Raw genomic sequence first — 114,476 nt, 5'->3', positions numbered from 1 at the left:
CCTCAGCACCCGGCCAGCTTCACAGACACACGCCCTCGAAAGGCTATACCAACTCTGACAGGCAACGGCATGGATGCCATGGTCGAGCCATGGCATGACGACGATGGAAAGGGAAACGCGTGTGTTGGCTGCTGCTGATGGGACCGGCGAAGCCCAAAACGAAGCGCCGCGCCTCCCCTCTCCTTCGTCATGCCATGACTTGATCATGGCATCCTCGCCGTGACCTCACAGCCCGGCCAGCCTCACAGACACACGCCCTCGAAAGGCTGTACCCACTCTGACAGGCAACGGCATGGATGCCATGGTCGAGCCATGGCATGACGACGATGGAAAGGGGAACGCGTGTGTTGGTTGCAGACGCTATGCGACGAGGCCCAAAACGAAGCGCCGCGCCTCCCCTCTCCTTCGTCATGCCATGACTTGATCATGGCATCCATGCCGTGACCTCAGCACCCGGCCGGCCTCACAGACACACGCCCTCGACAGGGTGTACCGCGTGGACAGCCAACGGCATGGATGCCATGGTCGAGCCATGGCATGACGACGATGGAAAGGGAAACGCGTGTGTTGGCTGCTGCTGATGGGACCGGCGAGGCCCAAAACGAAGCGCCGCACCCTCCCCTCTCCTTCGTCATGCCATGACTTGATCATGGCATCCACGCCGTGACCTCAACACCCGGCCAGCCTCACAGACACACGCCCTCGAAAGGCTGTACCCACTCTGACAGGCAACGGCATGGATGCCATGCCATGACGACAAAGGGACGGACGGCCTGGCTGTCCCTTACCCCAGCGCGGCCTGAATGGAGGTGAAGACGTTGCGGAACATCTCGCGCGTCAGACGGCCAGTGTTGGTGTTGTAGCGGGAGCAGTGATAGCTGTCGAAGAGCATCAGGGACCGTCCCCGATAGCTCAGGTCATGCCTTGCACCATGCGCAAAGGCATTGCGGCTGCGCGGCAATCCCAGGGTCGTCAGAAACGTGTCATGGGCGATGCGGCCAAGGGCCAGCACCGCGCGGACACTCGTCGCGGCCTCAAGGGTGGCCACCAGATACGGGCGGCAGGCGTTGATTTCCGGTCCGGTCGGCTTGTTCTCCGGCGGCACGCAGCGCACCGCGTTGGTGATCATCGCACCGGTCAGCTGCAACCCGTCATCCGGCCGGGCCTGATAGGACCCTGTCGCGAAGCCAAAGTCGATCATGGTCTCGTAGAGAAGGTCACCCGCATAGTCGCCGGTAAAGGGCCGGCCTGTGCGGTTGGCCCCGCGCAACCCCGGCGCCAGTCCGACCACCATCAGGACGGGCCGATCCGAGGTGAAACTCGGCACCGGCGCATTGAACCAGTCGGGAAACCGCGCCCGATGCTCCAAGCGGAAGGCAACAAGGCGCGGGCAATCCGGACAGTCGCGGGACGGCTCCGTCGCGCTGGCTGCCTCAGGCATCAATAATCGTCATCCTCGTCGATGGCGCGCTCGCGCTCCCGGTCGCGATCCGGCATGCGCACGGGCCGCTCGACCGGCTCGCGGCCAACGCGCGAGGCGAGATGGGCGAGATCGATGAAGTGGTCGGCCTGGCGGCGCAGGTCGTCGGCAATCATCGGCGGCTGGGTCTGCAAGGTGGACACCACCGAGACCTTGCGGCCCTTGCGCTGCAGCGCCTCGACCAGCGAGCGGAAGTCGCCATCGCCGGAGAACAGCACGATGTGGTCGACATGGTCGACGAGCTGCATGGCGTCAATCGCAAGCTCGATGTCCATGTTGCCCTTCACCTTGCGGCGACCGGTGCTGTCGATGAATTCCTTCACAGGCTTCGTGACGACCTTGTAGCCGTTGTAGTCGAGCCAGTCGATCAGCGGGCGGATCGACGAATACTCCTGATCCTCGATGATCGCGGTGTAATAATAGGCGCGGAGGAGGTACCCCTTACCTTGAAATTCCTTCAGCAACATCTTGTAGTCAATATCAAAGCCGATGGCCTTGGCGGTTGAATACAAATTTGCACCATCAATAAACAAAGCAATTTTTTCACGAGAATCGAACATTGAGACCCTGCCCTTGCTTTCGGCGTTGTTATTTAGCAGTGGTGACCAAAACAAACTGGCCCGCTCGCGCGGCAATCCCGTTCACACCCCAAGCACACTACTATCGGTTGCCGAAATTTGAAACGCCTGTTTTGCGAATTTGGTCAGACCAGCCATGAAAATGCCCCAATTTCCACGACCACACTGCTTGAGGTACTACATCGAATGCAGGTGCCGCAATCGTAAAGATTGACGTGTGCCCCCAGTGAAATCGTGTTCTTCACGATATATTCGGGGCACGAAACCTGTTGCAGCGCGAAGGCTTGCACGACGTTACGGTTCGCCGTATACGCTGATGACTCAAATTCTGACAACATGGAGACATCCTATGGCGCGCGTTACCGTCGAGGATTGCATCGACAAGGTCGATAACCGGTTCGAGCTGGTTCTGATTGCAGCGCATCGCGCCCGGATGATTTCCAGCGGCGCACCGCTGACCATTGACCGCGACAACGACAAGAACCCGGTCGTCGCCCTGCGCGAAATCGCTGACGAGACAGTCAGCCCGGAAGACCTGAAGGAAGACCTGATCCACTCGCTGCAGAAGTATGTGGAAGTGGATGAGCCGGAGCCGGGCGCCGTGCCGATGGTTCCCTCCAGCCAGTCCGGCGGCACCCAGATCAACGCCGTTGACGATTCCAGCGTCGAATTCGACCGCATGTCGGAAGAAGATCTTCTGCGCGGCCTCGAAGGGCTTGTCCCGCCGGAGCGTTCGGACGACATTTAAGGTCGTTGGCAGCGCGTGTCGGGGAACCGGCGCGCCATGCCGTCCTGTGTTCAGTCGGCATGATGCGGCCCGGCCATGATGCGTCAATACGAGCTCGTTGAACGGGTTACCCGTTACAATCCCAGTGCGGACGAGGCCCTGCTCAACAAGGCCTATGTCTATGCCATGCGCAAGCACGGGTCGCAGACCCGTGCCTCGGGCGATCCCTATTTCTCCCATCCGCTCGAAGTCGCCGCCATCCTGACAGAGTTGCGGCTGGATGACGCGACCATCGCCGTCGCGCTCCTGCATGACACCATCGAGGACACCGATGCCACCCGGGCCGAGATCGACACGATCTTTGGCGAGGAGATCGGTAAGCTCGTCGAGGGCCTGACCAAGATCAAGCGCCTCGACCTGCAGACCCAGAAGGCCAAGCAGGCCGAGAATTTCCGCAAGCTGCTGCTCGCCATCGTCGACGACGTCCGCGTTTTGCTGGTCAAGCTCGCCGACCGCCTCCACAACATGCGCACCCTCGAGCACATGCCCGAGCACAAGCGGGCGCGCATTGCCGAAGAGACGATGGAGATCTATGCCCCGCTGGCCGGGCGCATGGGCATGCAGGACATGCGCGAGGAACTGGAAGACCTGTCCTTCCGCACCCTCAATCCGGACGCCTATGCCACCCTGGCCGAGCGGCTCGCCAGCCTGCGCGAGCGCAATGACGGGCTGATCACCGACATCGAGGAAACCCTCACCGCCCGCATCGCCGAACGCGGCATCGCGGCGCAGGTCAAGGGCCGCGAGAAGCGCCCCTACTCGATCTTCCGCAAGATGCAGCAGAAGTCGCTCGGCTTCGAGCAGCTCTCCGACATCTACGGTTTCCGCGTCATTGTCGGCACCACCGAGGCCTGCTACCGGGTGCTCGGCGTCATCCACACCACCTGGTCCACCGTGCCGGGCCGGTTCAAGGATTACATCTCGACGCCGAAGCAGAACGACTATCGCTCGATCCACACCACCATCGTCGGCCCGCGCCGCCAGCGCATCGAGTTGCAGATCCGGACCCAGATCATGGACCGCGTCGCCGAATACGGCATTGCCGCCCATGCGCTCTACAAGGACGGCGAGACCGGCGGGCGCAATATTGCCCGTCACACCGAGGAAAGCCGCGCCTATGACTGGCTGCGGCGCACCATCGACCTGCTGTCGCAAGGCGATACGCCGGAAGAGTTCCTGGAGAACACCAAGCTCGAGCTGTTCCACGACCAGGTGTTCTGCTTCACGCCGAAGGGCCGCCTGATCGCCCTGCCGCGCGGGGCAACGCCCATCGACTTTGCCTATGCCGTGCACACCAGCATCGGCAACACCTGTGTCGGCTGCAAGCTGAACGGCAAGATCATGCCGCTGGTCACCGAACTCAGGAACGGCGACGAGGTGGAGATCGTGCGCTCGCAGGCGCAGACGCCGCCACCGGCCTGGGAATCCATTGCCGTCACCGGCAAGGCCAAGGCCGCGATCCGCCGGGCGACGCGCGAGTCCGTGCGCAAGCAATACGGTGCCCTTGGCGAGCATATCCTGCAGCGCGCCTTTACCCGCGCCGACAAGCCCTATTCCGAAGGCCTGCTGGAGGGCGTCCTCGGCCTGCTCAGTCAGGACAGCATCGCTGATCTCCTGGCCGCCGTCGGCCGCGGCGAGATCAGCGCGCAGCAGGTGGTCAAGTCGGTCCATCCCGACTACCAGGACGAGCGCGCCGGCATCATCCGGCCCGAGCCGGGCGAAGGCTGGTTCGATCTGGAAAAGGGTCAGGGCCTCAAGTTCCGCATCCCGACGGTCACCGGCACCGACGGCGATGCCCTGCCGATCCGGGGCCTTGCCGGTGATATCCCGGTCAATTTCGCGCCCAATGGCGGAGCCGTACCCGGCGACCGAATCGTCGGCATCCTGACGCCGGCGGAGGGCCTGACGATCTACCCGATCCAGTCCCCTGCGCTGAAGGAATTCGATGACCAGAGCGACCTGTGGGTCGATGTGCGCTGGGACATCGACATCGACAATCCGGAACGCTTCCCGGCCCGGATCAGTGTTTCGGCGCTCAACGAACCCGGATCGCTGGCGGCCATCGCCCAGGTCATCGGCGAAAACGGCGGCAACATCGACAATCTCAAGATGGTCCGCAAAGTTGCCGATTTTCACCAGATGATTATCGATCTTGAGGTATGGGATCTTAAACATCTCAACCGCATCATCAACCAGCTCCGCACCAAGCCGAATGTGTCCAGCGTGACGCGCGTCAACGGCTGAGAGCGGGACCACAGACGGGATAAACGCATGACTCAGGACGACGTCCTGGCCCTGTTCCGCGAGGCAGGTGCCATTCTCGAAGGCCATTTCATTCTGTCATCCGGCCTGCGCAGCCCTGTGTTCCTGCAGAAGGCGCGCGTGTTCATGCACCCGGACAAGACCGAGAAACTGTGCAAGGCACTGGCTGACAAAATCCGGGCCGCCAATCTCGGTCCGATTGATTACATCGTCTCTCCCGCCCTCGGCGGCCTGATCCCGGGCTATGAGACCGCGCGCCATCTTGGCGTTCCTGCCATGTGGGTGGAGCGGGAGGGTGGACAGTTCCGCCTGCGCCGCTTTGACCTCGAGCCGGGCGCCCGCGTCATCATCGTCGAGGACATTGTCACCACCGGCCTGTCCAGCCGCGAGACCGTCGATGCCCTGAAGGCGATCGGCGCCGATGTGGTCGGTGTCGCCTGCCTGATCGACCGGTCGGCCGGCGAGGCGGATGTCAGCGTCCCGCTGGTCGCCCTGATCGACTACAAGGTGCCGTCCTATTCACCGGACAACCTGCCGCCAGAACTCGCAGCAATACCGCCGGTCAAACCCGGCAGCCGCAATCTGGCCTGAGGCTGGAAACGAACAAGGAGCCGCACGCGACCCATGCTGTTTCAACGCCGCACACCGCCAAGCCGATTCGAGAAACTGCGCGTTGCCGTCTGGCCGCGCGCCAGCTGGATGCGCTCGTTCCGCTACTACGGCAAGCGCGTGCTGCGTCTGACGGCCTCGCCACATGCGGTGGCGCTCGGCTTTTCCTGCGGCGCATTCGCCTCGTTCACCCCATTCATGGGCTTTCACTTCCTGCTGGCCGCAGCGGTGGCCATGATCGTCCGGGGCAACATGCTGGCCTCGGCCCTTGGCACCGTGGTTGGCAATCCGCTCACCTTTCCCTTCATCTGGGCGATTACATACAAGCTGGGTCATGTGATCCTTGGCACGGGCACACTGGACACCTCCGCTGACGCAACCGAAGGGCTGATGCACGCTGACCTCCTGACCCACTCGCTGGACGCGCTCTGGCCGCTGCTCAAGCCGATGATCATTGGCGGCCTGCCGCTCGGGCTGGCTTGTGGTCTTCTGTGCTACTTTCCGGTCTATTTCAGTGTGAAGGCCTATCAGGAACGCAAGCAGCGCCGACTCGCCGCGCGGCAGTCCGCCGAAATGGCCCGCTCGACACTGTCACGGCCTGCGGAGTGACGCTAAGGAAAGGTCAAACCGGATGATCCTCGGCATCGGCAGCGATCTTTGCGACATTCGCCGCATCGAGCAGACGCTGGAACGGTTCGGCGAGCGCTTTGCCGCGCGAGTCTTCACCGAGATCGAACGGTCAAAATCCGATCGCCGGGCCGAGCGCGCCGCCTCCTATGCCAAGCGCTTTGCTGCAAAGGAGGCCTGTTCCAAGGCGCTCGGCACCGGCATCCGCATGGGTGTTGCCTGGCGCGAAATGGGTGTCGTCAACCTGCCCTCCGGCCGCCCGACGCTGCAACTGACCGGCAGCGCCGCCGAGCGTCTCGCCGCCTTGACGCCCGAGGGCTTCCGGCCCCGCATCGATCTCACCATCACCGACGACTATCCGTTGGCCCAGGCCTTCGTCGTCATCTCCGCCTGGCCGACAGACTGGCCCGAGCCCCCCTCCCCGCCGCTCAAGGACGATCCCAGCGAGGCGTGAGGATCGGGGCAGCGCTTATTCAATAGATTGATACACAACCATCCTCCCCTCCGCGCCGTCCCGGCCCCGTGCCGGGACCTGTCATGATGGCAGAGACCTGAGTTGCCGGACCTCGCTGCCACCTCGGCGTCGGCATCACCCCAACGCAACGCGCCCCTTACAGGTCCCGGCACAAGGCCGGGACGGCGTGTGTGGAGATCGCGAGAGAAACGGTTGCGCCTCTTTTGCATCTAGCATCTTCAAGCGCCGAGCCCGCGCAGCAACTCTGCCTGCAGGGCTGATACCCACACCAACCTCCGCGCCGTCCCGGCCTCGTGCCGGGACCTGTCATGACGGCAGAGACCTGAGTCTCCGGACCTCGCCGCCACCTCGGCGTCGATATCACCCCAACGCAACGCGCCCCTTGCAGGTCCCGGCACAAGGCCGGGACGGCGTGTCGGGATTACGTGAGAAACAGTGACACGTTGCAACGATCCTGCAACTTCAAATTCGCGCTTATGTTGTATTCAAACCTAACACACCACACCCTCCGTGCCGTCCCGGCCTCGTGCCGGGACCTGTCATGACGGCAGAGACCTGAGTTACCGGACCTCGCCACCACCTCGGCGTCGACATCACCCCAACGCAACGCGCCCCTTACAGGTCCCGGCACAAGGCCGGAACAGCGTGGAGACAGGTATCCCGCCACAATCTCCCTCCATTGCCACCGTCATGCAGTGCCTCCCCCACCGACATTGCCAAGCTGTAATCCTCACGTCCGTTGCCAGTGCTGCCCCGAACCGGTACAAGTCGCGAGATTTCGCCTGCGGCGGCGGTGTGAAGAATGAAGGATCCGATGAGCGTGACCGACAACAAGAAGGCCAAGGACGGCGGTCTCGGTGAGACCGTCAAGGTTATCGTGCAGGCGCTGTTGCTGGCGCTGGTGGTGCGGACCCTCCTGTTCCAGCCGTTCAACATCCCGTCCGGGTCGATGATGAACACGCTGCTGATCGGCGATTACCTCTTTGTTTCCAAGTACAGCTACGGCTATTCGCGCTACTCGTTCCCGTTTGGCCTTGCCCCCTTCTCCGGCCGGATCTGGGGCGCTGAACCCGAGCGCGGCGATGTCGTCGTCTTCAAGCTGCCGAGCGACAACTCGACCGACTACATCAAGCGGGTGATTGGACTGCCTGGTGATGAGGTCCAGATGATCGACGGTGCCCTCCACATCAACGGCACGCCGGTCAAGCGCGAGCGGATTGCGGATTTCGTCGAGAGGGACGCATTCGGAGTGAGCCAGCCGATTGCCCGCTTCCGCGAGACCCTGCCGAATGGCGTCAGTTACGATACACTCGACCTCAATCCGCGCGGCTTCGGCGACAACACCAAGGTCTACAAAGTGCCCGCCGGCCATTTCTTCATGATGGGTGACAACCGCGACAACTCCTCCGACAGCCGCGTCGAGTCGAGTGTCGGCTATGTGCCCTATGAGAATCTCGTCGGCCGGGCCGAAGTGATCTTCTTCTCCGTCTCCGACGGTCAGCCGGCCTGGATGTTCTGGCAGTGGCCCTGGACCGTGCGCTGGGATCGCATGTTCAATTCGCTCTGACCCGGCCAAGCTGATGAGCACCCGCCAGACCACGACCGATCCGCTGTCCCGTGTCGAAGACCGGATCAGCCACCGCTTCACTGACCGCTCGCTGCTGGAGCAGGCGCTGACCCATGCCAGCGCGTTGAACAACACACAAACCGGCGGCAGCTACCAGCGGCTCGAGTTCCTCGGTGATCGGGTTCTGGGTCTGGCGGTTGCCACGATGCTGCACCGGAACTTCCCGCGTGCCGACGAAGGCGAACTGGCCCGTCGGCTCAACCAGTTGGTCAAGCGGGAGACCTGCGCCGAGATCGCCCAGGACCTGAAGCTCGGCGACGCCATGCGCATCAGCCAGAGCGAGGCGCAGACCGGTGGACGGCAGAAGACGGCCTTGCTGGCCGACATCTGCGAGGCGGTGATTGCGGCGATCTATCTCGACGCCGGCATGGCCACCGCAGAAGATTTCGTGCGCCGGCAGTGGGAACCGCGTATGATGACCTTCTCGGGACCGCTGCGCGACGCCAAGACCACATTGCAGGAATGGGCCCAGGCGCGCAGCCTGCCCGCACCCACCTATGACGTGGTCGATCGCAGCGGACCGGACCACGCGCCGGTGTTCATCGTCGCGGTCCATGTCGAACGGCATGCACCGGCGGAAGGCAGTGGCAGTTCCAAGCGGATTGCAGAGCAGGCAGCCGCAGAGGCCATGCTGCGCCGGGAAGGCGTCTGGAGCGAGTGACGCCGCTGGGCAGCCCGCTGCCTGAAGACAAGACTGTCTCCGCCTGTGCGGCCCTGAATCCACCCCCTTCACAGGGGAAGCTGCCTTCGGGTGCAATTCTATTCCAACGTCCAGAAACAGGACCAACGTATTGAACGACATCGAGAATGACGAGACGGCCCAAGCGGGCGCGGACACACTGGCTCCGGCTGCTGCGCCCACCACGCGCGCCGGCTTTGTCGCGCTGATCGGCGCCCCGAATGCTGGCAAGTCCACGCTGATCAACCAACTCGTCGGCACCAAAGTGTCCATCGTCACGCACAAGGTCCAGACCACCCGGGCGCTCGTACGCGGTATTGCCATGCATGGCGACGCGCAGGTGATCTTTGTCGACACGCCGGGCATCTTCAAGCCCAAGCGCCGGCTTGACCGGGCCATGGTCGACACAGCCTGGGGCGGCTCGCGCGATGCGGATGTGACTGCCCTCCTCATTGACGCCCGCAAGGGCCTGACCGAGGAGGTCGAGACGATCCTCGACCGACTCGCTGGCGAACGCGGGACGAAGGTTCTGATCCTCAACAAGACCGACGTCGCCAACCGGGAAAAACTGCTGAAACTGGCCGTCACGGCAAACGAGAAAGTGGCCTTCGAGAAGACCTTCATGGTCTCGGCCCTCAGCGGCGACGGCGTCCAGGATATCCTGACCTATTTTGCAGAGAAGGTTCGTCCCGGGCCGTGGCTTTATCCGGAAGACCAGGTGTCTGACGCGCCGATGCGCATGCTTGCCGCTGAAATCACCCGCGAGAAGCTGTTCGAGCGCCTGCATGAGGAAATTCCCTATGTCTCGACCGTCGAGACCGAGCGTTGGGAAGAGCGCAAGGACGGCTCCGTCCGCCTCGAACAGACGATCTATGTCGAACGCGACAGCCAGAAGGCCATCGTTCTGGGCAAGAAGGGACAGACCATCAAGGTCATCTCCCAGGCGGCGCGCACGGAACTTGCCGAGATCGTCGAGCGGCCGGTGCACCTGTTCCTGTTCGTCAAGGTGCGCGAGAACTGGTCCGACGACCCGGAACGCTACCGCGAAATGGGCCTCGAGTTCCCCCGCTGATCCTCGGGGAACCCGACTTATCCCGGAGGAGACGTGGGACTGGAGTGGACGGACGAAGGTGTGCTCCTGTCGAGCCGGGCGCAGGGCGAGACCAGTGCGGTGATCGAAGTGATGACGCGCCAGCATGGCCGTCATCTCGGCTTGGTGCGCGGCGGCCGTTCCCGCCGCCTTGCTCCCCTGCTGCAGCCAGGCAACTCCCTGCAAGTCACCTGGCGCGCCCGCCTTGCCGAGCAACTCGGCGTCTTTGCCGTCGAACCCCAGTCGCTGCGCGCGGGCCTGCTCCTGACCGACCCGCTTGGCCTATATGGCCTGCAGCACCTGGCCGGCCTCACCCGCCTGATGCCCGAACGGGTTGCCCATCCCGAGGTCCACGAAGCCCTCACCCTGGTCCTTGACCATCTGGGGGAGCCGCTGATCGCCGGGCCGCTGCTCGTCCGCTTCGAACTGGAACTCCTCGCCGAGCTCGGCTTCGGCCTCGACCTCTCCCGCTGTGCCTCGACGGGGCAGAACTGGGATCTGGCCTATGTGTCGCCCAGATCCGGCCGCGCCGTCTGCCGCGATGCCGGCGCGCCCTACCGCGACCGGCTCCTGCCCCTGCCGTCCTTCCTCGTTTCCGGCGAACGGCAGCCGGGAACCGAGATCAATTTCCGCGATGTCGCAAATGGTCTGAAACTGACCGGCTTTTTTCTCGAAAGGGACGTGTTTTCTCCGCGCGGCATCTCGCTGGCGCAGACCCGCGACGGACTGACCTCAGCCCTTGAGAAGGCCTTCGCCGCGGCCGGCCTCTCCGGCATGCCCGATCCCCTCGCCTGACGTGCAAAGGCGGGGAAAAACCGCCGGATTCCGCGCCTTTCTCGCCCCATACAAATTGTCTCCCCCGCCCCTTCGGGCTAAGCATGCAGCATGGGAAAAGACCTCACTCCTCCGAGCGGCATCGAAGGCGTCAACCTGCGTGACGCACTCGAGGAACGCTACCTCGCCTACGCCCTCTCGACCATCATGCACCGGGCCCTGCCCGATGTACGCGATGGTCTGAAGCCGGTGCATCGCCGGTTGCTCTATGCCATGCGGCTGCTCAAGCTGGATCCGGGCGCGGGATTCAAGAAGTGCGCCCGTGTCGTCGGTGACGTGATCGGTAAGTACCATCCGCATGGCGACCAGGCCGTCTATGACGCCCTCGTGCGCCTCGCGCAGGACTTTGCGCAGCGCTATCCGCTGGTCGACGGCCAGGGCAACTTCGGCAACATCGACGGCGATAACGCCGCCGCGATGCGATACACCGAAGCCCGTCTGACCGACACGGCCAAGCGTCTGCTCGATGGGCTCGACGAGGATTCGGTCGATTTTCGATCGACTTACGACGGCGAAGAGCGCGAGCCGATCGTGCTGCCGGGCGGGTTCCCGAACCTGCTTGCCAACGGCTCCTCTGGTATTGCCGTTGGCATGGCGACCTCGATCCCGCCGCACAATGCGCATGAGCTGTGCCTTGCCGCCCAGCACCTGATCAAGCACCCAGACGCCGAGACGCGGGACCTGCTTGCCTATCTCAAGGGGCCGGACTTCCCGACCGGTGGCATTCTGGTCGAGGACCCGAAGGGTCTGCTTGAAGCCTACGAGACCGGCCGCGGCAGCTTCCGCGTCCGCGCCCGCTGGTCCGTCGAGGATCTTGGCCGCGGCCAATGGGTGGTCGTGGTCACCGAGATCCCCTACCAGGTGCAGAAGTCACGCCTCATCGAGAAGATCGCCGAGCTGCTGACAGCCAAGAAGCTGCCGCTGCTTGATGACGTGCGCGATGAGTCGGCTGAAGACGTCCGCGTGGTCCTGGTGCCCAGGTCACGCAATGTCGACCCGGCCTTGATGATGGAATCACTGTTCAAGCTGAGCGAGCTTGAAACCAGATTCCCTTTGAACATGAACGTCTTGTCCCTCGGCAAGGTGCCGATGGTGATGGGACTGAAGCAGGTCCTGCGCGAATGGCTTGACCACCGCCGCGAGGTGCTGCTGCGCCGGTCGCAACACCGGCTGGCCCAGATCGAGCACCGGCTCGAGGTGCTGGAAGGCTATCTGGTTGCCTATCTCAACCTGGATGAGGTGATCCGGATCATCCGCGAGGAGGATGAGCCAAAGGCCGAGCTGATGCGGGTGTTCAGCCTGACCGACGTTCAGGCCGAAGCCATCCTCAACATGCGCCTGCGCTCGCTGCGCAAGCTGGAAGAATTCGAGATCCGCAAGGAGCACGAAAAGCTCTCCGGTGAACGCGACGACCTCAAGGAGCTGATCGGCTCGGAAGCACGGCAGTGGGCCCGGCTTTCGAAGGAAACCGCCGAGATTGCGAAGGCCTACGGACCGGAAACGCCGCTCGGCAAGCGCCGCACCGATGTGGCCGAGGCTCCGGAACACAACATCAGCGACATCCAGCAGGCGATGATCGAGAAGGAACCGATCACCGTCATCATCTCGGAAAAGGGCTGGATTCGCGCCCTCAAGGGGCACCAGGAGGACCTTTCGACCCTGACCTTCAAGCAGGGCGACAAGCTGAAGATCGCCTTCCCCGGCGAGACCACCGACAAGATCCTTCTGCTGACCACGGCTGGCAAATTCTTCACCCTTTCCGCCGCCAACCTGCCCGGCGGGCGCGGACATGGCGAGCCGATCCGGTTGATGGTCGACATGGAGGAAGGCCAGGACATCGTCTGCGCCTTCATGCACAAGCCGGACCGGAAGCTGCTGCTCGTCAGCGACGAGGCACGCGGCTTTGTCGTGCCGGAAGCGGATGTCGTTGCCAACACGCGCAAGGGCAAGCAGGTGCTCAATGTCACCGCACCCAACGAAGCCGTGCTCTGCATTCCCGTCGAAGGCGATCAGGTCGCTGTCATCGGACAGAACCGCAAGCTGGTCATCTTCCCGCTGGCGCAGGTTCCGGAAATGTCACGCGGACGCGGTGTGCGCCTGCAGCGCTATCGCGATGGACGTGTCGCCGATGCCGTCGTCTTTGCCGGTGCCGCAGGTCTGACCTGGATCGACAGCTCCGGGCGCAGCTACACACGGTCGCTGGAAGAATTGGCCGACTGGCGTGGTGATAGGGGCCAGGCCGGACGCCTGCCGCCCACCGGCTTCCCGCGTAACAACAAGTTCGGCGTTCCGGGGCTCTGAACGAGCCCTGGAACTGTCCACAGGGCGCCGCGCTTTGTAGCTGATTGAATTAGAACGGCAAATCCGGTCTTTGGACGCATCTGTCCACAGGCGGCCCACAGCTTGCGCACAAGCGATGCACAGGTTGTGAGCTAACCAACGCAGGTTGGTGACTAACGTTTGGATGTCATCCCGGACGAGCGAAGCGAAGATCCGGGACCGGAGAGCCAAGGCGTCACCGGATGTAATTCATTGAAACTTCAATACCTCGACTCTCCGGTCCCGGCTCTGCGCTTCGCTTGGCCGGGATGACGTAGGTGAGGTAGAGGATTGTGATCGGCCTCAACCGGTCTTGAGCAGACGGCCCTTCTCGCGGGCCCAGTCGCGGGCTTTTTCGGTCTCGCGCTTGTCATGCAGCTTCTTGCCGCGCGCAAGGGCAAGCTCCATCTTGGCCCTGCCCTTTTCGTTGAAGAACACCTTGAGCGGAACAAGGGTTTTGCCATCCTTGGCAACAGCAGCAGACAGCTTGGCGATCTCGCGCTTGTGCAGGAGCAGCTTGCGCGGACGGCGCGGCTCATGGTTGAAGCGGTTGGCCTGCAGGTATTCCGGCAGATAGCAATTATACAGCCAGATTTCGCCGTTCTTTTCGGCGGCGTAGGATTCCTGGATGTTGCCCCGGCCCGTGCGCAGGGACTTCACTTCCGTGCCGCGCAGTTCAATGCCGACTTCGTAGACCGTCTCGATCTCGTAGTTGAAGCGGGCCTTGCGATTGTCTGCGACGATGGTGCGGTCGGATGCGCCGGACTTCGGTGCCATGACTGGTCTTCCTGGCTGCGGCAGGACGGGATCCGTCCCGCCGGCATTCCATGCGGTTAATTGATAAGCCCGGCGTGGACCATGGCGGCGCGAACCTGCACCTCGGTCTCCGGGGCAATACAGACAAGCGGCAGGCGCACGTCATTGTCGATCTTGCCGAGCAGCGACAGGGCATATTTCACGCCTGTCGGGTTCGGCTCGATGAACAGGGCATGGTGCAGCAGATCCAGTTTATCCTGGATCGCCAGGGCCTTGGCATAGTCCCCTGCAAGTGTCGCGGCCTGGAACTCGGCGCACAGGCGCGGAGCCACATTGGCAGTCACCGAGATGCAGCCTGTGCCACCATGGGCGTTGAAGCCGAGCGCGGTAATGTCCTCACCCGACAGCTGGACAAAGTCCGGACCGCAGGCATGACGCTGCAGGGTCGCGCGCGCCATGTTGGCGGTTGCGTCCTTGACGCCCTTGATGTTGCGGCAAGTCTTGAACAGCTCTGCCATGGTCTCCGGCGTCATGTCGATCACCGACCGGCCGGGGATATTGTAAATGTAGATCGGAATGCCAACGGCCGCATCAATGGCACGGTAATGCGCCTTGAGGCCGGCCTGGTTCGGCTTGTTGTAATATGGCGTCACGATCAGAAGCGCATCCGCACCCGCCTGCTCGGCGTGACGGGCGAGATCAATGGCCTCGGCCGTGTTGTTCGAGCCTGCACCAGCCATAACGGGAACGCGGCCTGCAGCGGCTTCGACGCAAAGCTCCACGACGCGCTTGTGCTCGGCATGGGTCAGGGTCGGGCTTTCACCGGTGGTGCCCACCGGAACGAGACCCGAACTGCCCTCTTTGATCTGCCAGTCCACAAAGTCCTGAAAGCGTTTCTCATCCACCGCGCCATTCCGGAACGGAGTGATCAGCGCTGGAATCGATCCCTTGAACATTTCAGGTTTCCTCTTGGACTCTTCATCAGGACAACCATGCCCTGAGACGGCGCACAATACTTGGCCGCCCGTGATCGGGCAACGGTTTAGGCGGAGTTTGCGTCAATTATGCAGCATGATCGGCAAAACCCGGCAGGAAGGAAAGTGACGCCAAATCCGGGACTTGCGCAGTTCCCTGTATGGCGCATGGCGGACAAGCTGGTAAGTTTGCACAGGAAGAAGGCACACCGGCACTGGGAGGGCTGGAATGGCTGATACATTGCTGCAGCAGGATCGCAGCCAGACCCGCGCCGAGCCGGAGCTTGTGCGCTTCACGGCACCTGATGGCCTGTCCCTCGCCGCGCGGGTCTGGCACCCGGCATCCCATGGCAACGGGGCGGTCCCCCTCGTCTGTCTGGCCGGGCTCAGCCGCAACTGGCGCGACTTCAGCGACATTGCCGCTTTCCTCGCATCCCAGGGCCGCAAGGTCGTCGCCTTTGACTATCGTGGTCGCGGTGACAGCGCGCATGATCCGGACTGGCACAATTACGCGATCCCGATCGAAGGACACGACATCGACGCCGGGCTTGTGGCGCTGCAACTTGACCGGTTTGCTGTTCTGGGCACCTCGCGCGGCGGGTTGCACGCCATGGCGATGGCGCATCGCTACGGCCGGCACCGGATGAGTGCCGTGGTGTTGAATGACGTCGGGCCGCGCATCGAGCTCAAGGCGATCCTGCGGATCGCTGCAACGCTCGGCAAGGGCATGCGGCATGGGTCCTATGAAGATCTGGCGATCCGGCTGCGCAGCCAGTCGCAGGACCAGTTCCCGGTACTGGACACTGACGGCTGGACGCGGCTTGCGCGGCAGATGGCACGGCCTGACGCGGGCGGTGTTGTGCTGGACTATGATCCTGCCCTTGCCTTGACGCTCGCTGCCCTGGATGACGCGACACCCTGGCCGGATCAATGGCCGCTGTTCGAGGCCCTGACCGATCGTCCGGTACTTGCCCTGCGCGGTTCACGGTCGGATCTGTTGTCGCAGGAAACCTTGACCCAGATGACATCACGGCATCCGCAGATGCAGACCATGATCATCGACGGAGAAGGCCATGCGCCGCTGCTATGGGACAAGCCAAGCCAGACCCGGATCGCTGAGTTCCTGGCCGAGTTTGCCGATTTTTGACCGCATTGAACCGTCGATGCACTTGAACTGATGCGGTCTGATCGTCCGCACTTCAGCAGAAGACGTTTGCCTGCGTCAAACCTTGGCACGGGGCGCCGTGAACCGACCAGTGGTCCGTCGGAGAAATCACCAAGGACATTCCCTGATTTGAGCCTGGCACCCTCAAACGACAAAACCCCGCAGCTTTCGCTGCGGGGTTCGTCAAATCCAATCGTTAGATCAGATTAGAACGTGCGCTGGACGCGGAGCATACCAGAGATGGTGTCCTTGTCGCGCAGACGCGAGCCACGGTTGTAGTCGATCGAGGCGTAACCGAGTTCAGCACCGAAGATGAGGCCAGAGACCGGCTCCCACTGTGCGTTACCCGAAACCGACCAACGGCTGTAGTCGGTGCCAGCAAACGGTGCATCGACGTTGGCGTAGGACACGTCGATCGCGCTGGTGACGTTGTCGGTCCAGTAGTGGAGCAGACCACCGCTGAGCGACCAAGCCTTCGTGGTGCGGGTAGCACGGGTAACCGGGTTGTACACTACGTCCTGGGCACCAGAGGTGACGCCAGCGTAGGAAACAGCGCCGTCAGCATACTGAGCCTGGAAGGAGATGCTGTCCTTCTTGCCAAGCATCGGCAGGTTGATGGTCACGCCAGCGCCGACGCCATAGCCCAGCTTGGACTTGGAGGAAGCGTTAGCAAGACGCGACTCATGCAGAGCAGCCATGATCTTGGCAGAGCCCCAACCCTGGTCAACCTTCAGAGCTGCGACCAGATCCGGGTAGCGGTGACCAGCGTAGCCGGTGCCAACGCGACGGTAGGTGCCGTCTTCGAGCGAGATCGTGGCCGAAACGCCATTGCCGAAAGCAGCGGTGTAGGCAGCAACCCAGCTGTTCTCATCCGACCAGTTCTTGCCGACCTGGTTGTAAGCGTTGCCGGTGAAGAAGTCGTACTGCGAACCAGCGCGACCGAAGGTGAAGTTGCCGAACTGGATGAACGCCTTGTCCAGATCATAGGAAGAACCAGCGGAATCGCGGGTCATGATCATGGTGGTGTAAGCGCGAACCAGACCGTATTCGGTGTTGGTGCGGGCGTCCAGGTACAGGTAGCCACGTGCACGGGTCGAGGTGCCGTTAGCAGCGCGGTTCCAGTTGTTCGGCTTGTCACCGAAGTCGTTGAAGTAGAAGTCAACGCGGACGCGGCCACCAACGCGCAGGCAGGTCTCGGTGCCCGGGATGTAGAAGAAGCGAGCGCCGAAAGCGTCGCAAACGCGAACGTAGTCGACCGGCTCCGGAGCGACCGGCAGATCGGCAGCCTGGGCGCCGGTGACAGCAGCGGCAGCAGCAGCTGCGCCGAGCATGATGCTCTTAAGGTTCATTGTATGACCTCCAAATCAGTCAATTAATGACGGACGCTTGAACTGGCGCAGGCGCCTCGAACTCACTCCGTCGTTTCCCCGCGAATTGGTCTGATATTGCCACCGGCCGGAGGTTGGATTTCCTTGGACGACAATTCAGTGCGACCCGTGAGCCGCTCGCAAAGTGACCATACCCATCCGGAAACTTCGTTCAACCTTGAACAGCCTGCCGCCCCCCTCGCAAGGCTGCTTTCAAAACCCGGTGTTGCAGGAAAGCCACGAGTTGACGACCCATCTTAAGGGAGTGGCAAGGAATAGGGCCAGAAAGGGGCATAAAGGCCCTTATCGTCCGGCATGGGAATGCGTGGCGCCCGGCGATGAAGCAGGCGACAAGGAATCACCGGATCATGCAAGAGAGGCAACCTGCCCGGCACCGGCTCGGGCCACATCACCCGGCTTATTCAGGGGAAATGGCTGAATTCCTTAGCGAAGTGTTACTTCGACACGGTCACTTGCCCCGGCCGCATCAATGACCAGAATCGTTTGCTGGCCCGGACCGTCCGGTGTCCAGACGAGTTGCGTCAGATAGGCCCCACTGGCGACCGGCTGGCCGTTGACGAACCAGGTATAGGGTCCGCGGCCGCCCCGAAGCTTGACGACAAGCACAGGTTCCTGCGCCGGACGGGCCGCAGTCAGGCCAAGGTCGACGTCGGCACCGTCGGGTGGATGCGAAATACGCAAGGATGCGGCGAGCGGGGCGCCGGCCAGGGACAGCGACATCGATTCGCTTCGAACACGCGCCCGGCGCAGCGGCTGCGGCAGGCTGGCCGTCGCCAGCGGCAGGACACCGGATGGGGCCGATGCGAGAGGAACTCGCGCCGGCCCAAGCCGATCAAAGGCCTCGAACAGGATCGGGGCCGCCGACTTCAGGCCGGTCATGCCGGGAACAGGCGTTCCATCGGCCCGGCCTGTCCACACGCCGACGACATATTTACCGTCGAACCCAACGGCAACTGCATCGCGGTAGCCGTAAGCGGTGCCGGTCTTGAAGGCGATGCCAGCATCGGCCGCTGTGCTGGGGCGCGGCGCTTTGGCCAGGATATCGCCAACATACCAGGCCGCGACAGGCTCGAGCACCGGCAAGGCCGGCGTCATGCGGCTCGTTTCGCCATAGGTGTGGACAAGGCGCATCGGTCGGCCGGCGCTGGCAAGGCTGGCATAAAGGGTGGTCAGGTCGCGAAGCGTGAGCCCAAGCCCACCGAGACCAATGGCAAGGCCGGGTGTCAGCCCCTGTGGCAGCACCGGTGTGACGCCAGTCCGCCTAAGACGGGCGGTCAGTTGGGCAGGTCCGACGGCTTCCAGAAGCTTCACTGCCGGAATGTTCAGCGACAGTTGAAGCGCTTCGCGCACGGTGACCGTGCCCTGAAAGGACAGGTCGAAGTTGTTGGGATCATAGCCGGCGATGCGGATGGGCCGGTCTTCAATATAACTTTCCGGGTGGGCGATGCCCTGCTCGAAGGCGAGCCCGTAGATCAGCGGCTTCAGCGCCGAACCGGGCGAGCGTACGGCGCCGGTCATGTCGACATAGCCTTGGCGCCCATCATCGGTAAGCCCCGGCGAGCCGACACTGGCAAGGATCTCGCCGCTGGTGTGATCGGCGACCAACAGGGCAGCCGACATCTGCGGCCCCAGCGCCAGTGCCTTGGCGGCGACGAGTTGTTCCATGGCCTGCTGCAGCGACCGGTCCAGGGTGAGGCGATGTTCGACAAGGGCGGGATTGGCGGCGGCGACGGACGACGTCAGATGTGGCGCGATCATCGGCATTGGCCGCCGCAACGTCGGAACAGGATCGCGGCGGGCAGCCTCGGCCTCTTCAAGGGAGACAACGCCCTGCGCCACCGCCTGGTCGAGCACCCGGTCTCGGGCCTTGCGGGCATTGTCCGGGAAGCGGTCGGGCCGCCGCGATTCGGGTGATTGCGGCAAGGCGACCAGCAGCGCCGCCTCGGCAGGCGTCAACCGGCGCGGTTCCTTGCCGAACCAGACCAGCGAGGCGGCACGTACCCCTTCCAGATTGCCGCCGAAGGGCGCGCGCATCAGGTAGAGCGCGAGGATCTCGTCCTTGGACAAACGCTGTTCCAGCGCCAGAGCGCCGACGAGCTGCTGCCATTTGGCGCCAAGATCACGTGTCGGAGCTTCGTTCAGCAGGCGAATGACCTGCATGGTCAGGGTCGAGCCTCCCGACACGATCCGGCGTTCCGTCAAGGTCTGGAGCGCCGCGCGGCCAAGGGCCCGGGGATCGACACCGGCATGATCGCGGAAACGTCGGTCCTCGAAGGCCATCAGCATGCGGATATAGAGCGGATCGACATCCGCCAGTTTCACCGGCAAACGCCAGCGCTCATCCGATGTTGCAAAGGCCCGCAGGAGGTCACCGTTGCGATCGAGGACCACACGGGACACGGAAATTTCGGCGAGCGCCGGCGGCAAGGGCGCAGTCGCAACGGCGTAAGCAAGGTAGCCGGCCCCCATTGCGGCCATAAGGCACAAGCCGGCTGCTGCAGGGACAATGCGGCGCAGGCAGCGAGGCAGCCGGGAAACAATACGCTGCCGCTGAGGCGCAGACTGGTCCATTCAACTTTCCAACCTACGAACAAGCCACAGCCACTTCACGGCTCTCCGGCCGACAACCGCGACCTGCGAGACAACGCCCGACGAACGTACAGAGGTCATCCCCGCCTTGTGCGGGGAACCATGCAGCCTCCCTTCCCTGCAGAGGCCACCGGTATTGGCGACGCAAAATTGCCAGGCCGGAATGAGGAAGCTGGATCCCCGCACAAGGCGGGGATGACCCGTCGTGTGCTGGAATCCAGCGAACATCTTCCATGTCGGCCTTACTTTACAGGGCCGAGGACCTCGAACCGGCCAGTGTCGGTGATGGCGCCGCGATCTGCCTGATACATGTCCTCGACGCTTGCCGGAGGCAAGGTGTAGGACCCCGGCGTGACCGCGCGGGCCAGATAGGCAAAGGTGAGCACCGGGTCGCCGAAGTTGCGCTGGTCGATCGAGACGACGAACTGATCGGTGCGGAACTCGACGTGATCGGGCTGGTCGATGGTGGTCAGCCAGTCGAGCGCACCGATGTCGCCGGACCTGACAAGGCGCGGATTGTCGATCACCACGCCGCCCGGCAGACGGTCGACGACCAGCAGGCGGCCGTTGCTTTCGCTCAAGGGTTCAACCTCGATCACCACGGCCAAGCGGGTGTTGTAGGGCACCGCCGCCGGATCGATCTCGTTGCCGTCGAGATCATAGAAGGTGCGGGTGATGTTGAAGCCCTGGCCACCGCCCGGCAAGGGGGCACTCGGCTGGCCAGTGATGGACAGAACGACATTTGTGCGCTGATCCCCCTGGTTCGACAGGGATACATCCTTTGCCATCACCTCGCCGCCGGTGAAGCTCCAGCCGAGCTTGCCGGGCTGGAGTTCCCCATCGAGGGCCAGTCGGGCCGACTTGGCCTGTTCATTCGCCTCGCGGGCGGCAAGCAGCAGCCAGGCCATGTCCTGAGTCGAGGGGACCGGGGTGAAGGACTGCTGGCGGGCGACGAAATCCGTCACTGGTTGGCTGGAGACCGGGGAGCGGGCCTCGGCCAGATAGCTGAGAACGCCGGCGCCATCGCGCAAGGGCGAGCCGAAGTCTTCCCGGAAAAGACCGGCCCGTTGCATCGGCAAGCCGTCAATTGCGGCCTTGAAGCCGGTTCCGGACCGGTCCGTCTCGCCGTAGAGCGCAAGACTTGCCGCGATCTGTGCCTTGGCCAGCGGCGTGGCGAAATCGCCAAGCTTCACGTCCATGTAGTAGCGAAGATCGCCAATCGAGGCGCGGCCCGTCCGGGCCAGAACATAGAGGGCATAGGCAATGCCCTCCCCGCCTTCCGAGAAATCGGACGCGTAGGAGATGCGGTTCTGCAGACTGTCGAGAGCAGCGCTATAGGCAACCTCCGGCACGTCGTAGCCCTTTTCACGGGCACGGACGAGGAAGTCGGCGACATAGGCATCAAGCCAGGTGTCGGTGTTGCCATAGCTGTTCCACAGGCCGAAGGAACCGCCGGAGTTCTGGTTCGCCAGAACATCCTGGATCGCCCTGGTCACCCGCGCACGCAAGGCCTCGTCTGATCCAAGCCCGACACTTTCCGCCACTTCATTGAGATAGAGCAGCGGCAGCGCGCGGCTCGTGGTCTGTTCGGTGCAGCCATAGGGGTAACGGTCGAGAGCGGCCAGGAGCCCGGGCACGTCGATTTCCGCAGCCCCGCCAGCGGCAAGGGCAACCGTCACGGTCCCCGTCCGGTAGCCATCCAACGCGGAAGCTCCGACCGACACGCTGTTGCCAGGCTCGAGCGCATAGACCTCACGTGTGGTGATGAATGGCTGTGTATCGCGCACGCCGAGCGCCAGCGTCTTCGACGCACTGGTGCCATCGGGTCCGGTGATGGCCAGTTCGATGACGGCATCTCCCGTTCCCTCCCCGGCGCTGACCGGAAGGCGCAGTTCGGTTTTCTTGCCGGGGGCAAGGTCGACGGCCTGTTCCGTCTCCCCGGTAAAGCTGACCGGGCCATCGGCATTGGCAACAAGGCGATAGCTGCCAGCCGGGCCGTCAACGTTGTCGATCTCGACGAGAATGCGGGAAGTATCACCGGGGGCAAGGAAGCGCGGCAGGCTGGCCGACATGACGACCGGATCACGCACTTCGACATCGCGTTCCGCGCTGCCGACGCCGGCCCTGGTCCAGGCCACGGCCATCAGGCGCAGCTTCCCGTTGAAGTCCGGGATCTCGAAGGAAACCGGAACCCGGCCATCGGCACCGACCTCGACAATCCCTGAGAACAACGCGACCGGCTCTTCATCGGGTGGTGGTGCCTGCATCGAGGAGCCGCCATCACCGCCCGAACGGACCTGCCCACGGGTGCCGGCGGTCCGGTCGATCAACTGACCATAAAGATCCCGCAGTTCAACACCCAAGCGGCGCTGACCGAAATACCAGGTGGCCGGATCTGGCGTCTTGTAACCGGTGAGGTTGAGGATACCGACATCGACTGCAGCCAGGGTCAGATAAGCCCTGTCGCCGGCTTCAAGGTTGGCGATGCGGACAGTGGTCTCCAGCGCCGAGCGCGGCAGCAAGGTTGCGGGGGCATCGATCTCGACGGCCAGCTTGCGATTGCCCGGTTCGACCTGTGCCCAGGACAGGCCAAGGGCGCGCGCTGGCATCCGCTTGGCTTCCAGATCCATCGGCCGGTACAGCGTTGCAGTGACATAGGCGCCCGTACCCCAGTCCCCTGTGACCTTGACGTCAATGCTGGCTTCACCGGCCTTGACCGGCACGGCTTCACTCGACAGAAGGCCGCCGGAGAAGACGTTCACGACGGCAATGCCATCGAACTGCGGCTTCATCCGCAGGACTGCAGTTTCACCGGGACGATAGGCTGTCTTGTCGAGACCGACCTCGAGAACATCCGGCGTTTCGGATGCCGCATCGGCAACATACCAGCCGGCAGTGAAGGTTTCGCTGGTGACCGCCGGCTCAGCCCCGCCAAGCGCGACCTCAAGGCGGTACTCCCCCCATTTGACCGGGACAGAGAGCTTTGCAGTTGCGTCAGCCGTAACGTCAAGCTTGCCCGTTGCAACCCGCTCGGAGGTCGTCACAGGCTCATATGCCCAGTTGCCATCGCTGCGATACCACTGATAGCGGGTCTCGATCCGCGACAGTGTCCAGTTCAGGCCCGTCGCGGCCTGGCGCTCGCCCTGGCCATTGATAACGATGATCTCGAATTCGGCCGGGCCACCCTCGTCGACGCCTTCGCTGAACAACGGCTTGACGCCAACGCGCGGAGAACCGGGCAGGACCGGCAGTTCCAGGCGCCGTTCGACGTAGCGCCCGCCGGTTTCGACAAGGCGGGTAATGAGCGAGGCCGTATAGAGACCGGAACTGGGCGAGACTTGCGGCAGGTTGACGGCAAAGCGCAACGCCCCGTCCTCATCCGTGCGCAATCCTTCCGCCAGCGAATCGCGCGTCGGATACAGGCCTTCATCGGCAAGGCCGAACTTGTACCCTGGATAGATGGCCATGGCACGGGTCGGGGCGACGGTGATGTCGCCTTCGAGAACCTGACCGGAAGCCGGTGCGCCATAGAGGAAACGCCCCTCAAGCGAAACTTGGGCCGGGACACCGAATTCGAATGCCTTGGCATCGGTGACAAGCTGATAGTCGACGCGTTCGGGCTGGTAGTCCTCAAGAAGGAAGGTCTTCTGTGCCAAAGGCGCGCCCTTCGGATCAAGGAAGACTTTCATCGACCAGACGCCCTGCTGGATGCCGGGGGCCAGGTCCAGATCATAGGCGTAGCCGCCAAGACCGGCATCGTTGATCGTTGTCCGCAGATGCTCCACGCCATCAGGACGTTCAAAGACAAGCGTCAGCGGCAGGTCGGTCTGGGCGTCGGCGCGGGCATTGCGCAACAGTGCCTGGGCATGGACCGTTTCGCCGGACTTGTAGATGCCCTTTTCCGTCCAGGCGAAGACATCAAGCGGGCCTGGAGCCTCACGCCCCTCGACGCCCCGGTCGGACAGGTCGAATGCCGGCTTGCGCAGGTCCAGGAAGGAGTAATCGCCGTCCTTTGTCTCGGCGACCACAAGAGCCGGAGCCCGTCCGCCGCGACCACGGGTGAGCCCCGGCGCGAAGGTGGCAAGACCCTTGGCATCGGAGACCCCCTCGCCCAGAATCTCGTTATTGACGGCAACGAGCTTCACCGGAACGCCATCCAGAGCCTTGGCGGTCGACAGCGAGCGCAGCGATGCAACCACACCGTCCGGGCCGGAATAGGCAGCAAGGCCAATGTCAGAGACGATGAACCACTGGGTTGCGCGGGCGCCCCACTCATTCTGGGTGTCGAGCTTGGAACGCGCCGTCATGGCATAGACGCCCGGCTTCAGGTCGAGACCAATGTCTTCCAGCGGGATCGCAGTGGTCACATCCGTGTTGAGCGGGCTCGCGGTGGTTACAACGCCCGACCAAAGCTTCTCGCCCAGCTCATCGGCAAGTTGATCGCCCTGATAGGGGGCGAGCTGGCGCAGGAAGCGCTCGTCGCGGATGACATCGACAAGGCCACGGTCGCCAACACGGAATATCTCGGCAGATACTTCCGTAGTGTTGACCGAAACGATCGGAATGGTCGCGTCCTTGCCCTTCGGCAAGACATAGGCCCGGCCAAGGAAGTTCACCGAGGGGGAGCGATCGCGGACATAGAGCGTCAGTTCGGCAGACTTTTCAAGCTTCTCACCGTCAGCGGAGGGCACGCCCGAACGCACGGTCACGCCGTAACGGGCCCCATGACGCACGCCGGTGACGCAGAGCTGTGAGCCATCGGTGGCAACGGCCGTGCCCGGCTCACCGGTCACCCGGACAAAGGGCGACAGGTCCTCGCCGCGTGGCAGTTCTTCTGAGAAGACAACGCAGATGCGCGGCTCGGCGGAATCGGCATCAACCTGGTGGTTGACCACCCGGAAGCCGTGCTCTGCGATCACCTGGTCATAGCGCTCGCGCAGCGCCGGGCTGTTGTTCAGGGTCAGGGCGAGGCGCAGGGCCTTGATGACCGGTTTCCAGTTTTCATTGGCTGAGAATGCGCTTGCAATGAGTTCAAGCGCCTTTAGCCGCCCGCCTTCGCTCTGCGAGGTCAGGTAGGCGTTGATGGCCGAGGACGTGCTATTCTGGCGCAGTTCCGAGCGGCGGTTCCAGTCGTCCGGGTTCTGGCCGAGTTGGGCGCTGGCAAGTCCGGCCCAGGCCGCAGAATCGGCCGGATCCAGAGTGACAAGGCCAGCGAAGTCGGTCTCGGCCTCTTCGAAGCGACCGGCGGACAGGGCGTCGCCCGCGCGCTTGCGCAGCACGCTGCCGCTTTCGGACGGGGTGCCGGTCAGGCGCGGCAGCGACAGGGCATAGCGCTGCGCTTCATCGAGCGTGTATTTCGGCACGAAGGCAAGGTCGGCCTTGCGCGTCGTCGTCACATTCGCCTGTCGGGGCTGGCTGGCGACAATCCGCCCGGCAATGGCGCCGCGGAAACTCTGGACTTCGCCTTGAGTGCTCTTCAGGAAACACCAGCGGGCCGAGGTGTTATAGGTGAAGGCTTGGCACTGGGCGTCCTCGATACAGGCCGCCTCACAGGCCGGAAGATCGACATCCTTCACGGTCTTGTAGTCACCGCCGAAATAGTCGGCATCCGGGATCGTGACGATCTTGCGGTCGGCCGCCGCGAGCGAGCCAGCCAGTGCCAGCGAGAGAAAAGCCATGGCAAGGGGCGCGCGGGCAGCGCGAGCGAAACTCCACAGCATGATCGACCTCCGGGGCGGCTATTCTGGGCGAGCCGCCTGTTGTTCAGGCAAAAATCCGAAACGCAATCGGTGCCACCAGGAACTGTGGCAAATGCTCATGACAATACGATGGGAGCATCGCGGGCGGCGGGGCATCCGTCAAGCGCGATAGCGGCGGCTGGACCAGGCGAAAGGTCACCCTGCCGGGTTCAGGCGCTGGCGCAGGGCTGCAACGAGCGCCAGCACTTCCGCTGCCGCCTTGCCGCGCGGGTCGGTTTCCAGTGCCGTCAGCCCCTGCCCCATCGAGGCGGCAAAGGCCGTGCGATTGCCCAGCACCGGATCCAGTCGGGAGAATCCAGACGCCGTGATGGCCGCAGCGACATCACCGGTGAGCGCGGACCTTGGCGGCACTCGATTGAGCACCAGTACGGCCGCCTTGTCCTCCCGCCGCGCCATCTCGAACGTCTGACCCGTGGCCCACAGGTCCACGAGCGTCGGCTGCACCGGGACAATCACCAGATCGGCGGCATCGATTGCGGGACGGGCATCCACATCGGTCTTGGGCGGGGTGTCGATGAGAACGAAATCATGGTCCCGGGCGAGGCCCCGCGCCTCACGCCTTGCGCCCCAGCCGCTGGCGGTGCGCAAGGTCAGGCCGGTCGCCTCCTCGCCAAGCCGCGCCTCGCGCGCCTCATACCAGGTGCCGAGCGAGCCTTGCGGATCAACGTCGAGAATGGCAATGCGCAGGCGCGGGTCGGCATGGGCCAGACCGAGCGCCAAATGGGTCGTGACTGTCGTCTTGCCCGAGCCACCCTTCTGTTGGGCAATCGTGAGGATCGTTCCGGTCATCTGCAACTCCCGACCGGCGCGGCTCTCCTCCAGCCACACCCGTGAACCTGATACGCCCTCCCCTTTCGGGATCAGTCGCCCCCCAGCGCCTGATAGATGCGGTAGCCCGGACGGCCGGTCGGCTGCAAGCCATAGTTTGCCTCGGCCCGCTTGATTGCTTCGCGTGTCGCCGGACCGACGCGTCCGTCGATCTCGTCGTTGTAGAAGCCTTTTTCCGCAAGCCGTTTCTGCAGGTTGAGCCGCTGTGCCCGCGACAGGCCCGGATCCTCCGTCGGCCAGGCCGCCTTGAACGGTTCACCGCCTGAAATCAGTTGTGACAGCAGCGCGATCGCCAGACCATAGGACTGGGAAGCGTTGTAGGAAAACAGGGCGTCGAAATTGCGCGTGACCAGAAAAGCGGGACCCGAGTTTCCAGCCGGCAGGATCAGGCCTGCCTCCAGGCCGCCCGATAGTGCCTTGCCATCCAGACGGACAAGACCGCGCTTGGCCCAGGTCGCAAGTGTCGCCCGCTCCCGGCGCCCAACGGGGCCCTTGTAGCCTGCGGGCAGCTTGACCTCATAGCCCCAGGCCCGCCCCTTCTCCCAGCCCGCGTCCTTCAGGAAATTGGCGGTCGAGGCCAGGGCATCCGCCGTGGTATCAACAAGGTCCTTGCGCCCGTCACGGTCGAAATCGACGGCGAGACGCAGATAGGTGGTCGGCATGAACTGGGTCTGCCCGAAGGCACCGGCCCAGGAGCCCTGGAACTTGTCGACAGGAACATCGCCGCGATTGGCGATGAGCAACGTCTTCATCAGTTCGTCGCGAAAATAACTGGCGCGCCGGCCGCCGGCGCAGGCCAGGTTGGCGAGGGCATGCGGGGTGTAGAAATCTCCCTTGGCCTTGCCATAGTCACTTTCGATGCCCCAGACCGCGACGACCACATGCCGCTCGACGCCAAAGGCCTTCTCGACCGCAGCCAGCGTTCTGGCGTGCTGCTTCAGCAGAGCTTCGCCATCCTTGATCCGCTGTTCGTCGACCAGAAAGGCCATGTAGTCCCAGATGGGCGTCTCGTATTCTGGCTGGCTTGAGGAGAAGCGGATAACCCGTTCATCTGCCTTGGCTGTTGCCAGCATGCGGGCGATGATATCGGGGCGGATGCCCTGCGCCTCGGCTTCACGGGACAGGCGTGCCACACAGGCGTCGATGGCCTGTGCCGGTCCGGCATTCGTCAACACGACGACCGCAGCCATAAAAAGTCCTGCGCCCGCCTGCCGTGCCTGTGCCCATACTCGAATCGCCATCGCCATGTCTCCGCTGTTGGTCCCACTATGCCGGAGCGGCAGCTGAAGGCCAACGGAGGGGAACGGGCAGACGTGCAATTGCCGACAACGGTCAATGCAATTGAAAAAGGGCGCTGCCGTTTCCGGCTGCGCCCTTTTTGATCACCCAACACTGGGTATCAGTTGCTGCCCTCGATCAGCTTGCGACGCAGCCAGCTCGACAGGCTGTCCATGGCACTGACAAGGATGAGGGTCAGGACAATGATATAGGCGACGTTTTCCCAATCCCGGGAGGTCTTCATCGTCTCGACCAGGACGAGACCGATACCACCAGCCCCCAGCGCCCCGATCACAGTTGCCGAGCGGGTGTTGGATTCCAGATAGTAAAGGCCTTGGGACAGGAGCACGGGCAGGATCTGCGGAATAACGCCGAAGCGATAGGCCTGCAACTGGTTCGCGCCGGTCGAGTTGACACCTTCAAGCTGCTTTCCGTCAATGTTCTCAAGTGCTTCGGAGAACATCTTACCAAGCGTCCCCATATCGGTGATGGCAATTGCCAATGAACCGGTGAGCGGCCCGAGGCCGAAGGCACGGATGAAGATCAGCGACCAGATCAGCGAGTCCACTGTGCGGACAAAGTCGAACAATCGCCGCACGGCAAACCGGACCGCCATGGAGGGCGTAAAGTTTCGTGCAGCGAGAAACGCCAGCGGAAGCGCCAGAATGAAGGCGGTCAAGGTCCCCAGAACGGCCATCAATAGCGTTTCGAACAGGGCGACAGCAATAACGCCGTGCTGCCAGTCCTGATTGCCCCAGAATGTGTTCCAGACAAGGCTTGCATTCGACTGCGCGGGATCGAGGCGGTCCGCCGAGAGCATGAGCGACACCACCGCCCCGGCACTCATGCCATTCAGGGGTGAATTGAACGGGAACCAGAAATTCTCCCAACCAAAGAAGTAACGATGCACCTCGATCTTCGACCTGGAGACCTGGACACGGCGGTCAAATGTCGGGCGCGCGTCGAACTTCTGCTCGTTGCCGGATACCCATTCCGGCATCGGTCCGGGCAAGGTGACTTCAACCTTGTCGTTCACGACCTTTGCGACGATGAGACCATAGTCAGGAACATTGAACTGAAGCGTCTGGCCATCGATTTCAGCAATGTATCCATCACCCAGATCAATGGTTGTCCGGTTGCCCTCAACGGCAACCCATTCCGGGCTGGTTCCCTTCGCATAGGTGGCCGTGCGCTCGCCTTCGACTGCGATCGTCAGGTCGCCCCGGCGCAGGTTCTGCTCGACATGGACCTTGTGATAGATCGTATCGACGCCCAGCAGGGCTGCCCGCTGCGGATCCGCGTTGCCAAGGATGGCTGAGACATCGAATGCCATCCAGGCATAGGCAAGATAGGCAAGAACGATCAGGGGAATGCCAACGGCCCGCAACATACGGCCGCGGATGGCACGTTGTGCAAGTTCGAGGTTCGGTTCCGATGGGAGGGTAGCGGCGGTCATGGTCCTGTGCTCCCGTCAGTGACGCGCTGCGCCGGTCAACCGGGCACGCAGGTATGAGGACGTCTGGTCGATGATGATGATGGCCAGGAACAGCAGCAGGAACAGGGCCGCCGTATCGTCGCCGGCCCCCTGCCCCCAGCCGATCGACCGGCGCAGCTCCGAGCCGATGCCGCCGGCACCAACGAAGCCAAGGATCGCCGACGCACGTACGTTGATCTCGAGGCGGAGCAGAAAGTAGCTGAGATAATTCGGTGCGACTTGCGGCATCACGGCAAAGCGGATGCGCTGGATCCAGTTGCCGCCGACTGCCTTCAAGCCTTCAATCGGCTTGCGGTCGATGTTCTCGTTGACTTCGGAGAACAATTTGCCGAGCGCACCCGCCGTGTGGAAGGCCACCGCGATCATGGCCGGGATCGGGCTCGAGCCAAGCAGGAAGATCAGAAAAAGCGCGATGACCAACTCGGGAAACGCACGCATGACGTCCATCACACGCCGCGTCACCGGGATCAACGGAGGCCAGACATCCAGGTTGCGCGTGCTCGCAAAGGACAGGCCCATTGCAAGGAAGCCGCCAATGATCGTCGCGACAAACGCGATGTTGAGGGTCTCGATCAGGGCAGGGAAAAAATGCCACATCAGACCAAGCAGTCCGAAGAGCCCAAGATCCCATGCTTCGATCACGATCTCGGAAGGATAGTCGAAGAACTTGGTGAGACCGGTCAGGAAACTTCCGGAGTTGAGTTCATTTGCTTCGCTGTAGCCCCAGGCCATCATAGCGACAACAAGGAGAACCGCCCCAAACGAATACAACTGCCGTTGCCGGCGCATGGCGAGCACGCTGGTGCCAAGGTCGATCACGGCCATACCAAACTCCTGTTGAGAAAAGGCGGCCCCGGGTGAACCCGGAGCCGCCGTAGTCAGTCAGACGAACTCAGTTGCCGGCAGCGCGGCGAACTTCGACGATGTTCTCATAGGCAGAATGATTGATCGGCTTGAGGCCGAGCACTTCGCCAGCCATGAAGCTGTAGGCGCATTCCTTGTCCATGAAGCCGAGCGAGGCGAGCATGCCGGTCACGTCGACCTTGACGCGTTCCGGCAGGGCCTTGCGCAGGACGATCGGGCCTTCAACGATGATCGGCGACTTCCAGATCTGTACGAGCTGGGTCATGTCGACCAGACCGGCGTCGGCAGCCTTGCGCAGGGCACCCGAGTTGTAGCCGTCTTCCCACTCGCCAAGGCCGTCGGCCCAGGTGACGCTGGCCGGGTAATCGCCGTTGAACACGCCAACGATCGACTGCTCGTGGCCGCCCGAACTGACGACTTCCGAGAAGAACTCGCCGTTCTTGGTGGAATAGCCAGCCTTGTTCAGCTCGTAGCTCGGGATGAGGAAGCCCGAGGTGGAGTTCGGGTCGCCGAGGGCGAACTTCTTGCCCTTCAGGTCGTCAAGCGACTTGATGCCGCTGTCAGCGCGGGCAAAGCCGATGGCATGGTAACCGAAGGTGCCATCAACGTTGACCTTGACGAGGACCGGCTCAACGGCTTCCGGGTTGGTCAGGTAGACCTTGGCATAGGCCGAAGCGCCCAGCCAGGCCATGTCGAGGTTGCCGCCGAGCAGGCCTTCGATCACGCCGTTGTAGTCGGCCGGAGCGAAGATCTTGGTCGGAACGCCAAGCAGCTCTTCAGTCTTGGCGCGAATGCACTCGTTGGAGCGCAGACGATCGGACGAGTTCTCACCACCGAGGATACCGATGCGGAATTCGGTGATTTTTTCCTGAGCAAGAGCCGGGGTGGCCATCAGGGCGATCATGCTGACTGCGGCAGCGGACGCAATCTTCGAGAAAAGGGTCATATCCGGTTACTCCAAGGATGAAGACGAGTGATGACGAGAGGGGTGCAGCGGTTCAGACCGCCGCTGCCGCAGGGGTCATCTGCCCGGCGGAAACTGAAGAAAGGTGCGGATGCGCTGCGGGCGCCTCCAGGGCGGTGGAAGTTGCAGCCTCGTTGAAGCTGTCATCCGCACCGTAGATTTCACGGGCAACATCCGTGGTCAGCGCTTCCGGAGCGCCGTCGAAAACGATGTCCCCGTCCCGCATGCCGATTACGCGCTCGCAATAGCGGCGGGCGGTATCGAGGGTGTGGAGATTGCAGATCACGATCTTGTTGTCGCGGTCATGGATCTCGCGCAGGGCGTCCATGACGATCTGGGCATTCATCGGATCAAGCGAGGCAATCGGCTCGTCTGCAAGAACGAGCTGCGGCTCCTGGACCAGGGCGCGGGCGATGGCGACGCGCTGCTGCTGACCACCTGAGAGTTCCTCGGCGCGCTTGATGGCTTCCTGCGCAATGCCCAGGCGATCCAGCGCCATCAGGGCACGTTCGATGTCTTCCTTGCTGAAGACGTTGAACAGGCTTTTCAGGGTGGAGTGGCCATTGAGACGGCCGAGCATCACGTTTGTGACCACGTCAAGACGCGGCACAAGGTTGAACTGCTGGAACACCATGGCGCAATCGCGCTGCCAGCGGCGCTTTTCAGCCCCGCCGAGGCTCAGCACGTCACGGCCATCGAACATGATCCGGCCGGATGTTGCTGGCGTCAGTCGATTGATCATGCGCAGGAGCGTCGACTTGCCCGCACCGGACCGACCGATAATCCCGACCATCTGCGGCTTGTCGATCGTAAAGGTGACGTTGTTGACGGCTGTGCGCGAGCCGAACTGCTTGGTTACGCCTTCAAAGGTGATCACCGGACGCCCCGTTGTTTGTTCTCATCTTGAGGCGACAAGAGCCACGGGTTTGTTACAGCTCGATGACAAATCCTTTGCGGAACCTAAATTGAAAATGAAGTTTTAATGACAGTTCGGGCGGTGCATTCATCTGCACCAAGACCAGATTGTAACTTCAATACAATTTCATGACAGCCGCGACAGGAAAAACATGAGCAGTCACAGGGGGACTTGACGCGGTCCGTCGCCAAACCGTCATGCAATCCCCTCCTATCAGGCTCAATACAAGTACCTATGAATGCCGTTGATGATCCTGATGCACCCGCACCGCCGCTGATGGGAAAACAGCTTTCCCCGTCCTGCCTCCGGCGGATACGGGAGGTTCCGGTCCCGGATCCGAGGTCGATTCAGGCATCACTCGCTGCAGCGTTTGAAAGGCGGCGGGGAGCGAAGAAGCGCGGTCAGCGCGGACCAAGTCGCCCGGCGTGACCAGACCCGTCGCGTCTTGCGCAACCAGGGGCGCGAGATCAGCGCTCACGTTGCCGGCGTTGCTCGAGACGCCTGGCGCCGGACGGCGCGCTGCTGTCAGGCGGCAACGAGCCGCAGCAGCGTTTGTCCGACGTCGGTCGCCGGATCGCAAAGGTCGAAGACGATATCGAAGTGATTGCGGTCGCGGGCCCGGATTTCCGGCATGCCTAGCGCCTCGGCATAGGCGCGGGTCTGGCGGTGAAACCCGGACGTCTCGTGTTCGGCGACGGCGATGACAGAACGGGGCGCACCGGTCAGATGGCGCAGCGGGCTCAGGGTCTCAACCTCCTCCTGCGTCAGCTGCATCCAGTCCTGGACATGACTTCCGGCGATCGGGGCCAGTTCGAACAGCCCGCTGAGGGGAAGCGCTGCCTTCAATACCTGCCCGGGCAGACCGAAGTCCTGTTGCCAGCCGGACATCATCAAGGTTCCGGCCAGATGCCCGCCAGCGGAACTCCCGGTGACCACGATGCGGTTGCGGTCAATGCCGAGGCTGGCCGCCTCGCGCCAGAGATAGGCCAGCGCCGCCCGCATCTGCCGGGTGATTTCGGTGAGGCTGGCGCCGGGAGCAAGCGTATAGTCGGGGGCTGCTGAGGCAATGCCGAGATCGGCCAGCATCGGGGCCATGAAAGCCGAATGTTCCTTCGACAGGGCGCGCCAGTAACCGCCATGAATGAACAGCACCAGGGGGCGCAATTCGCCCGGGCGTGTACCGAACAGATCGAGTTTCTCGCCGCTGACAGCGTCATAGACAAGATCCAGTTTCGCCCCGGCCATCGACCGGGCGGGGAGCGACCGGGAGGCGTATTCGGAGATGATGGCAGCAAAGTCATCCGGGGCAACACAGTTGCGCGCGGTGTAGTCGGCATCCAGCCGGTCGCGCGGCCAGTGGCCTTCTGCAATCAGCGAGGCTGGGGTGGCGGGCAGGTCGGACATATCAGCTTTCCTTTCTACCAGATCGCTGTCGAAGAGATCCCGCCGGGGTCACAGCACCAATGTGCCGGCTCGGTTCTCGATCAGGCGGACCAGCGACAGAGCGGTCATCTCGGAGGACTTCGGGTTGGTGGCCAGTGGGCGATTGGTGAGGGTGAGGTCCATCTCGCCAAAGGCTCCGCTGGCGCGAATGCGATGAATGTTGCTGGCCACATCCGGATCGGCAACCAGCGCGACTTCGGTGCGGTCCAGGCCGATGCCAGCAAGGGCAGAAATGACGGCGACATTGGCGTTCTGGGGATAGGCCGCAGCGGCTTGCCGGGCGGAGCCCTGAAAGAAGACATGCGCTTCGGTCAGATCGGAAAGATCACAGGCGCTTTCAGCCGCTGTGCCACGCCAGGCAGCTGGCGGTTTGATGATGTCGTGGCGGACGCTGGCCAGATCCAGCCGGGAAGCCGCCGCCAGCGCATCGATGCCACCGAGTGCACCCGGCGGGACAAGAAGCTGGGCGTTGTTGCTGCGTGCCAGTTGCAGGAATTCCTCCAGCAGGTCGCCGCTGACAAAGGCTGAGGTAGACGACACAGCGAAGTCGATGCCGGCAGAGAGGGCAGCGCGGCCCCAGGGGGCGACGCTGTCGCGGCCTGCGGCCTCGACCACCAGCCGCGGACGCTCCCCTGCCCTACCCGTCAGTTCATCGGGAGATGTTATATGTCGGCATGCGGGCGGCAGACCGTTCAGCTCAGCGTCCGCATCCCGGGTGGCAACGGCAATCAACCGGACAGGAGAGCCCCGTTCGGCCAGAAGTCCGCCCACCCGCCGGGCAATCGCGCCCCAGCCAACCAGGACAACGGGAAGATCAGAGCCCGACATAGGCCTGCACCCGATCCGAGTCCCGATCCATGTCCGACCCGCTTCCGATCCAGACCGTCCGGCCCTTCTCGACGATGTAGTGCCGGTCAGCCAGGCGCTTGAGCACTGACAGGTTCTTGTCGATCAAGAGAATCGACTGCCCTTCCCGCTTCAGGTGCTCGATGCAATGCCAGATCTCGGTGCGGATGACGGGGGCAAGCCCCTCGGTCGCCTCGTCGAGGATGAGGAGGCGCGGATTGGTCATCAGCGCCCGGCCAACAGCCAGCATCTGCTGCTCGCCGCCCGACAGCGTTCCAGCCACCTGCTCGGAGCGTTCTTTCAGACGCGGGAACAGGGCATAGACCCGATCCAGCGTCCAGGGATCGGACCGCTTCAGCCGGTTGGAGGCTGTGGCGACCAGGTTCTCGCGCACCTTCAGCGTCGAGAAGATCTGACGGCCTTCCGGCACCAGACCGGCACCAAGACGGGCAATGCGCTCCGGCGCAAGCCCGGCGGTGGCGACGCCCTCGAACTGGATGGCGCCGCCGCGCGGGGTCAGCAGCCCCATGATGCAGCGGACCGTGGTGGTCTTGCCCATGCCATTGCGGCCCATCAGGGTCACGACCTCGCCATCCCGGATCTCGAGATTGACGTCGAACAGGACCTGGCTCTCGCCATAGGCGGCCTGAAGATTGGCGACACTCAGCACAGTTCGTCCTCCGCCCCGAGATAGGCCTCGCGCACGGCCGGGTTGTTGCGGATCTCGTCAACGGTACCGCTGGCGATGATGCGGCCATAGACGAGCACGGAGATACGGTCGGCAAGCGCGAAGACCGCCTCCATGTCATGCTCGACCAGCAGCATGGCCGCGCTCTTGCGGGTCTCGCTGAGCATTTCGATCATCGCCTGGCTTTCGACATGGCCGAGACCGGCCATCGGCTCGTCGAGCAGCAGGAGACGCGGCTTCATGGCCAGCGCGACGATCAGTTCCAGCTGTTTCTTCTCTCCATGGGAGAGATCGGCAACCCGGATGTCGGCACGATCTGCCAAACCGCTGGAGGCCACAAAGCCGCGCGCCTCGTCCCAGACTGCCCGGCGGCCGCGTGCCAGATCGTAAATGCGGAAGTTGTGTCCCTCGCGCACCTGGATTGCCATGCCGACATTCTCGAGCACACTCAATTCATCCAGCAGGCTGGTGATCTGGAATGTCCGGCCAAGCCCGAGTGCGACCCGGTCAGGGGTTTTGAGGTGGGTGATGTCACGACCGGCCAGGTGGATCGTCCCGGCATCCGAGACCAGTTCGCCGCAGAGCTGGTTAATCAGGGTCGACTTGCCGGCCCCGTTCGGACCGATCAGGGCGTGGATTTCGCCCTCACGCACATCAAGGCTGACGTTGTCGGTGGCAATCAGGCCGCCGAAGGTCTTCACCAGACCCACAATCGACAGAATGACGCTCATTTGACACCTCTCCGAACAAGCGCGGTGATGCGCTGGACCAGGGCGGCAAGACCGCCCCGGGTGCCAAGCACCACGACCAGCAGGATGAGACCCAGTGCGAAGGGCCAGTGCTCGGACCAAGCTGCGAGGAATGTTTCAAGGATGAGAAAGGCTGCGGCGCCGAGGAAAGGCCCGAACAAGGTACCGACGCCGCCGAGGATGACCATGATCATCAGCTCGCCCGACTTGGTCCAGTGCATCATGTCCGGTGAGGCAAAGCGCAGGAAATTGGCCATCAAGGCTCCGGCCAGTCCCGCGCCCATGCCCGACAGGACAAAGGCATAGAGCTTGTAGCGATAGGCCGGAATGCCGACCGCAGCCATGCGGCGTTCGTTCTGGCGGATGCCTGAAATGACCGTTCCGAAGCTGGACTGGGTCAGACGGCGCAAGCCATAGAAGAACAGCACCGTGATGGCGAGGACGACATAATAGAACGTCGCCTTGTCGCGCATGTTGAGGCCGGGCAGTGCATTGGTACGCCGGATGATGATGCCGTCCTCGCCGCCATAGGCCTTGAGCGACACGAAGAGGAAGAACAGCATCTGGGCGAAGGCCAGCGTGATCATGATGAACTGCACGCCGCCGGTGCGCAGCGACAGGGCGCCGATCGCTGCGGCGAAGAGGCCAGCAACCAGCACGGCCAACGGCAATGTCAGAAGCATCTGGTCGGTGCCCGGGACAATCCCGAACAGCGGTTCACCGCTGGCATGATGGGATGCCAGAATTCCGACGACATAGGCGCCGATGCCGAAGAAAGCCGCATGGCCGAAACTGACCATCCCGCCATAGCCGAGGATGAAGTTGAGGCTAGCAGCTGCCATGCCGTAGATCAGGATGCGGGTGGCCAGCGCCAGGAGCGAGGCTTCGCCCAGTTCCTGCGTAATTGTCGGCAGGGCGGCGAGAGCGAGAATAAGTATGAGTGCCAGGATCCGGTTGCGCATCACGACCCCGCTGCGAACAGGCCCTTGGGCCGGATGAGGAGAACGAGTGCCATCAACAGGTAGATCCCCATGGACGAAATGCCGACCCCGAGCGCATCGGCTTCGGAGGCTGGCATGACAGTACGCAGCATGCCGGGCAGGAAGGCGCGCAGGCAGGTGTCGATGACGCCAAGGCCGATGCCGGCCACAAAAGCGCCGCGGATCGATCCGACACCGCCGATGACCACCACCACGAAAGTCGCAAGCAGGATCTGCTCGCCCATGCCGACCTGCACGGCCAGAATCGGTCCGGCCATGTAGCCGGCAAGGCCGGCCAGCAGCGCGCCGAGACCGAAGACCACTGTATAGAGAAGCCGGATATCAACGCCGAGAGCGCGGACCATGTCGCGATTGGTTGAGCCGGCACGCACCAGCATGCCGATCCGCGTGCGGTTGATCAGGAAATAGAGCCCGACCGCCACGAGCAGGCCAGCGCCAATGATCAACAGGCGATACGGCGGATAATAGAGGCCGGGCAGGATCTCGACGGATCCTTCAAAGGCGGCCGGCAGGAGGGTGAAGACCGGCGAGCGCCCGAACAGCATCACGATCAGTTGGTTGAACATCAGGATCAAGGCGAAGGTCGCCAGCACCTGATCCAGATGATCGCGCTGGTAGAGCTTGCGGATCACCAGTGCCTCGATGGCGAGGCCCGTCAGGGCGGCGGCCCCGAGGGCGGCCGGCAGACCGAGCCAGAAGCTGCCCGTTTCAGCTGCTACGAATGTGCCCGCATAGGCACCCACCATGTAAAGCGAGCCATGTGCGAGGTTGATCACGCCCATGATGCCGAAAATCAGGGTCAACCCCGCCGCCAGAAGAAACAGCATGACGCCGTACTGGAGGCCGTTCAGAAGTTGTTCGAGAACGAGAATCATCCGCCCGCCCGATGATTTGAGTGCCAAAGCCTGCGCATGCCGTCCCGCGGTATGACAGCAGGAACGGACCAGTGCCCTGGTCATGCCCATTCAGGCACGACCCAAGCCACGCATGCGCCCGGTAGCGAAAAGGGAGACGTAGCGCCACCATCTGCGATGCGGCAGCCCAGGCTGCCGCATCGCGATGTCAGCTTACATCTTGCACTGATCCGCGTAGGCATCGCCATAGTCTTCAAGGAGCTTGTCCTTGGTGACGGCGACCGGCTTGCCATCCGGGCCGGCGACGATGTCGAGCAGGTACCAGTCATGCACCGGATGCTGGTTGTTGCCGAATTTGAAGTCGCCACGGACGCTCTTGAAGTCAGCAGCGCGAACAGCTTCGCGGAACTTGTCGAGATCGTCGACGCCGCCGGTCTTGGCCAGCGCGGAGGCAATCAGCTTGGCCGTGTCATAGCCCTGCGAGGCATAGTAGGTGATCGGTCGGCCGAACTTCTTGTCCCAGGCATTCACGAACTCAAGGTTCGCATCGTTCTCGAAATCACGGTTCCAGTGCGCGGTTGCAAAGATACCGACAGCGCCCTCACCGACTGCATTGAGAACAACCGCGTCGGTCGACGGCTCGGACAGGACCATCGGGATCTGACCCGTCAGGCCAGCCTGGGCATACTGCTTCAGGAAGGCAATGCCGAGGCCACCCGGGTGAAACTGGAACACGACTTCCGGATCGGCCGCGCGGATCTGCGCCATTTCCGAAGCAAAGTCGGTCTGGTCAAGCTGGGTGTAGATTTCGCCAACGATCTCGCCGCCAAAGGTGCGCTTGAAGCCGTTGATCGCGTCCTTGCCGGCCTGGTAGTTCGGAGCGAGCACGAAAGCCTTCTTGAAGCCGAGCTTCTTGGCAGCAGCGCCAGCGGCTTCATGCAGGGCGTCGTTCTGCCAGGAGACAACGAAATAGTTCGGATGGCACTCGGCACCGGCCAGGTTCGACGGACCGGCGTTCGGCGAGATGTAGATCGCGTCATTGTTGACGATGTCCGGCACGGTGGCACCGGCAACATTCGAGAACACGATGCCGGTCAAGAGCTTCATGCCCGCATCGCCCATGAATTTCTCGGCGATCTGGCGGCCATTGCCCGGCTTCAGGCCATCGTCCTCGACAACCAGCTCGACCGGCACGCCGCCCAGCTTGCCGCCTTCCATCTCGATGGCGAGCAGCATGCCGTCGCGGATGTCCTGACCCAGGTAGCCGGCCGGGCCGGACAGGGTCGTGATCATGCCAATCTTCAGCGGGTCCTGCGCCATGGCAGTGCCGCTCATCAGCGCAGCGATGCCCGCTGCGGCCAGAATCAGTTTCTTTCTCATGTCTTCACCCTCTGTTTTTTTGCCTTCCGGCATCAGCCGGATACCGGCGCGACACGCCGGCTCCAGTCTTGATCTTGTTGTCAGGCTTCAGCTTGCAATGAGCCGCTGAATATTTCAAGCCTAAAACAATTACAGTTTCACCCAACCTTCCGGAGGTTCCTTGCCGGGATGGATCGTGCCACAGTTCGGGCAGGTGCGCTTGGCTTCATCGGCATAGAATGCCTTGTAGATCGGCGGCAGGTCATCAACGATCGACTCCAGGTCGACCTCCGCCCGATGCACCAGCGTCTGGCATTCAAAGCAGTACCACTCGACCGCATCCAGCTCACCCTCGGGGCGCGCCGGCTCGATGACGAGGCCGATGGAGCCTTCCTGCGGGCGCTGCGGCGAGTGGCGCACATGCGCCGGCAGCAGGAACACATCGCCCTCACGGATCGGCACGTCGTAGAACTCCTTGCCGTCGTAAAGCTTCAGCAGCATGTCGCCCTTGAGCTGGTAGAAGAACTCCTCCACCGGGTCGTCGTGATAATCGGTCCGCTTGTTCGGGCCGCCGACGACCGTGACCATCAGGTCGGCATCCTTGAACACCATCTGGTTGCCGACCGGCGGCTTCAGGAGGTGCTTGTGTTCATCGATCCACTTCTGGAAATTAAAGGCCTGAAGTCTTGCCATCACTGATCTCCTCTTTGAGGCAAGGTCACGCGAGCTTGAGCCCGCAAGCGTCAAATGCGGCCCGTGTGCGGGCTTTTTCTTCTTCGGTGAGTTCGAGCAGCGGCGGGCGGACCCGGCCACCGGTCTGGCCCAGGAGGTCCTGCCAGTACTTCTGGTGCGAATGGGGCTTTTCGGCAGGGCGGGTGCTCTTGAGCGCGTGGCGGACGGGCTCAAGCGAGGCACTGATGGCGCGCGCCTCGTCGGCCTTGCCGGCAAAGGCAAGATCCGTGTAGGCGCGCATGCGCTTGTCGGCAGCGGTCTGGATCAGATACGGGGGCGACGAGCAGAGATACAGCTGCCAGTTCAGCTCCAGGATGTTGTCCAGCCATTCCTCTTCCGAGGCGGTCGAGACGAGGATTCGGTCACCGGCAAGCGCGGTGAGCTGCTTGTACATGTCGCGCGGGACGGAATACTTGATCGCCACGACATTCTCGATATCGGCCAGGCGGTTGCACAGTTCCGGGCTCATCAGGTAGCCGCTGTCGGGATGCGACCACAGCGCGATGCCGATGTCGACCTTCGAGGCAATCGTCTCATAGTAGCGGATGAGCGTTTCGTCTTGGGCCTTGAAGAAATGCAGGATCGGCGCATGCACGACGATATAGTCAGCGCCGCAAGCCTGCGCATGGCGGGCGAGATCGATCACCACGTCCATGTTCTGATCGGAACAGGACATGATGGTCTGGGCGCGGCCGCCGGCCGCCTCGACGGCGAGGTCAAAGCAGCGCTTGCGCTCGTCCAGCGACATGGAGAAGAACTCGCCCTGCTTGCCGGCGATGAAGAAGCCGTCGATGCCGAGGTCGTCGATCCAGTGGTTCATGTTGGCGCGGAAGCCCTCCTCGTCCATCGAGAGGTCTTCGCGGAAGGGCATCAGGGCCGCAGCCCAGATGCCGCGCATGGTGGCGAATGCGTGCGCCTTGGCGTCCTTGCGGGTGTATATCATGTCAGCAACCTCATGCGGGACCGGTGCCGGTCGAAAGGGGGCGGGGCAGCCAGCGCGGCCGGTCAGATTTCCATGCGATGCGAGACGGTCTTGACGACCGTGTAATGCAGGATGCCTTCCGCCCCGCCTTCGCGGCCAAAGCCGCTTTCCTTGACGCCGCCGAAGGGCGTCGCGGCAACCGAGGCTTCCAGCGTGTTGATCGAGACATTGCCGGCCTCGACCTCGTCGGTGATGCGGTCGACATTGGCGGCGGAATTGGTGAAGGCATAGGCGGCCAGGCCATAGGGCACGCCGTTGGCGCGCGTGATCGCCTCGTCCAGCGATGCCACCGGATTGATGATGGCGAGCGGGCCGAAGGGCTCCTCCTGCATCACCCGGGCGTTGTCCGGAACTTCCGACAGGACGGTGACCGGATAGAAGTAGCCGGGCGTGTTCGGGCGCTGGCCGCCAGTCAGCAGCTTGGCGCCCTTGGTCACGGCGTCAGCCACCAGCATCTCCATCGCCTCGACGCGGCGGTGGTTGGCGGTCGGGCCCATTTCGGTCTCGGGGTTGAGGCCGTTGCCCATCTTCACGGCCTTTGCACGCTCGACAAAGGCGTCGCGATAGGCCGCAAAGATCTTTTCATGCACAAAGAAACGAGTTGGCGAGGTGCAGACCTGGCCGGCGTTGCGCGCCTTGCGGATGGCAGAGGTGATGCCGGCCTTCACCGGGTCCGCATCATCGCAGACGATCACCGGGGCATGACCGCCCAGTTCCATCAGCACGGGCTTGGCGTAGCGGGCGGCGATCCCGGTCAGGTGCTTGCCGACCACGGTCGAGCCGGTAAAGGCGACAAGCCGGACCTGCGGCTGCGGGATCAGATAGTCCGAGATCGTCGCCGGTACACCGAAGACAAGGTTCAGGACGCCAGCCGGCAAGCCGGCATCATGGAAGGCGCGGGCGATGTGCCAGGCGCCGGCCGGGGTCTCCTCGGCAGCCTTCAGGATGATGGAGCATCCGGCAGCGAGCGCGCCGGCGACCTTGCGGGCCGGCTGGCTGAGCGGAAAGTTCCAGGGCGAGAAGGCCGCCACCGTGCCGATCGGCTGGTGATGCACCATGTAGCGGATGCCGGGCTCGCTGGGGATGATGCGGCCATAGAGGCGCTCGGCTTCACCGGCGTCCCATTCGAAGAACTCCGCGCCGCGGATCACCTCGAGGCGCGCCTGCTGCAGCGTCTTGCCATGCTCGCGGGTGATGTCCGGGGCGATATCCTCGATCCGCTCGCGCAGGAGGCTTGCGGCCTTGCGGATGATCTCGGCCCGGCGCATCGGAGCGGTGCGGCGCCAGATCTCGAAGCCGCGCGCCGCCGCCTCAAGGGCATCGTCGAGGTCAGAGGTCGCAGCGACAGGCAGCTTGCCAATCTCGGTCTCGTCGGCCGGATTGATTACCGGCAGGTGGTCCGCCGTCTTGCGCCAAGCGCCGCCGATGTAAAGCTGGAGATCGGGATAGTCGCGCATGTCCGGGCCTCTGTTCCTCAGATTTTGTTGGCCGCCAGATTGGCTCACCGCCCTGGCGTGGTGTTGATCAAGAGGATCGGACAAAGATGAATTATCGACAAGACGGATTTATCGGATAAATTAATATCGTTTTCCGTATGAGTTTGCCGGTGGCGGAGCGGCGGCGATGAAACTGACACTGAAACAGATCCAGGGGTTCCTCGCGGTTGCGGAGGCCGGAAGTTTTTCAATGGCCGCCAAACGGCTCAACACGGCGCAGCCGGCCCTGTCGCAGGCGATCAAGGACCTTGAGGCCGAGCTGGCCGTGCGCCTGTTTGACCGTACGACGCGCCGGGTCGAACTGACGGATGCCGGACGTGAGTTCCACATCGCCGGCGCCAAGATCATGGACGATCTGGAACATGCGGTGGAAGGGGTGCATATGCTGGCCGAACGGCGGCGGGGCAAACTCAGGGTCGCGGCCCCTCCCCTTCTGGCCAGCTACGTTCTGCCGAAGGTGATCGCGGAGTTCCAGGCGGCCTATCCGGGGATCGTCGTCCAGCTCTCGGATGTGGGCACGGAGCAGATCCTCGATGCCATCCGCACAGCCAAGGCCGACTGCGGCATCGGCACGTTTCCGCCAGCCGATGATGACATCGAACGCCAGCCGCTGATCCGCGACAGCCTGATGCTGTTCTGCCCGGCGCAGAGTGTGATTGCCGGCCGCGACCGGGTCGCCTGGCGCGAACTGGCGGACCTGCCGCTGATCACGCTGACGCGCGAATCGGGCATCCGGCTGCTGGTCGAGGTGGGGTTTGAGGCAGCGCAGACGCCACCACGCATCGCCTTCGAGGTGACACAGGTGACCACCGCGCTGGCCTTGGTCGAGGCAGGTCTGGGCGTTGCGGTTCTGCCGACCTATGCCCGCGCCGCGATCCGGCACGAAAGCCTTCGCGCCGTTCCGCTGGATGAACCCGTGATTGCCCGCGAGGTCATGCTGCTGAAATCCCGCGACCGGCCACCCGGGCCGGCCGCCAATGCCTTCATCGAACATCTAAGCCGCGCCCTGCGCCGCTTGGCTGCGGAGTAACAAGGCCCCGGGGGTGTCTTGGGGGGGGCGGTCGCATTCGTCGCCACCGTTTTTTCGCGGCGTCTCAGCCCCCCTCCCCCTCGTGGGGTGGGGTTGGGGGTGGGGGGAACAGACTGTAACCCAGGTCACCTGCGTTCCTGACTGGGCGTGTTTCACACACTTTGCGATCAAACGACCACCCGTGCCCCCACCCCCGGTCCCCTCCCCACGAGGCGGAGGGGGCTGAGAGGCTCGACCAGAATTGCGCTACGGATGTACAGTCAGCCCAGACGTGACCTGTTGCGCCGATTACCCCCCTCTGCCCCCTGACGGGGGCCTCTCCCCCGCAAGGGGGGAGAGGGCCGGTGCCAGGTGTCCGAACCGGATCAGCTCGTCTCGCGCAGGCGGAAACGCTGGATCTTGCCGGTCTGGGTCTTGGGCAGTGCGTCGGTGAAGAGGATCCGGCGCGGGTACTTGTAGGGTGCGATCACCGCCTTGACGTGATCCTGCAGCCGCTTGACCGTCGCCGCATCCGGCTCGACACCGGCGGCGAGCACCACATGCGCCTCGACGATCTGCCCACGTTCCTCGTCGGCAGCGCCGATCACAGCGCATTCGAGCACATCGTCATGCGACAGCAGCGCGGCTTCCACTTCCGGCCCGGCGATGTTGTAGCCGGCGGAGACGATCATGTCGTCGTTGCGGGCGGCGAAGTGGAAATAGCCGTCCTCATCCTGCCAGAAGGCATCACCAGTGATGTTCCAGCCGTTCTGGACGTAGCCGGTCTGGCGATGGTCGCCAAGGTAGCGGCAGCCGGTCGGCCCGCGCACGGCGAGACGGCCCACGTCGCCCCGCTTCTGCTCGTTGCCGGCCTCATCGACGATGCGGGCCTCGTAGCCGGTGACCGGCTTGCCGGTGCAGGCTGGGTGGCTGTCGCCGAAGCGGTTGGAGATGAAGATGTGCAGCATCTCGGTTGCGCCGATGCCATCGAGCATCGGCTTGCCGGTCTTGGCCATCCATTCCTCATAGACGGGCGCCGGCAGCGTCTCGCCGGCAGACACAGCGGCGCGCAGGCTGGAGAGGTCTGCCCCCTCCTCCATCGCCTTCAACATGACGCGGTAGGCGGTCGGCGCGGTGAAGCAGACGGTGGCGCGGTACTTCTGGATGATCTCGATCAGGTTCGGCGGCGAGGCGGTTTCCAGCAGAGCTGCGGCAGCACCGAACCGCAGCGGGAACACGGCGAGACCACCGAGGCCGAAGGTGAAGGCCAGCGGCGGGGAGCCAACGAAGATGTCCTCCGGCGTCACGCCCAGCACTTCGCGCGCGTAGCCGTCAGCGATGATCAGGATGTCGCGGTGAAAATGCATGGTGGCCTTGGGCACGCCGGTGGTGCCGGAGGTAAAGCCCAGCAGCGCCACGTCATCGCGGCCCGTTTTCACGGCCTCGAACCGGACCGGCTTGGACAGGGCGACCCGGTCAAGCTCGGCATCGTGGTTGGCGGTGCCGTCGAAGCCGATGACCTTTTTCAGGAAATTGGATTCCTTGGCGCAGGCGACCAGTTCGTCCATCAGCCGCGTATCGCACAGGGCGAGCGAGATTTCGGCCTTCTCGACGATCTTGGCCAGTTCGCCCGCGCGCAGCATCGGCATGGTGTTGACGACGACCGCGCCGGCCTTGGTGGCGGCAAGCCAGCAGGCGACCATGGCCGGGTTGTTGGCCGAGCGGATCAGGACCCGGTTGCCGGGCTTGACGCCATAGTCCTCGACCAGCGCATGGGCGATGCGGTTGGTCCAGTCGGTCAGTTCCTTGTAGGTGCGCTGGCGGCCGTTGCCGATGAGAGCAACATGGTCGCCAAGCCCCTGCTCCACCAGCCGGTCGGTCAGCTCGACCCCGGCATTGATGAAATCCGGATAGTCGAAGCCATCGAGACGGATCTCTGGCCAGAGCTCAGCTGGCGGCAGGTTGTCACGCGTGAACGTATCGACATGGGCACTGGGGCCCAATTTCAGGCTGGCGGTCATTTTGTATCCCCTCGTTCTTCCATCCGCGTCGCGCGGTTGGCGGCCTTCCTGTTCCGGATGCGGGGTAACCCGTCTTGACCGCCGGTAGTGTTGCTGAAGCTTGCTTCGTGCGATCTGGCCCTTGGGCTCAGGCCGCCTCGTCCGGAACCACGGCGGTGGCCTCGATCTCGACCTTCGCCCGGTCCTCGACCAGCGCCACGACCTGCACCAGGGCCATGGCCGGGAAGTTCTTGCCAAGGTGACGGCGATAGGCGGCACCGATCTCGCGCAGGTTATCGAGATAGAGGCGCTTGTCGGTCACGTACCAAGTCATGCGAACGAGATGCTCCGGGCCGGCGCCCCCCTCGGCCAGGACCTCGACGATGTTCTTCAGGGTCTGGTCGACCTGGCCGACGAAATCGTCCGTCTCGAATTCCTGCTGCCCATTCCAGCCGATCAGTCCGCCCAGGAACACCATACGGCCACGGGCGGCCACGCCATTGGCATAGCCCTTCGCCGGCTTCCAGGATTTCGGGTTGAGGAACTCGTGCGGCGACTGGCCGCTGGCGACTGTCGGGGCCGCATTGGGGGCCATGGTCGTTGCATCGGTCATTGGTCTTGTCCTTTCAGGCAATGGGCATTCATCCGCTCGCGCAGGCGTGTCGGCCAGGCCTCTGGCCGGCCCTCGCGGCCAACCCAGACGAGGGTCAGGCGAACGGCGAGACGGGTGTCCCCGTCCTTGGTGAGCTGGAGCGCGAAGTCGGCGCTGCTCGTACCGATCCGGGTCAGGTCGAGGGTCCATGTCACGGTCTCGCCGAGCCGCGATGGCGCGCGGAAGTCGGCTTCGATGTGGACGGTCGGGACGGCGTTGCCCTCCTCGAGGTGAATGCGGGAATAGGGATAGTCCAGCACTTCGGCGAAGAACTGCTCGACCATCAGGTTGGTCATCTCGAAATAACGTGGATAGAAGACGATCCCGGCGGCATCGCAGAGGCCGAAGGTGATGTCGAAGCGCCGCTCGTAGCTCATGACACCTGCTCCGCGAGCGCCGCACGGGCGATGACGATCTTCTGCACGTCGCTGGCACCCTCGTAGATCCTGAGAGCCCGGATCTCGCGGTAAAGGCTTTCGACCATGAAGCCCTTGCGCACGCCATCGCCGCCATGCAGCTGCAGCGCGGCATCGATCACCTTCTGCGCCGTCTCCGTGGCATGGAGTTTGGCCATCGCCGCCTCGCGGCTGACGCGGGGCGCGCCCATGTCCTTGGTCCAGGCGGCGCGATAGATGAGGAGCGCCGAGGCGTCGACGCCCAGGGCCATGTCGGCGATATGCCCCTGGACCATCTGCAGGTCAGCCAGCGGCGCGCCGAACAGCTCGCGCGTCGTGACCCGGCCCAGCGCCTCGTCGAGGGCGCGGCGGGCAAAGCCGAGCGCGGCCGCTCCGACGGTGGAGCGGAACACGTCCAGCACGGACATGGCGATCTTGAAGCCGTCGCCCCGCCGGCCGATCAGGGCACTGTCGGGCAACTCAATGTCGTTGAAGCGCAGATGCGCCAGCGGATGCGGGGCCATCACCTCGATCCGCTCGACGATCTCGAGCCCCATTGCGTCCGCCGGCACCAGAAAGGCCGACAGGCCCTTGGCGCCGGGCGCCTCGCCGGTGCGGGCGAAGACGACATAGACATCGGCAATGCCGCCGTTGGAGATGTAGGTCTTCTCGCCGGAGAGGATGTAGCCACCCTGCACCTCACGCGCGGTGGACCGGGTGTTGGCGACATCGGAGCCGGAGCCCGGCTCGGTCAGGGCAAAGGCCGAAATCGCCTCACCCTTGCGGGTCCTGTCGAGCCAGCTGCGCTGCTCGGGCGTGCCGAACAGCGACACCGCGCCCATGCCGAGCCCCTGCATGGCAAAGGCGAAGTCGGCGAGGCCATCATGGCGGGCAAGCGTCTCGCGGATGAGGCAGAGGCTGCGCACATCCAGCTTCTCGCCCGCCCCTGCGCCCGAGTGGGTCAGCCAGCCGGCCTGCCCGAGATCGGCCACCAGCTTGCGGCAGGCAGCGTCGGTGTCGCCATGATCGACGTGAAGATGATCGCGGCACCACGCATCGAGCCCTTCGGCCAGTTCACGGTGACGCGGCTCGAAGAAGGGCCAGCCAAGGAAAGAGCGGTCCGCCATCTCAATTGCCCTCGAAGACCGGCTTTTCCTTCGCAACGAAGGCGTGGTACGCGCGGGCGAAGTCCTGCGTCTGCATGCAGATCGCCTGGGCCTGAGCCTCGGCCTCGATGGCCTGTTCCAGCCCCATGTTCCATTCCTGGTTCAGCTGGGTCTTGGTGATGCCATGGGCAAACACCGGGCCGCTGGCGAGGCGCCGGGCCAGTGCCATGGCCTCGGCTTCCAGCGTCTCGGCGGAATGCAGGGCGTTGAAGAAGCCCCAGCGTTCGCCCTCGGCCGCGCTCATGGTGCGGCCGGTGTAGAGGAGTTCGGCCGCCCGGCCCTGGCCGATGATGCGCGGCAGCATGGCGCAGGCGCCCATGTCGCAGCCGGCAAGGCCGACGCGGGTGAAGAGGAAGGCGGTCTTGGCCTCCGGCGTGGCCAGGCGCAGGTCGCTGGCCATGGCAACAATCGCCCCAGCCCCGACGCACACGCCGTCAACCGCCGCGATGATCGGCTTGCCGCAGCCGATCATCGCCTTGACCAGATCGCCGGTCATTCGCGTGAAGGCGAGCAGGCCCTTCATGTCCATGTCGACCAGCGGGCCGATGATGTCATGCACGTCGCCGCCGGAGCAGAAGTTGCCGCCGTTGGAGGCAAAGACGACGATGTCGACGTCGGTTGCATAGACCAGCGCGCGGAACGTGTCGCGCAGCTCGGCGTAGCTGTCGAAGGTGAGCGGGTTCTTGCGGTCCGGCCGGTTGAGGCTGACCCGGGCGATCCGGTTCTCCACCTGCCACAGGAAATGCTGCGGCTTCAGGTTGGCGAGTTCGGTCATTGGCTGTCCTTCCCCATCCGCTTCAGGATGTCTTTCAAGATGTCGAAATCGGCGTCCGTCAGGCGGGAGAACAACATGTCCACCTCCCGCTCATGGTCGGCCGCAAGCTGTTCGAACTGGGCCAGGCCCGTGTCGGTCAGCGACACATGCACCGTGCGCCGGTCGGCTTCGCTTGGCACGCGACGCACCAGTCCGTCCTTCTCGAGCCGGTCGACGACGGTGGTAGCGTTGCCATTGGAGACCAGCAGCATGCGCGACAGCTCGCTCATGCTCATCGGCACACGGCGGCGGTAGAGCGCGGCCATGACGTCAAAGCGCGGCAGGGTCGTGTCATGCTCGACGCGCAGGAACTCGCGCAGATGCGCTTCGGCCGCCCGGGTCACCCCGAGCAGCCGGATCCAGGTCTTCAGACGGCGCTTCGACAGGGAGACCTGCGGCTGCGTGCCGTGCATGTCCGGATCGGTCGTCATGCCTCGCCTCCCGAAATCGCCAGAGCCTGGCCGTTGATGCCCTCCGATCCCGGCCCCGACAGATAAAGCGCCATGGCCGTCACCTCGTCCGGACGGACCAGACGCCCCTGCGGATTGGTGGAGGTCAGCGCGGCAAGCGCCTCGTCCCGGCTCTTGCCCGTCTTGTCCATGATGTTGGCAATGGAACGCTCGGTCATTTCCGTATCCAGAAAGCCCGGGCAGATGGCGTTCACCGTCACGGGCTTGCGCGCGACCTCCAGGGCCAGCGCCTTGGTCAGGCCGACGACGCCATGCTTGGCCGCCACATAGGGGGCGACATAGGCATAACCCTTCAGCCCGGCGGTCGAGGCGACCGAGATCAGCCGCCCCCATCCGCGCATCTGGTTGAGACCTGCCCGGAAGGTGAGGAACACGCCGGTCAGGTTCACGGCCAGCATGGCGTTCCACTGGTCCATCGACGTCCGGCCAAGGGGCGCGCTTTCGGCGGCGCCAGCATTGGCGATGACGATGTCGACGGGGCCGGCCGCAGCAAACAGAGCTGCGACGCTGGCTTCGTCAGTCACATCCGCAGTAATGGCGCACACGCCGGGATAGAGCGCGGCGACGGCATCAAGCGGCTCCTGCCGCCGTCCTGCAATCACCACCTCGGCGCCCGCAGCCGCGAAGCCGCGGGCAAGGTCGGCACCGGTTCCAGTGCCGCCCCCCGTGATAAGAACCCTGCGTCCCTGGTGCACGCCTTCCTCCATCATGCCCGGATCGTCTCCTGTTGCCGTTCGCGCAGGCGGAAGGCGAGATCGCGGCCGCCCTTGTAGGGTGCGGGCCATTCGGACGCCGTGTCCCCCTGCTCGACGGCAGCATGCAACGTCCAGTAGGGATCAGCCAGATGGGCACGGGCGAGACAGACAAGATCAGCGCGTCCGGCCATCAGGATGCCGTTGACCTGGTCCCAGTCCGAGATGTTGCCCACCGTCATGGTCGGAATGCCGGCCTCGTTGCGGATACGGTCCGAGAACGGGGTCTGGAACATGCGGCCATAGATTGGCTTCTCGCCCGGATCGGTCTGACCCGAGGACACGTCGATGATGTCGGCACCGGCAGCGCGGAACATGCGGGCGATTTCCACCGCATCTTCCGGCGTGACGCCATCCTCGCCCATCCAGTCATGGGCGGAGATGCGCACCGACATCGGCTTCTCGTCCGGCCAGACCTTGCGCAGGGCGGTGAAGATCTCGAGCGGATAGCGCATGCGGTTCTCGAGCGAGCCGCCGTACTCGTCCGTGCGACGGTTGGTGACCGGCGAAATGAAGCTCGCCAGCAGGTAGCCGTGGGCCGCGTGCATTTCGATCATGTCGACACCGGCGCGGTTCGCCATCTGGGCGGCGGCGACGAACTGGTCGCGCACCATGTCCATGTCGGTCCGATCCATCGCCTTGGGCACCTGATTGTGCGGACGATAGGGGATGGCGCTGGCACTGAAGGTTGGCCAGTTGCCGCTGTCCAGCGGCTGGTCGATGCCGTCCCAGGCGAGCTTGGTCGAGCCCTTGCGGCCGGAATGACCGATCTGGACGCAGAGCTTGGCACTCGTCTCGGCGTGGACGAAGTCGGCCAGACGCTTCCACGCGGCCTCATGCTCGGGCGCATAGAGGCCCGGGCAGCCCGGGGTAATGCGGCCCTCCGGTGAGACGCAGGTCATCTCGGTGTAGATCAGCCCTGCCCCACCCTTGGCGCGCTCGGCATAATGGACGAGATGCCAGTCGGTCGGGCAGCCGTCGACCGCCTTGTACTGCGCCATCGGCGACAGGACGATGCGGTTCTTCAGGGTCATGTTGCGCAGCTTGAACGGCTGGAACATCGGGCGACGGCCCTTCTGGCCGCCCGCCTGTTCGGCAAACCAGTCCTCGGCCGAGGCGAGCCAGGCAGCATCGCGCAGACGCAGGTTCTCGTGGCTGATGCGCTGCGAGCGGGTCAGCAGCGAATAGGCGAACTGGGTCGGCGGCATGTCGAGATAGCGCTCGACCTGCTCGAACCATTCCAGCGAGTTGCGCGCTGCAGACTGCAGGCGCAGCACCTCGATCCGGCGCTCGTCCTGGTAACGCTGGAAAGCCGCTTCCATCGTCGGTTCGGAGTGCAGGTAAGTGGCGAGCGCGATGGCGCTGTCGAAGGCAAGGCGCGAGCCCGAGCCGATGGAGAAATGGCCGGTGGCGGCCGCATCGCCCATCAGGACAACGTTTTCGTGATACCACTTGTCACAGATCACGCGCGGGAAGTTCATCCACACGGCCGAGCCGCGCAGATGCGCCGCGTTGGACATGAGCTTGTGGCCGCCGAGGTGATCCGCAAACACCTTCTCGCAGGTCTCGATGGTCTCTTCCTTCGACATGTGCTCGAAGCCGAACTTGTCCCAGGTCTCCTGGGTGCATTCGACGATCACGGTCGCAGTGTCGGCATCGAACTGGTAGGCGTGCACCCACATCCAGCCGTGCTCGGTCTTTTCGAAGATGAAGGTGAAGGCGTCGTCGAACTTCTGGTGCGTACCCAGCCAGATGAACTTGCACAGACGCACATCGACATCCGGCTTGAACACCTCGGCATATTCGCGGCGCACCAGCGAATTGATGCCGTCGGTCGCCACCACCAGATCATAGTCCTTGCGGTAGTCTTCGGCCGACTTGAACTCGGACTCGAACTGCATGGTGATGCCGAGCTCGCGGGCGCGTTCCTGCAACAGGATCAGCAGCTTCTTGCGGCCGATACCGGCAAAGCCGTGACCACCCGAAACCGTGCGCACGCCATCGTGGATGACGGCGATGTCGTCCCAGTAGGCGAAGTTGGAGCGAATCGCCTCGGTGCTCTTGGGATCGTTGAGCGCCATCTTGCCGAGCGCGTCATCCGACAGCACGACGCCCCAGCCGAACGTGTCGTTGGCGCGATTGCGTTCCATCACGGTGACCTCGTGGCTGGCATCGCGCAGCTTCATCGAGATCGCGAAATAGAGGCCAGCAGGCCCACCACCCAAGCACAGGATCTTCATTGCCGCAGTCCCTTCCGTTTGCCTTGTTGAGTCAGAGCCTGCCACCAGCCGGAAATTATTTCAAGCTTGAAATATCTGATTGTGACAACTCGGCGCAGGCGAGGCTCCGGGAGGGAGAGCAAGCCTCAACGGACCTTGGCACAGAGACCCAGATGGCAGGGTTCTTCGGCGGTCTCATTCGATCATCCCCCAAAGCGGGCCCCTTGCCTAAACCGCAAATAATTCAAGCTTGAAGCGACCGGTCTATTTTGCAACAGGGGCGCGGGAAGTGCTGCGGGGATGATCTTTTGCCCCCCTTCCCCGGTTGCCTGTCGCTCCTGGCTGCGCTACGCAAACGGGCATGAACACGCAGATGATCCTCAAGGGCTGGTGGTGGCGGGACGCATAAGAGCGGCCTTGCGATTTCTCATGTCCTGACGTGATCGAAGTTGACCCAAAGGCCGCCGCGGCAAGACCCGCAGGCGGCCTTTGGTCTGTCTGGGGACAGGTTCAAGGCCTGGAGCGGCGGCCCAACGTGGAGGAAACCGGAATGCCGGCATCGGCTCAGCAGATCTTCAAGAGCGCAGGCGGGGTGACCATCACCCGCAGTTCCCGTCCCTCCGACTATGCGTCCGGCACCTCCGACTGGATCGACCGGCTAGACGCCGAACGCGGCGCTGTTCTCTCCTCCTCCTATGAATATCCGGGCCGCTACACGCGCTGGGACATGGCGCTCGTCAATCCGCCGCTGGTGCTGGAAGCTGCCGACCGGTCGATCTCGATCCGGGCGCTCAACGCGCGCGGCCGCATCCTGATGCCGGCGGTCACCCGCGTCCTGAAGGCCCATGCCGATGTCGCCTCTCTCACGGAAAGCGACGGCCGCATCGATCTGGTCGTGAAGAAGCCGGACGGGCCGTTCCGCGAGGAAGACCGCTCGCGCCAGCCGTCCACCTTCTCGGTCGTGCGGGCGCTGAAGGAGCTGTTTGCCTGCGACGACGACCAGCTCGGCCTCTACGGCGCCTTCGGCTACGATCTTGCCTTCCAGTTCGAGCCGATCGAGCTGAAGCTGAAGCGGCCGGACGACCAGCGCGACGTGGTGCTGTTCCTGCCCGACGAGATCCTCATCGTCGACCATCACGCCAAGCGCGCCTATGTGCTGGAGTATGACTTCGAGATCGACGGCCAGACGACCCGCGGCCTGCCGCGCGACGGCGAGAAGCAGCATTACCAGCCGGCCAACGAGGATCCGGGCCGCGGCGACCATGAGCCGGGCGAATATGCCAAGATCGTCGACCGGGCGAAGGAGTATTTCCGCCGGGGGGACCTCTTCGAGACCGTGCCGGGCCAGACCTTCTACGAGCCCTGCGCCAATCCGCCGTCGGCGGTCTCGCGCCGGCTGCAGCAGATCAACCCGTCGCCCTATTCCTTCTTCTTCAATCTCGGCAACCGGGAATATCTGGTTGGCGCATCACCGGAAATGTATGTCCGCGTGACCGGTGGCCGGCGTGTCGAGACCTGCCCCATCTCCGGCACCATCCGGCGCGGCAAGAACGCCATCGAGGACGAGGCGCAGATCCGCAAGCTCTTGAACTCGGCCAAGGACGAGGCCGAGCTGACCATGTGCTCGGACGTCGACCGCAACGACAAGAGCCGCGTCTGCGTGCCCGGCTCGGTCAAGGTGATCGGCCGCCGCCAGATCGAGATGTACTCCCGCCTCATCCACACCGTCGATCACATCGAGGGCATCCTGCGCGAGGACATGGATGCGCTCGACGCCTTCCTGTCGCATGCCTGGGCCGTCACCGTGACCGGCGCGCCGAAGCGGTGGGCGATGGAGTTCATCGAGGCCAACGAGAAGAGCCCGCGCGCCTGGTATGGCGGGGCCATCGGCGCGGTCCTGTTCAACGGCGACATGAACACCGGCCTGACGCTGCGCACCGTGCGCATCAAGGATGGTGTCGCCCAGATCCGCGCCGGCGCGACGCTGCTCTATGACAGCGTGCCGGAAGAGGAAGAGGCCGAGACCGAGCTGAAGGCCGAGGCGATGCGCGCGGCCGTGCGCGAGGCCGGCCTTGCCGTCAAGGCGACCGAGACGGTGAAGGCCGCGAAGCCCGGCAAGGGGCTGAAGATCCTGCTCGTCGACCACGAGGACAGTTTCGTCCACACGCTGGCCAATTACTTCCGCCAGACCGGGGCCGATGTCGTCACCTACCGCACACCGGTTGCCGACCACGTCTTCCACGACGTCAATCCGGATCTGGTCGTGCTGTCGCCGGGACCGGGCAGCCCGAAGGACTTCGATTGCGCGGCCACCATCGGCCGGGCGCGGGCAAGGGCACTGCCGATCTTCGGCGTCTGCCTCGGGCTGCAGGCGCTGGCCGAGGGACTTGGCGGGGAACTGGGCCAGCTCGACGTGCCGATGCACGGCAAGCCGTCGCCAATCTCGATCCTTGGCAATTCGCTGCTGTTCGCGGGGCTGAAGTCGCCGGTGATCGTCGGCCGCTACCACTCGCTCTATGCGAAGAAGGACAAGCTGCCGAAGGAGTTCCGCATCACGGCGGAAACCGAGGATGGCGTCGTCATGGCCATCGAGCACGAGCTGGAGCCGATTGCCGCCGTGCAGTTCCATCCCGAGAGCATCATGTCGCTGGATCAGGACGGCGGGCACAAGATCATCGAGAATGTGGTCACGCGGCTGGTGAAGGCGCGTAGAGCCTGATGCCTGAGCCGGGCAGCCCTGTGGCTGCCCGGTTTTATCCGACGCAAAGCGTCAGCCCGGGGTGCCCGCAGCGGGGGTGGCCTTGCACTGCAGCGGCCCGCCCGACGGAACCGGTGCACCGGTCATCTCGGCCTGCCGGTCGGCCGGGCGGCCGGTGATGCGGGCCCAGAGCCAGCCGCCGTCACCATCGCCCATGCGCCTGTGGCTGAGATCGCGCTCGGCGGGGATGCCGGTCGCCGCGCCGTCGCGGAGGTCAGCCAGGGCAAACTGGAACACATAGTCCGGCGTCATGCCCATGCGCAGGTCCGAGACGACAAGACGCCCGTCACGCTCTTCGGCTTTCAGAAAGCCGCGGCTGAACCAGGCGAGCTTGGCATAGGCGTCGCTGCCGGCAACGCAGGCCGCAAGGTCCGGACGACGGGGATGCGTGTAGACCGGAACCGGGTCCGGGCCGTCGAGCAGCGACAGGTAAACGTTGTGATAGGCTGCGTCCTCCAGGGCGATGACCTTCCACATCACCGTATTGAAGGGACCGGCAATCGCCAGGACCTGTTCCGGCTCGATCCCCTTCGCGGCAAAGACCTCACGTGCCCGCGCCTCCATCTGCGACTGGATGACGACGCCCAAGCCGAGATAGGCCGTGCTGAGCACCAGGGCCACCGCGACACCCCGGCCCAGCGCCCGGCTCCAGCCGGACCGGACCAGTGCCCAAACGGTGACGGCCAGGAGCGGCAGCGTGTAGAGCGGATCGGCGATGAACACCGAGCCGACGCCGACCGGATCGGGGAAGACCGGCCAGAACAGACGCGTGCCGTAGATCGTCATGGCGTCCAGCAAGGCATGTGTCGACAGGCACAGGAATACCGTCAGCATGGCCAGGAGCCGAGCCTCGCGCAGCCCCTTGAACAGCCGCACCAACCCTTCGCCCAGCAACGGGGCTGCAAGGGCATGCACGAAGAGAGAATGGGTCCAGCCGCGGTGATAGACGAAACTGTCCACCGGATCGGCAAAGGGAATGAGCACGTCGAGATCCGGAAGCGTGCCAAGCACACCGCCAATCAGCGCCGCCTTGCGCGCGCCAACCTTCGGACCAATGACAAGGGCGGAGACGGCGGCGCCGAGAACAAACTGCGAGAGGGAATCCATAAACCAGCCATTTTGGCCCGTGAACGGGCTGAGTAAGAAACGCCATTTGATCTGGCGTTTGACTTACGGCCTTGCAACCCCTTGGGATCACTGCGGATCCGGATTTCTCTCCTCAGCCCACAAACCCGGAGACATCAAATCAGCTGACACCGGCCTTCTTCAGCACCTTGCGGAAGCGGGCGGCTACCTTGGCGAAGCCGTGGTTGGTGCCGTGGATCTCGTCGATCCAGTCGGAGACATCCGGCATGGCACCGCGGCAGTCGACAAGCCAGATGTTGGTCTGCTTCGGATCGCCGGAAATAACACCGAGCATGTCATAGAGCGCATCGACCAGGAACCTGATGATGTTCCGGCGCAAGTCGCGATCCTTGATCTTGCGTGCGTCCAGCGGTTCGCCAAGCCATTCGTTCTTCTTGGCGTGCTTGGGCTTGCGCGGATCATCCGGGCCGTCCGGATAGGGAAAAGCATAGTCGTAGCCGTGAATGAAAATCGGAACCTTGGCGAATTCCTTGTACTGGCGGATGTTGTCGATGACATGCCGGTAGGCCTCGTCAAGATAGGCGATCTTCTGGGCCAGCACCGCCATGTTGATGTGACCGGCGACGTCGGCGGCATTGCCATTGAATGGCTTCAGCATATCATGCAACACGGCAACGCCCGTATCCGGGTCCTCGCCGATGATGTCGTTGCCGGCAGCGGAAAACAGGAAGCCCTTGACGTGCTTTCGCTGGGTCCAAAGGGCCGCCAGATACTCGGTGCCATTGTCACCGGTGGGGCCATAGACCATGTTCTGCGCCGTGTCGCCGGCCGCGCCGACGGAATAGATCAGGTAGTCCTTGCCGAGATGGTCAATGACGTCCTTCACCAGAAGCGGAAACTGATGCCAGCTGTCGCCTTCCTCCACCAGAACCGGGAACTTCTCGCCCGCGTTCAGGCGATTGCGGAAGGTGACCTGCCGGCGCCAGCGCGAGACGCTGTTGCCGATCTGCAGCGCATTCTCGAGTTCCTCGAGATCCGGCGTCATGGCGACCTTCTTCGGGTCGGGCCGCAACTCGAAGTCAAACCCGCCGCGTCCCTTGCGCACGACCGACACCGCAAGGATCTGTTCATCGGTCGTAGCGGGGTCTGTCAGGAGAGCGAGATAATCTGAATAGCTGATCTTCTTTGCCATGCGTTCCTCCCGGGGAGCACGTTCCGGCGTCTGCCGGATTGCCGGTGGCGCCCCGGCAAGGACACTAGCCTGCCGCTGCGGAACATCCTAAACTCTGAATTGCAGGATGCGCAATACGCGTCACAGCGCCTGCGGAGGAGCGATCATGGGTATTTCGCTGGAACACCTGGGCGACAGCCTCATGGAGGCGGCCGCCAAACGCGTCCGTGACCGCCTGCCGGCCCTCGCAAAGTCGAAAAGCTTTGCCCGGCGCGGTCTGGTTTCTCCGACCGAAACCACGGCCCGCATTACCCGCTATGTCGAAGCCACCAGCCGTGCCATCCTGCCGGAACGGGCAGCCGCCCGTGCCGACATCACGACAGGCCAGGAAGCCCTGATCGGGACCAATGATCTCCTGTCCATCGAGTTCCTGGAAGCTGGGCTGCTGGCGGCGCGCGCCGTGGGGCGGATTGAGATCATGGGAACCGGCCTGTTCGGCACAGGGTTCCTTGTCGGGGATCGTCTGCTCCTCACAAATCACCATGTCCTCCCGGCCCCGACGCTGGCCGGGGCAACGGTGGTCACCTTCGGTCACGAGGAGCAGAAGTTCGGGACGCCCAGCGTACCGGCCGACTTTTCTCTTGAACCGGCCCGGTTCTGGCTGACGGATCCGGTGCATGACTTTACGCTTGTTTCCCTGTCGGCGCAAAGCGATCTGGGTGTGCCTCTCGACAGCTTCGGCTGGCACCCGCTGCACGAGGAAGGCAAGATCCTTGAGGGCCACCCGGTTGCCATCGTGCAGCACCCGCAAGGCAGGCCGAAGACGATTGCCCTGCACAACAGCTACTTCCTCATCGTCGACAATGCCTCGCCAGACGACCAGTTCTGCTGGTATTCGGGCGATACGGAGCGGGGCAGTTCCGGCTCGCCGGTGTTCAATCGCGACTGGCAGGTGGTGGCCCTGCATCACAAGGCGGTGCCGCGCACCAACTCGCGCAACGAAATCCTCGACAAGTTCGGCAAGACCATGAGCGAGGCGCGCTACAAGGCCAATCCGGATCTGGTCGACTATGTCGCCAACGAAGGTGTGCGTGCCTCCCGGCTCAGGCGCGCCATTGTGTCAGCTGCCTTGGCCGACCCGGCTCAGGCCGCGCTGCGCGATGGTCTCATCGCCTTGTGGGACAGCCCCAAGGGCCGTTCCCTGCGCGCGCGTTTCCCAGCCCCGTGAAAAGCTCCCGGTGATCAACGTGGCCGCGCCTTAAGCGTCGCCAGCATCAGGCTGGTTTCCGTCGCCGCGACGCCCTCGATCATGCGGATGCGGTTGAGCGCGGCATCAAAGCTCGCAAGATCACCGGTCGCCAGTTCGATCACCAGATCCCATCGCCCGTTGGTCGAATGGATCGTGCGCGCCTCGGGCATGCCCGTGATGCGGCGAATGACGCTGTCCGTGCGTTTTCCCTCGATGGCGAGCAGCATGACCGCACGGATCGGCAGGTCCTGCGCCTCGTTGCGCAGGACGGCCGTGAAGCCCTGGATCTCGCCACTGGCAATCAACCGGTCCAGCCGGCTGCGAATGGTGGCGCGGGACAGGTCCAGATCCAGCGCCAGATCGGAAATCGACCGGCGGCCATCCTGGCGCAGGGCCGCGATCAGTGCCCGGTCGGTCTCATCCAGCATGACTTGTCCATTTTGCTCGAAGGTACTTTTCAATCTGCGCAAAGATACGCGCATTTTGGGCGCTTCTCCAAGTTCTTTCCGCCGCTTCCGTCAGCCATGCTGGTTGGAAATGTCAGTTGCTGCGGATGGAGGATCCCTTGCATTCAATCGCCCTGCTGGGTGCACCGATCGAGGAAGGCACCGGACGACGGGGCTGCGTGATGGGCCCCGCCGCCTATCGCACGGCGGGTCTCGTTGACGAGCTGGAGGCGCTTGGCCTCATGGTCACCGATCTTGGCGATGCCGCACCGGATGCCGCGCTTGATGTTCCCGATGACGATCCAAAGCTGAAGCATCTGCGCAAGGTGGCCGGCTGGACGCGCAGCCTTGCCCGCCACGCAGAAGAGCTGGCCATGGGGCCGCAGCTGCCGATCTACATGGGCGGCGATCATGCGCTGGCGCTCGGCACGCTCGCTGGCCACGCTGCCGCAGCCGCCAGGCTCGGGCGCCCGCTGTTCGTGCTGTGGCTCGATGCGCACTCGGACTTCAACACCTTCGAAAGCACCGTCAGCGGCAATCTGCACGGCACCCCGCTCGCCTTTGCCTGCGGGTTGCCGGGCTTTGACGTCCTGATGGGCGGGCCGCTGAAGCACACGCTGGATCCGGCCAACCTTTGCCTTCTCGGCCTCCGGTCGGTCGATCCGCCAGAGCGGCGCATGATCAAGGATCTTGGCATAACCGCGCATGACATGCGGGCCATCGACGAGACCGGCATCGCCCGGCTCCTCGGCCCGTTCCTGGAGCGTTGCGCTGCTGCAAACGGCTTGCTGCATGTCAGCCTCGACGTCGACTTCATCGACCCGGACATCGCGCCGGCCGTGGGCACGACAGTGCCCGGCGGCGTCACCTTCCGCGAGGCGCATCTGGTGATGGAGATGCTGCATGACAGCGGCCTCGTCACCTCGCTCGATCTCGTTGAACTCAATCCCTTCCTGGACGACCGGGGCCGCACCGCGCGGCTGATGGTCGATCTGACCGCCAGCCTGTTCGGCCGGCGCATCATGGACCGTCCGACCCGGAGTTTCTGATCATGGCCTATGCCCCCTCGTCCCTCGCCCTCGTGCCCTTCGTCAGCGTTGAAAACATGCTGCGCCTGGTCAACACCATCGGCATCGAAACCTTCCTGACCGAGCTTGCCGGCTTCATCGAGGAAGACTTCCGCCGCTGGCCGCTGTTCGACAAGACGCCGCGTGTCGCGTCCCACTCGCGCGAAGGCGTCATCGAGCTGATGCCGACATCGGATGACGTTTCCTACGGCTTCAAATACGTGAACGGCCATCCGAAGAACACGCAGACCGGTCGCCAGACCGTCACTGCCTTTGGCGTGATGGCAGCTGTCGATACGGGCTATCCGGTGCTGATCACCGAGATGACCCTGCTGACCGCGCTGCGCACCGCTGCCATGTCCGCCGTTGCCGCCCGGCATCTGGCGCCAAAGACCGCCCGCTCCATGGCCCTGATCGGCAATGGCGCGCAGTCGGAGTTTCAGGCGCTCGCCTTCAAGACATTGCTCGGCGTCGACCGGCTGCGCCTTTATGACATCGACCGGGCTGCAAGCCTGCGCTGTGCCCGCAACCTCTCCGGCTTCGGGCTCGACGTGACGGTCTGCACCACGCCGGAAGCCGCCGTCGAGGGCGTCGACATCATCACAACGGCGACGGCCGACAAGCAGCTTGCCACGATCCTCACGGACAACATGGTTGCGGCAGGACAGCACATCAATGCGGTCGGCGGCGACTGCCCCGGCAAGACCGAACTGCACCGGGACATCCTGCTGCGCTCCGACATTTTCGTCGAATACACGCCGCAGACCCGGATCGAGGGCGAGATCCAGCAGTTGCGCCCGACCCATCCGGTGACCGAACTGTGGCAGGTGATGACCGGCGCGGCAGAGGGCCGGACCTCGGACCGGCAGATCACGCTGTTCGATTCCGTTGGTTTCGCGGTGGAGGACTTCTCTGCCCTGCGCTACGTCAAGTCGCTGATCGGCCGTGTAGCAGCCTACGAGATGCTTGATCTTCTAGCCGATCCGGATGATCCGCGTGACCTGTTCGGCATGGTGCTCCGGGCCCGCACCGAACTGAAGGACCTGGCGTCCTGAAGCAGGTCAGCCGAGGCCGGGCGCGTTGCCGGGAACGAAGACATAGTCCCAGATGCCGGTGCGCTCCGCCTCGCGATAGCCGAGGCTTTGAAGAACCTGGTTGACCTCGGCGTGATTGGCTTCGAAGATCTCGATGAAGATCACGGGGCGGTAGCGTGCAAGGAACATCCGTGCGCCTTGCAGGACGGCAGCCTCGAAGCCTTCGACGTCAATCTTGATGAGGTCCACCTGATCGAGACCCAGATCCTCTGCAAGCGTATCAAGGCGGGCCAACCGGAGATCACCGGCAGGGTCCGCAGCCATGACCGCAGCACCGCTGTTACGAGCGGTGAAATGCGCCACCCGCGCGCGGCCATCCTCGGCACCGAGCGCAATCTGATGCGCCTCGATCCGGTCAGCAAAGCCGTTGACAGCAATGTTCCGGGTCAAGAGGGCAAAGTTGGCAGGAGCAGGTTCGAAGCAGATGACATGCCGTGCGTTTCGCCGTGAGGCCCAGTAGAGCGCGTGGTTGCCGATGTTGGCGCCAATGTCGAGGATGACGGCGCCCTCGGGCAGATAACGGTCGGCCACAGCCAATTCCGTGCGGGCGGTGAAGTCCCGGGCCCGGAAAATGTCCCGTTGCAAAGCGTCGTCGGAGAGGTCCGGCAAATGCATGCGCACCCCGCCGGCCAGTTCCACCGGCTGATCCGCCTGACGGATCTGGGCCTTGAGAAACTCGATATCCTCGCGCAACTCGCGCACCACGCGGGTGCGCTTGACCAGACTGTTGACCGCCTTCAGTACGAGTTTCATGCGCCCTCCCCGACCTGGCTCACGCCACCGGAGGACTGAGCTGCATGTCCTTACGTTACGGTCTTCATTTGCAACGTCAATGCCTCAGGGCAAACCTCTGCATTGATTCATTCATGCCGGTCCCGCAGTCAGGCGAGATCAGCCGGATCAACGCGCTCCAGCCGGCGATGCCGCAATTTCTTCGATACATGGGCGATCGCCTGGATAGCCGGAATGAGCTCTAGCCCCAGATCGGTCAAGGCATATTCAACCGAGGGCGGGGAAGTCGGCATGACGGTGCGCTGAACCACACCCTCCTCTTCCAGTTGGCGCAGGCGCTCGGTCAGGACCTTGGCCGAGATCGGGGGAATGTCCACGCGCAACTCGCTGAACCGGCGCGGCCCGCCGGACAGATACCAGATGATGTTGGGCGTCCACGCCCCGCCTAACAGGGACAAGCAGTCACTCAAGGGGCAGTTGCCCGGCGGATGCGGTGTCCGGTTCTTGCGCAGCTTCAAAGCCATCGTGATGCTCCTGTGACAGGTGGCGAGCCTTGGAGTTACCGCCTGGTAATCCCATTCGCTTCGTAACCTATCGTACCCTGGTTTACAAAAGTAACCAGAGCCTCCTACATGGTCGGCGCGGACAGCGTTTCGTCCGCATCCGAACCCCACGGAGTTCCAGATGAAGCTTTACTTCTCCGCCGGCGCCTGCTCGCTTGCCACGCATATCGTCCTGCGCGAACTTGGTCTCGGCTTTGACAGCGAACGCGTCGACACCAAGACCAAGGTGACCGAGACGGGTGCCAATTTCTACGACATCAACCCGGACGGCTATGTGCCGGCCCTGCAGCTGGACAACGGCGAAGTCGTTACCGAAGGCGCCGCCATCCTGCAGTACCTGGCTGACCAGCATCCGCAGTCGAAGCTGGCTCCGACGCCGGGTTCCTGGGAGCGTACCCAGCTGCACCGCCAGCTGAACTTCATCGCCGCCGAGCTGCACAAGTCCTTCTCGCCGCTGTTTCGTGGCGCCGAAGGCGATGCTCGCACGGCAGCCATCAACACACTGGGCGTCAAGTTCAAGCATTTCGACCGCCTGCTGGCCGATGGCCGCCCCTATGTGATGGGCGACACCTTTACGGTGGCCGATGCCTACCTCTTCACCGTTCTGAACTGGACTCGCTTCGTTCAGGTTGACCTGTCGCCGTGGCCGGTCCTGGTTGCCTATCTGGAGCGCGTTGGCGCACGCAAGCCGGTGCAGGACGCACTGGTCGCAGAAGGCCTCGTCGCCGCCTGATGCGCCTGAGGCACCGGCTCCCCCCATCCGGTGCCTCCTCTCCTGCAGATCCCCGTAACAACAGGTTGCTCAGATGGACAAGACGCTGGAAGACCTGAAAGCGGTCATCCTTTCCTATTTCGACGCCCTCAATCGCAGTGATGCGGAGCTGCTCGGCTCAGTCTTTCACGACAAGGCGCTCTATGCGTCGACGACAGGCGGTGACATCCGTTTCTGGTCGATGGAACACTACCTGCCAATCGTGGCGGCAAGGCCAGCCCCGGCGAGCCGCGGCGAGGTCAACAACGGACGCATCGTCTCGATCACGATTGCAGGTCCGGATGCGGCGACCGCCATCGTTCAGATGACACTTCTTGGCCGGGACTACACGGACATCCTGTCCTTCGTGCGCCAGGACGGGCGCTGGCGGATCGCCGCCAAGGTTTTCGATTCCACCCCCAAGCCCTGACCGGCTTCAGCGCAGAAAGGCAAAATGACATGCCCTATGTGAACATCAAGGTGACCCGTGAGGGCGTCACATCAGCCCAGAAAGCCCAGCTGATCGAAGGCGTGACCACGTTGCTGTCCGACGTGCTTGGCAAGAACCCCAACACCACATTCGTTGTGATCGACGAAGTCGACCTCGACAACTGGGGCATCGGCGGTCTGCCCGTGACCGAGTTCCGGCAGCGGCAGGCAAAAACCTGATCACGCAACTGGCTCCGTCCTGTCGCTGGAAATGAAAAGGCCAGACACCCTTGCGAATGCCCGGCCGAGCTCGATGACAAACCCCAACCTCAACCGGGGTCATCCCGGCCAAGCGCAGCGCAGAGCCGGAACCGGAGAGTCGAGGCCTCTATGTTTCAGTCCGTTCATCCCGGAGAGACCTTGGCTCTCCGGTCCCGGATCTCCGCTTCGCTCTCGTTCGGGATGACCGTAGACCGTAGAAAGTTTACTAGAAGTCTGGGCCGGACATTCTCCCGAATGCCCGGCCTTTTGTCAGACTGCATCTGCTACGGCACGAACACCCCGTGCCGTTCGGTTACTCCGGCAGCACGCGGACAGCACCCTTGTCGGCCGACGAGGCGAAGGCCGCATAGGCCTTCAACGCCGTAGTGACGTTGCGCTTGCGGAACTCGGCCGGCTTCCAGCCCAGCTTGTCCTGCTCGGCGCGGCGTGCGGCGAGTTCAGCTTCCGGGACCAGCAGGTTGATGGTGCGGTTCGGAATGTCGATCTCGATGGTGTCGCCCTGACGGACCAGACCAATGGCACCGCCCTGAGCCGCCTCCGGTGATGCGTGGCCGATCGAGAGGCCCGAGGTGCCACCCGAGAAGCGGCCGTCGGTGATGAGCGCACAGGCCTTGCCGAGGCCCTTCGACTTCAGGTAGCTGGTCGGATACAGCATTTCCTGCATGCCGGGGCCGCCCTTCGGGCCTTCGTAGCGGATCACCACCACGTCGCCTGCCTTGACCTCATTGCCAAGGATGCCCTTGACGGCAGCGTCCTGGCTTTCGAACACCACGGCCGGACCAGTGAACTTGAGAATGGATTCATCCACGCCCGCCGTCTTCACGATGCAGCCATCCAGCGCGATGTTGCCATAGAGCACGGCAAGACCACCATCCTTGGAGAACGGGTGTTCAACCGAGCGGATCACGCCGCCTTCGCGGTCGGTGTCCAGCTCGTCCCACCGCGAGGACTGGCTGAAGGCAACCTGGGTCGGCACGCCGCCCGGCGCTGCCCTGAAGAACTCGCGCACGCTCTCCGAGTTGGTCCGGGTGATGTCCCAGCGGTCGATGGCGTGTCCCAGCGTCTCGGCATGAACCGTCGGGCAGTCGCGGTTGATCAGGCCGCCGCGGTCGAGTTCGCCGAGGATGCGCATGATGCCGCCCGCGCGGTGGACGTCTTCCATGTGCACGTCCTGCTTGGCCGGCGCGACCTTCGACAGGCAAGGCACCTTGCGCGACAGACGGTCGATGTCGTCCATGGTGAAGTCGACACCGCCCTCATGGGCAGCGGCCAGGATGTGCAGCACCGTGTTGGTCGAGCCACCCATGGCAATGTCGAGCGCCATGGCATTCTCGAACGCAGCCTTCGAGGCAATCGTGCGCGGCAGGACGTTTGCGTCATCCTGCTCGTAGTAGCGGCGCGCCAGATCCACGATCAGATGGCCGGCTTCGATGAACAGGCGCTTGCGGTCGGCATGGGTTGCCAACGTCGAGCCATTGCCCGGCAGGGACAGGCCCAGCGCCTCGGTGAGGCAGTTCATCGAGTTGGCCGTGAACATGCCCGAGCAGGAGCCGCAGGTCGGGCAAGCCGAGCGCTCGATGACCTTGACGTCCTCGTCGGAAATCTTGTCATCCGCGGCCGCGACCATGGCATCGACCAGATCGAGCGCGACGGTCTTGCCGTGCAGCACCACCTTGCCCGCTTCCATCGGGCCACCGGAGACGAAGACTGCCGGGATGTTGAGCCGCATGGCGGCCGAGAGCATGCCCGGGGTGATCTTGTCGCAGTTGGAAATGCAGACCATGGCGTCGGCACAATGGGCGTTGACCATGTACTCGACGCTGTCGGAGATGATCTCGCGCGACGGCAGCGAGTAGAGCATGCCGTCGTGGCCCATGGCGATGCCGTCATCGACCGCGATCGTGTTGAATTCCTTGGCGACGCCGCCAGCCTTCTCGATCTCGCGCGCGACGAGCTGGCCGAGATCCTTCAGGTGCACATGCCCGGGCACGAATTGGGTGAAGGAGTTGACCACGGCAATGATCGGCTTGCCGAAATCCTCGTCCTTCATGCCGGTGGCGCGCCAAAGGCCGCGCGCACCCGCCATGTTGCGGCCGTGGGTGGTGGTTCTGGAACGATAGGGGGGCATCTGGAACTCCCTCAGGGTTTTGTCGTCTGCGGGGGCGTCCTCCCGCGGCCGGCGTTGCGGCATGACGTGATATTGAGGGTGTGCCAGCTTTTGCAAAGGGGGAAAAGGGCAGAAAGCAAAAAAAGAGTACGCTGCGGTACGGTTTTGATCGCTCGAAACAGATCGGCCTCGCGGCTGGGGGAAACCGCGAGGCCGTGGCGGCTGGCGCAGAGAGAGGACTGCGCCGGCCGGAAGACGAGTTCAGGCTCAGGCCGCCTGGCCGCCGGCAAGGGCCGGATAGTCGGTGTAGCCCTTGGCACCGCCACCATAGAAGGTGGTCCGGTCCGGCTCGTTGAGCGGTGCGTTCTGCTTCAGGCGCTCGACCAGGTCCGGGTTCGAAATGAACGGACGGCCGAACGCGATCATGTCGGCGCGGCCGCCCTCGACGGCAGCCATGGCGCTGTCACGGTCATAGCCGTTGTTGGCGATGTAGACACCGCTGAAGCGCGCGCGCAGGGCGTTGATGTCATGGCCCGGTGCCAGCTCGCGCGCACCACCGGTCTGGCCCTCGACCATGTGCAGATAGGCAAGGCCGTAGCCGTTGAGGATGTCGATGGCGGCACCAAAGGTCTCCATCGGGTTCTCGTCGGAAATATCGTTGGCGTTGGAGAAGGGGCTAAGGCGGATGCCGACCCGGTCTGCGCCGATGGCACCGACGACCGCGTCCATCACTTCGCGCAGGAAGCGGGTGCGGTTTTCCAGGCTGCCGCCATAGGCATCCGTGCGGGTGTTGGAACCGGTGCGCAGGAACTGGTCGATGAGATAGCCATTGGCCGCGTGGACCTCGACCCCGTCAAGGCCGGCGGCAATGGCGTTCTTCGCGGCCTTTGCGTAGTCCGCGACTATGCCCGCGATTTCCGCGGTCTCCAGCGCACGCGGCATCGGGGTGTCGACAAAGGCGGTGCCGTCAAAGGTCTTGGACTTGGCGGCAATGGCAGAAGGGGCGACGGGTGCGACGCCGCCCGGCTGCAGCACATTGTGCGAGATGCGGCCCACATGCCAGAGCTGGATCACGATCTTGCCGCCCTTTGCGTGAACCGCTTCGGTGACCTTCTTCCAGCCTTCGACCTGCGCATCGGAATAGATGCCCGGCGTCCAGGCATAGCCCTTGCCCTGGGGCGAGATCTGCGAGGCTTCGGTGATCAGCAGTCCCGCGCTGGCGCGCTGCGCGTAGTACTCGGCGTTCAGCGCGTGCGGAATGTCACCTTCGGGCAGCGCCCGGTTGCGGGTCAGCGGGGCCATGGCGATGCGGTTCGCCACATCGATGGCACCGGCCTTGAGCGGGGAAAACAGCTTGCTGTCAGACATCGGCAGTTCCTTCTTGCGTGTTCGATTTCAATCATGTTCTGGACTGTTCAGTCCAATATTATCCACACCCTTGCAGGACCGGAAGTGCCTGCAGGGCGTTGGAAAGGGTCAGCCGGAGGGCGGGTGGGCGCCGGCGTCCAGCGGGATCTGCAGCAGTGCGGCCAAGCCCTGGCCGAGAGCTGCCTCGATATGGTCGGCGGGCAGACCGGACTTGCGCAGGGTCAGCGTACCGATGGCCAGCGCCGTCAGCGCCCGTGCCCGGTCGAGCGCCAATCTAGGCGCATCCGGCGACAGGGTCTCGGCGATCATCAGCTCGATGGCCTCGATGTGACGGCGGCCGAGGTCGGCGACATCCTCGTTCTGCGGTGCGAGTTCGGTGATGCAGTTGACGAGAAGACAGCCGTGCTTGCCGCCGGAGGGGTTGGCAAGGGCTGCCAGCATGGCCGGAACGGCCGCACCGCCGGGAGTTGCAGCGATCTCGCGCAGGGCCTCCAGCGCACGGCCGGAATAGGCCTTCAGCGCTGCCAGCAGCACATCCTGCTTCGACCCGAAGGCCGCATAGAGAGACGAACGGCTGATGCCCATCGCGGCGGTCAGATCATCCAGCGATGTTGCCTCGAAGCCCTGGCGGCGGAACACTTCCAGCGCCGCAAGCAGCACCACCGCCTCGTCATAGGCGCGCGGGCGACCTGGCCCGGAGTGGGCGGCGGCATGGCGATGTGTTTCGGTGCGCGGGGTCATGGGTCCAGCTTCATTTCAGTGTCGCCCTTGAATATGGACCGATCAGTCCGTAATTCAAGAGCCAAGTTTCGCATCCGATCGCCCTCAGCCCAAGGAGGCACCATGCTGCCCTACAGTGTCCTCGACCTCTCGCCGATCCCCGCCGGTGGCAGCGCTGCCGATGCCCTTGCCAACACGCTGGACCTTGCCCGGCACGCCGAGGCGCTCGGCTTTAACCGCTACTGGCTGGCCGAGCATCACAACATGCCCGGCATTGCCAGTGCGGCAACAGCCGTGGTGATCGGGCATGTCGCCGGCGGCACGCAGCGCATCCGGGTGGGGGCCGGCGGCATCATGCTGCCGAACCATGCCCCGCTCGTCATCGCCGAGCAATTCGGCACCCTTGCCACGCTCTATCCGGATCGCATCGACCTGGGGCTGGGCCGCGCTCCGGGGACCGACATGGTCACCGCCCGGGCCCTGCGCCGCAGCCTGGAGAGCAGCGACGATTTTCCGGCGGATGTGGTGGAACTGATGGGCTACCTCGGCAAGCCGCAGCCCGATCAGCGGGTCAGCGCCGTGCCGGGGCAGAACACGCATGTGCCGGTGTGGATCCTGGGCTCCAGCCTCTACGGCGCGCAGCTTGCCGCCCACCTTGGCCTGCCCTACGCCTTTGCCTCGCATTTCGCCCCGCAGGCGCTTGGTGAGGCGGCCGCGATCTATCGCTCCCGGTTTCAGCCCTCCGCCTACCTCGACAAGCCCTGGTTCATGATGGCCATCAACGTGCATGCGGGGGCTGATGACGCGGAAGGCGCCTATCTGCGCTCCTCCCAGCAGCAAGCCTTCGCCAACCTCAGAACCGGGCGCCCCGGCCCCCTGCCCGCTCCCGTAGAGGACATCACCTCCGTCATCGAACCGCCGGTTCTGGCCATGGTCGACATGGCGCTCTCCGTCTCGGCGGTCGGGGGCCCTGATCGGGTGCAGCGCCAGCTCGGCGAGTTGATCGCGCGCTACCGGCCGGATGAGGTGATGCTGACGGGCATGATCCACAACCACGCCGCACGCAAGGCCTCGTTCACCCGGGGCGTCGAGGCGCTGCAGGCGTTGCAGAAAGGGGAGACGGCCAGGGCCGCCCCTGCCCTCAGCCATTAACCCGTCAGGCACCGGGCGGCGATAGAGTGCAGCTGGACCCTGTCTGGAGATCCCGCATGCGCATGACCGTTGCTGCCCTTACCCTGCTGCTTGCCACCGGAACGGGACTTCTGGTTTGCGAGACAGGCCTGTCCAGCGTCGCAGCTGGCCCGGCGACCGGCCCAAAGGACTGCGCCGCAGAGGCAAAGGCTTTCGCTGACCGCTTTGTTGGCGACAAGGACGCGATGACCAAGCTTGTCGAAGGCGGCATTACCGGTGCGGTTTCCGGTGGAGCCTGGCTCGGCTCCGAAAATGGTGTGGACCGGGGTGCTCGAACGGGCGCGGCCAAGGCCTATGCCGGCACCATGGCGCAGGATCCGCGCGTCTGGCAGGGGCTCTATGACACTGCTTTCCAGACTTGCACCGCAGGCAGGACAGCAACCGGCTCCGGCTCGTCAGTCACCACAAACGGATCCCAGGTCGGAACCGGGGCGGCCTCGCAAGGCTGCCGGTCGCGCGCGGGTGTTGTCGGATCATCCGGTGGCGGCACCCTCTCCGCCGGGTCAGGGGCGACGGGCTGCCGCTGATCGCGCGGTGTCGTCGTATTGGGACAGGACGTCCCTCAGCCCTTGGCGCGAGTTGTCTCGAAAACCTGCGCCAATCGCGGTGCGGCGGTCTCCAGTGCCCCGCGCAGGCGATCGAGATCGGCCTGCATCCTGCGGGCGTCCTCGTGGGTCATGCCGGTCGCCGCGCCAAGGCAGAGCGGGATGCCTGCCGCCATCGCCTTCAGCCCGCTTCCCTTCTCGCTGAGACGCACCCGCACTTGCCGCTCGTCCTCGGTGCAGCGAAGACGGCTGACCAGTTCCATCGCTTCCAGCCGCTTGACCAGCGGCGTCAGCGTGTTGGACTCCAGCCCAAGCCGGCTGCCCAGTCCGCCGATGGTCTGGCCATCGGCTTCCCACAGGGCCACCATGACGAGATACTGCGGATAGGTCAGGCCGAGCTTGTCGAGGATGGGCTTGTAGGCCCGCGTGAAGGCATGCCCGGCCGAATAGACCGAGAAACACAGGAAGTTTCCGAGCTTCAAGAGGTCCTCGCAACTGGCTGTCGTCGCCTCGATTGCTTCGGCCGGTCTGGCCGGGGATGGTTCGCGAGAACCCTTTGTGTCGGTCATGCGGTGCTCCTTTGCATCAGAGATAAATCGCACGCGACCTTTTGACAATGGATTGACAGCAGGCCCGACATCAGACATACATCCCTTGCGATTAAGTCGTGCGCGATTGAATTTCATCTCCTTCCATCAACACGTCCTGTACGAGGAGCGTCTCATGCCCGTGAATGTTCTCTACACCACCTCCGCCCGTGCAACCGGTGGCCGCGACGGTGCCGCCGAAACGCTGGATGGCACCTTCAAGGTCAAGCTGGCCACGCCGAAGGAACTGGGCGGCGCCGGCGGCGAAGGCGCCAATCCGGAGCAGCTGTTCGCGTCCGGTTATTCGGCCTGTTTCCTCGGCGCCATGAAGTTCGTCGCCGGTCAGTCGGGCGTGAAGATGCCGGCCGACACCTCGGTTCAGGCCACCGTCGGCATCGGCCCGCGCTCGGAAGGCGGCTTCGGCCTGGAAGTGGCGCTGCAGGTCAGCCTGCCGGGCATGGACAGAGCGGCTGCCAATGATCTGGTCGCCAAGGCGCATCAGGTCTGCCCCTACTCCAACGCCACCCGCAACAACATCGACGTCAAGCTGACTGTTGCTTGATGCCTGTTCACGCAGCCACCCCAGCTGGCTGCGGTTGACAGGGCATGGCCGGGTGCCGTCAACTGCGCATGACTTTCGCGCGATTGACGGTGCCCGCCATGCCTTTTTCACATCGCCTCGTTTCCAAGTGCATTTTGCCCCTCCCCGTGTTCACCAAGCACCGTGCTGGACGCAATAGTGGCCTGCCCGGCCTGCTGGTTGCCGGCCTGTCGGCACTTCTCCTGTCCGCCGCCACAGCTGCGGCCAACACCCCCTGCGGCGGTGATTTCAAAGCGTTCCTCGCCGGAGTAAAGGCCGAGGCCGTGGCCGACGGCGTGTCGGCGGCTGTCGCCGAACGGGCGCTGGCGCAGGCGCGTCTCGACAAGCAGGTCATTTCCCGCGATCGCGGCCAGGGCGTCTTCCGCCAGACCTTTCTCGAATTCTCGGCCCGCTCCGTCTCCTCGGCCCGGCTGAAACACGGGGCCAACAACATGGCGAAGTTCGTCAAGGTCTTCGAGCGGGCGGACAAGGAGTTTGGCGTACCGGCTGCGGTCATCACCGCCTTCTGGGGCCTGGAGACCGACTTTGGCGCGGTTCAGGGCGATTTCAACACCTTCAACGCCCTGGCAACGCTGGCGCATGACTGCCGCCGGCCGCATCTGTTCAGGCCGCAGCTCATCGCCGCGCTGCATATGATCGCCCATGGTGATCTGGATCCGGCCACCACGACAGGGGCCTGGGCCGGTGAAATCGGTCAGGTGCAGATGCTGCCCGACGATATCATCCGTTATGGTGTCGATGGCGATGGCGACGGCCACGTCAATCTCAAGACCTCGTCGCCGGATGCGATCCTGACAGCGGCAAAATTCATCGTCTCGCTCGGATGGCGCAAGGGCGAGCCCTGGCTGATCGAGGTTGCCGTTCCTGCCGACCTGCCGTGGGCCGAGACCGGCCTTGGCCGGGAAAAGACGCTCGCCGACTGGACCAGGCTTGGGGTTTCGTCGCGCGGGGCGAAACTGCCTTCCCAATCGCTTCCCGCCAGCCTGATCCTGCCGCAAGGCCGCAAGGGTCCGGCCTTCCTCGTCTTCCCGAATTTCTCTATCTACCTGCGCTGGAACCAGTCCTTCGTCTACACGACCAGCGCCGCCTATTTCGCCACACGCCTCGCCGGCGCCCCCAAGCTCACGCCCGGCGCACCGGAGACCGGCCTTTCCGTGGACGAAATGAAGGCGCTGCAGACGAAGCTCGCCGCCCGGGGCCACAATGTCGGCAAGGTCGACGGAATCCTCGGTTCGGGCACGCGTCAGGCTGTTCAGGCCGAACAGTCCCGCCTCGGCCTGCCCGCCGACGGCTGGCCGACGGCGGCGCTGCTGGGGCGGCTGTGATTTCACCCCTCCCCCTGAGGTTCCTTGAAGCAATCCACAGGGGGAGGTCTTGAACGTCAGCTCGCAGCCGGGCCGACGGTGACGACCAGAGGTGCCGAGTTTTCCAGCAGGCGCTTGGCGACGCGCTTGACGTCATCGAGGGTCACCGCCTCGATCTCGGCATTGCGCCGGTCGAAGTAGTCGATGCCGAGCCCGGATGTCTTCAGGGCAACAAGTTGCCGGGCAATCTTGCTGGACGTATCGAAACGCAGGGCATAGGAGCCGGTGAGGAAGGCCTTGGCCTTGGCCAGTTCCTCTTCCGTCGGGCCTTCTTCTGCCATCCGGCGGAACTGCGCCAGGATGATGTCCAGCGTTTCGCCGGCCCGGTCCGCGCGGGTCGCCGCCGAGGCGAACAGCAGCCCGGTGCGGGCATAGGGCACGAGAGAGGACCCCGCCCCATAGGAAAGGCCGCGTTTCTCGCGCACTTCTTCATAGAGCCACGAGGTGAAGCTGCCGCCGCCGAGGATGTGATCCATGACAAAGGCGGCCTGGAAGTCCTTGTCGTCCCGCTTCAGGCCGGGCACGCCGATGAGGATCGTGGTCTGCGGCACATCCATGGTCCGGGCAATACGCTCACCGGTCTTTGCCGTTACGTCGGCCACCTGCGGCAGGCTGCCTTTTTCCGGCAGGGCGCCGAATACCGTGTCGAGCAACGGAGCCAGCGTCTTGGCGTCGATCGCCCCGACAACGCCGATCACAAGCCCTTCACGGACGAACAATTTCTCACGCTGCGCCTTCAGGTCCTCGGGCGTCAGCGCGGTCATGCTTTCAAGGGTGCCATCGCCCGGACGGGCGTAGGGATGGCCCGGGAAGGCCGCTTCCATGAAGCTGCGCGAGGCAACCGCGTCCGGGTCCTCTTCCGCCTGCTTCAGGCTGGCGAGGAGCTGCGCCCGCATGCGCTCGACCGCGTCCGTATCAAAGCGCGGCTCGTTGACGGCAAGGCGCAGCATCTCGAAGGCTTCGTCACGGGTTCCGGTCAGGGTGCGCAGGCTGCCGTAGGTCTGGTCACTGCCAGCGTCAAAGCTGACGCTGATCGCCAGTTCCTCCATGCGCGCCTGATAGGCAGCCGAATCAAGATCGCCTGCCCCTTCATTGAGGGACGCGGCCATCAGGGACGCAGCGCCTTCCTTGCCTGCCGGATCCTGCGCAGACCCGTTGGCGAAGGCAAAGTTGACGGCGATGATCGGCAGGGTCTGGTCTTCCACCAGCCAGGCCTCGACGCCGCCGGGGCTGGTGACGCGCTGGATCGTGGTGGCAAGCGCTGGCCAACCACCGGCGATCAGCAGCGCGGATCCGACAAAGGCGATGCGGGCCTGCCGCTTCAGGAATTCGAGGGAATGAAACATGGGGCTGTCCTTCTCGGGATCGGGGTCAGGACTTCTGTCCGGCCGGTGTGACGACGCTGGCTGACGGCTTCAGGAGATGATCCTGGTCCGGCGGCGTCAGATAGCCCGCAACCGGGTTGGCACCGAGATAGGCCTTTGCAACAGCCTGGATATCGGCTGCGGTGACGGCCGATATCTGGGCGGGCCAGGTCTGGACGTCCTCGATGCTCTGACCGCTGGTCAGGGCCGACCCAAACAGGCGGGCGAGACCCATCTGGCTGTCCTGGGCATAGATCGCCGAGGAAACAAGGCTGTGCTTGGCCCGTTTCAGCTCCTCCTCGCCGATGCCGTTTGCGGCAATGTCACGGATCGCTGCGGTAAACTCTGCCTCAAGGTCCGCAAGGGTCGCCTCGCCACGCGGTGAGCCATACAGAATGAAACGGGTGTTATCGAGCGCGGTGTCGAGATAATAGGCGCCGATGCTGACAGCAATCTGCTTGTCAAGGAATGCCGACTTGTAAAGCCGGCTGGTCGGGCCGCCGCCGAGGATCTGCGCCAGCAGTTCGAGCGCCTCCGGCTCGCTCGCCTTGCCCGTCGCCTGGCTTGGGACCAGCCAGGTCCAGGAAACAGACGGCTGGCGGACACGCTCGTCTTCCAGATGCACTGACCGGCGGCCAGCGAGCGGGGGCTCGGCAGGGCGCAGACGCGCCTCCGGTTCGGCGCGGCGCTCCACCTTGCCATAGGTCGCCTCAGCCAGCTTGCGCACCTCATCGGCATCCACGTCGCCAGCCACCACCAGAACGGCATTATTGGGCGTATAGAACCGGTCGTAGAAGTCGATGGCCGACTTGCTGTTCAGCGCCTCGATCTCGCTCTGCCAGCCGATCACCGGCGAACCATAGGGATGGTTGACATAGGTCACCGCAGAGAGCGCCTCCTGCAGGCGCGAGGACGGATCGCTGTCGACACGCATGCGCCGCTCCTCAAGCACCACATCGCGCTCCGGAGCAACAACCTCGTCCGTAAGGACGAGATTTTGCATGCGGTCGGCTTCCAGTTCCATCATCAGCGGCAAGTGTTCCTTGGCGACGCGCTGGAAATAGGCCGTGTAATCGTTGCTGGTGAAGGCATTTTCCTGTCCGCCGATACTGGCCACCGCGGCCGAGAACGCGCCGTTGGGTCGCGTCTTGGTGCCCTTGAACATCAGGTGTTCCAGGAAATGCGCAACACCGGACTGACCGGCCGGCTCATCGGCGGCCCCGACCCTGTACCAGATCATGTGGGTGACCACCGGCGCGCGGCGATCGGGAATGACTACTACCTCAAGCCCGTTGGCGAGGGTGAAACTTGTCAGGTTGGCTGCGATCCGGGCCGGCTCGGGAGCCTGCGCCAGGGCGGCTGGAACCAGCGGCGACAGCAAGGTGGCCGACAAGAGGGTTGCGGCAAGGCAACGGCGAAAGGCGGGTGTCATCCGCATGAATCTCGGTCTCCCGGTCTGGCGCAGCCGAAGCGGCCACGCGCGGTCGAAACAAAGGCGTGATCCTGAATATGGGCGGGCAAGAGGCAGCGCGAAGTTAAATTTTCGTCATCCGCCTGTTTTCTCTCCCAAGCAACCGTCAGGGGAAGCCGAGGCGCGCCATCACTGAGATCTGATCCGTCCGGCAGCGCACTTGCTGCCGAATCGGGACCGTGCTGGTCCGGGCATCTTGTCCTCGTCTGGAAAACGGCGTAGGCGGTTTGCGATCCTATCAAGTCAACATGCGGGAGCCGTCATGATCGAAGAGCGGATCGAGAAGCTGGAAATCGACCTTGCCCACGCCAATCACACGATTGACGAGCTGAATGCCGTGGTGATCGAGCAAGGCAAGCAGATCGACCGGCTGACGCGCAAGCTGATGGAAATGACCGACCAGATCGAAGAACTGGTCGAGAGCGGCCTGCCGACCCACCGCGTCGACAAGCCGCCGCATTACTGAGGCGGGCGGGATGGACTGGGTTTCAGATCCGTTTCAGGCAGCCACAAAGCCATTGATCATGGCGGCGATCACACCGGCCTGGTTGGCCGTCACCTGCAGCGAGGCGAGATTGCGATTGTAGACCGGAAAACTGCGGAAATAGTCGCGCGGATAATACTGGTCTCCGGCCTGGATCATCGGGCCTGTCACCGCCACCCCATGCAGGCCCGGATAGGACGCGCGCTGCTGAAAGGTGCCGAGCCTTGTGAAATTCGTCCAGATCGTGTCTCCACCAACGTTGCCGGCCGGGCTTGGATAGACCTGTGCCTGATAGTAGGCGCGCAGGTTGTTGACGTCGATCAGGCTGTGGCCGACATGCACATTGGCCCGGTCGTTCGGGATCAGCGCCAGGGCGTGACCGTAATCCGCACCAGTCTCCTGCGCTGTTGCCACCTGGTTGGCGGCGATGGGGAAATCCATCAGGCACAGGGGCCGATAGCGCTTGTTGACATCGCTGCCGAAGAAGGCGCTTTTCCAGCCGGAGCGCTTGAAGGCCCAGAAGGTGCCGGCGAGAGCGCCCGCCGTCACATAGACGACACGGGTCAGGCCGGTCACGTTGCTGGCGGCATTGGCATTGACCAGCTCGTCGGTCGTGATCAACTGGGCCGCGTTCTGCAACGCCGCGAGCGTCTGGGCAAAGTCGGTGCCGGAAACACCCAGCCGCACATAGACGTAGTATTTGCTCTTGTAGACCGGGTCGGCAACCGCCTCCCAATTGGTCGACAGCGCATTGCGCGGGTTTTGCATGTCGTCCAGCAGACCCGCCACGGCGAAATACAGCCGCGTGCCGGCCGTGGTGGCGACAAAGCCATGCTCATGCAACGGACGCAGCCGCAGAGAACTGTTGTTCAGCAGGCTGCCATAATAGACGCTTGGCATCTGGGCCGGCGTCAAGGCGAGGTGATTGAGATAGTCCCCGGCATCTGCCGCCGGATCGAGGCGCACCGTGCCGAAACCGGCGTTGTTTGCGTTGATCATCATCAGGCTGGGGTCGTCTTGTGCCGGCATGGGCAGGTCCTCATGACTGCGGGAGGCCGCGCCTCCCGATATGGACAGAGTCATGAGTGGAGACGCGCGCAGCGCGCGGCTGTGACGCCATGTGGCGTGGAGCCGATCTTTCAGCCTGGGGCCAATTCCGGGCGCTGCGCTGCAGCCATCACCAACAGGATCGCAACCGGTAGCAGCAGGGCCGAGAAGCCGAGATGCATCATGCCGAAGCCGGCCATCAAGCCTCCGCTGACAAAGGCAAGGATCACCTGCGCGTGCTGAATGGCCCGCGCCCGCGCATCGATCACCTGGTCCGCTGCCGCCGGCGCTGTCGCCAGCCAGCCGGACACCAGTCCGGCAATCAGCCGCATCGTGTTGCCGGTCATGAAAGTGGTCGGCGCATGGTAGCTCAGCAACTCGCTCATGATCACGTTCTGCAGCGACATGGCAAGGGTCGAGATCATGACCGCTGCGATGGTGGCGAGGGCCAAGGGATGTTCCAATGGACCGGCCAGCAGGGCGACCAGCATGAAGCAGAGGAGGATCGCCGCCTCAAGCATCAACAACGGGGCAAGACGGAGGCGGCCGGCAGCCTTGAGGCGGACAACCAGTTCGTACCATCCAAGCGTTGCCGCGAAGAAGGTTGCAAGGACGACCAGCTTCAGCTTGGCGTCATCGGGCAAAGTGAAGACTTCCGTGCACAGGACCACCAGCGTGCCCGTCACAAAAGCGGTAAAGGTGTGGAACAGGCCCAGCACGCAGATGACGTCGACATAGCAGGCGCAAAACGCCAGCATCATGGCCGCCGGTGGCTTTGCCGGATCAAACAGCCCAAGCTTGCCCGCCTGCTCACCACCCATGCGCAAGTCCTCCCCCCGGTCGAGATGTCTGAAAGTGGCTTGGCGACGTTAAGGAGTTGTTGACCAGCTCGGGCAAGGCTCAAGAAAAGCTTGAGGATGTGGCCCGGTGAAGTTCTTGACCCAACTCAGTACTCATGGCATAAGCGCCCCATCATCAAGAGTAGGGCTGGCGCCCTCGCCAACCTGCCCGGCCGGGCAAGGTGGTCTCCGCAGAGGGATGTGGCTGGAAACTCGTTTCCGGCAACCAAGCGGTCCGGTACTACAATGCGCCAGTCCTCCTCGGGCAACCGATGGAGGATTTTTTAATGTCGAACGAGAGTAAGGCCATGACCGTTTCTCCCCTCCTTGTCGTTTCCGGGGTGCAGCCGGCTGACCTGGGCGTTTTTCCCGCCTATGACCAGCTGACCGCCTCGGAGTTTTATGTCCTGCAGCGCCTGCGCCAGTTCAAACTGCGCTCAGTCCTGCGCCGTCCCCATGCGCCGCTGACCTCAGAGATGCGCAAGACCCGGATTGAAGGGCTCATGTCCCTGTGGAACTCCGGGTGTTCCAAAGCCATCGACGAAGATCTTTACGCAGATCTCGAGCGTCGCGCCCGGCAGATCCTTCGCGGATAAGCCGCACCAGACCCTTTCCCAGATCAAGTCCGCTTTGTTGCACGCTGCAAAGCCGTGCGAGCCGATAGATGTTGCCGGGGCGTGCCCCGGTAACCGGTAGCGGCTGCCTACCAGTTCGTCCCAGCCACGATAGAGCCAGTGAAGGGGCGCCGGCCAGCCGCGCCCAGACCGACCGTTATTCGACTGCGGCTCCTTCCGGCGGCACCGGCACCGGCCGACCGTCGTCATCCACGGCCACAAACGTGAAGGTGGCTTCCGTGACCTTTTCCCGGCAGCCAAACCTGTGGCGCAGCGCCCAGGCTTCCAGGTTGATTTCCATCGACGTGCGGCCAACCCGGCCGACCCGCGAATAGACGCAGAGCACATCGCCCACATGCACCGGCCGGATGAACTTCATCTTGTCGACGGCGATGGTCACCACACGGCATCCGGACCGTTGTCCGGCGGCAATACCGCCGGCCAGATCCATCTGGGACAGCACCCAGCCGCCGAAAATATCGCCGGCGGCGTTGGTATCGGCCGGCATGGCCATTGTGCGCAAGGTCAGGTCGCCGCTCGGGGCTTCGGTTTCATCAGCGGCCACGGCCACGGCAGATCTCCATTTGAGGTGACTTGATCAGGAAATTCAGAGCGTTGCCGCCTTTTGCAGGATTTCCGGGCGTTCCAGGCAGTAATAGCCGGAGATCCGGGTGATCGTGCCGAGCCGCTTCCAGTCGTTCAGCACGCGGCTGACATTCTCGCGCGCGGCCCCCGCCATGTTGGCGATTTCAGACTGGCTGAGCTTGTAGTGGATAAGGATGCGGCCATTGTCGAGCGGCTTACCGAAGGTCTCGGACAGTTGCAACAGCGTCTGAGCCACCCGGCCCGGCAGCGGCAGGAACGAGCGCGCCGCCAGCACATCATTGGAATGGCGCAACCGCTTGCCGACAATTGACAGCATATGCCGGTAAAGCTGCGGGTTTTCATCGGCGAAGCGCTCAAAGGCCTGCTTGTCGATGAAGGCAAGGCGCGCGGCTTTCAGGGCCGACACGGTCGCCGAACGCGGGCGGCCGTCCAGCAGCGCCAGTTCGCCGACGAGATCGCCCGGCCCCAGAACGGCCAGCAGTTGCTCGTCCCCCTCGACCGAGAGGATCGAAACTTTCAGCGAACCCTCCAGGATGGCGTAGCAGCCATTGCCCGGATCGCCCGCCTCGAACAGGATCGCCCCCGCATTGACCTTCATCGGCCGGGCCAGCTTACTCAGCCCGTCTGCGAGTTCGCAGGGCAGTCCCTGCAAGGTGAAACTGTTTTCCAGAAAGCCAGCGAGATCCGCCACGGCTGATGCCCCCACAGCACGTCAAATGGTGGCCACTGTCAGGAGTGCCGGCCCCGCACTTCTGTGACCTGTATCACGTGCACTGTCTCAAACTCGGCCTATATGTACAAGCAGGGAAGCAACAGACCTCCGGCTTCCCCCAATGTCCGTCCAAAGGACAGGTACGAAAGGCAGCCCTTCCCCGCGGGCTGCTTTTTCGCTTAAAGGGTCAGTAGAGAAAGATGTCCTTCTCGGCGAGCGTATTGAAAAAGGTCTGGCTCGCCAGCACGCGCCGTTGCACCTCGCGCTGTTCCACCTGCTTCTGCCGCTCCATCCGGCGCAGCCGGTCGTCGGCTTCCCCTGGCCTGCACACGACCACCGCACGGTCGGGCAACCCGTCGAAATGCAGCCGCAGCGCCGCTTGAAGCGAGGCTTCGTCGACAAGATCCGGCAGCCTTGGCCCGCAGGGCAGTGTCTCCAGACCGTGCCGCGCCGCAAAGCGGGCAAAGCGGCGCGCCTCCCAGCCATCCGCCTGCGGATAGACCAGCAGTGGCAGGGGGGCAACTTTCTGGTTCATCAGCGCCGCCAGCACCAGCCGCGCGACGGGACGGTGCCGCATCAGCCCGTTGCGCAAGGTGAGGAACTGCGGCGCGCCGCCCCAGTAGTCCTGAAACCGCGCGATCTGCGCCTCCAGTTCAGCCACGATGACTTCGTCCGGAAGAAGCCCGGTCACCGACCGGCGCGCATACCAGGCGGAGGACTTGAACGTTTCGCCGAAGGTCGACACCCAGCGCTGGCTTTGCGGCTTGAGGTCTTCGCCGCTGAGTACGGCCGTCAGCCCGACGAGCCCGTGCCCGCCGACTGCGTCAGCCACTTCACGCAAGGGCTTGTATTCGCGGCTCCACAGATCCGATGCGACAAGACAGCCGACAGCGCTGAGGCGGCCCTTCGACAGCAGATCGCGCAAGGCCCGGTCGATGCCGAAGGCAAGTCCATAGTCGACCGCCGCAAGCGTGATGCGCTTCATGTCTGCCCCCACTCGCATGCCGCTGCGAGACCCCTTGATCTGACTACGGCATAATCGGGGGAAAAGGCAATGATTTCGGTACGTTCAGACGCAAAAGCAGCAATCACCCGGTCAAGGTGCGTTGCCGGAAAGCCACGCTTGAGGGTTGATCGGCTCCAGCGGATCGCGCATCGGGCTGTCGAGCCTGTAGACGACCAGATCTTCCAGCGGTGTTCCCAGAACGCTCCGGGTCAGGGTCGCCACCGGTGTTACTTCGCTGTAGAGCGCTTCAAGCCTGACCCGTTCATCGCGGCGCGCCTCGGCCACATAGAGCCCGGTCGCGGCCAGCCGTTCCCGGTCCGGCACCGGCATCATCACGTAGCGGATGCGCTCGGTGAGCGGGATCACCGGCAGGCCGGCGTGGCGCAGGCCGTAGGACAGCTGGCCAGTCAGGCCATAGCCGGTGGTCGCCACATAGGCTGCGCCTTCCTGCGCCGCAATCCGCTCGACCTCGCCGGTGATTTCAGGCCAGCCGCGCAGCTGGAACGTCGGATCCTTGCGGGCGAACCGGCCGGTAAAGGCATCGACGGCATGCAGCTGCACGACGATCCCGAGCGTCAGCCCGATCCCGATCGCGGCAATCGCCACGCTTCGCCAGATCCGTCCTGTCTGGCCGCTGATGAACACCGCCGCCATCACGCAGGCAACCGGGAACAGCGGTGCCGGCCAGTTGCCCTGCACCCGCGAATGCAGCGCATGGAACAGAAGATAGGCCAGGAACGGCAGCGAGGTCAGAAGCAGCAGCCCGGCCGCCCCGTCACCGTGCCGCAGACGCCGCGCCAGCAGCCCGGTACCGGCCACGGCCGGCACCGCGATCAGCGGATTGAGGAGGCCCGCAAAGGCGCCGATGAATTCGAAGATGTATTTGCTCGTCCAGCCGCCACCGCGCCCGGCACGGCCGAACTGCTTGTAGAACGACGCCCAGTCGTGGGCGTGGTTCCAGACAAGCGCCGGAGCGAAGACGGCAATCGCCAGCGCGCCGCCCAGCCACAGTTGCCAGCAGGAGAACCAGCGCCGGGCCGACGGCACAGCCAGCAGCCACAGCACGATACCTGCACCGAGAAAGAGAACGGAAAATTTCGACAAGAGGCCGCATCCGGCGAACAGGCCCACGGCGAGCCACCAGTTGGCCCGGCCAGACACGTGCAGTTCCGTCAGCGCCCACAGCGTCAGGCCCCAGAACAGCACGGACGGTGCATCCGGCGTGATCAGGATCCCGCCAATGCCGACGAGCAGCGTCGCATTCAGAAACAGCACGGAAAGGCCCGCGACCTGGCGGTCAAACAGGATGTCCGCCATCCGCCACAGCGCCAGCGATCCAACGGCCGCCGACAGGACACCGATCAACCGGAGGCCCAGCGCCGTGTCACCCGCCACCGCTTGGCCAAGCCAGATCCACCAGCCGACCATCGGCGGATGATCATAGTAGCCGAGCGCCGGATAGAGCCCCCAGAGCCGGTAATAGGCCTCGTCTTCGACCAGCCCGGCATTGTCCGCGCTCCACAGGCGGAAAACCGTCAGAAGAACAACCACCCCCAGCACGAAACGCGGCGCGAGCCAGGCCGGCAGCTGTTGCGTGCCGTGGTCGCGCGCGGCGGCGCCAGGGTACGGGCCGCTCATGCCTTGCGCCAGGTCAGGACCGACGAGGCGGCGTAGTTCCAGACCGCGCCCATGGCCGCACCGGCCGTGCCGGCCAGCCACCAGACCGGCTCGTTCTCGTAGATCAGGTTGGCGACGCCGACATTGGCCAGCACGCCCACGCTGCACACCGCGTAGAAGGTCAACAGGCCGCGGAGCATCGCCAGGCCGGAGAGGCGGCGGTCCCGATAGGTCAACTGGTTGTTGAGCGCGAAATTGGTCGTCATCGCGACAAAGGTCGCCAGCGTCTGCGCCACGTTGAAATCAAGCCCCAGCCCGAGCATGGAGCCACGCAGCGCAAACAGATGCACCAGCACACCGCTGGCCCCCACCAGCGAGAACATCAGGAAGCGGACCGACACGAGGTCGCCGAAATATTTGGACACCAGCAAACCCAGGTAATCGAACGTCACGAGCGTATCGAGCTTGCTCTCGCCCTCGCGCCGCTCGCGGAAAACAAAGGGAAACTCGACAATCCGCAAGCGGCCTTCGCCGCTCGCCACGATGTCGAGCAGGATCTTGAAGCCTTGCGCCGACAGTTTCGGCGCCAGCTCGTCGACAATCGGACGGCGCAGCATGAAGAACCCGCTCATCGGGTCGGTCAGCTTCACCTTCAACAGCTTCTGCGCCAGGGCATTGGCAAGGTTGGAGCCTGCCGCACGGACCTTCGACAGGCCCTCGCCGATGGCACCACCTTCGGCCTTGCGGCTTGCGACCGCCAGATCAACGTCACCGGTCTTCAGCGCCGCCAGCATCTTGGGCAGCAAGGTCTCGTCATGCTGCAGGTCCGCATCCATCACTGCGACATACGGGGCAGAAGACGACAGCATGCCCTCGATACAGGCGCCGGCCAGACCACGCCGGCCAATGCGCCGAATAACTCGCACGCGCGGATCCGTTGCCGCGATCTCGCGGGCTGCGGCGGCCGTTCCATCGGGCGAATTGTCGTCGACAAAGACCACCTCGAAGGCAACACCCGCCAGCGCCTTGTGCAGCGCCGCCACGATCAGCGGCACATTCGCGCGCTCATTGTAGGTGGGCAGCACCACCGTCAGTTCCGGCACCGCCATGGATCCGGCCGGGACCGGGGCAGCTGCCGCGCCGGCCTGATGCAGGGAACTCATTTCCATGGAGACGGTCCGTTCGTCGCGTTGAAAGGCCTCGCCGCCATGGGGAGGCCTCTGGCCAATTGCGCGCGGAACATAGCCAAAAGGTCGGGTTTTGCAAGCAGAGCCCGTCTGACCTCCGGGCGTGCCAAGCGGCGCATTGTCGCGAAGCCCGGTTCCTGCTCGCCATCTCTGCTGCCTGACAGTAGGTTGGCGTTGTCCGCAATGTGCCGAGGCTGAAAGCTCTTCGATGGATCCGATCGACATCCGCCCCGCTGTCCAGCGGGTTCCGCTGCATGGGTCAATCACCCGCGAGGACATCGCCACACTCGTCGACAGTTTCTATCTGCGCATCCGGGCCGACGCTCGCCTTGGCCCCATCTTCGACGCCCGCATGGCCGGCCACTGGGATGTGCATCTCGACAAGATGAAACTATTCTGGGCGTCCGTGCTGCTCAAGAGCGGCGAGTACAAGGGCCGCCCGGTTCCCGCCCACATGCAGATGAAGGGCGAGGTCGAGACCGACGACTTCCGGCTCTGGCTTGACCTGTTCCGCTCGACCGCGCAGGACGTATTCTCCGATCGGGATGCGGCAGCTGTCGTCATCCGGCAGGCCGAAAAGATTGCCACCAGCCTTTGGCTTGCGATGCTTGGCACGCCCTTCGACCGCCCGCCGGCCTTCCTGTTCGAAGACGCAACTCCCCGGCGTGAGGATGCCGGCCGTTAGTCGCAGGGTTTGCAGCAGCTCGGCGGCACGGCCAGAAGCTTGGCAAACAGCTCAAGGCGGGCTTCGAGCTGCGTCTGGCTGAAATGCTTCAGTCCGAACAGTTTCAGATACCAGACACCCTCCACCGCGAGGAAGGCGAGTTCCGCCAGATCCGGGGTCTCGCTGGTGGCACGCAATTCTGCAAGCAGCCGCTCATTGTGCAGGCGAACCGGCTCCAGCAGCCCCGGTTCTTCGGCAATGGCAGCCACCAGTCCCATCGGAGCCTGGGTTTCCATGCAGAGATCCTGTGAAACCGCAGCGAGGTAAGCCCGAATCAGCGCATTCGGTTGCCGGTCCCGGGTCAGATCGGCGTGGGCAGCGCGGATGGCTTCGGCAAGCTGCGCCAGATGACGGGCGACCATGGCCTGCAAAAGTTCGGACTTTGACGGGAAGTGATACAGCAGCCCGCCCTTTGACACGCCGGCGCGCTCGGCAACTGCATCCAGCGACAGGCGTCGGGCGCCATCTTCAAACACAACATCCATGGCAGCATCCACCAGCCGTTCGCGGGTCTGTTCGCGGTTGCGCGGATTGCGCTTTCCCGTTGCACTGCCTGTTTCGCCCGTCACGCTTGCCTTGCCTCTGTCTCAGGGCCTCGTCCCAGTCTGCCCCTCCCCATGCTGCTGACGCAGAACAGGGCCGCAGGATCCCTGCTGTGGTGAACGACACTTGACTTTACCGTCCAGACGGTAAAGTTAGCAAGTCTGGTTCGGGCACGCATGCGGATAAACACGTCTGTGTCGTGTCTGTCGCTCCACTCTGTTATAAAGACCGTGTGCCCGTCCGGGTGCCGGTTCGCTCTCTTGCGCGGCATATTCAGCCGCATGGCCAGGTTCCATGATCATCCGTTTTCTCCTTGCCCTTCTCGTCGTTGCAGGCCTCGGCTATGGCGCTTTCTGGTTCGTCGGTTTCAAGGACCAGATGATCGCTGCCTATTTCAAGCAGCCCCGGCCACCGGTGACGGTATCCACAGTTGATGTGAAGCCGGAAGAGTGGACACCTGGCATCGAGGCAATTGGTACGGTCAAGGCCCGGCAAGGTGTCGAAGTGCCTGCGCGCTCGTCGGGTATCGTCAAGTCGGTGCTTTTTGAGTCCAATCAGGAAGTGACCAAGGATATGCTCCTTGTGCAGCTCGACGACGAGACCGAGCAGGCCGACCTGATCGCGGCAAAGGCCAATGTTGAACGCGACAGCCAGGCCCTAAAGCGCACGTCAACGCTGACCGATCGTGGCTTCAACTCCACGTCCAACCTGGACAACGCCACCGCAGCACTCGACGCCTCGCGCTCGCAGCTCGAGCGCGTGCAGGCTGCCATCAACCAGAAGCAGATCGTGGCGCCCTTCTCCGGCACCATCGGCATCTCGCGCATCGACGTTGGCCAGTATGTGCCCGCCGGCACCGCCATTGCCACGCTGCAGGATCTCAAGATCATGAAGGTGGACTTCACCGTCCCCGAGCAGCAGCTCACCGAGGTCAAGATCGGCCAGTCAGTGCAGCTCGGCCTCAATGAGGGGAACTACACGCACACCGGCACGATCACCGGCATCGATCCGAAAATCGATCCGCAGTCACGTCTGATTTCGCTGCAGGCCGAGGTCGACAACACCGACGGCGCGCTCTACCCGGGCCAGTTCGCCTTCGTTCGTGTCGTGCTGCCGACCGAACAGGACGTGATTGCCCTGCCACAGACCGCTGTGGTGCAGAGCCTTTATGGTGCCTATGTCTTCAAGGTTGTCGAAGACACGAAGGATGGCGATGCTGCCGCAAAGCAGCAGGTTGTCCGTCAGGTCTTCGTAACCCCGGGCCGCCGCTTTGGTGGGCGGATCGAGGTCACCAGCGGACTGGCTGCCGGCGACATCATCGTCAGCGCCGGCCAGAACAAGCTCACCGTCGGCAATCCGGTCGTCATCGACAACACGGTCAACCCGGCCCCGGCCGAGATGAAGATCGGGGGCTGAGACCATGAATTTCTCTGAAATCTTCATCCGCCGGCCCGTGCTGTCGACGGTGGTGAGCCTGCTGATCCTCCTGATGGGGGCGCAGGGCATCATCAACATGTCCATCCGCCAGTACCCGAAGATCGAGGAAACCGTCATCACGGTGAACACGATCTTCGTCGGGGCCAGCTCGGATCTCGTCCAGGGCTTCATCACCACGCCGATTGCAAAGGCCGTAGCCTCGTCCGAGGGCGTCGACTACGTCTCCTCCGAGAGCACGCTCGGTCTTTCGACGGTGTCGGTGCATATGCAGCTGAACACGGATCCGGACAAGGCCCTCACCGAGGTCATCTCCAAGGTGCAGCAGGTGCGCGGGCAGTTGCCCACGGAGGCCGAGGACCCGGTGATCCAGAAGGGCACCGGCCAGTCCTTCGCCATCATGTACCTGTCGGTCCTGTCTGACGTCATGTCGCCGCAGGAGATCACCGAGTTCACCTCCCGCGTGATCCAGCCGCAGCTGACCATCGTCAACGGCGTCGCCGATGCCCAGATCCTTGGCGAGCAGACCTTTGCCATGCGCATCTGGATCGACCCGATCCGGCTCGCCTCGCGCAATGTGACGGCAGCCGAGGTTCTGGCCGCGATCCAGCAGGCCAACTTCCTGTCGGCGCCGGGCAAGACCGAGAACGAATTCTTCGCCTACCAGATCGAAACCCGGACGACCTTGCAGTCGCCGGAAGCCTTTGCCGATCTGCCGGTGCGCTCGGACGGCATCGATGTCGTGCGACTGCGGGACGTGGCGCGCACTGAACTGGGCTCGAAGAGCACCGACACCCGCGTGTCCTTCAATGGCCAGGGCGGCATTTTCCTCGGCATCATGCCGACGCCTTCTGCCAACCCGCTCGACACCGCCCAGGGCGTGCGCGAGGCCTTGCCGAAACTGCAGGAAAACCTGCCGCAGGGCATGACGCTCAATGTCGTCTACGATTCGACCGAATTCATCAGTGCCTCCATCGAAGAGGTGTTCAAGACCATTGGCGAAGCCGTGGTGATCGTGATCCTCGTGATCCTGCTGTTCCTCGGCTCGTTCCGGGCGGTGCTGATCCCGATCGTGACCATTCCGCTGTCGCTGGTGGGCGTGTGCTTTTTCCTCTGGGGGCTCGACTATTCGCTCAACACCTTGACCCTGCTGGCCATGGTGCTGGCAATCGGCCTGGTCGTGGATGATGCCATCGTGGTGGTGGAGAACATCCACCGCCATCTGGAAGAGGGACTGAAACCGCTGCAGGCGGCGATCGTCGGCATGAAGGAAATCTTCGGGCCTGTGGTCGCCATGACCATCACGCTCGGTGCGGTCTATGCCCCGATCGGCTTTGCCTCGGGCCTGACCGGAGCACTGTTCCGGGAATTCGCCTTTACGCTTGCCGGTGCAGTGTTCATCTCCGGCTTTGTCGCGGTGACCCTGTCGCCGATGATGTCGGCCAGGCTGCTGTCCTCCGATCAGTCGAGGTTCCAGAAGTTCGTCGACAAGGTCTTTACCGGTCTTGCCAACTGGTACGGCCGCCGGCTGCTTTCCTCCCTGCGCTTCAAGCCGGCCATGTTGGTTCTCGTCCTGGGCCTGATGGGCACCACGGGCTACATGTTCACCAAGACCTCGTCGGAACTGGCACCTGAAGAAGACCAGGGCGCCCTGTTTGCGGTGGTCAACGCCCCGCAATATGCAACCTCGGACTACACCCAGCTCTATACCGACCAGTTCTATTCGCTCACTGACGACGTCCCGGGCGTCGAGGCGCGGTTCCAGATCGTTGGTACGGGCGCTACCAACTCGGCCTTTGCCATCTGGGTGCTGAAGCCCTGGGGCGACCGCGAGATCAGCCAGAAGGACGTGCAGCAGCAGGTCCAGGCCGGTCTGCGCAAGTCAGCCGGCGTCGAGGCCTTCGTCTTCTCGCCGCCGTCACTGCCGGGCTCCGGTGGTGGCCTGCCGATCCAGTTCGTGCTGCAGTCGACCGGCTCGGCCGAACAGGTCTATGAGGTCGCCGAGCGCATCCGCCAGAAGGCCATGGCCTCCGGCCAGTTCATCGTCGTGCAGAACTCGATGTCCTTCGAGAAGCCGCGCGCGACGATCCTGATCGACCGCAACCGGGCGGCTGCGCTGGGTGTTCCGATCTCCGCCATCGGCCAGACGCTGAATATTCTCGTCGGCAATGGCTCGGTGTCGAAGTTCGACCGCGACGGGCGTGCCTATGACATCATTCCGCAGGTCGACAAGGACTTCCGCATGAACCCGGAACTCCTCGGAGAGCTCTATGTCCGGGCCCAGGGCGGCGCTATGGTGCCCCTGTCATCGGTGGTGACCATCGAAACTGATGCCACCGCTGTCTCTGTCGAGCAGTTCAACCAGCTCTATTCCGCCACGCTTTCGGCCCTGCCGATGCCCTCGGTCACGACGGGCGACGGCCTCGCCACCCTGCAGCGGATCGCGGGCGAGGAAATGCCGGAAGGCTTCTTCGAGGACTATGCCGGCCAGTCGCGCCTCGAGGTCAAGGAAGGCAACACCATCCTGGTCGCCTTCGGCCTTGCGGTGGTCGTGATCTACCTCGTCCTGGCAGCGCAGTTCGAAAGCTTCCGCGATCCCTTCGTGATCATGATGTCCGTCCCGCTGTCGATCTTTGGCGCCATCGTTCCCCTGTTCCTGGGGGCCGGTACGCTGAACATCTACACCCAGGTCGGCATGATCACGCTGGTGGGGCTGATCACCAAGCACGGCATTCTCATGGTGGAGTTTGCCAATGCGCAGCGCGAGCTGCATGGCATGACCAAGCTGGAGGCCATCGTCGAGGCAGCGCGCGAGCGCCTGCGTCCGATCCTGATGACCACCGGCGCCATGGTGCTGGGCGTTGTACCGCTGGTGATTGCCGATGGCGCGGGCGCTGCCGCCCGTTACTCCATCGGCCTCGTCATCTGCGCAGGCATGTCGGTTGGCACGCTGTTCACCCTGTTCGTCGTGCCGATGTTCTACATGTATATCGGCCATGGTGACCGCGCGCATGACCCGGACGAGGATGCTGCCGCGCCCGCCGGTCATGCACCAACTGCCCATGCCCCTGCTCCCCATGCAACAGCGACTGCAACGGACCCGGCGAAGGCCTGATCCATCCGCCGCCCGTTCCCGAACGGGCGGCGGCTTCCTTCCCTGGCACGCCCCGCCTCGCCTCCCTTCCAACGACCCCTGCGACCTGCCATGCCCCGTTATGAATTCCGCATGCAGCGTCTCTTCGTGGACGCGCCCCTTGCAGGCGACAGCGCTGTCGAGGCCAGCAAGGACCAGAGCAATTACCTTCTCAACGTGCTGCGGCTCGGCGCGGGCGATGAGGTGTTGCTTTTCAACGGACGCGACGGGGAATGGCGGGCGAAGATCGAGACGCCGACGCGCAAGACCTGTGCACTCGTTCCCGCCGAACAGACCCGGCCACAACCGGCGGCGAGCGACTTCGACTATCTCTTTGCCCCGCTGAAACACGCCCGCCTCGACTACATGGTCCAGAAGGCCGTGGAGATGGGGGCCTCGCGTCTGTCGCCGGTCCTCACGCGCCACACCCAGGCGACGCGGGTGAACACCGAGCGAATGAGCGCCAACGTCATCGAGGCTGCCGAACAATGCGGCATCCTGCAGCTGGCCGAGGTGCGCGAGCCGCGGCCGCTTGCCGACGTCATCGGCAGCTGGGACAAGGACAATGCGTCCCGCCAGCTGATCTTCTGCGACGAGGGCGAGGCAAGCCAGAATCCGCTCGGCCCGCTTGAGGCGTTGAAGGCAGATGGCGCCCGTCCGCTGGCGCTGCTGATCGGGCCGGAAGGCGGTTTCTCGGAGGACGAGCGCGCCTTGCTGCGCCGCCAGTCCTTCGTCACGCCCATCCCGCTCGGACCGCGCGTCTTGCGCGCCGATACGGCTGCCGTTGCCGCCTTTGCCGTGGTGCAGGCGGTGCTTGGCGACTGGAAATGACCCATCGGCCGCAGGACGCGGCCAACCGGGCACGCGCCCGCAACATGCCGTCCGCGAAACTTATCGCGCATTTGTGAAACTACGTGTTTGTTCAAGGGCCGGGGCACCGCTATTGTGCCGCCCCAACCCGCTGCCGGAGACGCCCCCATGGCTCGCGACACCATCGATTCGACGCCGATCACCAGTGTCAGGGAACTGGCTGACCATCTTGCCTCGGGCTCCAAGCCCAAGGACCAGTTCCGCCTGGGCACCGAGCATGAGAAATTCGCCTTCTACAAGGCCGACCTGTCGCCGGTTCCCTATGCTGGCCCGCGCGGCATCGAGGCCCTGCTGAAAGGCATGGAAGGCCTCCTCGGCTGGGAGCGCATCTCCGACAAGGGGCACATCATCGGCCTTGCCGACCCGGTCGCGGGCGGCGCCATTTCCATCGAACCGGGCGGGCAGTTCGAGCTGTCCGGCGCGCCGCTCGACAACCTGCACCAGACCTGCCGCGAGACCAACGCGCATCTGGCGCAGGTCAACGAGATTGCCGAGCCCCTGGGCATCGGCTTCCTTGGCCTCGGCTTCACCCCGACCTGGAGCCGGTCGGATGTCCCGGTCATGCCGAAGTCGCGCTATGCCATCATGTCGGGCTACATGCCGAAAGTGGGCTCGCTCGGCCTCGACATGATGTACCGGACCTCGACGATCCAGGTGAACCTCGACTTCGCCGATGAGGCGGACATGGTCAAGAAGATGCGCGTCAGTCTGGCGCTGCAGCCGGTCGCCACCGCCATCTTCGCCAACTCGCCCTTCACCGAAGGCAAGCCGAACGGCTTCAAGTCCTTCCGCGCCGAGATCTGGAAGGACACGGACAACCAGCGCTCCGGCCCGATCCCCTTTGCCTTCCACGAGGACTTCGGCTTCGAGGCCTATGTGAACTGGGCCATCGACGTGCCGATGTATTTCGTCAAGCGCGGCGACACGTACTTCGAGGCAACCACCACCACCTTCCGCCAGTTCATGAACGGTGCGCTGAAGGACAAGCTGCCCGACGGCCTGCCGACCATCGGCGACTGGAACAACCACCTGTCGACGCTGTTCCCGGATGTGCGGCTGAAAAAGTATCTGGAGATGCGCGGTGCCGACGGCGGCCCCTGGCGCCGGATCTGCGCCCTGCCCGCCCTGTGGGTCGGCCTGCTCTATGACGAGGGCATCCTGGAAGACGCTTGGCAGATGGTGAAAGGCTGGACCGAGGCCGAGCGCCTTGCCCTGCGCAACGACGTGCCGATCCACGGGCTGCAGACCCCGTTCCGTAGCGGGACCGTGCTGGATCTCGCCCGCGAGATGCTGGCCCTGTCGCGCGAAGGCCTCAAGCGCCGGGCCCGCCTCAATGATGGCGGCCAGGACGAGCGGGTGCATCTTGCCTCGCTGGAAGAAGCCCTCGCCCTTGGCCAGTCCCCGGCCGACCAGATGCTGGAGCGCTATCATGGAGCTTGGGGCGGCGATGTCCGCCGCGCTTATCAGGACTATGCGTATTGATCAGAGAGGACATTTGACCGCACGGGCGCGAAGGCTGATCATGTGGAACAATGCGATTCCGGTGTGAGGCAGCATGAGCGACCCGAGCGGACTGTTTTCCTCCTTTGACCCGGCAGGTGTTGTCGCAACCATGCGGCAGCAGTTTGGTCTTGCCGACGCGGATGTCACCCGCGCCATGGGTGCCCTGCTGCCGGCCGCCTTCACCGGCCTGCGCCACACCACCGCAGCGCCGGATGGCCTTCAGGGCTTCCTCGGCCTGCTGAAGGGACAGGCTGGGCAGATGCCGATGCCAATGTCGGTGCAAAGCCCAACGCAAGCCGATCCGTTCTCCTTTGGCACAGCGCCAGCGCCGACCAACTGGTTCTTTGGTCCAGCTCCGGTGCAGCAGGCGATCGCCGATCAGATCGCCCGCCTCACCGGCGTGCAGCAGGACGCGATCACGGCCCTGATGCCGGTCGCAGCGACCCTTGCCATGGGACAGGTTGCCCGCCCCTATCTGCATGGACAGGCCCGCGACCTGTTCGATGCCTTCATGGCCGGCTATGCCCGTGGCCGGCCCAAGCCCGTGCCGACCCCCGCCGCGATGATGGCAGGCTATGCCGATGCGGTGCAGTCCTTCTGGACCAGCTTCCTCGGCCTTGGCGACAAGGCGTCTCCCGCAGCCCCCTCCGCCAGCGCTCCCTCGTCGCCTCAGGCCGTCCAGCGGCCGGCGCAACGATCTGCCGCTGCGCCCGCGCCTGAGCCGGAAACCCCGGCTGCACCACCAGCCGGCTCCATCCTTGATGACTGGTTCGCCGCCGGCCGTGCCTTCCACAGCAACCAGCTGAAAGCCATCGAGACGGTGTTCGACACGCTCGAGCGTGACAACGGCTGAGCACCAGCGGCGGCCTCCCACAGGCTGACGCGACAGCACCCGGCCTTGCCCGCCCCCCTTGTTTCGTCTAGGAAACACCTGCCTGTTGTCGCCGGTCGGGGACAGCGGAGGCATTGATCTTTCCTCAAAGTACCGTGATCCCCATGTCCAATCCGAAGTCCCAGAAACTCAAGGCGCGGCTTCCGCGCGGCTTTGTCGACCGGTCGGCTGAGGAGATCCGTGCCAGCGAGCATATGCTCGCGAAGATCAAGGGCGTCTACGAGCTCTACGGCTTCGAGCCGATCGAGACGCCGGCCTTCGAATACACCGACTGCCTCGGCAAGTTTCTGCCCGACACCGACCGCCCGAATGCCGGCGTGTTCTCGGTGCAGGACGACGACGAACAGTGGATGAGCCTGCGCTATGACCTGACCGCGCCGCTGGCGCGCCACGTCGCCGAGCACATCAACGAGATCCAGCTGCCCTTCCGCAGCTACCGCGCCGGCTGGGTATTCCGCAACGAGAAGCCCGGTCCCGGCCGTTTCCGCCAGTTCATGCAGTTCGATGCCGACAGCGTCGGCGCGCCCGGCGCTGCCGCAGATGCCGAGATGTGCATGATGTTCGCCGACACGCTCGACGCGCTTGGCCTCAAGGGCAAGTACGTTATTCGCGTGAATAATCGCAAACTGCTTGACGGTGTGATGGAGATCATTGGCCTAGGCGGTAATGAAAACGCCGAACGCCGTCTGACCGTCCTGCGCGCCATGGACAAGTATGACAAATTCGGAATCGAAGGTGTCGAGCTGCTTCTCGGAGCGGGCAGGAAGGACGACAGCGGTGATTTCACTGCAGGTGCCGGACTTGACGCCCCGCGTATCGCGCGTGTTGTCGAGCTACTAAAAGCCACGCGAGACAGTGCAAAAGAGACCCTCGATTGCATCAAGGCAATCTGCGGTGATAATGAGACTGCAAATCAAGGCTTTGATGAACTCGACACAATCGCGAGTTTGATTATCGCAGCTGGCTATACTGACCGCGTTTTCATATCGCCAGCCGTTGTCCGCGGTCTCGAATATTACACCGGTCCGGTCTACGAGGCCGAGCTGACCTTCCCGGTCACCAACGAGAAGGGCGAGGTCGTCCAGTTCGGCTCCGTTGGTGGCGGTGGCCGTTATGACGGTCTCGTCAAGCGCTTCACCGGCCGCGACGTTCCGGCAACCGGCTTCTCCATCGGCGTCTCGCGCCTGATGAGCGCGCTGAAGAACCTCGGCAAGCTCGATGTGGCCGAGGTGCTGGAACCGGTGCTGGTCACCGTCATGGACGGCGATGTGGGTGCCCTCGCGAAGTATCAGGCCATGACGCAGCAGCTGCGCGCGGCCGGTATCCGCGCCGAGATGTACCAGGGCAACTGGAAGAAGTTCGGCAACCAGCTGAAATATGCCGACAAGCGCGGCTGCCCGCTGGCCATCATCCAGGGCTCAGACGAGCGCGCCAACGGCGAGATCCAGATCAAGGACCTCATCGAGGGCAAGCGTCTTTCAGGTGAAATAACCGACAATGTAACATGGCGCGAAAGCCGCCCGGCGCAGGAGACCGTGCGCGAGACCGACCTGGTCGAGACCGTGCGCAAGATGCTGGCCGCGCAGGCCGAGGACCGCTCGCGCGGCAAGCTGGCCAACGCCTGAAGGGGACGACCCGGACATGTCGAGACCTGATCTTTCGCCCGCCGCGCTCGCAAGCAAGGCCCTTGCCCGGCTGGAAGCTGCCGGGCACACCCGCATCGATCCGCCGATCCTGCAGCCTGCGGACGTGTTCCTGGACCTGACCGGCGAGGACATCCGCCGCCGCCTGTTCCTGACCAGCGGCGCCGACGGGCGCGAGCTGTGCCTGCGGCCGGATTTCACCATCCCGGTCTGCCGCCAGCACCTCGAAAGCGAGCCGGCCTACCGGCGCGATGATTACTGCTATGCCGGCCCCGTGTTCCGCCAGCGGCCGGGCGAGCTGGGCGAGATCCCGCAGGCGGGCGCCGAAAGCCTCGGCCGCGCCGACCGGGAAGACGCCGATGCCGCCATGCTGGCGCTCGCCCTTTCCGTGCTGACCGATCTCGGCCTTGAGCATCCCGTGGTGCGGATCGGCGACGAGACCCTGTTTTCCGCCGTTCTGGCCGGGCTCGATCTGCCGGTCGTCTGGCAGCGCCGCCTGCGCGATCTCTTCGGCGAAGGCGAACGCCTGACCGCCGCCATCACCCGGATGAGCGGCGCAGGTGCCCCGTCCGACCAGCGCCGCGACGCCCGCCTGGGCTTCCTCGCCGCGCTGGAGGGTGCCAATCCCGATGCCGCGCAGGAGGTCGTCGCCGATCTCCTGTCCATTGCCGGCATTTCCGCCGTGGGCGGCCGCACCGCCAGCGAGATCGCCGAACGCTTCCTGGAACAGGCCGCGCTTGCCAGCGGCGCAGGCACCCACAAGGCGGCTGCCAGCATCCTCAGCGAGTACCTTGCGATCACGGGCCGTCCGGACGAGAGCGCGGACGCGCTCGAAGCCTTCGCAGCCCGCCACGGCCTTGATCTCGCCGCCCCGCTCGCGGCCTTCCGCGCCCGCACGGCAGCCATGGCAAGCCATGGGCTCGACCTTGTCCAGATCCGCTTCGCCGCCGATTTCGGCCGCCGGCTCGACTATTACACGGGTTTCGTGTTCGAGGTCAGCGCCCCCGGCGCTGCGAACGCGGGCACCCTTCTGGGCGGCGGCCGCTACGACCGGCTGCTGCGTCTCCTCGGCGCAAATGACGAGGTTCCCGCCGTCGGTTTCTCGCTCTGGCTTGACCGTCTCACCGCTGTGCTGGAGGCCCGCGCATGACCCGGCTCATCATCGGCATTCCCTCCAAGGGCCGCCTGCAGGAAAACACCTCCGAGTTCTTCGCCGGTGCCGGCCTAAAGATCGTCCAGCCCGGCGGTGACCGCAATTATCGCGGCGCCATCAAGGGGCTCGACAACGTCGAGATCGCCTTCCTGTCCGCCTCCGAAATCGCCCGGGAGCTGGCCGCCGGCAGCATCCATTTCGGCATCACCGGTCTGGACTTGGTGCATGAGAGCATCGCGACGCCGGACAAGCTCGTCCATGTCGTCACCCCGCTCGGCTTCGGCCCCGCCGATGTGGTCGTCGCCGTGCCGAAGGCCTGGATCGACGTGGAGACCATGGCCGATCTTGGCGATGTCGCCTCCGACTTCCGCAACCGCCATGGCCGGCGCATGCGCGTTGCCACGAAATACGTCACCCTCACCCGCGCCTTCTTCGCCCGTCACGGCATTGCCGATTACTGGATCGTCGAAAGCGCCGGGGCAACCGAGGGCGCGCCGGCGGCCGGCTCTGCCGAGCTGATCGTCGACATCACGACCACCGGTTCGACACTCGAAGCCAATGCGCTGAAGATCCTCGCCGATGGCGTGATCCTGAAAAGCCAGGCGCATCTCGTTGCCTCGCTGGAGGCCGACTGGAGCGGCGAGGCGCTGTCCGCCGCCCGCACCATCCTCGACCGTGTCGCGGCCGAGGAAACCGCACGGGGCAGCCGGCTGGTCCGCGCCCATGTCCCCGACACCCGCGGCGCGGTGAAAGACATCCTGCCGATGGGCGCCGAGCTGATCTATGGCCTTGCCGCCGAAAGCGGCGTGCTCAGCCTGCTCTGCCCGCGCGATCTCGCCCCCGATTGCGCCCAGATGCTGATCGCCCATGGGGCCACTGCGGTCAGCGTCGAGAAGCCCGACTACATCTTCCGCGCCACCAACCGCCTGTTCGACCCGCTTGCGGAAAAGGTGAACGGCTGAGACAATCTGCCTGCCGGTAAACGCCGCCGTGTCGCTGTGACACGGTGGCGTTTTTGTTTCGTGCCTGCCTCCCGCAGCGCGGCAGGTGCAGTGCGGAAATCGCCAATTCCGTTTTGGATCACAGGCTTCTTCAGTATTTTGGACGATATGGTTAGCGGGATTTAGCTTCCCAAACGGAATGCCTTTATACTCAAGTTAACTCTGTTAATAATTCTATAACTTTTTAACATTCGGTCAATTTTGACCGTCGATCATCTCCGTAGATCAAGAATTTTTTCTTGATCACCCTCCGTAACTAAGCTCTGGAGGCACGGACAATGTTCATGCGCAATATCTCGGTCTCCGGCAAAGTCATGTCGGTCGTCTTTCTCTTGAGCATCATCTCGCTCATCAACTCCGGTATTGGCTACTTCTCGCTTGACCATTTGAATACAGCAGCGGGAGCAATCAACCGGACGGCCTCTGACGTCAAACTCGGCGCCCAGATGAACCAGAACATTCTGACCCTCAGCCGCGCCGAATACCGGCTTGCGGCCGATCCCGGTCAAGCTGCCGCCATTCGCCGCGATATCGAGGCGACCCAGGCCTCCTTCCGCGAACGCATTGCCGCCGCCGTTGCAAACGCCGAAGGCGAGCAGCGCGGGATGCTGATCGAAATCCAGGAGCTGTTCGACGAATACACGCCGCGCATGGCCCGTGCGCTTGATGTGGCGGAGCGCAGTTCGAACACAACGTTGACCGCGGATCAGCAGGCAATCCTGACCGAAGTCGCAACCTCACGCGAACTCGCCGACAAGATCGCGACAGCGCTGCTGCGTTATGTCGATTTCTCTGAAGCCACTGGCAATCGCCGCTCCGAAGAAGCGGGCGACATGGCCAGCAGTTCCGGCTTCTTGTTGATCGCCGTCGCTGTCATTGGCATTGGAGCCGGTCTGGTTGCAGGTTTCTTTGTCTCACGTCGCTTCATCGTTCGCCCCTTGACCGTCATGGTCGAGGGCCTGCAGCGCCTTGCCAAGGGTGAGTTCGAATTCAAGGTCGACTATGCCGACCAGACCGATGAAGTCGGGTCCATTGCCAAGGCCATGGAAGTGTTCAAGATCAACGCCTCCGAACGTCAGACCATGATGCAGGAACAGGTCGCCGAAGCTTCCCGCAAGGCCGAACAGGCCGAACAGATCCGCCAGCTGACATTCCGCTTCCAGGAGGACGTCGATCAGGCTCTGACCGTGTTGAACTCCTCAGCAACCGAGCTGGAGGCGACCGCCCAGTCCATGGCTAGCACGGCCGAGGAAACAGCGTCACAGAGCGGCACGATCGCATCTGCCGCCACACAGGCCTCGGCCAATGTGCAGATGGTCGCAGGCGCCACGGAAGAGATGTCCTCGTCCATCCGGGAAGTCAGCGCCCAGATCGTCAAGACCTCGCAACTGGCTGCGACGGCGAAGGAGCACGTGACATCGGCAACGTCCCGCGTCTCGTCGCTGCAGACCGGCGCCGAAGCCATCGGCGAGATCATCGACCTCATCCGCAGCATCGCCGAACAGACCAATCTGCTGGCGCTGAATGCCACCATCGAGGCCGCTCGCGCCGGTGAGGCCGGCAAGGGCTTCGCCGTGGTTGCCAACGAGGTCAAATCGCTCGCCAACCAGACTGCAAAGGCAACCGAAGAGATCACCGGTCAGATCGGCAAGATGCAGTCCGATGTTCAGAACACGGTGCCCGTGATCGAACTGATCGCCAACATCATCGCCGACCTGAATGACATTTCCTCTGGCGTTGCGGCAGCTGCCGAGGAGCAGAACACGACAACCGATGAAATCAGCCGCAACATCACCGAAGCAGCGCAAGGGACGACCGAAGTCTCCCGCAACATCGCCAGCCTCAATGAGGCAGCAGAGACAAACAGCGCCGCCACCACACAAGTGCTGTCGACCGCCCGCGCGCTCGCCGATCGCAGCGGCCGCCTCAGCACGCAGGTGACGAAGTTCATTACCGAGATCCAAGCAGCCTGACGATCCCCTAGGTCAGACTGCCAAGCATCCGCACGGATGCACTCCACCAACTGTCCGCGCCGTTTGCAAAAAGGGCGCGGACTTTTTTTATCCGCGTTTCGGACGGATGAACTCTGCCCGGACCGCCTCGATTTCGGCCCGGACGCAGCAACCCTCAAGGTGGTCATTGACCAGCCCCATCGCCTGTATGAAGGCATAGACCGTCGTCGGGCCGACAAAGGTCCAGCCGCGCTTCTTCAGATCCTTCGAGATGGCAAGGCTCGCCGGGGATGTCGCCATCCGGCTCAGCGTCGCGTGGTCGCACACCGCGGGCCGGTCCGCCGGGCCAGGTTCATGCGCCCAGAAATAAGCCGCCAGCGTGCCGAATTCGGCACGCAGTTCCTGTGCACGCCGGGCGTTGTTGACGGTCGAGACGATCTTGCCCCGGTGCCGCACGATGCCCGCGTCAGTCACACAGCGCTCGATGTCAGCCTCGGTAAAAGCGGCCACCTTGTCGATGTCGAACCCGGCAAAGGCCGCACGGAAATTCTCGCGCTTGCGCAGGATGGTCAGCCAGGACAGGCCGGACTGAAAGCCCTCGAGACAGATCTTCTCGAACAGCCGCGTGTCATCCGTCACCGGACGGCCCCACTCCCGGTCATGGTAATGAGCATAGTCGTCGAGCCCCTGCTGCCACCAGCAGCGAACCTCTCCGTCAGCGCCGCGCATCAGGCCGGAGGGCAGCGTTTCGTCCATCGGCGCGTTCATGACCACCTCATTCATGTTCTTTCTTTGTTCTTAACATCAGGCAGGCAACCGAACAACAAAAAAGGCCGGACAGGCCGGCCTTTCCGAAATCTGCGGGTTGAACCACTCAAGCGAACAGGGCGTCGATGTCGTCCTGGCTGACGGTATCCGTGTCGGTGTGCAGCGACGGGCCATTGAGCAGCGCGGCATCGCCTTCGGAGTTGCCTTCGCGCATCTTGAACTCGATTTCCTTGAAGGCTTCGATGCCGCCCCAGATGTTCATCATGTCGATGATGCGATCCTCGACAAAGCGTAGGGCACCGACCACCTTGGAGATGCGCTGGCCGGTGAGATCCTGGAAGTTGCAGGCCTCGAAGATCTGGATGACCTGTTCCTGGATGTCATTGGCCAAGTCGCGGTCCTGGCCGCTCAGCCGCGCGGACAGGGTATTGGCCGTCTCGTCAATGAACTCGGAAGCCGACAGGATGGCTTCGGTCGCCCCTTCCGTACCGATGACGATCGCATCCAGCTCGTTGGTGACGCGGGTCATTTCCGGTCCCTCGGAACCGGTGGTGTGATGCAGCGCCGCGATCTCCTTCTTGGTCATAAGGATCGCTTCGTACATGGCGTCCAGTTCCTTCTTGAGCTTGGCCGCCTCGCCAAGCTCACGCCGGAACTCCTGCATGACGTGCTCGCTCATTTCCTTGGGGTCTGGCGCCCCCTTCATGAGCGCGCGCAAAGAGGCCATTTCGGCCATCAGTTCGCGGTGCCGCTGCTCGTCGGTTCGTTCGGGTTGGTTCGCAACGCCCGCCGCATCGCGAAACAGGCTTTCCGCCCGGAAAACACGTTTGACCGCAGCCATGCCAACTCCCGTTCTTAACCGTCACCGCTCGCGCAGAATTTCCGTGCTCATCTATCGCTTTATATCTCTCGATGTTTAAGGAAATGTTCCTCGAGGTGAGGTTCAGCAGCACCTGACTTGCCGGAAACGTGATGAAGAAGATTTGGTTTCCAAGTCGTTAGCGCATTCGGTACATTCACCCTCACCGGTCCTGAGGATGGACAGCCGTTTCTTAACAAGAGGGTCTGACGTCCCGCGCCATGCCGCTGCTTCCTACCGCCATCATGCTGTTCATGGTCGGCCTGCTTGCGGCGCTTCCCGCCCGCGCGGGACCGGAGAGCTTTACTGCCGAAGAACTGATCGAAGGCTTCAACAACACCGTGTTCGGTCTGGAATACCGAGCCTGGAGCTGGCAGCCCTATCTCGTCAAGAAATACGTGACGCCGGTCCGCTTCCGCATTCACAGCCTGTCCCGGCGCAACCGCACTGCCGCCATAGAATCATTTCTGGCCGAGCTGCCACGCAAGATTCCGGCTCTGGACGCCCGCCTGGCGGCTCCAGGTGAAGAAGCCAATTTCAATATCTTCGTTGTCGATCGCGCCGGCTATCTTGCGACCGTCAGGGGAGAAATCTACGCCGACGAGACCGCAGAGGCGCCGGGGCGCTGCCTGGTGCGGGTGGAATCGGGCCGTAAGGGCATCACCGGGTCCTCGGCGGTCATCGTCTCCGACGAGGGCGAGTTTCTGTTTCGGCGCTGCCTGGTCGAGGAGGTCCTGCAAGGTCTGGGTCCGATGAATGACGATCCGCGTCTGACGCACTCGGTGTTCAACGATACATCCCGGCACAGCCGCTTTACGGCCTTCGACCAGATCCTGCTCAACATGCTCTATGATCCGCGTGTACGGCCCGGCATGACCCGGAGCGAGTTGGAGCCCCTCCTCCCGGTCATCGCACGTGATGCCAGACGGCGTGTGCAGTGATCGGATTTCAGCGCGTGGCGCCGACAGGATCTGCTAACCAAGTCCAGACACCTTGCAGTAACCTTTACATGAGTTAACCAGACTTATTGCTCGCTGATTCACCATTCTCCTTCACCAACATCCTTAAAGTTTGAGCGAAATCGTCAAGCATTGCCCTAACGGCAAATGCCCTGACGCGTGAGCTTAGGTGTGACTTTGCGTTGAGGAGTAACGGTGATGAAACTCTATATGAGCCTGGCGCTGGTGGCCCTGATCGGCCTGCCCGTGCCGCAGGTCCTGGCGGAAGGCAGCCGGGGCATCAACCCTCCCCCTCTCGTCCTCAGCCCGAACCTGGCCGAGCCCTGGCTGCTGCAGTTGCGCCCCGAGGGCCAGCCGCGCCCCGCGCCCATGGTGGTGGGTGAGCCCGTTGCCCAGCCCCCCGTCCGGCTCGCCAGTGCCGGCAGTCCGCAGGCCGCCGCTGCCGTCCGTCGCCAGGTCGCGCCGCAGTTCCTTCCCGCCGTGGTCGACTACACCGGCCCGCACAAGCCGGGCACCATCATCATCGACACCAACGCCCGCTATCTCTATCTGGTAGAGCAAAACGGCGTCGCGCGCCGCTACGGCGTCGGCGTCGGCAAGCCGGGCTTCGAATGGGCCGGCGCCCACAAGGTGACGCGCAAGGCCGAGTGGCCCGACTGGCGTCCGCCGGCCGAAATGCGCAAGCGTCGCCCGGACCTTCCGACCTTCATGGCAGGTGGTCCGAACAATCCGCTGGGTGCGCGCGCCCTGTATCTCGGCTCGACGCTCTATCGCATCCACGGCTCCAACGAACCCTGGTCGATCGGTCACGCCGTGTCCTCCGGCTGCATCCGCATGCGCAACGAGGACGTGACCGACCTTTACGAGCGCGTCGGCGTCGGCACCAAGGTCATCGTGATGTGATCACCACCGGGATGTGATCCGTCCGGCTGGCGGCCCTCCGCCAGCCGTTCCAGCAGCAGGTCGCGCCATTGCTGCTTGTCCCCGGTCCACTCGCTGTCATCGGGGGCAAGGACGTGAACATGGTCGGACAGGTCGTCCGCATGCCGTCCGTCCAGGGTGACCAGAATGAACTCGCAAGGCCGCTTCAGGAAGTGCTCGACCGCATGGCGCAGACGCCCGACGGCGCTGGCCTCGAAATGCAGGTCGGTGAGCCCGGTCTCCTCCTGCACCATGGTCAGGTTGTTCTGGCTGTTGGAGAGCACGAACACGAGCCGGTCGAACCGGGAGAGCCGCTGCAGCTTGCCCCGCATGTGGCCGAAGCGGGACAGTTCCTCGGCCATGCGCCCGGCGATGTCCACTGTCCCGGCCTCGTCGCGGAAGTGATGCAGGAAATGGATGTCATAGGGATGCCAGACGGGATGATGCGGCCCCATGCGGATGTCACCGGGGCCAAACAGCGGAAAGCCGTCCTCGAACAGCCTGGCCACGCCCGGCACCGGGGCAATCAGCCCATCGAAGAAATGCCGCGCCGGCTGGATGTCCTCGCCAAGCTGATGGCCGATCTCCTCCGCATGGGTGCGGATCTGCCGCGAGCTCTGGCAGGAAATTCCAAGGCTGACGATTGCCGTGCTGTGGCCTTCGGCCGACATCTTGCGCGTTCCTTCTGCCTGCGTTGCCCAGACCATACAGTCCGGACAACCGGCCGCGCAACGCCCGCCGCAGCGCCCCTTAACGCCAGCCGAGGTTGCTGAAGCATGACCGAGACGCCCACCGAGAAGCCCAACCCGGCGCCCTTTGCTTCTCAGCTTCAGGCCGTTCCTGCGGGCTATCTGCTGCTGGCGCTGGCCGGCGGTCTTCTGGTCGGGCTTTTGGGCACCGGGTTTCACCTCGCCGTGCAGGCACTGGCCGCGGCCTATGCCGATCTGCGTGCGCTGGCGCCCTCGACCGTCACCGCCGTTCTGCTGGCGATGGCGGCCACGGCAGCCCTTGCGGTGGCAGCGCGCGCGCTGGTTCTGCGCTTTTCCCCCGAGGCCGCCGGCAGCGGCATCCAGGAGATCGAAGGCGTGCTGGAGGGCGAACGAGAGCTCCGGCCCCTGCGGGTGCTTCTGGTCAAATTTTCCGGCGGCGTGCTGGCGCTCGGCTCCGGCATGGTGCTAGGCCGCGAGGGACCGACGATCCACATGGGCGCCGCCCTGATGCAGCTTGTCTCCGGGGTCGGCCGTCTTGGCCAGGAGGAAAAACGCGGCTTGCTCGCCGCCGGCGCCGCGGCTGGCCTTGCCGCCGCCTTTCTCGCACCACTGGCCGCGATCCTCTTCGTCATCGAGGAAACCCGGCGCCAGGTCCCCTATCGCGCCCACACCTACATGGCCGTGATCCTCGCCAGCATTGGCAGCGCCGCCATTGCCGAGGCGCTGCTCGGCCAGACCGTCAGCCTGCCCCTAGCCAGCCCGGGCCTGTCGCCGCTGCTGCTGCCCGTCTTCGCCCTGCTCGGCGGCGCGGTGGGGCTGCTGGGGCTCAGCTTCAACCGGGCCGTGGTGCTGGCGCTTGATGCGCCGTTGCGCCTGCCGCAGCGCGTCTGGTGGCTGCCGGCGCTCGTCGTTGGTGCGGCGATGGGGGCGATGCTGCAGCTGTTTCCCGAGGGCAGCGGCGGCGGCGAGGCGGTCGTCCAGCTGCTCGCCCATGAGGCCGCGCCGCTCGGTTTCCTGCTGGCGTTGATGGCGCTGCGCTTCACCGCCGCGATCCTGTGTTACGGCACCGGTGTTCCGGGCGGCATCTTCGCGCCGATGCTGTCCATCGCGGTGGCGGCCGGTCTTGCCTTCGGCACGGCAGCCGAGGTCCTGCTCCCGGACGTCGAGGGCCTAGCCCGCGCGACCGCGATTGCCGCCATGGCCGGACTGTTTGCCGCCTCGGTCCGCGCGCCGCTGGTCGGCGTGGTGCTTGTCCTTGAACTGACCGGCGCCTATGGCCTCGTACTGCCGGTTCTCGTCACCGCCGCCTGCGCCAGCCTTACCGCCGCCGCGCTCGGCGGCCGGCCGATCTACGAAACCCTCCTGGAACGCACCCTGCGCCTCGCCGGCAAGCCCGTCCCGCCCCAACCTGACCGCACCCCTGTGCAGCTGGGGACGACGGATTGACCGGCGAGATCCGCTGCCAGCTCGTCAGTGCACCGGCTGGCGCTGCAGCCGCTCGAAGCCTTCCGGTTCCGGGCCGCCGTAAGCCCAGTCGAGCAGTTCGGCCGTGTGGATGACGGGAATGCCGGTGCCCTTGCCGATCTGCGTCATGCAGCCGATGTTGCCGGCGGCGATCAGGTCCGGTTTCGTCTTCTCGATGTTGGCGACCTTGCGGTCCCTCAGGCGCGACGCGATCTCGGGCTGCAGGATGTTGTAGGTGCCGGCCGATCCGCAGCACAGATGGCCTTCCGGCACATCCTTCACCGTGAAGCCGGCGGCCTTGAGCAGCTCCTTCGGCTGGCGCGTGATCTTCTGGCCGTGCTGCATCGAGCAGGCCGAATGATAGGCAACGGTCATGTTGCCGGGCCGCACGGGCGCGCCGAGATCCAGCGTTGCCAGGAACTCGGTGATGTCCCTGGCAAGGCCCGACACCCGGGCCGCCTTGTCGGCCCATGCGGCGTCATGCTTCAGCATGTAACCGTAATCCTTGATCGTGGTGCCGCAGCCCGAGGCGGTGATCAGGATCGCCTCCAGCCCGCCGGCCTCCAGCTCGCGCGTCCAGGCTTCGACATTCTGCCTGGCGTTCGCAAGGGCGGCCTCCTCGCGGCCCATGTGATGCACCAGCGCGCCGCAGCAAGTCTCGCCCTTGGGCAGCACAACTTCATAGCCTGCCCGCGTCAAAAGGCGGATCGTCGCGTCGTTGATCGACGGGGCCAGCACAGGCTGGGCGCAACCGGTGAGCAGCGCCACCCGGCCGCGTTTCGGGGCTGACGGCGCAAAGGCCGCCGGTCCCTCGAACTGCGCCCGGCCGGGTGCGCGTGCCGGCGCCAGATCCAGCATCGCGCCCAGCTTGGCGAAGGGCCCGCCGAAGCTTTTCATCAGCCCGGCAAAGGGCCGTGCCGCAAAGGCGCCGACCAGCGCCAGCCGGAAGCGCCCCGGATGGGGCAGCACGGCCGCCAGCAGCGACCGGATCAGCCGGTCGGTCAGCGGCCGGCGGTAGGTCTTCTCGATATGCGCGCGGGCATGGTCGACGAGATGCATGTAGTGGACGCCGGACGGGCACGTGGTCATGCAGGACAGGCACGACAGGCAGCGGTCGATGTGCTTCACCACCTTCTCGTCCGCCGGCCGGTTGTTCTCCAGCATGTCCTTGATGAGGTAGATGCGCCCACGCGGGCTGTCGAGCTCGTCGCCCAGCAGCGCGAAGGTCGGGCAGGTCGCCGTGCAGAAGCCGCAATGGACGCATTTGCGCAGGATCTTCTCCGCATCGGCCACATGCGGATCGGCAAGCTGTTCGGGCGTGAAATTCGTCTGCATCGGTCAACCTTGCGGTGAGGGCTCGGGGTCGGGCGGAAGGCGGCGCGCTCAGGCGTCGGCGACCATGCGGCCCGGATTGAGAATGCCTTTCGGGTCGAACTGCGCCTTCAGCCGGCGGCTCAGCGCGGCCAGCGGGGCAGGCTGCGGCTGGAACACCGGCACGGCGGCCCGGGTCGCCGCGCTCGCCCGGATCAGGGTCGCGTGCCCGCCGCCGTGATCGGCGATGGCCGCGCGCAACGGCACGTCATGCACCTCGCCGTCCAGCATCTGCAGCCACAGGAGACCACCGCTCCAGTCGTAGAAGCCTTCCACCGGCATGATGCTGCGCAAGCGCTGCATCAGCTCGGCGCCGGAGGCCGGCGGCAAGGAAACGCGCCACACCGGATTGCGGCTGCCGGCAAAGGGGATGACGTCGCGCACGGCCTGCCAGAGCGCCTTCGAGGCGGCATCGCCGATCCGCTCGGCCGGGCCGAACTCGGCCAGCCGCCGCGCCAGATTGGCAAAGCGGTACTCGACCGACGGGCCGAAGCCTTCAAGGCGCAGCAGCGTCACCGGCCCGGGGCGGTCCTCGCCCGCAACACCGAGCCGCTGGCAGATGCCTTCCGGCAGATGCGCGGCCGCCGAGACTTCCGCAGAAGAGCCCATGGCAGCGCACATGGCGGCAACGGCGGCCGCATCGGAGAGCCCGTTCAGCGCCAGGCTCGCCGAGGTCTCGGCGCGCGGGTTCACCTTCAGCGTGATCAGCGTCGAGACGGCCAGCGTGCCATAGGCCCCGGTCAGCGCGCGCGGCAGGTCATAGCCGGTGACGTTCTTCACCACACGGCCGCCGGAGCGGAAGATCTCGCCGCGGCCCGAAACTGCATCGAGCCCGAGGATATGGTCACGCGCGGCGCCCGCCTTGATGCGGCGCGGCCCGGCGAGATTGGCACCGATCAGCCCGCCCAGCGTGCCCTTGCCGGCTGCTTCGCCGAGGAGCGGCCCGAAATCCATCGGCTCGAAGGAAAGCTCCTGCCCGGCCCCGGCCACCAGCGCCTCGATCTCGGCCATCGGCGTGCCGGCCTTGGCCGTCAGCACCAGTTCGGCCGGCTCGTAGACCTCGACACCGGACAGGCGCGACAGGTCCAGCACATGGGCGGTCTGCACCGGCCGGCCCAGCGCGCGTTTGGAGCCCTGGCCGAGGATCTCGACAGGCAACTCCTCGGCGGCGGCATAGGCCAGGAAGTCGCGCGTTTCTTCGGCGGTGGTGGGCGTGAGGGCGGAATGGGTCATCGCGTCGGGTCCGATCAGAAGCGCGGGATGTCGGGGAAGGCGAGTTGGCCCTTATGGACATGCATCATCCCGAGGTCGGCGCAGCGGTGCAGCACCGGGAAGACCTTGCCCGGATTGAGCAGATGCTTGTCGTCAAAGGCACATTTCACCCGCTGCTGCTGCTTCAGGTCGTCCTCGGAGAACATTTCCGGCATCAGGTCGCGCTTCTCGATGCCCACGCCATGCTCGCCGGTCAGCACCCCGCCGACGGCCACGCAGAGCCGCAGGATGTCGGCGCCGAAGGCTTCCGCCGCCTCCAGTTCGCCGGGCTTGTTGGCGTCATAGAGGATCAGCGGATGCAGGTTGCCATCGCCGGCGTGGAACACGTTGGCGCAGCGCAGGCCGTGCTTGACGGAGAGCTCGCGCATACCGGCCAACACGCGCGGCAGCTCGCGGCGCGGAATGGTCCCGTCCATGCAGAGATAGTCCGGCGAGATGCGCCCCACCGCCGGGAAGGCCGACTTGCGCCCGGCCCAGAACACCAGCCGCTCTTCCTCGCTGGTCGAGACGCGCAGATAGCCGGCGCGGTTGGCGCGGGCGATCTCCTCGACGCGGGCCAGCAGAAAGTCCACCTCCGCTTCCGGCCCGTCCAGCTCAACGATCAGCAGCGCCTCGGCATCACGCGGATAGCCGGCGTTGACGTAATCCTCGGCGGCCTGGATTGCCGGGCCGTCCATCATCTCCATGCCGCCGGGAATGATGCCGGCGGCGATGATGTCGGCAACACAGCGCCCGCCATCCTCCGAAGTCGGGAAGCCGACCAGCGCAGCCCGCGCGGTCTCCGGCTTCTGCAGGATGCGCACGGTCACTTCCGTCACGACGCCGAGCAGGCCTTCAGAGCCGGTCATCAGCGCCAGGAGATCATAGCCCTCCGCCTCCATGTGCTTGCCGCCGAGGCGGATCACCTCGCCGGTGATCAGCACCATTTCCAGACCCAGCACGTTGTTGGTGGTCAGGCCGTATTTCAGGCAATGCACGCCGCCGGAGTTCTCCGCGATGTTGCCGCCGATCGAACAGGCGATCTGCGACGACGGGTCCGGCGCGTAATAGAAGCCCTCATGCTCCACCGCGCGGGTGATGCCGAGATTGGTGACGCCGGGCTGGGCGATCACGGCGCGGTTGGGGAAGTCGATGTCGAGGATGCGGTTGAACTTCATCATCGACATCAGCACGCCATCGGCCAGCGGCAGCGCGCCGCCGGACAGCGAGGTGCCCGCACCGCGTGGCACCACCTTGACGTCGTTCTCATAGCAATAACGCAGGATCCGGGAGACCTGGTCCACCGTCTCCGGCAGCACCACGACCAGCGGCATCTGCCGGTAGGCGGTCAGCGCATCGGTCTCGTAGGGGCGCATTTCGGTCAGGGCGTCGATGACCCCCTCCCCCGGCACGATGGCCTTCAGCGCGGCCACGATGCTGTCCCGGCGCTCCAGCACGTGCCGGTCCGGCGCCGGCATGGCGATCCCGACCATCTCCCTCTCCCTTTTCCCTCACGCACATAACGTGATCCGAGTTTGTCCGTTAAAGCGTAAATACACACAAGGTCAGTTTCATTGCGGAGCGTACGCCTGCGACGCAGCGTCATTGACCTCCCGGACCCTGACAGTCTGTCAAACTTCAGGGCACGGGGAAACACCGGGTCTGGTCCTAGAACTCTTTCCAGTTGGTCACAAATGAGCAATCTCACGGACATGGAAATCTTCGCCCGCGTTGTGTCGGCCGGCAGCATGTCGGCGGCCGGGCGCGAAATGGCCCTGTCTCCGGCCGTCGTTTCCAAGCGGATCCGCCGCCTTGAGGATCGTCTGGGAACGCGCCTGCTCCAACGCACGACCCGCCAGATCGCCCTGACCGAATCCGGACAAGGCTTCTACGACCGTGTCATCGCCATTCTGGCCAGCGTCGAGGAGGCCGAAACCTTCGTCACGCGCGGCTCGGCACAAGCCCGGGGCACGCTCAAGGTCAGCGCGCCAACATCCTTCGGCCGTCTGCACATCGCCCCGCATCTGGCAACTTTCCTCGAAACAAATCCGGACCTGTCGCTCAACCTGGATCTCTCGGACGATTTCGTGGACATCGTCGGAGATGGCTATGATCTCGCCATCCGGATCGCCGAACTGTCGGACTCGAGCCTCGTCGCCCGGCGGCTGGCCCCGATCCACCGTGTCCTTTGCGCAGCTCCCGCCTATCTGGATCGCTACGGCGAACCTCAATCCATCGAGGACCTCACGGATAACCACATCCGCATCGCCGCAGCCGTGCAGGACCCGTGGCGACTTGTCGGGCCGCGCGGTGCCGAGATCGTCAGGGCCAGCGCGCCCTTGCGCACCAACTCGTCCGAAGTCGTGCGCGAGGCGCTGATTGCCGGCGTCGGCATCGCCTTGCGTTCCACCTGGGACATAGGCCCGGAACTGCGAGACGGCCGCCTGCGCATCGTCCTGCCTGCCTATCGCGCCTCCAAGGATGTCGGCCTGCATGCGGTGTACCCCAGCCGCCGCTTCCTGCCTGCCAAGGTCCGCGTCTTCATCGATTTCCTGGCGCATCTCTACGGCCCTTCGCCCTATTGGGACACGGGGCTTGAAGCCTGGCTTGGCGAAGCCGGCACCGCGATGGCGGCATCCCGTTAACCGTTAAGCGTGCGGCATAGTGCCCGAGTTGCTGCAATCCTGCGGCATGGTGCCACGCGCATCTTGCCGCAGACCGCCGTTCGCGTCATCTTCCCCCCCACTCAAGCGGGCGTCCTCCGGACGCATCAGCAGGAGGGAGAGAGAACATGATGAAACTGAGCATTGCAGCAGGCGCAGCCCTGCTGGCCCTCACCACGGTTGCCTTGGCTGAAGGCGATGTCGCCAAGGGCGAAAAAGTCTTCAAGAAATGCGCCGCCTGCCATGACGTTGGCGCGGGCGCCAAAAACAAGGTTGGACCGGAGATGAACGGCATTGTCGGCCGGGCGGTCGCTTCTGTCGAAGGCTTCAAATATTCCCCCGCCATGACCGAGTTCGGCGCCGGCAAGGTCTGGGACGAGGCCACCCTGTCCGGCTATCTCGCCGATCCCAAGAACTTTGTTCCGAAGAACAAGATGGCTTTCGTCGGCCTGAAGAAGGAAGACGAACTAAAGGACGTCATCGCTTATCTCGCGCAGTATAACGCTGACGGCTCGATGAAATAATCCCCGAGGGTCGCGCTCTGCCGCAGACCGCGCATTCCCCAATTCAAGGCCCGTTGCCGTTCCTCTCGGCAGCGGGCCATGTTGTTTTTATGACAGCCAGAAAGTTACCGCGGCGCCATGCGGATGGCGCCGTCGAGGCGGATGGTTTCGCCGTTGAGCATGCCGTTCTCGACGATGGCAAGGACCAGTTGTGCGTATTCTGTCGCCTTGCCGAGACGCGAGGGGAAAGGCACCTGATCGCCCAATGACTTCTGCACGTCCTCAGGCAAGCCGAGCAGCATCGGTGTCTCGAAAATGCCGGGGGCGATGGTCATGACGCGGATGCCGGATTTCGACAGGTCGCGCGCAATCGGCAACGTCATGCCGGCAATGCCCGCCTTGGAGGCGGCATAGGCGACCTGGCCAATCTGGCCATCAAAGGCGGCAACCGAGGCGGTCGAGACGATGACGCCGCGCTCGCCGTCCGCTGTCACCGGGTCCAGCGCCGACATGGATGTGGCCGCATGGGCAATGCAGCGGAACGAGCCGACGAGATTGACCGCGATCACCTTCTCGAACAGGGCGAGCGAATGCGGCTCACCGCGCGAGGTGGTCTTGGCGGCAGGGGCAATGCCGGCGCAGTTGACCAGGATGCGTTCCGGGCCATGGGCGGCGCGTGCCTTGGCAAAGCCCGCGACAACACTGTCCTCGCTGGTCACGTCCACATCGACGAACAGTCCGCCGATTTCCGAAGCGACAGCCACGCCCTGCTCAGCATTGCGGTCGAACAAGGCCACCTTGACGCCGCTGGCTGCCAGCATGCGGGCGGTCGCCGCCCCGAGCCCCGAGGCACCACCGGTAACGACGGCCGAAATCTGCGCGGACAGTTGCATTGCGCTCTCCCTTGATCAAACTCTTCTTCAAGTCGATGATTTAATTTACTTTTCATCAGACTGATTGACGAAAACGTCATCTGGAGCGAACTTTGCGTCCAAAGTGCTGCCGGGTCAAGCACGGGACAGCTTGACGTGCCCCGACCAGTCCCAGCCAAAGGGGTGAGAGGCGCGGCGGCGCAACCAGGACAGTTCAGCCAAGAACCACCAGATCGACGGGCCTGTCGAGACCGGCAACGGAGGTCGCCGGACGCAGTGCCCCCTGCGCGCCGGCATAGCCCTGGGCGCAGGCGAGCTCGTAACTGGCAAGGTCCGTGAGAACACTGCAGCCTTCGGCCTTGTTGGCATTCTCCAGCTTGGCGGCACGGTTCACGGCATCGCCGATCACGGTGAACTCGAGCCGGTCTTGCCCCCCCACCAACCCGACGGCCACCTGACCGCAACAGAAGGCTGTGCCAACCTGAAAACTCCCCGGCCAGCCGAGGCTGGAAATGCGGACCGCATCGGCGTGGAGCCGCGCAACCACCTCAATGGCCGCCATCGTTGCATCGGCTGCGTAGGTTGAAGACGGGGACAAGGCCCCGAACGTTGCGAGGATGCCATCGCCGAGGAACTTGTCGACGCTGCCGCCATGGGCCTCAATCACATCGACGGCGGTCTTCTGGTAGCAGGCCAGAACCTGCATCACGGTTTGCGGCGGCAGGCTGGCGGCCTGACGGGTGAAGCCGCGCACGTCGACGTACAGGATCGCCGCATCGCGCAGGACGCCTTGCCCGGCAACAAGACTGGCATCGGACGAAGTGATCGATGTGGCAACCTCCGGCGCGAAAAAGCGCCGCAGGTCATTGGCCGCGCCCTGCTCGCGCATGCCGGTCACCAGCAGCCCCCGCCCCCGGTAAAGCGCGGCGGCCAGCAGGCCCGTCACGGTCAGGATGACCAGGATCTTGTCGAATTCTGCCCCGAGCAGCACAGAGTTGCCCGTCAGATACTCGACGTAGTTTCGGGTGATGCGCATCCGGCCATCGTCGCCAGTGATGGCATAGGCGACCATTCCCACCCATCCGGCAGCTGCAGCCAGGCCAGAGACGATGACAAAGCGGGGATCGAAGCGCAGCGCCCGCAGCCCGATGAAGATGAAGACATACATCAGGGTCGGGACCTTGAGATAAAAGGTCGCCGGCTGCGCGTACTGGATGTGGAACGAGAAGATCAGGCCGACCAGCAAGCCGATGTCGACTGCAATCGACACGAAGAGATACCACTGGGGCAGTTCGATCCGGTAGGACAGGAGCAGCCGGACCAGCGTGAACACGAAATAGGCGGCAAGGATCCCGGGAACGAAATTGGTGCCATCAGCGCCCTCGGCCCTCGGAGCGATGGCATAGAGCAGGGAAAACAGCAGCACGATCGAGAGCTGGACCCAGCTGATCAGCCGCTCTGCCTCGATTTCGCGGCGCCGCACTTCCTCGCGCACCCGGGCGGGAAGCGCTGCCAGCGACTGATGGCCGAACAGGCCAAACGGCAGCTTGCCTGCGTGACCGCGTCTGTCCGGTTGTCCTGCCATTGTCCAGTCTCCAACGAAGATCGAACGCGGTTTGGCAGCAAGCCGGGCGCGGCGTCCGGGGCATATGCGGACACGATCATGACGTAACGTTGCCGCAAGCAGATGGGTCACCGCAACGGATGTCTTGCCGGGGTCTTGAAAGGTGAACCAGCGTTATCGAAATCAGCGGCACACCTAGGGCCGCAGGATCATGCCCTCGCTGGCCACCAACGTCCCCGGGTGGGCGGCCTCTGCTGCCATGCCGATCTCGTCGAGTTCATCGTCGCTGCGGCGGGGATCATGGTGGAACAGCACGGGCGTGCGAACCCCGGCCCGTGTGGCCAGTTCGACCGCCTTCTGCCAGGTCGAATGCCCCCAGCCACGATAAGTCTCGTATTCGGCATCGGTGAACATCGCGTCATAGATCATCACCTCGGCGCCTGCGACGAAGTCGATCAGCGCCGCGTCGATTTCCGGATCGCCGTGTTCATGGTCGGTGATGATGCATATCGAGCGACCACCATATGTGAAGCGATAGCCACAGGCACCACCGGGATGATTCAGGCGAATCGTCCGGATCGACAGTCCATCACTGCGGTCAATCGCGCTGCCGGCCTTGAATGTGCGGAAGGTCACGGCCTTCAGCGTGGTTGCAGCAACCGGGAAGATCGGCGGCGACATGATGCGGCAAATGATGTCGACCAGATCGGTCTCATCGAGAAAATGTCCGGCCCAGGCGTTGATCGTGAAGCGCGGGTCATAGGCTGGCTTGAAGAACGGCAGGCCGCAGATATGGTCGAGATGGGTGTGGGTGAACAGCAGATCGAAGTGCCGCGGCCCCTCTGACACCAGCAAGCCCCCGAGGTTGCGCGCACCCGAACCGCAATCGACCAGAACCAGGGCGTCACCGGCCCGGATCTCAAAGCAGGTCGTCTCGCCGCCATAGCGCAGAGTGTCCACGCCTGGTGTCGGTGTCGATCCGCGCACGCCCCAGCACCGGAGCCAGAAATCATCCGCCAAAAGGCCTCTCCCTCATGCGTCCGCCCCGCCGGACCGGGCAGTAGCCAGATCACGCGTGGTGCGCTCGAGACGCTGCGCCAGAGTGCGCATCACTTCCAAAGACATATCCGGAAATTCTTTCAGAAGTTTCAGGAAATCATCCTTGGTCACTGTGAGCACATCCATATCGGTTCTGGCAACCAGCGTCGCGGTGCGCGGCACATCGCACAGGATCGCAATCTCGCCGACGATCGAATGCTCGCGCACGGTCGCAACCGAACGGTCGCCATCGCGGGTGTGGACGCGGACATCGGCTTCGCCCTTCAGGATGATGAAGGCGGTGTCGCCCTCCTCCCCCTGTTCGCACAGATGTTCGCCGGTCTGGTACTGCATGCGGTCACTGATGAACGCCAGCAGCCGCAGCTTGGTTTCATCGATCCCGCGAAACAGCGGCACTTTCCGCAAGGCGTCGACTTCAACTTCCAGAGACACGATATCCTCCTGATGTCCGCAGCCGGACCGGCTTACTGCTGGTCTTTTTGCCCGGCCGCCGGGTCAACCCCGTCCACCCGGACGACACGACCCTGATCCAATTCAACACTATGCTCGAACTCTCCGGCAACGTTCAAATGCGGTGTTCCGAACAGCACGGTACGCCCTTCGAGAAGGATCATGAGACGGCGACGCAGCGCCATGTCATCATCCCCGCTGCCAGCGGCAACATCGTCCAGAATTGTGACAGCAGCATTCTTCAGCAGCGCGCGCACAAGAGCCAGCTTGCGCCGCTGGTGCGCGGACAGCTTCGAACCGCTGACACCGACATGGTATCCGAAGCCGGTGAAGATGATCGGCTCACGCAGTTCCTCTTCCTCGACAACGGTCCGGATGACGGCATCGATGCGCTGACGGGCATCCCGCCGGTCGACGCGGGCGCGACCGAACAGGAGATTGTCCTCGATATGCAGCGGCGGCAGGTAGGCATCCGGATCAACCGGCGTGTAGGCAGGGTTGCCGTCGACCACCTGCTTGCGGAAGTCCGCCCGCGCCGCAATGATACGGGCGCGCATGGCGTCGTCCAGCACACCGAGGCGGTGACGCGCCGGGATCAGCTTGAAGGCGAGCGCGATCAGCCGTTCCCTGTCGGCCTCGGACAGGCCCACCTTCTGATTGGCTGACTTGGCCTGCCTGACGATCCGGTCAAACTCCGGCAGGTCGTCCTGCGTGATGAAGGAATAGGTCCCCAGCAGCCCGGAATCGCTGGAAATATTGGCGAAGAGTTCCACCATCGTCTCGGCGATCTTGAGACCGATGGCCTGGAGATCTGCGTTGAGGCCCGTGCGGCTCAGGAAAGCGAGGACCGCCGGCTGTCCCGGCATCAGGTCCATGGTCACGGCCGGGTCGGTCGGCACCGCGAAGAAGAGGTTTTCGGCCAGGGTAGCGCTTTGATTGAAGGCATTCGCGTCCCACATTTCGACAAGGCCGGCGAGCTTTGGATCCGAAGCAATCCGGTCCGCGAGCTTGCGGCGCACTGCCAGGATCCTGTCGGCAAACCGGTCGTCCATCGAGGGATCAAAGCGGGACTGCAAGCCAAGACGGTAGATGTCTGCATCAAGCCCGACGACGGTCAGGAGTTGCAGCGCCAGTTCGTCCAGTTCCTCCCTGGATGCTGCCCCGGCAGCCCCCAGATCTTCCCAGA

At 63.9% G+C, this 114,476-nt stretch carries 101 protein-coding genes and 1 riboswitch (1 of these 102 only partly in view); of the genes, 40 read left to right on the top strand and 61 right to left on the bottom strand.

The features are described from left to right. Window positions 1-784: 784 nt before the first annotated feature. Window positions 785-1,441 carry a uracil-DNA glycosylase gene (locus tag C8348_RS05285; RefSeq protein WP_106752232.1) on the bottom strand — a complete coding sequence of 219 codons (657 nt, stop codon included), beginning with the start codon at window positions 1,439-1,441 and terminating at the stop codon, window positions 785-787. Then, window positions 1,441-2,040: a LabA-like NYN domain-containing protein gene (locus C8348_RS05280; RefSeq protein WP_106752231.1), complete on the bottom strand. Its 600-nt coding sequence runs from the start codon at window positions 2,038-2,040 to the stop codon at window positions 1,441-1,443. The genes C8348_RS05285 and C8348_RS05280 overlap by 1 nt, the downstream gene beginning before the upstream one ends. A gap of 367 nt (window positions 2,041-2,407) precedes the next feature. On the opposite strand from C8348_RS05280, the gene rpoZ reads away from it, so the two are divergent. From rpoZ to parC, 10 genes are all read left to right on the top strand, one after another. Next, a complete protein-coding gene (gene rpoZ, locus C8348_RS05275) occupies window positions 2,408-2,806 on the top strand; it encodes a DNA-directed RNA polymerase subunit omega (protein WP_106752230.1) in 399 nt (132 codons plus the stop codon). Between the two features lie 75 nt (window positions 2,807-2,881). After that, window positions 2,882-5,089, top strand: coding sequence for a RelA/SpoT family protein (locus C8348_RS05270; protein WP_106752229.1), 2,208 nt, complete (start codon window positions 2,882-2,884; stop codon window positions 5,087-5,089). A 27-nt stretch (window positions 5,090-5,116) separates the two neighbouring features. Beyond that, window positions 5,117-5,698 carry an orotate phosphoribosyltransferase gene (gene pyrE, locus C8348_RS05265; RefSeq protein ID WP_106752228.1) on the top strand — a complete coding sequence of 194 codons (582 nt, stop codon included), beginning with the start codon at window positions 5,117-5,119 and terminating at the stop codon, window positions 5,696-5,698. 33 nt (window positions 5,699-5,731) lie between these two features. Further along, window positions 5,732-6,325 (top strand): DUF2062 domain-containing protein, encoded by a 594-nt coding sequence (locus C8348_RS05260; RefSeq protein WP_106752227.1) that lies wholly within the window; start codon window positions 5,732-5,734, stop codon window positions 6,323-6,325. 22 nt (window positions 6,326-6,347) lie between these two features. Further along, on the top strand, window positions 6,348-6,797 hold the full coding sequence (acpS, locus tag C8348_RS05255) for a holo-ACP synthase (RefSeq protein ID WP_106752226.1): 450 nt from the start codon (window positions 6,348-6,350) through the stop codon (window positions 6,795-6,797). An 823-nt stretch (window positions 6,798-7,620) separates the two neighbouring features. Then, entirely contained in the window at window positions 7,621-8,385 is a 765-nt protein-coding gene (gene lepB / locus C8348_RS05250; RefSeq protein ID WP_425270807.1) for a signal peptidase I, read from the top strand. Window positions 8,386-8,398: 13 nt separating this feature from the next. Continuing rightward, complete coding sequence (gene rnc / locus C8348_RS05245) at window positions 8,399-9,106, top strand: ribonuclease III (protein ID WP_106752225.1); 708 nt, start codon at window positions 8,399-8,401, stop codon at window positions 9,104-9,106. Window positions 9,107-9,245: 139 nt separating this feature from the next. Then, the gene (gene era / locus C8348_RS05240; RefSeq protein ID WP_425270810.1) at window positions 9,246-10,196 is read left to right on the top strand and encodes a GTPase Era; all 951 of its coding nucleotides are present in this window, start codon (window positions 9,246-9,248) and stop codon (window positions 10,194-10,196) included. Between the two features lie 39 nt (window positions 10,197-10,235). Beyond that, window positions 10,236-11,009 (top strand): DNA repair protein RecO, encoded by a 774-nt coding sequence (gene recO / locus C8348_RS05235; protein WP_106752432.1) that lies wholly within the window; start codon window positions 10,236-10,238, stop codon window positions 11,007-11,009. 90 nt (window positions 11,010-11,099) lie between these two features. After that, window positions 11,100-13,349, top strand: a complete 2,250-nt coding sequence (gene parC / locus C8348_RS05230; protein ID WP_106752224.1) for a DNA topoisomerase IV subunit A — start codon at window positions 11,100-11,102, stop codon at window positions 13,347-13,349. A gap of 321 nt (window positions 13,350-13,670) precedes the next feature. Here parC and smpB read toward each other — a convergent pair whose 3' ends face one another. Both smpB and dapA read right to left on the bottom strand, forming a co-directional pair. Then, a complete protein-coding gene (smpB, locus tag C8348_RS05225) occupies window positions 13,671-14,144 on the bottom strand; it encodes an SsrA-binding protein SmpB (RefSeq protein ID WP_106752223.1) in 474 nt (157 codons plus the stop codon). 56 nt (window positions 14,145-14,200) lie between these two features. Then, window positions 14,201-15,079, bottom strand: a complete 879-nt coding sequence (gene dapA / locus C8348_RS05220; protein WP_106752222.1) for a 4-hydroxy-tetrahydrodipicolinate synthase — start codon at window positions 15,077-15,079, stop codon at window positions 14,201-14,203. 247 nt (window positions 15,080-15,326) lie between these two features. Between dapA and C8348_RS05215 the strand changes: the two genes are divergently transcribed. After that, window positions 15,327-16,244, top strand: coding sequence for an alpha/beta fold hydrolase (locus C8348_RS05215; protein ID WP_106752221.1), 918 nt, complete (start codon window positions 15,327-15,329; stop codon window positions 16,242-16,244). 224 nt (window positions 16,245-16,468) lie between these two features. Here the strand turns inward: C8348_RS05215 and C8348_RS05210 are convergent, their stop codons facing one another. From C8348_RS05210 to C8348_RS05120, 19 genes are all read right to left on the bottom strand, one after another. Continuing rightward, the gene (locus C8348_RS05210) at window positions 16,469-17,611 is read right to left on the bottom strand and encodes a porin (protein ID WP_106752220.1); all 1,143 of its coding nucleotides are present in this window, start codon (window positions 17,609-17,611) and stop codon (window positions 16,469-16,471) included. Between the two features lie 462 nt (window positions 17,612-18,073). Beyond that, window positions 18,074-20,221, bottom strand: a complete 2,148-nt coding sequence (pbpC, locus tag C8348_RS05205; RefSeq protein ID WP_106752219.1) for a penicillin-binding protein 1C — start codon at window positions 20,219-20,221, stop codon at window positions 18,074-18,076. Between the two features lie 260 nt (window positions 20,222-20,481). Then, window positions 20,482-25,959: an MG2 domain-containing protein gene (locus C8348_RS05200; protein ID WP_106752218.1), complete on the bottom strand. Its 5,478-nt coding sequence runs from the start codon at window positions 25,957-25,959 to the stop codon at window positions 20,482-20,484. A gap of 174 nt (window positions 25,960-26,133) precedes the next feature. Then, window positions 26,134-26,787, bottom strand: coding sequence for a ParA family partition ATPase (gene parA, locus C8348_RS05195; protein ID WP_106752217.1), 654 nt, complete (start codon window positions 26,785-26,787; stop codon window positions 26,134-26,136). 71 nt (window positions 26,788-26,858) lie between these two features. Then, the gene (locus C8348_RS05190; RefSeq protein ID WP_106752216.1) at window positions 26,859-28,016 is read right to left on the bottom strand and encodes a lytic murein transglycosylase; all 1,158 of its coding nucleotides are present in this window, start codon (window positions 28,014-28,016) and stop codon (window positions 26,859-26,861) included. Window positions 28,017-28,225: 209 nt separating this feature from the next. Continuing rightward, window positions 28,226-29,560 (bottom strand): phosphonate ABC transporter, permease protein PhnE, encoded by a 1,335-nt coding sequence (gene phnE / locus C8348_RS05185; protein ID WP_106752215.1) that lies wholly within the window; start codon window positions 29,558-29,560, stop codon window positions 28,226-28,228. Window positions 29,561-29,575: 15 nt separating this feature from the next. Then, a complete protein-coding gene (gene phnE, locus C8348_RS05180; protein WP_106752214.1) occupies window positions 29,576-30,424 on the bottom strand; it encodes a phosphonate ABC transporter, permease protein PhnE in 849 nt (282 codons plus the stop codon). Window positions 30,425-30,491: 67 nt separating this feature from the next. After that, window positions 30,492-31,409 carry a phosphonate ABC transporter substrate-binding protein gene (phnD, locus tag C8348_RS05175; protein ID WP_106752213.1) on the bottom strand — a complete coding sequence of 306 codons (918 nt, stop codon included), beginning with the start codon at window positions 31,407-31,409 and terminating at the stop codon, window positions 30,492-30,494. 52 nt (window positions 31,410-31,461) lie between these two features. Then, the gene (gene phnC / locus C8348_RS05170) at window positions 31,462-32,304 is read right to left on the bottom strand and encodes a phosphonate ABC transporter ATP-binding protein (RefSeq protein WP_106752212.1); all 843 of its coding nucleotides are present in this window, start codon (window positions 32,302-32,304) and stop codon (window positions 31,462-31,464) included. 564 nt (window positions 32,305-32,868) lie between these two features. Beyond that, window positions 32,869-33,747 (bottom strand): alpha/beta hydrolase, encoded by an 879-nt coding sequence (locus C8348_RS05165; protein WP_106752211.1) that lies wholly within the window; start codon window positions 33,745-33,747, stop codon window positions 32,869-32,871. Between the two features lie 48 nt (window positions 33,748-33,795). Further along, window positions 33,796-34,614, bottom strand: a complete 819-nt coding sequence (locus C8348_RS05160; protein ID WP_106752210.1) for an aspartate dehydrogenase — start codon at window positions 34,612-34,614, stop codon at window positions 33,796-33,798. After that, window positions 34,601-35,302 (bottom strand): ABC transporter ATP-binding protein, encoded by a 702-nt coding sequence (locus tag C8348_RS05155; RefSeq protein ID WP_106752209.1) that lies wholly within the window; start codon window positions 35,300-35,302, stop codon window positions 34,601-34,603. The genes C8348_RS05160 and C8348_RS05155 overlap by 14 nt, the downstream gene beginning before the upstream one ends. Next, complete coding sequence (locus C8348_RS05150; protein ID WP_106752208.1) at window positions 35,296-36,051, bottom strand: ABC transporter ATP-binding protein; 756 nt, start codon at window positions 36,049-36,051, stop codon at window positions 35,296-35,298. The genes C8348_RS05155 and C8348_RS05150 overlap by 7 nt, the downstream gene beginning before the upstream one ends. Next, entirely contained in the window at window positions 36,048-37,031 is a 984-nt protein-coding gene (locus C8348_RS05145; protein ID WP_106752207.1) for a branched-chain amino acid ABC transporter permease, read from the bottom strand. The genes C8348_RS05150 and C8348_RS05145 overlap by 4 nt, the downstream gene beginning before the upstream one ends. Then, window positions 37,031-37,945: a branched-chain amino acid ABC transporter permease gene (locus C8348_RS05140; protein WP_106752206.1), complete on the bottom strand. Its 915-nt coding sequence runs from the start codon at window positions 37,943-37,945 to the stop codon at window positions 37,031-37,033. Before C8348_RS05140 ends, C8348_RS05145 begins: the two co-directional genes overlap by 1 nt. 192 nt (window positions 37,946-38,137) lie before the next feature. Further along, window positions 38,138-39,304, bottom strand: a complete 1,167-nt coding sequence (locus C8348_RS05135) for an ABC transporter substrate-binding protein (protein WP_106752431.1) — start codon at window positions 39,302-39,304, stop codon at window positions 38,138-38,140. A 129-nt stretch (window positions 39,305-39,433) separates the two neighbouring features. Continuing rightward, entirely contained in the window at window positions 39,434-39,976 is a 543-nt protein-coding gene (locus tag C8348_RS05130; protein WP_106752205.1) for a 3-hydroxyanthranilate 3,4-dioxygenase, read from the bottom strand. Between the two features lie 25 nt (window positions 39,977-40,001). After that, window positions 40,002-40,958 carry a dihydrodipicolinate synthase family protein gene (locus tag C8348_RS05125; protein ID WP_106752204.1) on the bottom strand — a complete coding sequence of 319 codons (957 nt, stop codon included), beginning with the start codon at window positions 40,956-40,958 and terminating at the stop codon, window positions 40,002-40,004. Window positions 40,959-41,020: 62 nt separating this feature from the next. Continuing rightward, window positions 41,021-42,454 (bottom strand): NAD-dependent succinate-semialdehyde dehydrogenase, encoded by a 1,434-nt coding sequence (locus tag C8348_RS05120; protein ID WP_106752203.1) that lies wholly within the window; start codon window positions 42,452-42,454, stop codon window positions 41,021-41,023. 166 nt (window positions 42,455-42,620) lie between these two features. Between C8348_RS05120 and C8348_RS05115 the strand changes: the two genes are divergently transcribed. Continuing rightward, window positions 42,621-43,523 carry a LysR family transcriptional regulator gene (locus tag C8348_RS05115; protein WP_106752202.1) on the top strand — a complete coding sequence of 301 codons (903 nt, stop codon included), beginning with the start codon at window positions 42,621-42,623 and terminating at the stop codon, window positions 43,521-43,523. A gap of 365 nt (window positions 43,524-43,888) precedes the next feature. Here C8348_RS05115 and C8348_RS05110 read toward each other — a convergent pair whose 3' ends face one another. From C8348_RS05110 to C8348_RS05075, 8 genes are all read right to left on the bottom strand, one after another. Continuing rightward, window positions 43,889-45,523, bottom strand: coding sequence for an AMP-binding protein (locus tag C8348_RS05110; protein WP_106752201.1), 1,635 nt, complete (start codon window positions 45,521-45,523; stop codon window positions 43,889-43,891). 127 nt (window positions 45,524-45,650) lie between these two features. Then, window positions 45,651-46,097, bottom strand: a complete 447-nt coding sequence (locus C8348_RS05105) for a RidA family protein (protein ID WP_106752430.1) — start codon at window positions 46,095-46,097, stop codon at window positions 45,651-45,653. A 14-nt stretch (window positions 46,098-46,111) separates the two neighbouring features. Then, a complete protein-coding gene (locus C8348_RS05100) occupies window positions 46,112-46,531 on the bottom strand; it encodes an acyl-CoA thioesterase (RefSeq protein WP_106752200.1) in 420 nt (139 codons plus the stop codon). Beyond that, on the bottom strand, window positions 46,528-47,676 hold the full coding sequence (locus tag C8348_RS05095; RefSeq protein WP_106752199.1) for an acyl-CoA dehydrogenase family protein: 1,149 nt from the start codon (window positions 47,674-47,676) through the stop codon (window positions 46,528-46,530). Before C8348_RS05095 ends, C8348_RS05100 begins: the two co-directional genes overlap by 4 nt. 1 nt (window position 47,677) lies before the next feature. After that, window positions 47,678-48,490 (bottom strand): enoyl-CoA hydratase family protein, encoded by an 813-nt coding sequence (locus C8348_RS05090; protein ID WP_106752198.1) that lies wholly within the window; start codon window positions 48,488-48,490, stop codon window positions 47,678-47,680. Continuing rightward, the gene (locus C8348_RS05085) at window positions 48,487-48,960 is read right to left on the bottom strand and encodes a MarR family winged helix-turn-helix transcriptional regulator (protein WP_208983559.1); all 474 of its coding nucleotides are present in this window, start codon (window positions 48,958-48,960) and stop codon (window positions 48,487-48,489) included. Before C8348_RS05085 ends, C8348_RS05090 begins: the two co-directional genes overlap by 4 nt. After that, a complete protein-coding gene (locus C8348_RS05080; protein WP_208983557.1) occupies window positions 48,957-49,709 on the bottom strand; it encodes an SDR family NAD(P)-dependent oxidoreductase in 753 nt (250 codons plus the stop codon). The genes C8348_RS05085 and C8348_RS05080 overlap by 4 nt, the downstream gene beginning before the upstream one ends. Continuing rightward, window positions 49,706-51,991, bottom strand: coding sequence for a bifunctional salicylyl-CoA 5-hydroxylase/oxidoreductase (locus tag C8348_RS05075; protein ID WP_106752197.1), 2,286 nt, complete (start codon window positions 51,989-51,991; stop codon window positions 49,706-49,708). The genes C8348_RS05080 and C8348_RS05075 overlap by 4 nt, the downstream gene beginning before the upstream one ends. 529 nt (window positions 51,992-52,520) lie before the next feature. Between C8348_RS05075 and C8348_RS05070 the strand changes: the two genes are divergently transcribed. Beyond that, the gene (locus C8348_RS05070) at window positions 52,521-54,689 is read left to right on the top strand and encodes an anthranilate synthase (protein ID WP_106752196.1); all 2,169 of its coding nucleotides are present in this window, start codon (window positions 52,521-52,523) and stop codon (window positions 54,687-54,689) included. A 51-nt stretch (window positions 54,690-54,740) separates the two neighbouring features. Here C8348_RS05070 and C8348_RS05065 read toward each other — a convergent pair whose 3' ends face one another. Further along, window positions 54,741-55,835, bottom strand: a complete 1,095-nt coding sequence (locus tag C8348_RS05065) for a metal-dependent hydrolase (RefSeq protein WP_106752195.1) — start codon at window positions 55,833-55,835, stop codon at window positions 54,741-54,743. 139 nt (window positions 55,836-55,974) lie between these two features. Beyond that, window positions 55,975-57,006 (bottom strand): hypothetical protein, encoded by a 1,032-nt coding sequence (locus C8348_RS05060; RefSeq protein ID WP_106752194.1) that lies wholly within the window; start codon window positions 57,004-57,006, stop codon window positions 55,975-55,977. A 145-nt stretch (window positions 57,007-57,151) separates the two neighbouring features. Between C8348_RS05060 and C8348_RS05055 the strand changes: the two genes are divergently transcribed. Then, window positions 57,152-58,213: a trypsin-like serine peptidase gene (locus tag C8348_RS05055; RefSeq protein ID WP_157950381.1), complete on the top strand. Its 1,062-nt coding sequence runs from the start codon at window positions 57,152-57,154 to the stop codon at window positions 58,211-58,213. A 14-nt stretch (window positions 58,214-58,227) separates the two neighbouring features. Here the strand turns inward: C8348_RS05055 and C8348_RS05050 are convergent, their stop codons facing one another. Next, window positions 58,228-58,662: an Lrp/AsnC family transcriptional regulator gene (locus C8348_RS05050; protein WP_106752192.1), complete on the bottom strand. Its 435-nt coding sequence runs from the start codon at window positions 58,660-58,662 to the stop codon at window positions 58,228-58,230. A 125-nt stretch (window positions 58,663-58,787) separates the two neighbouring features. Between C8348_RS05050 and rocF the strand changes: the two genes are divergently transcribed. Continuing rightward, the gene (rocF, locus tag C8348_RS05045) at window positions 58,788-59,729 is read left to right on the top strand and encodes an arginase (RefSeq protein WP_106752191.1); all 942 of its coding nucleotides are present in this window, start codon (window positions 58,788-58,790) and stop codon (window positions 59,727-59,729) included. 2 nt (window positions 59,730-59,731) lie between these two features. After that, window positions 59,732-60,802, top strand: a complete 1,071-nt coding sequence (locus C8348_RS05040; protein ID WP_106752190.1) for an ornithine cyclodeaminase — start codon at window positions 59,732-59,734, stop codon at window positions 60,800-60,802. A gap of 6 nt (window positions 60,803-60,808) precedes the next feature. Here C8348_RS05040 and C8348_RS05035 read toward each other — a convergent pair whose 3' ends face one another. Together C8348_RS05035 and C8348_RS05030 are read right to left on the bottom strand one after the other, a co-directional pair. Next, entirely contained in the window at window positions 60,809-61,594 is a 786-nt protein-coding gene (locus C8348_RS05035) for an FkbM family methyltransferase (protein ID WP_106752189.1), read from the bottom strand. A 128-nt stretch (window positions 61,595-61,722) separates the two neighbouring features. Beyond that, window positions 61,723-62,097: a winged helix-turn-helix transcriptional regulator gene (locus C8348_RS05030; protein ID WP_106752188.1), complete on the bottom strand. Its 375-nt coding sequence runs from the start codon at window positions 62,095-62,097 to the stop codon at window positions 61,723-61,725. Between the two features lie 160 nt (window positions 62,098-62,257). Here C8348_RS05030 and gstA point away from each other — a divergent pair, with 160 nt between their 5' ends. The 3 genes from gstA to C8348_RS05015 all read left to right on the top strand — a co-directional run bounded on the left by gstA (window position 62,258) and on the right by C8348_RS05015 (window position 63,556). Next, complete coding sequence (gene gstA / locus C8348_RS05025; protein ID WP_106752187.1) at window positions 62,258-62,869, top strand: glutathione transferase GstA; 612 nt, start codon at window positions 62,258-62,260, stop codon at window positions 62,867-62,869. A gap of 73 nt (window positions 62,870-62,942) precedes the next feature. Next, the gene (locus C8348_RS05020) at window positions 62,943-63,317 is read left to right on the top strand and encodes a nuclear transport factor 2 family protein (protein ID WP_106752186.1); all 375 of its coding nucleotides are present in this window, start codon (window positions 62,943-62,945) and stop codon (window positions 63,315-63,317) included. 29 nt (window positions 63,318-63,346) lie between these two features. After that, window positions 63,347-63,556 (top strand): tautomerase family protein, encoded by a 210-nt coding sequence (locus C8348_RS05015; protein WP_106752185.1) that lies wholly within the window; start codon window positions 63,347-63,349, stop codon window positions 63,554-63,556. 334 nt (window positions 63,557-63,890) lie between these two features. Here the strand turns inward: C8348_RS05015 and ilvD are convergent, their stop codons facing one another. From ilvD to C8348_RS05000, 3 genes are all read right to left on the bottom strand, one after another. Beyond that, window positions 63,891-65,726 carry a dihydroxy-acid dehydratase gene (gene ilvD, locus C8348_RS05010; RefSeq protein WP_106752184.1) on the bottom strand — a complete coding sequence of 612 codons (1,836 nt, stop codon included), beginning with the start codon at window positions 65,724-65,726 and terminating at the stop codon, window positions 63,891-63,893. A gap of 246 nt (window positions 65,727-65,972) precedes the next feature. Continuing rightward, on the bottom strand, window positions 65,973-67,073 hold the full coding sequence (locus C8348_RS05005) for an alkene reductase (protein ID WP_106752183.1): 1,101 nt from the start codon (window positions 67,071-67,073) through the stop codon (window positions 65,973-65,975). 108 nt (window positions 67,074-67,181) lie between these two features. Beyond that, window positions 67,182-67,814 (bottom strand): TetR/AcrR family transcriptional regulator, encoded by a 633-nt coding sequence (locus C8348_RS05000; protein WP_106752182.1) that lies wholly within the window; start codon window positions 67,812-67,814, stop codon window positions 67,182-67,184. Between the two features lie 102 nt (window positions 67,815-67,916). Here C8348_RS05000 and C8348_RS04995 point away from each other — a divergent pair, with 102 nt between their 5' ends. Together C8348_RS04995 and C8348_RS04990 are read left to right on the top strand one after the other, a co-directional pair. Next, window positions 67,917-68,945 (top strand): LLM class flavin-dependent oxidoreductase, encoded by a 1,029-nt coding sequence (locus tag C8348_RS04995; RefSeq protein ID WP_106752181.1) that lies wholly within the window; start codon window positions 67,917-67,919, stop codon window positions 68,943-68,945. 56 nt (window positions 68,946-69,001) lie between these two features. Further along, window positions 69,002-69,511 (top strand): hypothetical protein, encoded by a 510-nt coding sequence (locus tag C8348_RS04990; RefSeq protein WP_106752180.1) that lies wholly within the window; start codon window positions 69,002-69,004, stop codon window positions 69,509-69,511. Window positions 69,512-69,546: 35 nt separating this feature from the next. Here the strand turns inward: C8348_RS04990 and C8348_RS04985 are convergent, their stop codons facing one another. Next, entirely contained in the window at window positions 69,547-70,098 is a 552-nt protein-coding gene (locus C8348_RS04985) for a MarR family winged helix-turn-helix transcriptional regulator (protein ID WP_106752179.1), read from the bottom strand. 154 nt (window positions 70,099-70,252) lie between these two features. Between C8348_RS04985 and C8348_RS04980 the strand changes: the two genes are divergently transcribed. Beyond that, on the top strand, window positions 70,253-70,678 hold the full coding sequence (locus tag C8348_RS04980) for an organic hydroperoxide resistance protein (protein ID WP_106752178.1): 426 nt from the start codon (window positions 70,253-70,255) through the stop codon (window positions 70,676-70,678). Window positions 70,679-70,776: 98 nt separating this feature from the next. Further along, complete coding sequence (locus tag C8348_RS04975; protein ID WP_106752427.1) at window positions 70,777-72,042, top strand: lytic murein transglycosylase; 1,266 nt, start codon at window positions 70,777-70,779, stop codon at window positions 72,040-72,042. A 56-nt stretch (window positions 72,043-72,098) separates the two neighbouring features. Here C8348_RS04975 and C8348_RS04970 read toward each other — a convergent pair whose 3' ends face one another. Beyond that, on the bottom strand, window positions 72,099-73,427 hold the full coding sequence (locus tag C8348_RS04970) for a M16 family metallopeptidase (RefSeq protein WP_106752177.1): 1,329 nt from the start codon (window positions 73,425-73,427) through the stop codon (window positions 72,099-72,101). Window positions 73,428-73,452: 25 nt separating this feature from the next. Next, a complete protein-coding gene (locus tag C8348_RS04965; RefSeq protein ID WP_341871589.1) occupies window positions 73,453-74,883 on the bottom strand; it encodes a M16 family metallopeptidase in 1,431 nt (476 codons plus the stop codon). 295 nt (window positions 74,884-75,178) lie between these two features. On the opposite strand from C8348_RS04965, the gene C8348_RS04960 reads away from it, so the two are divergent. Beyond that, window positions 75,179-75,382, top strand: coding sequence for a SlyX family protein (locus tag C8348_RS04960; protein WP_106752176.1), 204 nt, complete (start codon window positions 75,179-75,181; stop codon window positions 75,380-75,382). Between the two features lie 33 nt (window positions 75,383-75,415). Here the strand turns inward: C8348_RS04960 and C8348_RS04955 are convergent, their stop codons facing one another. Next, window positions 75,416-76,429, bottom strand: a complete 1,014-nt coding sequence (locus C8348_RS04955) for a hypothetical protein (RefSeq protein ID WP_106752175.1) — start codon at window positions 76,427-76,429, stop codon at window positions 75,416-75,418. Window positions 76,430-76,539: 110 nt separating this feature from the next. Then, a complete protein-coding gene (locus tag C8348_RS04950) occupies window positions 76,540-77,268 on the bottom strand; it encodes a YoaK family protein (RefSeq protein WP_106752174.1) in 729 nt (242 codons plus the stop codon). Between the two features lie 146 nt (window positions 77,269-77,414). Continuing rightward, a riboswitch (SAM-I-IV-variant riboswitch) is annotated at window positions 77,415-77,526 on the top strand. 47 nt (window positions 77,527-77,573) lie between these two features. On the opposite strand from C8348_RS04950, the gene C8348_RS04945 reads away from it, so the two are divergent. Beyond that, window positions 77,574-77,882, top strand: a complete 309-nt coding sequence (locus C8348_RS04945) for a hypothetical protein (protein WP_106752173.1) — start codon at window positions 77,574-77,576, stop codon at window positions 77,880-77,882. 175 nt (window positions 77,883-78,057) lie between these two features. Here the strand turns inward: C8348_RS04945 and C8348_RS04940 are convergent, their stop codons facing one another. The 5 genes from C8348_RS04940 to C8348_RS04920 form a co-directional block, all read right to left on the bottom strand. After that, window positions 78,058-78,414, bottom strand: a complete 357-nt coding sequence (locus C8348_RS04940) for an acyl-CoA thioesterase (protein ID WP_106752425.1) — start codon at window positions 78,412-78,414, stop codon at window positions 78,058-78,060. A 93-nt stretch (window positions 78,415-78,507) separates the two neighbouring features. Continuing rightward, window positions 78,508-79,197 carry a Crp/Fnr family transcriptional regulator gene (locus C8348_RS04935; RefSeq protein ID WP_106752172.1) on the bottom strand — a complete coding sequence of 230 codons (690 nt, stop codon included), beginning with the start codon at window positions 79,195-79,197 and terminating at the stop codon, window positions 78,508-78,510. Window positions 79,198-79,405: 208 nt separating this feature from the next. Further along, on the bottom strand, window positions 79,406-80,203 hold the full coding sequence (locus tag C8348_RS04930) for a ChbG/HpnK family deacetylase (protein ID WP_106752171.1): 798 nt from the start codon (window positions 80,201-80,203) through the stop codon (window positions 79,406-79,408). A gap of 111 nt (window positions 80,204-80,314) precedes the next feature. After that, complete coding sequence (locus C8348_RS04925) at window positions 80,315-81,862, bottom strand: glycosyltransferase family 39 protein (protein WP_106752170.1); 1,548 nt, start codon at window positions 81,860-81,862, stop codon at window positions 80,315-80,317. Next, the gene (locus C8348_RS04920; protein ID WP_106752424.1) at window positions 81,859-83,004 is read right to left on the bottom strand and encodes a glycosyltransferase; all 1,146 of its coding nucleotides are present in this window, start codon (window positions 83,002-83,004) and stop codon (window positions 81,859-81,861) included. Before C8348_RS04920 ends, C8348_RS04925 begins: the two co-directional genes overlap by 4 nt. Before the next feature lie 232 nt (window positions 83,005-83,236). On the opposite strand from C8348_RS04920, the gene C8348_RS04915 reads away from it, so the two are divergent. After that, the gene (locus C8348_RS04915) at window positions 83,237-83,713 is read left to right on the top strand and encodes a group III truncated hemoglobin (RefSeq protein ID WP_106752169.1); all 477 of its coding nucleotides are present in this window, start codon (window positions 83,237-83,239) and stop codon (window positions 83,711-83,713) included. Here C8348_RS04915 and C8348_RS04910 read toward each other — a convergent pair. Next, on the bottom strand, window positions 83,710-84,321 hold the full coding sequence (locus C8348_RS04910; protein WP_208983555.1) for a TetR/AcrR family transcriptional regulator: 612 nt from the start codon (window positions 84,319-84,321) through the stop codon (window positions 83,710-83,712). The genes C8348_RS04915 and C8348_RS04910 overlap by 4 nt on opposite strands. A 268-nt stretch (window positions 84,322-84,589) precedes the next feature. Here C8348_RS04910 and C8348_RS04900 point away from each other — a divergent pair, with 268 nt between their 5' ends. The 9 genes from C8348_RS04900 (at window position 84,590) to C8348_RS04860 (ending at window position 97,897) form a co-directional block, all read left to right on the top strand. Continuing rightward, complete coding sequence (locus C8348_RS04900) at window positions 84,590-85,711, top strand: efflux RND transporter periplasmic adaptor subunit (RefSeq protein WP_106752167.1); 1,122 nt, start codon at window positions 84,590-84,592, stop codon at window positions 85,709-85,711. 4 nt (window positions 85,712-85,715) lie between these two features. Continuing rightward, a complete protein-coding gene (locus C8348_RS04895; protein WP_106752166.1) occupies window positions 85,716-88,844 on the top strand; it encodes an efflux RND transporter permease subunit in 3,129 nt (1,042 codons plus the stop codon). A gap of 90 nt (window positions 88,845-88,934) precedes the next feature. After that, window positions 88,935-89,693 carry a 16S rRNA (uracil(1498)-N(3))-methyltransferase gene (locus tag C8348_RS04890; RefSeq protein WP_106752165.1) on the top strand — a complete coding sequence of 253 codons (759 nt, stop codon included), beginning with the start codon at window positions 88,935-88,937 and terminating at the stop codon, window positions 89,691-89,693. A gap of 147 nt (window positions 89,694-89,840) precedes the next feature. Further along, entirely contained in the window at window positions 89,841-91,214 is a 1,374-nt protein-coding gene (locus C8348_RS04885; protein ID WP_106752164.1) for a glutamate--cysteine ligase, read from the top strand. A 73-nt stretch (window positions 91,215-91,287) separates the two neighbouring features. Next, window positions 91,288-92,088: a DUF937 domain-containing protein gene (locus tag C8348_RS04880; protein WP_106752163.1), complete on the top strand. Its 801-nt coding sequence runs from the start codon at window positions 91,288-91,290 to the stop codon at window positions 92,086-92,088. 143 nt (window positions 92,089-92,231) lie between these two features. Beyond that, window positions 92,232-93,752: a histidine--tRNA ligase gene (gene hisS, locus C8348_RS04875; RefSeq protein ID WP_106752162.1), complete on the top strand. Its 1,521-nt coding sequence runs from the start codon at window positions 92,232-92,234 to the stop codon at window positions 93,750-93,752. Between the two features lie 16 nt (window positions 93,753-93,768). Next, window positions 93,769-94,920, top strand: a complete 1,152-nt coding sequence (locus tag C8348_RS04870; RefSeq protein WP_106752161.1) for an ATP phosphoribosyltransferase regulatory subunit — start codon at window positions 93,769-93,771, stop codon at window positions 94,918-94,920. Next, window positions 94,917-95,885, top strand: coding sequence for an ATP phosphoribosyltransferase (gene hisG, locus C8348_RS04865; RefSeq protein ID WP_106752160.1), 969 nt, complete (start codon window positions 94,917-94,919; stop codon window positions 95,883-95,885). Before C8348_RS04870 ends, hisG begins: the two co-directional genes overlap by 4 nt. Before the next feature lie 323 nt (window positions 95,886-96,208). Next, window positions 96,209-97,897: a methyl-accepting chemotaxis protein gene (locus C8348_RS04860; protein WP_198646935.1), complete on the top strand. Its 1,689-nt coding sequence runs from the start codon at window positions 96,209-96,211 to the stop codon at window positions 97,895-97,897. An 87-nt stretch (window positions 97,898-97,984) separates the two neighbouring features. Here the strand turns inward: C8348_RS04860 and C8348_RS04855 are convergent, their stop codons facing one another. Together C8348_RS04855 and C8348_RS04850 are read right to left on the bottom strand one after the other, a co-directional pair. Next, window positions 97,985-98,659, bottom strand: coding sequence for a DNA-3-methyladenine glycosylase I (locus C8348_RS04855; protein ID WP_425270806.1), 675 nt, complete (start codon window positions 98,657-98,659; stop codon window positions 97,985-97,987). Between the two features lie 91 nt (window positions 98,660-98,750). Beyond that, window positions 98,751-99,485 carry a protein phosphatase CheZ gene (locus C8348_RS04850; RefSeq protein WP_106752158.1) on the bottom strand — a complete coding sequence of 245 codons (735 nt, stop codon included), beginning with the start codon at window positions 99,483-99,485 and terminating at the stop codon, window positions 98,751-98,753. A gap of 239 nt (window positions 99,486-99,724) precedes the next feature. Between C8348_RS04850 and C8348_RS04845 the strand changes: the two genes are divergently transcribed. After that, window positions 99,725-100,444 carry a DUF2927 domain-containing protein gene (locus C8348_RS04845; protein ID WP_106752157.1) on the top strand — a complete coding sequence of 240 codons (720 nt, stop codon included), beginning with the start codon at window positions 99,725-99,727 and terminating at the stop codon, window positions 100,442-100,444. 216 nt (window positions 100,445-100,660) lie between these two features. Continuing rightward, window positions 100,661-101,365: a L,D-transpeptidase gene (locus C8348_RS04840; protein ID WP_106752156.1), complete on the top strand. Its 705-nt coding sequence runs from the start codon at window positions 100,661-100,663 to the stop codon at window positions 101,363-101,365. Here C8348_RS04840 and C8348_RS04835 read toward each other — a convergent pair. Continuing rightward, window positions 101,323-102,054, bottom strand: coding sequence for a hypothetical protein (locus tag C8348_RS04835; RefSeq protein WP_157950380.1), 732 nt, complete (start codon window positions 102,052-102,054; stop codon window positions 101,323-101,325). The genes C8348_RS04840 and C8348_RS04835 overlap by 43 nt on opposite strands. Window positions 102,055-102,159: 105 nt before the next feature. Here C8348_RS04835 and clcA point away from each other — a divergent pair, with 105 nt between their 5' ends. Then, window positions 102,160-103,539, top strand: coding sequence for a H(+)/Cl(-) exchange transporter ClcA (gene clcA / locus C8348_RS04830; RefSeq protein ID WP_106752154.1), 1,380 nt, complete (start codon window positions 102,160-102,162; stop codon window positions 103,537-103,539). Between the two features lie 24 nt (window positions 103,540-103,563). Here the strand turns inward: clcA and glcF are convergent, their stop codons facing one another. The 3 genes from glcF to C8348_RS04815 are packed head-to-tail and all read right to left on the bottom strand — an operon-like array spanning window position 103,564 to window position 107,672. Next, on the bottom strand, window positions 103,564-104,892 hold the full coding sequence (glcF, locus tag C8348_RS04825) for a glycolate oxidase subunit GlcF (RefSeq protein WP_106752153.1): 1,329 nt from the start codon (window positions 104,890-104,892) through the stop codon (window positions 103,564-103,566). A gap of 48 nt (window positions 104,893-104,940) precedes the next feature. Further along, window positions 104,941-106,161, bottom strand: a complete 1,221-nt coding sequence (locus tag C8348_RS04820; RefSeq protein WP_106752152.1) for an FAD-binding protein — start codon at window positions 106,159-106,161, stop codon at window positions 104,941-104,943. Window positions 106,162-106,175: 14 nt separating this feature from the next. Next, window positions 106,176-107,672 carry an FAD-linked oxidase C-terminal domain-containing protein gene (locus tag C8348_RS04815; protein ID WP_106752151.1) on the bottom strand — a complete coding sequence of 499 codons (1,497 nt, stop codon included), beginning with the start codon at window positions 107,670-107,672 and terminating at the stop codon, window positions 106,176-106,178. Window positions 107,673-107,873: 201 nt separating this feature from the next. Between C8348_RS04815 and C8348_RS04810 the strand changes: the two genes are divergently transcribed. After that, window positions 107,874-108,824 (top strand): LysR family transcriptional regulator, encoded by a 951-nt coding sequence (locus C8348_RS04810; protein ID WP_106752150.1) that lies wholly within the window; start codon window positions 107,874-107,876, stop codon window positions 108,822-108,824. 149 nt (window positions 108,825-108,973) lie between these two features. Beyond that, window positions 108,974-109,366 (top strand): c-type cytochrome, encoded by a 393-nt coding sequence (locus C8348_RS04805; protein ID WP_208983591.1) that lies wholly within the window; start codon window positions 108,974-108,976, stop codon window positions 109,364-109,366. Window positions 109,367-109,470: 104 nt separating this feature from the next. Here the strand turns inward: C8348_RS04805 and C8348_RS04800 are convergent, their stop codons facing one another. The 5 genes from C8348_RS04800 to C8348_RS04780 all read right to left on the bottom strand — a co-directional run. Beyond that, window positions 109,471-110,238 (bottom strand): SDR family NAD(P)-dependent oxidoreductase, encoded by a 768-nt coding sequence (locus C8348_RS04800; RefSeq protein ID WP_106752148.1) that lies wholly within the window; start codon window positions 110,236-110,238, stop codon window positions 109,471-109,473. 193 nt (window positions 110,239-110,431) lie between these two features. Continuing rightward, window positions 110,432-111,802: an adenylate/guanylate cyclase domain-containing protein gene (locus tag C8348_RS04795; protein WP_106752147.1), complete on the bottom strand. Its 1,371-nt coding sequence runs from the start codon at window positions 111,800-111,802 to the stop codon at window positions 110,432-110,434. A 174-nt stretch (window positions 111,803-111,976) separates the two neighbouring features. Continuing rightward, on the bottom strand, window positions 111,977-112,741 hold the full coding sequence (locus C8348_RS04790; protein ID WP_341871588.1) for an MBL fold metallo-hydrolase: 765 nt from the start codon (window positions 112,739-112,741) through the stop codon (window positions 111,977-111,979). Window positions 112,742-112,813: 72 nt separating this feature from the next. Further along, window positions 112,814-113,272, bottom strand: coding sequence for a cyclic nucleotide-binding domain-containing protein (locus C8348_RS04785; RefSeq protein WP_106752145.1), 459 nt, complete (start codon window positions 113,270-113,272; stop codon window positions 112,814-112,816). 32 nt (window positions 113,273-113,304) lie between these two features. Next, a protein-coding gene (locus C8348_RS04780; RefSeq protein ID WP_106752144.1) for an ATP-binding cassette domain-containing protein crosses the window boundary here: on the bottom strand, window positions 113,305-114,476 show its 3' portion. Its footprint extends 1,447 nt past the window's final position; the window shows 1,172 of its 2,619 coding nt (coding positions 1,448-2,619); the start codon falls outside the window, past its right edge; it ends in the stop codon at window positions 113,305-113,307.

Source organism: Pannonibacter carbonis (genome assembly GCF_003012935.1).
Lineage (GTDB): Bacteria > Pseudomonadota > Alphaproteobacteria > Rhizobiales > Stappiaceae > Pannonibacter > Pannonibacter carbonis.
The sequence above is the reverse complement of the archived record's forward strand: the minus strand, read 5'-3'. Positions and strand labels throughout refer to the sequence as shown.

What these genes read in the sequence shown, in the direction of transcription:
- C8348_RS05020 (WP_106752186.1), top strand. Translation starts at nt 62,943, where the DNA reads ATGGACAAGACGCTGGAAGACCTGAAAGCGGTCATCCTTTCCTATTTC.
- C8348_RS04965 (WP_341871589.1), bottom strand. Translation starts at nt 74,883, where the DNA reads ATGCGGATGACACCCGCCTTTCGCCGTTGCCTTGCCGCAACCCTCTTG.
- C8348_RS04850 (WP_106752158.1), bottom strand. Translation starts at nt 99,485, where the DNA reads ATGGCTGCGGTCAAACGTGTTTTCCGGGCGGAAAGCCTGTTTCGCGAT.
- C8348_RS05005 (WP_106752183.1), bottom strand. Translation starts at nt 67,073, where the DNA reads ATGTCTGACAGCAAGCTGTTTTCCCCGCTCAAGGCCGGTGCCATCGAT.
- phnD (WP_106752213.1), bottom strand. Translation starts at nt 31,409, where the DNA reads ATGACCCTTTTCTCGAAGATTGCGTCCGCTGCCGCAGTCAGCATGATC.
- C8348_RS04840 (WP_106752156.1), top strand. Translation starts at nt 100,661, where the DNA reads ATGAAACTCTATATGAGCCTGGCGCTGGTGGCCCTGATCGGCCTGCCC.
- C8348_RS05200 (WP_106752218.1), bottom strand. Translation starts at nt 25,959, where the DNA reads ATGCTGTGGAGTTTCGCTCGCGCTGCCCGCGCGCCCCTTGCCATGGCT.
- C8348_RS04815 (WP_106752151.1), bottom strand. Translation starts at nt 107,672, where the DNA reads ATGGTCGGGATCGCCATGCCGGCGCCGGACCGGCACGTGCTGGAGCGC.
- C8348_RS05000 (WP_106752182.1), bottom strand. Translation starts at nt 67,814, where the DNA reads ATGACCCCGCGCACCGAAACACATCGCCATGCCGCCGCCCACTCCGGG.
- C8348_RS05100 (WP_106752200.1), bottom strand. Translation starts at nt 46,531, where the DNA reads ATGAGCTACGAGCGGCGCTTCGACATCACCTTCGGCCTCTGCGATGCC.
- smpB (WP_106752223.1), bottom strand. Translation starts at nt 14,144, where the DNA reads ATGGCACCGAAGTCCGGCGCATCCGACCGCACCATCGTCGCAGACAAT.
- C8348_RS04990 (WP_106752180.1), top strand. Translation starts at nt 69,002, where the DNA reads ATGCGCATGACCGTTGCTGCCCTTACCCTGCTGCTTGCCACCGGAACG.
- pbpC (WP_106752219.1), bottom strand. Translation starts at nt 20,221, where the DNA reads ATGGACCAGTCTGCGCCTCAGCGGCAGCGTATTGTTTCCCGGCTGCCT.
- C8348_RS05215 (WP_106752221.1), top strand. Translation starts at nt 15,327, where the DNA reads ATGGCTGATACATTGCTGCAGCAGGATCGCAGCCAGACCCGCGCCGAG.
- ilvD (WP_106752184.1), bottom strand. Translation starts at nt 65,726, where the DNA reads ATGCCCCCCTATCGTTCCAGAACCACCACCCACGGCCGCAACATGGCG.
- C8348_RS05115 (WP_106752202.1), top strand. Translation starts at nt 42,621, where the DNA reads ATGAAACTGACACTGAAACAGATCCAGGGGTTCCTCGCGGTTGCGGAG.
- C8348_RS05150 (WP_106752208.1), bottom strand. Translation starts at nt 36,051, where the DNA reads ATGAGCGTCATTCTGTCGATTGTGGGTCTGGTGAAGACCTTCGGCGGC.
- C8348_RS04980 (WP_106752178.1), top strand. Translation starts at nt 70,253, where the DNA reads ATGCCCGTGAATGTTCTCTACACCACCTCCGCCCGTGCAACCGGTGGC.
- C8348_RS05165 (WP_106752211.1), bottom strand. Translation starts at nt 33,747, where the DNA reads ATGTCCGACCTGCCCGCCACCCCAGCCTCGCTGATTGCAGAAGGCCAC.
- glcF (WP_106752153.1), bottom strand. Translation starts at nt 104,892, where the DNA reads ATGCAGACGAATTTCACGCCCGAACAGCTTGCCGATCCGCATGTGGCC.
- C8348_RS04885 (WP_106752164.1), top strand. Translation starts at nt 89,841, where the DNA reads ATGGCTCGCGACACCATCGATTCGACGCCGATCACCAGTGTCAGGGAA.
- clcA (WP_106752154.1), top strand. Translation starts at nt 102,160, where the DNA reads ATGACCGAGACGCCCACCGAGAAGCCCAACCCGGCGCCCTTTGCTTCT.
- hisS (WP_106752162.1), top strand. Translation starts at nt 92,232, where the DNA reads ATGTCCAATCCGAAGTCCCAGAAACTCAAGGCGCGGCTTCCGCGCGGC.
- C8348_RS04915 (WP_106752169.1), top strand. Translation starts at nt 83,237, where the DNA reads ATGGATCCGATCGACATCCGCCCCGCTGTCCAGCGGGTTCCGCTGCAT.
- C8348_RS04880 (WP_106752163.1), top strand. Translation starts at nt 91,288, where the DNA reads ATGAGCGACCCGAGCGGACTGTTTTCCTCCTTTGACCCGGCAGGTGTT.
- C8348_RS04835 (WP_157950380.1), bottom strand. Translation starts at nt 102,054, where the DNA reads ATGTCGGCCGAAGGCCACAGCACGGCAATCGTCAGCCTTGGAATTTCC.
- C8348_RS05285 (WP_106752232.1), bottom strand. Translation starts at nt 1,441, where the DNA reads ATGCCTGAGGCAGCCAGCGCGACGGAGCCGTCCCGCGACTGTCCGGAT.
- rocF (WP_106752191.1), top strand. Translation starts at nt 58,788, where the DNA reads ATGGAGGATCCCTTGCATTCAATCGCCCTGCTGGGTGCACCGATCGAG.
- C8348_RS05105 (WP_106752430.1), bottom strand. Translation starts at nt 46,097, where the DNA reads ATGGCCCCCAATGCGGCCCCGACAGTCGCCAGCGGCCAGTCGCCGCAC.
- C8348_RS05280 (WP_106752231.1), bottom strand. Translation starts at nt 2,040, where the DNA reads ATGTTCGATTCTCGTGAAAAAATTGCTTTGTTTATTGATGGTGCAAAT.
- C8348_RS05270 (WP_106752229.1), top strand. Translation starts at nt 2,882, where the DNA reads ATGATGCGTCAATACGAGCTCGTTGAACGGGTTACCCGTTACAATCCC.
- gstA (WP_106752187.1), top strand. Translation starts at nt 62,258, where the DNA reads ATGAAGCTTTACTTCTCCGCCGGCGCCTGCTCGCTTGCCACGCATATC.
- C8348_RS05070 (WP_106752196.1), top strand. Translation starts at nt 52,521, where the DNA reads ATGCCGGCATCGGCTCAGCAGATCTTCAAGAGCGCAGGCGGGGTGACC.
- C8348_RS04940 (WP_106752425.1), bottom strand. Translation starts at nt 78,414, where the DNA reads ATGGCCATGCCGGCCGATACCAACGCCGCCGGCGATATTTTCGGCGGC.
- C8348_RS04820 (WP_106752152.1), bottom strand. Translation starts at nt 106,161, where the DNA reads ATGACCCATTCCGCCCTCACGCCCACCACCGCCGAAGAAACGCGCGAC.
- C8348_RS05160 (WP_106752210.1), bottom strand. Translation starts at nt 34,614, where the DNA reads ATGTCGGGCTCTGATCTTCCCGTTGTCCTGGTTGGCTGGGGCGCGATT.
- C8348_RS04920 (WP_106752424.1), bottom strand. Translation starts at nt 83,004, where the DNA reads ATGAGTTCCCTGCATCAGGCCGGCGCGGCAGCTGCCCCGGTCCCGGCC.
- C8348_RS04960 (WP_106752176.1), top strand. Translation starts at nt 75,179, where the DNA reads ATGATCGAAGAGCGGATCGAGAAGCTGGAAATCGACCTTGCCCACGCC.
- C8348_RS04925 (WP_106752170.1), bottom strand. Translation starts at nt 81,862, where the DNA reads ATGAGCGGCCCGTACCCTGGCGCCGCCGCGCGCGACCACGGCACGCAA.
- C8348_RS05085 (WP_208983559.1), bottom strand. Translation starts at nt 48,960, where the DNA reads ATGACGACCGATCCGGACATGCACGGCACGCAGCCGCAGGTCTCCCTG.
- phnE (WP_106752215.1), bottom strand. Translation starts at nt 29,560, where the DNA reads ATGACCGCCGCTACCCTCCCATCGGAACCGAACCTCGAACTTGCACAA.
- C8348_RS04895 (WP_106752166.1), top strand. Translation starts at nt 85,716, where the DNA reads ATGAATTTCTCTGAAATCTTCATCCGCCGGCCCGTGCTGTCGACGGTG.
- C8348_RS05095 (WP_106752199.1), bottom strand. Translation starts at nt 47,676, where the DNA reads ATGGCGGACCGCTCTTTCCTTGGCTGGCCCTTCTTCGAGCCGCGTCAC.
- pyrE (WP_106752228.1), top strand. Translation starts at nt 5,117, where the DNA reads ATGACTCAGGACGACGTCCTGGCCCTGTTCCGCGAGGCAGGTGCCATT.
- C8348_RS04795 (WP_106752147.1), bottom strand. Translation starts at nt 111,802, where the DNA reads ATGGCAGGACAACCGGACAGACGCGGTCACGCAGGCAAGCTGCCGTTT.
- C8348_RS04890 (WP_106752165.1), top strand. Translation starts at nt 88,935, where the DNA reads ATGCCCCGTTATGAATTCCGCATGCAGCGTCTCTTCGTGGACGCGCCC.
- C8348_RS05040 (WP_106752190.1), top strand. Translation starts at nt 59,732, where the DNA reads ATGGCCTATGCCCCCTCGTCCCTCGCCCTCGTGCCCTTCGTCAGCGTT.
- C8348_RS05080 (WP_208983557.1), bottom strand. Translation starts at nt 49,709, where the DNA reads ATGATGGAGGAAGGCGTGCACCAGGGACGCAGGGTTCTTATCACGGGG.
- phnE (WP_106752214.1), bottom strand. Translation starts at nt 30,424, where the DNA reads ATGGCCGTGATCGACCTTGGCACCAGCGTGCTCGCCATGCGCCGGCAA.
- C8348_RS04985 (WP_106752179.1), bottom strand. Translation starts at nt 70,098, where the DNA reads ATGACCGACACAAAGGGTTCTCGCGAACCATCCCCGGCCAGACCGGCC.
- C8348_RS04855 (WP_425270806.1), bottom strand. Translation starts at nt 98,659, where the DNA reads ATGAATGAGGTGGTCATGAACGCGCCGATGGACGAAACGCTGCCCTCC.
- dapA (WP_106752222.1), bottom strand. Translation starts at nt 15,079, where the DNA reads ATGTTCAAGGGATCGATTCCAGCGCTGATCACTCCGTTCCGGAATGGC.
- acpS (WP_106752226.1), top strand. Translation starts at nt 6,348, where the DNA reads ATGATCCTCGGCATCGGCAGCGATCTTTGCGACATTCGCCGCATCGAG.
- C8348_RS04995 (WP_106752181.1), top strand. Translation starts at nt 67,917, where the DNA reads ATGCTGCCCTACAGTGTCCTCGACCTCTCGCCGATCCCCGCCGGTGGC.
- C8348_RS05210 (WP_106752220.1), bottom strand. Translation starts at nt 17,611, where the DNA reads ATGAACCTTAAGAGCATCATGCTCGGCGCAGCTGCTGCTGCCGCTGCT.
- C8348_RS05130 (WP_106752205.1), bottom strand. Translation starts at nt 39,976, where the DNA reads ATGGCAAGACTTCAGGCCTTTAATTTCCAGAAGTGGATCGATGAACAC.
- C8348_RS05055 (WP_157950381.1), top strand. Translation starts at nt 57,152, where the DNA reads ATGGGTATTTCGCTGGAACACCTGGGCGACAGCCTCATGGAGGCGGCC.
- C8348_RS04900 (WP_106752167.1), top strand. Translation starts at nt 84,590, where the DNA reads ATGATCATCCGTTTTCTCCTTGCCCTTCTCGTCGTTGCAGGCCTCGGC.
- C8348_RS05145 (WP_106752207.1), bottom strand. Translation starts at nt 37,031, where the DNA reads ATGCGCAACCGGATCCTGGCACTCATACTTATTCTCGCTCTCGCCGCC.
- rnc (WP_106752225.1), top strand. Translation starts at nt 8,399, where the DNA reads ATGAGCACCCGCCAGACCACGACCGATCCGCTGTCCCGTGTCGAAGAC.
- C8348_RS05140 (WP_106752206.1), bottom strand. Translation starts at nt 37,945, where the DNA reads ATGATTCTCGTTCTCGAACAACTTCTGAACGGCCTCCAGTACGGCGTC.
- parC (WP_106752224.1), top strand. Translation starts at nt 11,100, where the DNA reads ATGGGAAAAGACCTCACTCCTCCGAGCGGCATCGAAGGCGTCAACCTG.
- C8348_RS05135 (WP_106752431.1), bottom strand. Translation starts at nt 39,304, where the DNA reads ATGAGAAAGAAACTGATTCTGGCCGCAGCGGGCATCGCTGCGCTGATG.
- rpoZ (WP_106752230.1), top strand. Translation starts at nt 2,408, where the DNA reads ATGGCGCGCGTTACCGTCGAGGATTGCATCGACAAGGTCGATAACCGG.
- C8348_RS05065 (WP_106752195.1), bottom strand. Translation starts at nt 55,835, where the DNA reads ATGGATTCCCTCTCGCAGTTTGTTCTCGGCGCCGCCGTCTCCGCCCTT.
- C8348_RS04975 (WP_106752427.1), top strand. Translation starts at nt 70,777, where the DNA reads ATGCCTTTTTCACATCGCCTCGTTTCCAAGTGCATTTTGCCCCTCCCC.
- C8348_RS05060 (WP_106752194.1), bottom strand. Translation starts at nt 57,006, where the DNA reads ATGGCAAAGAAGATCAGCTATTCAGATTATCTCGCTCTCCTGACAGAC.
- C8348_RS04945 (WP_106752173.1), top strand. Translation starts at nt 77,574, where the DNA reads ATGTCGAACGAGAGTAAGGCCATGACCGTTTCTCCCCTCCTTGTCGTT.
- parA (WP_106752217.1), bottom strand. Translation starts at nt 26,787, where the DNA reads ATGACCGGAACGATCCTCACGATTGCCCAACAGAAGGGTGGCTCGGGC.
- C8348_RS05260 (WP_106752227.1), top strand. Translation starts at nt 5,732, where the DNA reads ATGCTGTTTCAACGCCGCACACCGCCAAGCCGATTCGAGAAACTGCGC.
- C8348_RS04950 (WP_106752174.1), bottom strand. Translation starts at nt 77,268, where the DNA reads ATGGGTGGTGAGCAGGCGGGCAAGCTTGGGCTGTTTGATCCGGCAAAG.
- C8348_RS05050 (WP_106752192.1), bottom strand. Translation starts at nt 58,662, where the DNA reads ATGCTGGATGAGACCGACCGGGCACTGATCGCGGCCCTGCGCCAGGAT.
- hisG (WP_106752160.1), top strand. Translation starts at nt 94,917, where the DNA reads ATGACCCGGCTCATCATCGGCATTCCCTCCAAGGGCCGCCTGCAGGAA.
- C8348_RS05075 (WP_106752197.1), bottom strand. Translation starts at nt 51,991, where the DNA reads ATGAAGATCCTGTGCTTGGGTGGTGGGCCTGCTGGCCTCTATTTCGCG.
- C8348_RS05090 (WP_106752198.1), bottom strand. Translation starts at nt 48,490, where the DNA reads ATGACCGAACTCGCCAACCTGAAGCCGCAGCATTTCCTGTGGCAGGTG.
- C8348_RS05110 (WP_106752201.1), bottom strand. Translation starts at nt 45,523, where the DNA reads ATGACCGCCAGCCTGAAATTGGGCCCCAGTGCCCATGTCGATACGTTC.
- C8348_RS04870 (WP_106752161.1), top strand. Translation starts at nt 93,769, where the DNA reads ATGTCGAGACCTGATCTTTCGCCCGCCGCGCTCGCAAGCAAGGCCCTT.
- C8348_RS04955 (WP_106752175.1), bottom strand. Translation starts at nt 76,429, where the DNA reads ATGCCGGCACAAGACGACCCCAGCCTGATGATGATCAACGCAAACAAC.
- lepB (WP_425270807.1), top strand. Translation starts at nt 7,621, where the DNA reads ATGAAGGATCCGATGAGCGTGACCGACAACAAGAAGGCCAAGGACGGC.
- C8348_RS04800 (WP_106752148.1), bottom strand. Translation starts at nt 110,238, where the DNA reads ATGCAACTGTCCGCGCAGATTTCGGCCGTCGTTACCGGTGGTGCCTCG.
- C8348_RS05030 (WP_106752188.1), bottom strand. Translation starts at nt 62,097, where the DNA reads ATGGCTTTGAAGCTGCGCAAGAACCGGACACCGCATCCGCCGGGCAAC.
- C8348_RS05120 (WP_106752203.1), bottom strand. Translation starts at nt 42,454, where the DNA reads ATGCGCGACTATCCCGATCTCCAGCTTTACATCGGCGGCGCTTGGCGC.
- C8348_RS04845 (WP_106752157.1), top strand. Translation starts at nt 99,725, where the DNA reads ATGCCGCTGCTTCCTACCGCCATCATGCTGTTCATGGTCGGCCTGCTT.
- C8348_RS04970 (WP_106752177.1), bottom strand. Translation starts at nt 73,427, where the DNA reads ATGTTTCATTCCCTCGAATTCCTGAAGCGGCAGGCCCGCATCGCCTTT.
- C8348_RS05125 (WP_106752204.1), bottom strand. Translation starts at nt 40,958, where the DNA reads ATGATATACACCCGCAAGGACGCCAAGGCGCACGCATTCGCCACCATG.
- C8348_RS04860 (WP_198646935.1), top strand. Translation starts at nt 96,209, where the DNA reads ATGCGCAATATCTCGGTCTCCGGCAAAGTCATGTCGGTCGTCTTTCTC.
- C8348_RS05190 (WP_106752216.1), bottom strand. Translation starts at nt 28,016, where the DNA reads ATGGCTGCGGTCGTCGTGTTGACGAATGCCGGACCGGCACAGGCCATC.
- C8348_RS04805 (WP_208983591.1), top strand. Translation starts at nt 108,974, where the DNA reads ATGAAACTGAGCATTGCAGCAGGCGCAGCCCTGCTGGCCCTCACCACG.
- C8348_RS04930 (WP_106752171.1), bottom strand. Translation starts at nt 80,203, where the DNA reads ATGAAGCGCATCACGCTTGCGGCGGTCGACTATGGACTTGCCTTCGGC.
- C8348_RS04810 (WP_106752150.1), top strand. Translation starts at nt 107,874, where the DNA reads ATGAGCAATCTCACGGACATGGAAATCTTCGCCCGCGTTGTGTCGGCC.
- C8348_RS05035 (WP_106752189.1), bottom strand. Translation starts at nt 61,594, where the DNA reads ATGAAACTCGTACTGAAGGCGGTCAACAGTCTGGTCAAGCGCACCCGC.
- C8348_RS05015 (WP_106752185.1), top strand. Translation starts at nt 63,347, where the DNA reads ATGCCCTATGTGAACATCAAGGTGACCCGTGAGGGCGTCACATCAGCC.